We start from the raw sequence: 114475 nt of genomic DNA, 5'->3' as shown, positions 1-114475 counted from the left end.
CCCACGGTGGCCGCAAGCCGACCGGCCTGGATGCCGTTGAATGGGCAAAGAAAATGGAAGGCCTGGGTGCTGGTGAGATCCTGCTGACCAGCATGGATCAGGATGGCATGAAGAACGGCTTCGACCTGGGCGTAACCCGGGCCATCAGCGATGCGCTGGGGATTCCGGTGATTGCCTCCGGTGGTGTGGGCAACCTGCAGCACCTGGCCGATGGCATTATCGAAGGGCATGCCAGCGCAGTGCTGGCGGCGAGCATCTTCCACTTCGGTGAGTACACCGTGCCTGAAGCCAAGGCCTTCATGGCCAAGCAGGGCATCGTCGTTCGCTGAAATCGCAAAGCTGATCGCGGGGCAAGCCCGCTCCCACCAGGCCGGTGGGAGCGGGCTTGCCCCGCGATGCTTTTTACCCCAGATTCTTGCCCAGCAACGCGTGATACAGCTCGCTGTCACCCAGAATCCCCACCACTGAATTCCCTTCCTGAAGCACCAGCTTGTTACCGGTCTGGTAGCGAATCTGCAGCGCTTCACGCATGCCGATGCTGGCGCTGACCAGGGTTGGTTTGCGCCCCAGGTCTTCCACTGCTTCTCCTGGCGCCCAGTTCTGCAGGTCGAGGCCGTTGACGCCCTGGCGCGCGCCTTTGATGGTGTTGCCTTCGGCCAGGTCCAGCCACGAATCGCCGCCCGGGTCCAGGCAGATCGAGCCGTTGATCCGCTTGCACTTGTCCAGGGTGCGCATCAGGCTGCGGCCGCACAGTACGTTGAGGGGGTTGGTGTGGGCGACGAAGGTACGCACGTATTCGTCGGCCGGGTTGAGGACGATTTCTTCTGGCTTGCTGTACTGGATGATCTTGCCGTCCTTCATGATCGCGATTCGGCTGCCCAGCTTCAGCGCTTCGTCCAGGTCGTGACTCACGAACACGATGGTTTTGCTCAGCTTGCGCTGCAGCTCCAGCAGTTCGTCCTGCAGGCCCTGGCGAATCAGCGGGTCGAGGGCCGAGAAGGGTTCGTCCATCAGCAGGATATCGGCGTCCATCGCCAGGGCGCGGGCCAGGCCTACACGTTGCTGCATGCCGCCGGAGAGTTCGTCGGGCTTTTTGTTGCGCCATTGGGTCAGGCCGACCAGCTCGAGCTTCTCGTCGACCAGCTTGCGCCGTTCCTTCTCGGGGCGGCCCTGCATTTCCAGGCCGAAGCTGATGTTCTCGCGCACGGTGAGCCAGGGCATCAGGGCGAACTTCTGGAACACCATGGCGATGCGCTTGGTGCGCATCATTTTCAGTTCCGCCGGGGTGCAGTGGGCGATGTCGATGTGCGAGCCTTCGTGCTCGACAAACAACTTGCCACGGCTGACGGTGTTCAGGCCGTTGATGCAGCGCAGCAGGCTCGACTTGCCCGAACCGGACAGGCCCATCAGCACGCAGATCTCGCCTTTGTTGATGTCCAGGTTGGCTTTTTCGACGCCGACTACCAGCCCGGTTTTCTTCAGGATCTGCTCCCGCGAAAGGCCTTGGTCTAGCAGGCTGAGGGCCTCACGCGGTCGGCTGGAGAAGATAACGTCTACATCTTCGAAGCGAATAATGCTCATGCTTCACTCCTTACCGGTGCGTCGGGTTGTTTGCAGATACGGTCGAGCATGATCGCCAGCAGCACGATCGCAAGACCTGCTTCGAAGCCCAGGGCGATATCGGCGGTGTTCAGTGCGTTGACCACAGGTTTGCCCAGGCCGTCGGCGCCCACCAGGGCGGCAATGACCACCATCGACAGTGACAGCATGATGCATTGGGTGACGCCGGCAGCGATGCTCGGCATGGCGTGGGGCAGTTCGATGCGCGAGAGCAGTTGTCGGCGCGAGCAACCGAAGGCCTTGCCGGCATCCAGCAGCTCCTGGGGTACGTCGCAAATGCCCAGGTAAGTGAGGCGGATCGGTGCGGCGATGGCGAACACCACCGTGGAGATCAGCCCCGGTACCACGCCCAGGCCGAACAGGGTCAGTGTCGGGATCAGGTAGACGAAGGTGGGCACCGTCTGCATCAAGTCCAGCACCGGACGCATGGCGGTATAGAACATCGGCTTGTGGGCGGCGAGGATGCCCAGCGGTACGCCGATGGCCACGCAGACCATGGTGGCGAACAGCACCTGGGCCAGGGTTTCCATGGTTTCTTGCCAGTAACCCAGATTGAGGATCAGCAGGAATGACAGCACGCAGAAGGCGGTCAGCGCCCATTTGCGCTGGATCAGGTGCGCGATCACTGCAACCAGGCCGATCAGGACGAAAGGATTGAACCAGGTCAACGCCCCGGTCACCCCGTGAATCATCAATTCCAGTGCTTCGGCGAAGGCATCGAAGTAGTTGGCGCCGTGTTGGGTCAACCATTCGACGAAGCCTGCGATGTACTGGCCCAGTGGTATTTTTTGATCGATCAGCATGATAGCGAGCGTCCACCTGCAAAAGATTGAAGACAGCCTGCGGCGGGCGAACCCGCCGCAGGTGGTGCTTACTGCGTCAGTTTGGCTTTGGCCGCTTCCAGGCCCGGTTTGCCGTCAACGGTGGTAACCCCTGCCAGCCAGGTATCGAGTACCTGAGGGTTCTTTTTCAGCCAGGCCTTGGCTGCGGCGTCGGGTTTCATTTTGTCGTCCAGGACGTTGCCCATCAGGGTGCTTTCCATGTCCAGGGTGAAGGACAGGTTTTTCAACAACTGACCGACGTTGCTGCATTCCTGCACATAGCCCTTGCGCGTGTTGGTCAGCACCGTGGCCTTGCCGTATTCGGGACCGAAGAAGTCATCGCCCCCGTCCAGGTATTTCATCTTGAAGCGGGTGTTCATCGGGTGCGGTTCCCAGCCCAGGAACACCACGGCGGTGTCACGGCGCTGGGCGCGTTCAACCTGCGAGAGCATGCCGGCCTCGCTGGATTCGACCACCTTGAAACCGGCGTCCTTGAGGCCGAAGGCGTTCTTGTCGATCATGGTTTGAATGGTGCGGTTGCCGTCATTGCCAGGCTCGATCCCGTAGATCTTGCCGTCCAGCTCCTTCTTGAACTTGGGAATGTCGGCGAAGGTTTTCAGGCCCTTGTCATACAGCGCCTGAGGTACAGCCAGGGTGTACTTGGCGTTCTCGAGGTTCGCCCGTACGGTTTCCACGGTGCCGGCATCGCGGTACTGCTTGATGTCGTTTTCCATGGTTGGCATCCAGTTGCCGAGAAACACATCCATATTTTTGCCATCGGCCAGCGACTTGTAGGTCACCGGGACCGAGATCATGGTGGTCTTGGTCTTGTAGCCCAGCGACTGCAACACCACGCTGGTGACTGCGGTGGTCACGGTGATGTCGGTCCAGCCGACATCGGAGAAGTTGACGGTATGGCACTGCTCGGGCTCGGCGGCCTGGGCCAGCACCGGCAGACTCAGCGCCGCGGCCAGCAACAGCGAAGGTGAACCTTTCATACGATGGACTCCTGATGTTTTTCTCGGACGTCCCACGGGACCGCCGTGCTTTATGGTTTGCAGTCGGTCGGGCCTGGCTATCGGGCTATAGCGGGACAGGTGCCGTGCAATCGAGTCGATACCGATCATCTAACAGCGAAAATCAAACGCCTACAGGGTGCGTCGTATCCAGTACAGACAGGGTCGCATCCAGTGTCGATGAGGTCGTTTACAGATTTTTCCCGCCCCGTAAACGTGGTTTCAGTGCATCTGCACCGTAAAAAAACGGCGCATGGACGCGGGTGACAACTGGCGGCGTTGCTGAGCAAGAGCACGTCGGTTGCAGACGTCAGACCTCGGGTCAAAAGCCTGATGATGCGCGAATTCGGCGGATTGCCGCCTAATCAGCGTAGCAGTTGCACCGTCCTTGGCGTGGGCTGTGGGCGGCTGCTCAATCAGGAGGTAGGTGGCATGGCCATCAGTGTGTTCGACCTGTTCAAGATCGGCGTCGGCCCTTCCAGTTCCCATACCGTGGGCCCGATGCGGGCGGCGGCGTTGTTCGTCCAGGGCCTGCGTGAGCGCGGTGAGCTTGAGCAGGTGCGACGCATCGAGGTGCGCCTGTACGGCTCGCTGTCGGCTACCGGTATCGGCCATGGCAGCGACAATGCAGTGATCATGGGCCTGATGGGCGAATGGCCAGATGCAATCGACCCGTCGCAGATCGGCCTGCGCATTGCCACCTTGCGCGAGACAGACACCTTGCTCCTCGATGGCAGGCTCGAAGTCGGGTTTGTCTGGGGCCGCGACATGTTGTTGCTGGACGAGAACCTTCCCTACCACCCCAATGCCATGACCCTGATCGCAGAAGGCGCATCGGGCGAGCTGCACCGCGATACCTACTACTCGGTTGGTGGCGGCTTTGTGGTCGATGCCGCGCAGGCCGCCAGCGGTGTGTTGGATGCCGACAACACCGTGTTGCCCTACGATTTCAACAGTGCCGTGGAGCTGCTGGAGTTGTGCAAGCAAAACGACCTGCGCGTGTCGCAATTGATGCTGGAAAACGAAAAGGTCTGGCGCAGTGAAGAGGAGATTCGCGCTGGGCTGTTGAAGCTGTGGCACGCCATGCAGGCCTGTGTCGAAAACGGTCTCAAATACGAAGGCATTCTTCCCGGCGGACTGAATGTGAAGCGTCGTGCGGCCAAGCTGCACCGCAGCCTGCAAGAGTTGAACAAGCCCAATGTGATCGGCTCGACCCTGAGCGCCATGGAGTGGGTCAACCTCTATGCCCTGGCGGTGAACGAGGAAAACGCCGCCGGCGGGCGCATGGTGACTGCGCCCACCAATGGCGCAGCGGGGATCATTCCGGCGGTGCTGCACTACTACATGCGCTTCAGCGATGAAGTCAGTGAAGCGAACGTGGTCGACTTCTTTCTGGGCGCGGCAGCGGTGGGCATTCTGTGCAAAAAGAATGCGTCGATTTCCGGTGCCGAGGTCGGCTGCCAGGGCGAGGTCGGTTCAGCCTGCGCCATGGCGGCGGCAGGGTTGGCAGAAGTGCTCGGCGCCACCCCGGCACAGCTGGAGAACGCGGCCGAAATTGGCCTCGAGCACAACCTGGGATTGACTTGCGACCCGGTGGGCGGCCTGGTTCAGGTGCCGTGCATCGAGCGCAATGCCATTGCTGCGGTCAAGGCGATCAACGCCGCACAGATGGCCCTGCGCGGCGACGGCGAGCACTTCATCTCCCTCGACCGGGTGATCCGCACCATGCGCGATACCGGTGCCGACATGCACGACAAGTACAAGGAAACGTCGCGCGGTGGCCTGGCCGTCAGCGCCATTGAGTGCTGAGTGCCCTACAGACGCTGCGCCTTTTTCGCACATAACCTGTACGCGCGCCGCCTTTTGGCGCGCGGCACGGCACCCCGGCCTTAAACGCTTGTTACCCCCGGCTGAAGTACTTGGGTGACATTTGTCACATGTCGTTTCTGGGCATCCTTCCCACAAGTGCTACCGAACTGCTCATTTTTCCTACGCACCGGCGCTAGCCCGGTCGTTTGCGTTTGTGTCCAGGCCTGGAAGCAGGGGCCAGATAGACGCTGCGCGACGTCGTTTTTGGGTTTTGTTGAATAGCCATTCAATTTCAGGCATGGCAATTGCGTTGTGATAGTCAAAAGCCCCTGCATTCGAATCGGGGCCGTGACAAAAAAGCCCGTGCCTGCCTGAGGCGCACCCTGCATTGTGTGAGGAGATACCGCGATGACGTCGTACAACTCCGGGACCCCAACCCAGAACCGCACACCTCAATCCATCGGCTTCCTGCTGCTGGACAACTTCACCCTCATCTCCCTGGCGTCTGCGGTCGAGCCGCTGCGCATGGCCAACCAGCTGTCGGGCCGTGAACTGTATCGCTGGAGCACCTTGAGTGTGGATGGCGGTCAGGTCTGGGCCAGTGATGGCTTGCAGATCACCCCGGACGCGGCGATGCACAAGGCGCCCGCCATGGACACGGTCATCGTCTGCGGCGGTATCGGCATTCAGCGCACGGTGACCCGAGAGCACGTGACGTGGCTGCAGAGCCAGGCCCGCCAGTCGCGTCGCCTGGGTGCGGTGTGTACCGGAAGCTGGGCGCTGGCCTGCGCCGGCCTGCTCGATGGTTTTGATTGCAGTGTGCACTGGGAGTGCCTGGCGGCCATGCAGGAGGCTTTCCCGCGGGTGAGCATGAGCACCCGTTTATTCACCCTCGACCGCAACCGCTTCACCAGCTCTGGCGGCACCGCGCCGCTGGACATGATGCTGCACCTGATCAGTCGCGACCACGGCCGCGAACTGTCGGCGGCGATCTCCGAGATGTTCGTCTACGAGCGCATCCGCAACGAACAGGACCACCAGCGCGTGCCGCTCAAGCACATGCTGGGCACCAACCAGCCCAAGCTTCAGGAAATCGTTGCGCTCATGGAAGCCAACCTGGAAGAGCCGATCGACCTGGACGAACTGGCTGTGTATGTAGCGGTGTCGCGTCGCCAGCTGGAGCGCCTGTTCCAGAAGTACCTGCACTGCTCGCCGTCGCGCTACTACCTCAAGCTGCGCCTGATCCGTGCCCGGCAACTGCTCAAGCAGACACCGATGTCGATCATCGAGGTGGCGTCGGTGTGCGGGTTTGTCTCTACGCCGCACTTCTCCAAGTGCTACCGCGAGTACTTCGGTATTCCGCCACGTGACGAGCGCGTGGGCTCCAACACCGCGCAGCAAGTGGCGATGATGCCGATTCCACAGGCACTGGTGTTGTCGCCGCTGGCAGGGCCGATGTCGGCGTTGAGCCAGGCGCGCAACGAGTCGACGTTTGCCAGTGTGAGGCTCTGAATTGGGGTGAATTCACCGCGGGGCAAGCCCGCTCCCACAGAGCTTGTGGGAGCGGGCTTGCCCCGTGATGCGTTTAGCGACTGTTGAACTGCGCCAACGCCGGTAACAGCTGCTTTTCGATGGCCTGGCGCACCGCCGGCAGAATCGTCGCGTTACCGGTGTACATCTGCTCGACCATTCCCTTCAGGGCCTTGGCCCGCGGCTCGCTCAAGCCCCGCACCGCACACTCGCAGGCCTGTTCGGCACTGGCGTCGGCCGGCATCTCGAACCCCAGCGCGCGCAGCTGGCCCAGCAGGTCGTCCTGATCAATCAAATCCGCATGCATCATGGTTGTTGTCCTTGTTTGCAGGTGTGATCGTGAGTCGATTCTGTGGGCGTGGGTGGGCCGCGGCAAGGGCAGAATGTCGCAATGGCCGCTTTGGCTATGAACAGGTCGTTTTCGGCTAAATCATCGGGACGGGGAGGCTGCACACTGGGGCCATGCACAGTTACAGGAAGGTTTGGTCACCTCCCGCTTCGCGCATGCAGATGCTCTTGCTTGACCCCGGTTGCGTCACGGCTTACCGGGGTTTTTTTATGGGTTGAGCGGGAGCGGGCTTGCCCCGCGATAGCAATCTCACAGGCACATCGCATCGCGGGGCAAGTCGCACCGCCGCTCCTACAGGCCAATCACCCGGCCAATGAATGCCGCTGCCGGCAGGTCTTGTTGCTCATCCACAATGGCCTGCAACCGCTGCGCAATCTCAGGCGCAAAGGGCGCAGAGCGGGGCCCCGCCAGGTCCACATGCAACAGCATCTGCTCACTGGCCGCCAAGGCTTCGTCGAAGCCCTCGCGGTGCAGGCTGTGGTAAAGGTGCAGGCGCTTGCGGTCAAAGCCGATCACCTGGGTTTGCACCCACACCTCTGTGCCCAGCTTCACTTCATGCAGGTAGTTCAGGTGGCACTCCAGGGTAAACAGCGAGTGCCCGCTGGCGCTGCGGTTGTCGCTGTCCAGGCCGATGTGGTCCATGAAGGCATCGGTGGCATAGCTGAAAATCAACAGGTAGAAGGCATCGCGCAAATGCCCGTTGTAGTCGACCCAGTCCGCCTGGACTGGGGTCTGGTAGGTGATCAAGGCGGGCATCACAACACTCCGGTCAGTCGCTGAAGGCCATGCCGTGCTTGGCCTTGGTGGTTTTGACCGCATCCAGCACGGCCAGCAGGCAATCATCACGATAGCGCTCAAGCGAGTTGATGCTGCGCTTGCCCAGTTGTTCGCTGGTGCCGTCGACCACGGCATCGATCAGGTCTTCGGTGAGCGCCGGCGCGGGCAGGTAGGTCCAGGGCAACTGCAGCGCCGGGCCGAACTGGGACATGAAGTGGCGCATGCCGGCATCGCCCCCGGCCAGGGTGTAGGTCAGGAAGGTGCCCATGAACGACCAGCGCAGGCCGGCACCAAAGCGAATGGCGTCGTCGATTTCGCCGGTGGTGGCCACGCCGTCGTTGACCAGGTGCAGGGCTTCGCGCCACAGCGCTTCGAGCAGGCGGTCGGCGATAAAACCGGGGACTTCCTTGCGTACGTGCAAGGGCCGCATACCCAGGCGGGTGTAGACGACTTTCGCCGCTTCGATGGCCTCGGGCGAGGTCTTGTTGCCGCCGACGATTTCCACCAGTGGCAACAGGTATACCGGGTTGAACGGGTGGCCGACCACGCAGCGCTCAGGGTGGGTGGAGGACTCGTAGAACTCGCTGGGCAACAGCCCCGAGGTACTGGAGCCGATCAGGGCGTTGGGCTTGGCCGCGGCGCTGATCTTGCCGTGCAGGTCGAGTTTCAGGTCCAGGCGCTCAGGTGCGCTTTCCTGGATGAAGTCGGCGTCGCGCACACACGCCTCGATGGTGTCGACGAAGCGCAGGCGATCTTGCGAGGCGCCCGGCGCCAGGCCCTGTTTCTCCAGGGCCGGCCAGGCATTGGCAATGCGCTTGCGCAGCGCCGTCTCGGCGCCGGGTGCCGGGTCCCAGGCCACTACGTCCAGGCCGTGGGCCAGGGCGCGGGCCACCCAGCCGCTGCCAATCACACCGCTGCCCAGGGCTGCGAACGTCTTGATCTCGGTGATAAAGCTCATCGTGCTCTCCAGTGTTCAGCGGCGGGTCAGGTTCATTTTGGCGCGGCCTTCGGCAGGGGTGAGTACCCGCGCGCCAAGGCGGCTGAGGATTTCGCCGGCGCGTTCAACCAACTGGCCGTTGCTGGCCAGTACGCCCTTGTCCAGGTACAGGTTGTCTTCCAGCCCAACCCGCACGTTGCCGCCCAGCAGCACCGCTTGCGCGGCCATGGGCATTTGCATGCGGCCGATGCCGAAGCCTGCCCAGGTGACGCCCGGCGGCAGGTTGTCGACCATCGCCTTCATGGTGGTGGTGTCGGCCGGAGCCCCCCATGGAATGCCCAGGCACAGCTGGAACAGCGGGTCGTCAAGCAGGCCTTCCTTGATCATTTGCTTGGCGAACCACAGGTGGCCGGTGTCGAAGATTTCCAACTCCGCTTTGACACCCAGTTCGGTGATGCGCTTGGCACCGGCGCGCAGCTGTGCCGGGGTCGAAACGTAGATGCTGTTGCCGTCGCCGAAATTGAGGGTGCCGCAGTCCAGGGTGCAGATTTCCGGCAACAGCGCCTCGACGTGGGCGAGGCGCTCCAGCGGGCCGATCAGGTCGGTGCCGGCGCCGAACTCCAGCGGCGTTTCGCCCGGGCCGATCTCCAGGTCGCCGCCCATGCCGGCGGTGAGGTTGACGATGATGTCCACATCCGACTCGCGGATGCGTTCCATCACTTCGCGGTACAGCGCCACATCGCGGCTGAAGCGGCCGGTCTGTGGGTCGCGGACATGGCAGTGGACCACGGTGGCACCGGCCTTGGCGGCTTCGACTGCGGCTGCTGCGATCTGCTTGGGAGTAACCGGTACCAGGTGGCTCTTGCTGGCGGTGTCGCCGGCGCCAGTGAGGGCGCAGGTGATGATGACGTCATGGTTCATGGCGGGGTTCCTTGGCGCGTGTCGGAGGTTGTCGCGGGGCAAGCCCGCTCCCACAGAGGCCTGTGAGGAGCTTGCCCCGCGATGAAGTCAGTTGGCAGTGAGCTGAAGGTTGTCGGCAGCCGGTTTGCCGTCAAAGGTGGTCACGCCCTCGAGCCAGCGCTTCTGGTCTTCAGGATGATCCTTGAGCCACTGGCGGGCGGAGGCCAGGGCGTCCTTGTGTTCGAGCAGCGGTTGCATCATGCGGCTCTCGTCTTCGGCGCTGAAGGTCAGGTTGGTCAGCAGTTTGTTCACGTTAGGGCAGCGCTCGGCGTAATCCGGGGCGGTGACGGTCCACACTGTGGCGCGGCCTTCATCCGGGCCCAGGGCGTCTTCGCTGCCGCTCAGGTACGCCATTTCGATGTTGACGTTCATCGGGTGCGGCGCCCAGCCGAAGAACACCACCGCCTCCTTGCGCCGCACGGCGCGATCGACGGCGGCGAGCATGCCGGCCTCGCTGGATTCGACCAGTTGGAATTTGCCCAGGCCAAACTGGTTCTTGCTGATCATCGCCTTGATCTGGGTGTTGGCGCCCGAGCCGGGCTCGATGCCGTAGATCTTGCCGCCCAGTTCCTTCTCGAATTTGGCGATGTCGGCGAAGGTTTTCAGGCCCTTGTCGGCCAGGTACTTGGGTACGGCGAGGGTGGCGCGGGCATCGTCGAGGCTTGGCTGGTCGAGGACCTTGACCTGGTTCTGCTTGATGAAGGGGGTGATGGTCTGGGTCATGATCGGGTTCCAGTAACCCAGGAACATGTCCAGGCGATTGTCGCGAATGCCGGCGAAGATGATCTGTTGCGAGGCACTGGTCTGCTTGGTCTTGTAGCCCAGGCCGTCGAGCAGCACCTGGGTCATGGCACTGGTGGCCATCACATCGGTCCAGTTGACCACGCCAAGGCGCACATTCTTGCAAGCAGCGGGTTCGGCTGCCCATACGTTGGTGCTGAGGATTGCGGTACCGACGAGCGTCAGCAGGCTACGGCTGATCAATCTGTTCATGGTGGCTCCTCCAACGGCAGTTCTAATTGTTATAAGGGGCGGCCTCTGCGTGCCGTGCTGATCAAGCTACGCGCACATCGCCAGGAAAAATCGCACCCTGGCGACCAGCACTTGCACACTGGCGACCTGCAAGGTATTAACCGCAGACCCGTGGCCGTCGAGTCGTTCGCTATGCCCCAGGATTTCTACTTTCTGTTGCTTCCCGGTTTTTCCGCCATCGGCTTTATCTCGGCGATCGAACCGCTGCGGGTGGCCAACCGCTTTCGCAGCGGGTTGTACCGCTGGCAGGTGTTGAGCATAGAGGGCGGGGCGGTGCAGGCCAGCAATGGCATGTCGGTCAATGCCGATGGCGCGCTGCAGCCGCTCGCCAAGGGTGCAACCTTGCTGGTGGTGGCCGGGTTCGAGCCGTTGGGTAGCTTCACACCTGCGCTGCAGCACTGGCTGCGCAAGCTCGATCACGACGGTGTGGTGCTCGGCGGCATCGACACCGGTGCGGTAGTCCTGGCCGAGGCAGGCCTGCTCGACGGCCACCGGGTGACCCTGCATTGGGAGGCGCTGGAGGCCTTCAAGGAGTCGTACCCGCAGCTGCAGGCGACCCAGGAGTTGTTCGAGGTGGACCGGCGGCGTATCACTTCGGCCGGTGGCACCGCCTCCATCGACCTGATGCTCGACCTGGTCGCCCAGGCCCACGGCGCACCGCTGGCGATCCAGGTGTCGGAGCAGTTCGTGCTGGGCCGTATCCGCCCGCGCCAGGACCACCAGCGCATGCAGATCGCCTCACGCTACGGCATCAGCAACAAGAAGCTGGTGCAGGTGATCGGCGAGATGGAACGCAACACCGAGCAACCCCTCAATACCCTGGTGCTGGCCGAACAGGTGCAGGTCACCCGGCGCCAGCTGGAACGGTTGTTTCGCCTGTACCTGCACGACACCCCCAGTGGCTTTTACCTGCGCCTGCGCCTGGACAAGGCGCGGCAACTGCTGCGCCAGACCGACATGAGCGTGCTGGAAGTGGGGATAGCCTGCGGCTTCGAATCGGCGTCCTATTTCACCCGCTGCTATCGCGGGCGTTTCGAGCGCTGCCCGCGTGAAGACCGCAAGCCGCAGGCCGCAGCGATCAGCGGCGGGTGAGCAGCAGGGCGCAGGCGCTTTTGTAGGCTTCGTGCTGGTATTTGTTCAGCGAGGCGGGCGGCTCGATGTTGTGCTTCTTGGCCTGGGCGCTGACAGTTTGCGGCGACACCAGGGCCACTTCACAAGCGTCCAGCAATTGCAGGATGCCTTCGATCTTGAACGTGGTGGGCCCGCCGGCGAAGTCGCCTTTCTTGCTGCGCTTCTTGATGGCCAGGTGAGTGATGCCGTGCTCGCTGACAAACTGCCGGGCGAGGCTTGCAAAGGCTTTGACGTTGTCCGCCAGTTCGTCGTCTTCCAGACCGAGCTTTTTCGTTGCCGCGGCCAGGTGGGCCGGGCTTCCAGCCTCCAGTGCGACCACGGCCAGCAGGGCTTCGCTGCCCTTGATTTCGATTCCGCAGACTTTCATTCATACCTCGGGTCAGGGGTTATTGCAGGCCAAGTGATTGCAGGTATTCGGAGCGATCATCGCTGCGCTGGGCCAGGCAGGTGTTCTGGGCCACTTCAAACGCCTTGCTGCCAGGTTGCTCGGCGTAGGTCTCGACCTTGCAGTCGGCGTCACGCAACTGTTGCCACACCGCCTCGGCGTCACGCAGGCGCTTGCTCAGTTCGGCAATCCGCGTCGGCTTGCCGCTGTACTGCTCCTTGATGCGATCGAGCTGGTCGTTGAAGGCGGCATTGAGCTCGCGTTCGGCGCTCTGGCGGCTGTACAAGGCGCATTCATAGGCCTGCGGATCAGTCTCGACGTTGTCGCACGGCGTTGCGCTCTCGTCCTCTTGCGCTTGGACGCCGAATGCCAGCAACACCAGGGCCAGCCCTACCATCGATCTCATCTGCGACATCCTCCAATAGCCTGCGGGAACATGGGCGCCGATTCTCGCTCAGCGCCACAGCAAAGAACAGGGTAGCCGCAGCAGCTGTAAAAAAGCGTGCAGCGCACATGAACACTTATTCACAGACGTGCCGGGGCCGGGCACATAAACTCGGCGATTGGCCGTTATCTATACTCTTCAACCCTTCGATACCCTCTGGAAACGCCATGGAAAGTGCGGGACTGTTCAAGGTACTGCTGGTCGAGGACGACCTGAAACTGGCCGGCCTGGTGGCGCATTTTCTCGCCGAACACGGCTTTGACGTGCATTGCGTGCATCGCGGCGACGAAGCGCTGGAAGCCTTCCTGGCCTTCAAGCCAGCGCTGGTGGTGCTCGACTTGATGCTACCCGGGCTCAGCGGCTTGCAGGTGTGCCGGGCGATCCGCAGCCAGGCGGCAACGCCGATCGTCATCCTCACGGCCCGCGAGGATGACCTGGACCATATCCTGGGTCTTGAGTCTGGCGCCGACGACTACGTGATCAAACCCATAAAGCCTCCGGTGCTGCTGGCCCGGCTGCGTGCGTTGCAGCGGCGCCAGGGCAGCGATGCCCCCGGGCGCGACAGCCTGGAATTCGGGCGCCTGAGCATCGACCGCGCCAGCCGCGAAGCGCGCCTGGGCGATGAGCTGATCGAGCTGAGCACCATGGAGTTCGAGCTGCTGTGGTTGCTGGCAAGCTCGGCGGGGCAGATTCTCACGCGTGACGACATCCTCAACCGCATTCGCGGCATCGCCTTCGATGGCCTGAACCGCAGTGTCGACGTTTATGTCAGCAAGCTGCGCAACAAACTCCACGACAACCCCCGCGAGCCGGTGTGCATCAAGACCGTCTGGGGCAAGGGCTACCTGTTCAATCCCTTCGCCTGGGAGCTGTAGATGCTGCGTCTGTTCCTTGGCCTGTACATCACCTTGGTACTGGGGTTCGCCCTGTCGATCACGGCGGTCGACCATGTGTTTACCTGGCTGCTCGATGGGCCGCTTGAGCGGTATCACCGCGAGGCCGTGCGTGGCCCGGCCTACAGCCTGGTGGAGCAACTGCGCCCGCTGGACAGCGGGGCGCGCCCGCAGAAACTCGCCGAGCTGCAAGCGCATTACGGCCTTGGCCTGAAGCTGATTGAAACCGACCTGTTGCAGCTCGACAAACGCGAGCAAGCATTGTTGGCCAGCGACCAACTGGTGGTGCGCAAGGACTTCACCCAGTTCATCGTGACCATCGATGGCGGCCCGCAAGTGTTGAGCATCGACCTGCCCGCAGAGCCCGAGGTGACCGAGGCCTACACCATCGGTGCCTATGCCATGCTGGCCGCCCTGATTGCCATTGCCCTGTTTCTCTGGGTGCGCCCGCACTGGCGTGACCTCGAGGGCCTGCGCCTGGCGGCGCAGCGCTTTGGTGACAACGACCTGCGCTCGCGTATCCATCTGTCGCGCCGCTCCAACATCCGTGAGCTGGCCGATCACTTCAACCAGATGGCCGGGCGCATCGAGGGGCTGATCGCCAATCAGCGCGAGCTGACCAATGCGGTGTCCCACGAGTTGCGCACGCCCATTGCCCGGCTGACCTTCGAGCTTGAGCAATTGCGCCAACTGTCGCGCCAGGAGGTCTGCGGTGCGTTGATCGATGACATGCATGCCGACCTCGGCGACCTTGAAGAAATGGTCTCGGAGCTGCTGACCTACGCCAGCCTCGAGCGCGGCGCCACCGAGATCAAGCGCGAAACCATCCAGGCCGCCAACTGGATCGACAGTGTGCTGGGGGCGGTGGCCCTGGAGGCGGAGGCTGCAGGTATTCAGCTGGTGCTGGATGCCTGCACGGTGCAATCGATCCGCATCGAACCACGGTTTATGGCCCGGGCGGTGATCAACCTGCTGCGCAACGCCATTCGCTATGCCGAACGCGAAGTACGAGTGCGTCTGGAGCGTGAGGGCGAGTGGTACCGGATCGTGGTGGAGGACGATGGCCCGGGAGTGCCTTTCAATGCCCGGGAGAAGATCTTCGAACCGTTCTCGCGACTGGATGCCAGCCGTGACCGCCGCACCGGCGGCTTTGGCCTGGGGCTGGCGCTGGTTCGCCGGGTGTCGCAATGGCACGGTGGCCAGGCCGATGTGCGCGATGCCGAAGCGGGCGGGGCGCTGTTTGTCCTGACCTGGCCCCATGACGCAGCCTGAGCCTCAGAACTGCACAACGGTATTGGCCGCCGGGCTGCGTACAAAGCGGTAGCCCAGCACCCTCAGCCCATCGCTGTAGCGGCTCAGGGTGTTGCCCTGGTCCTGGCCGCTGCCGGCCAGCAGGGCATGTTCGCTATCGATTGGCTGGATCACGAACTCGATCAGGCTTTCGCCGGCCCGGCGCCCTTGCGCCAGTAACAGCCCCTGCTCGATGCGCAGGTTCAGGCCATCGAGCAGGGGTGAGGTGTCGCCCGGGCTCACCAGCCGATAGCGTCCGACACTGTCCTGCCAGTCGGCGGGCAACGGCAGGGGGTCGATGCGCTCACCCAGGGGCAAGGTCTGGCCGTGTCGTCGCACCACCAGCACGCGTTTGTCGGCGACGCTCACGACATCCAGTTGCAGTTGTTCGAGCTTGCCCAGGTCCAGTGCCCAGAGGCCCAGCAGTTTCTTTTCCGGGCGCAGCCAGCCGTCACTGTCGCGCAGCAGCTCGACGCGCTTGCCGGCCAGCTCGGCGAACAGGCGCTGGCGCTCATCCTTGATGCGCACCACACCCAGCCGGCTGGTATAGATCCCGGCCACCCGCTGGCGGTCGTCGGCACCCGGCACCATGGCGGTGGCCATCGACGGCAGGCTGTAGCTGCAGTCATCCAGGCAGTCCGGCTGGCCTCCCCGGGCCTGCACCATCAGGCGCAGGGCCTGGGTCGCCAGGTCGCTGACCAGCGCTTCGGCGGTGTCGGCGTTGGCCATCACCACCACCGCCAACTGATGTTCGGGCAGCATGCTCAATTGCGCGGCAAAATCGCCGGTCGACCCGCTGTGCTGCCACTGCGCAAGGTTCGTCCCGACCTGCGGATCACCACAGGGGCCCAGGTACCAGGCGAGGCCCATAGGGCAGTCGAAATCCAGGGCGTTGGCGCGGTTCTGCTGGCTGAACATAGCCTGGATCGACGCCTGGCTCATTACCTGTCGGCCGTTGTAGCGGCCCTCGGCAAACAACATCTGGACGAACTGGCCGACCTCCCGGGGTGTTGTCCATAGCCCACCGGCCGGCAGGTCGCGGATCTGTGCATCGGCGCTGCGCCGGCCTTGCAGGTAGCCGCGGGCGCGAAAGGGCTCCAGCTCACTGTTGCCGATGAAGCTTGAGTGCTTCATCGCCAGGGGTTGCAACAGGTGCTGCTGCAGGCGGGTTTCAAAGGTTTGCCCACTGCTGCGCTCGATGGCCGCGCCCAGCAGGGCAAACCCCAGGTTGGAATACACCGTGCGGGTGCCGGGTGGGTTGCTCAGCCATAGCCCGGAGGCTTTTTGCGGCAGGTATTTCAGCGGGTCGCTGCTGCGCAGGCGGGGCAGGTATTCGCTGGGCAGGCCGGCCTGGTGGCTGAGCAGGCGACGCAGGGTCACGGCGTTGTTGGCGCTGTGGGCGTCAGGGTGAAAGCGCGAACGCACGCGAAACTCCGGCAGGGTTTGCGCCAACGGTGCATCGAGCGCCAGACGCTGCTGTTCGACCAGTTGCAGGGTGGCGCTGGCAGTGAACAGCTTCGACAACGAGCCTGCGCGAAACGCGGTATCGGGCGTCACGCGCATATGCAAATCCTGGTCGGCCAGGCCAAAACCCTCGGTCCACACCAGCGCCTGGCCGTCGATCAATGCCAGCGACAGCCCCGGCACATGGTTCTTGTCCATCAGCGCGGGGATACGCTGGCGCAGTTGTTCGATCACCGCCTGATAGTCGCCCTGGCGAATCTCTGGCTGAGGTTGCGGGGCACGTTCGCCGCAGCCACTGGCCAGGGTCAGAAGACTGAACAAGAGGGCTGAGCGAGGCGAGCGAAGCATGATGCACCCGGGGGCAATGAAGGTCAGTGCATGCTAGGGAAACGGCCCCGGTCAATCTTTGAGCGGTTTGTCGCAAAACTGTGAAAGAGTCTGCGCGCAGCCTTTGCAACAGCCCTTTGTCGCGCTTTGACGCTTTCGGTAATTCCCCTGTCGTTTTTGCATCTTAGCGACCTGTCGCCTAGGCATATGCTGGTCCCAAAGCGCCGGCAGACGATTCGGCGCAGGTAATGCCAATAAAGGGGACAGCCTGATGAGCCCAGCCGAATTACACGCCGACAGCATCGTTATCGACGGGCTGATCATTGCCAAATGGAACCGCGAGCTGTTCGAGGACATGCGCAAGGGTGGCCTGACCGCTGCCAACTGCACCGTGTCGGTCTGGGAAGGCTTCCAGGCCACGGTCAACAACATTGCCGCCAGTCAGAAACTGATCCGCGAGAACGGTGACCTGGTCATGCCGGTGCGCACCACCGCCGACATCCGCAAGGCCAAGGAGCTGGGCAAGACCGGCATCCTGTTCGGCTTCCAGAACGCCCACGCATTCGAAGACCAGATCGGCTATGTAGACGTGTTCAAGCAGTTGGGCGTGGGCATCGTGCAGATGTGCTACAACACCCAGAACCTGGTGGGCACCGGCTGTTACGAGCGCGACGGCGGCCTGTCGGGTTTCGGTCGCGAGATCGTCGCCGAAATGAACCGTGTGGGCATCATGTGCGACCTGTCCCATGTCGGTTCCAAGACTTCAGAAGAAGTCATCCTCGAGTCGAAAAAGCCGGTGTGCTACTCCCACTGCCTGCCCTCAGGGCTCAAGGAGCACCCGCGCAACAAATCTGATGAAGAGCTCAAGTTCATTGCCGACCATGGCGGTTTTGTCGGCGTGACCATGTTCGCGCCATTCCTGGCCAAGGGCATCGACTCGACCATCGACGACTATGCCGAAGCCATCGAATACACCATGAACATCGTTGGTGAAGACGCCATCGGTATTGGTACCGACTTCACCCAGGGCCATGGCCAGGACTTCTTCGAGTACCTGACCCACGACAAAGGCTATGCCCGGCGCCTGACCAGCTTCGGCAAGATCATCAACCCGCTGGGCATCCGCACCGTGGGCGAGTTCCCCAACCTCACCGAGACCCTGCTCAAGCGCGGCCATTCCGAGCGCGTGGTGCGCAAGATCATGGGCGAGAACTGGGTGAACGTCCTCAAGGATGTCTGGGGCGAATAACGCCACCGTCAACGCTGTCCTGTAGCCGCTGCCGAAGGCTGCGATCGGCTGCACAGCAGTCGTGCTTGCACTGGCGGCATGAAGGTTCTTCGAACCTTGTCGCAGCCAGCGGTAGCGGCTACAGGGCGACAATAACCTCGAATTCTGGAGTTCTTACGCATGGCCAAGATCGCCCCGCAATTGCCTATCGAAGTCGACAGCGAAACCGGTGTATGGACCAGTGATGCCCTGCCGATGCTGTACGTGCCACGGCATTTTTTCGTCAACAACCACATGGGCATCGAGGAAGTGCTGGGCGCCGACGCCTATGCCGAGATCCTCTACAAGGCCGGCTACAAATCTGCCTGGCACTGGTGCGAGAAAGAGGCCGAATGCCACGGGCTGGAAGGCGTGGCGGTGTTCGAGCACTACATGAAGCGTTTGTCGCAGCGGGGCTGGGGCCTGTTCAAGATCCAGGACATCGACCTGGATAAAGGCACCGCCAGCGTCAAGCTCGAGCACTCGGCTTTCGTTTACGTGTACGGCAAGGTCGGGCGCAAGGTCGACTACATGTTCACCGGCTGGTTCGCCGGGGCCATGGACCAGATCCTGGCAGCCCGCGGCAGCAAGATTCGCACGGTCGCCGAGCAGGTATACGGCGGTTCGGAAGAAGGCCACGACGACGGCCTGTTCATCGTCAAGCCGTTGTAAGTCGAGGATTCCGCCATGGCTTTCGAAGCAATGTTCCAGCCGATCCAGATCGGCAAACTGACCATCCGCAACCGGGTACTGAGCACTGCGCACGCCGAGGTCTACGCCACCGATGGCGGCATGACCACCGCCCGCTATGTGAAGTACTACGAAGAGAAAGCCAAGGGCGGTATCGGCCTTGCCATCTGCGGGGGCTCCTCGGTGGTGGCCATCGACAGCCCGCAGGAGTGGTGGGCCTCGGTGAACCTGTCCACCGACCGTATCATTCCGCACTTTCAGAACCTGGCCGACGCCATGCACAAGCATGGCGCCAAGATCATGATCCAGATTACCCACATGGGCCGTCGCTCGCGCTGGGACGGCTTCAACTGGCCAACCCTGATGTCGCCCTCGGGCATCCGCGAACCGGTGCACCGCGCCACCTGCAAGACCATCGAGCCGGAGGAAATCTGGCGCGTGATCGGCAACTACGCGCAAGCGGCGCGCCGGGCCAAGGAGGGCGGCCTGGACGGCGTCGAGCTGTCGGCCGTGCACCAGCACATGATCGACCAGTTCTGGAGCCCGCGGGTCAACAAACGCACCGACGAATGGGGCGGCAGCTTTGAAGGGCGCATGAAATTCGGCCTGGAAGTGCTCAAGGCCGTACGCGCCGAAGTGGGTCCGGATTTCTGCGTGGGCATGCGTATCTGTGGTGACGAATTCCACCCCGATGGCCTGAGCCACGAGGACATGAAGGAAATCGCCAAGTACTACGACGCCACCGGCATGCTCGATTTCTTCGGCGTGATCGGCTCGGGGTGCGACACCCACAACACCCTGGCCAACGTTATCCCCAACATGAGTTATCCACCGGAGCCGTTCCTGCACCTGGCTGCCGGCATCAAGGAAGTGGTCAAGGTGCCAGTGCTGCACGCGCAGAACATCAAGGACCCGAACCAGGCTACCCGCATCCTTGAGGGCGGCTACGTGGACATGGTCGGCATGACCCGTGCGCACATCGCCGACCCGCACCTGATCGCCAAGATCAAGATGGGCCAGATCGACCAGATCAAGCAGTGCGTCGGTGCCAACTACTGCATCGACCGTCAGTACCAGGGCCTCGATGTGCTGTGCATCCAGAACGCCGCCACCTCTCGCGAATACATGGGTGTGCCGCACATCATCGAAAAATCCACCGGGCCCAAGCGCAAGGTGGTGGTGGTTGGCGCGGGGCCAGCGGGGATGGAGGCGGCGCGCGTCGCGGCCGAGCGTGGCCATGACGTGACCTTGTTCGAGAAGAAGGACGCCATCGGCGGGCAGATCACCATCGCTGCCAAGGCCCCGCAACGTGACCAGATCGCCGGTATTACCCGCTGGTACCAGCTGGAGCTGGCGCGCCTGAAGGTCGACCTGCGCCTGGGCACCGCGGCCGATATCGACACCCTCCAGGACCTGCGCCCGGACGTGATCGTGCTGGCCGTGGGCGGGCATCCGTTCCTGGAGCAGAACGAACACTGGGGCGCGGCCGAAGGCCTGGTGGTCAGTAGCTGGGACGTGCTCGACGGCAAGGTGGCGCCAGGCAAGAACGTGCTGGTGTACGACACCATCTGCGAGTTCACCGGCATGTCGGTGGCCGACTACCTCGCCGACAAGGGCAGCCAGGTCGAGATCGTCACCGACGACATCAAGCCGGGCGTGGCCATTGGCGGTACATCATTCCCCACCTACTACCGCAGCATGTACCCCAAGGAAGTCATCATGACCGGCGACCTGATGCTGGAAAAGGTCTACCGCGAGGGCGACAAGCTGGTAGCGGTGCTGGAGAACGAATACACCGGCGCCAAAGAGGAGCGGGTGGTCGACCAGGTGGTGATCGAGAACGGCGTGCGCCCGGACGAAGCGCTCTACTACGGGCTCAAGGAAGGTTCGCGCAACAAGGGCCAGATCGACGTCGAGGCACTCTTTGCGATCCAGCCGCAGCCGATCCTCAGCCAGCCGGGCGAAGGCTACCTGCTGTACCGCATCGGCGACTGCGTGGCGCAGCGCAACACCCATGCCGCCATCTACGACGCCTTGCGCCTCTGCAAAGACTTCTGATCTGTAGGAGCGGGCCTGCCCCGCGATGCGATGTGGCTGCTGGATCGCTATCGCGGGGCAAGCCCGCTCCTGCTGGGAGCTTCCCATGTTGAACACTGTGATCCCCATTTTGCTGTTCGCCGCCCTGGGCCTCGCCGTCCTCGGCGCCTTGCGGCGCGTGCGGATGTGGCGCCAAGGCCGGCCCTCGAAGGTCGATCTGCTGGGCGGGCTGCTGGCCATGCCCCGGCGCTACATGGTCGACCTGCACCACGTGGTCGCCCGCGACAAGTACATGGCCAATACCCACGTTGCCACTGCCGGCGGTTTTGTCCTGGCAGCGGTCCTGGCGATCCTGGTGCATGGCTTTGGCCTGCACAACAAGATCCTCGGCTACGCCCTGCTGTTTGCCACGGTGCTGATGTTTGCCGGGGCGCTGTTCGTCTACAAGCGCCGCCTCGACCCGCCTTCGCGCCTGTCCAAGGGACCGTGGATGCGCCTGCCCAAGAGCTTGCTGGTGTTCGCCGCCAGTTTCTTCATCGCCACCTTGCCGGTGGCCGGCATCCTCCCGGATGGCTTCGGCGGCTGGGTGCTGGTTGCCCTGCTGGGTCTTGGTGTGCTCTGGGGCGTGTCCGAGCTGTTCTTCGGCATGACCTGGGGCGGGCCGATGAAGCACGCCTTCGCCGGTGCCCTGCACCTGGCCTGGCACCGGCGCGCCGAGCGGTTTGGCGGTGGTCGCTCCACCGGGCTCAAGCCCATCGACCTGGAAGATCCACAGGCGCTGCTGGGTGTGGAAAAACCCAAGGACTTCACCTGGAACCAGCTGCTCGGTTTCGACGCCTGCGTACAGTGTGGCAAGTGCGAGGCGGCATGCCCGGCCTTTGCCGCCGGGCAGCCGCTGAACCCGAAAAAGCTCATCCAGGACATGGTCGTCGGCCTGGCCGGCGGCACCGACGCCAAATTTGCCGGCAGCCCGTACCCAGGCAAGCCGATTGGTGAACATGGCGGCAACCCGCACCAGCCGATCGTCAATGGCCTGGTGGACGCTGAAACCCTGTGGTCGTGCACCACCTGCCGTGCGTGTGTGGAGGAGTGCCCGATGATGATCGAGCACGTCGATGCCATCGTCGACATGCGCCGTCACCTGACCCTGGAAAAAGGCGCCACCCCGAACAAGGGCGCCGAGGTGCTCGACAACCTCATCGCCACCGACAACCCCGGCGGCTTTGCCCCGGGTGGACGGATGAACTGGGCGGCGGACCTGAGCCTCAAGCTGCTTGGCGACACCAAGACCACCGACGTGCTGTTCTGGGTAGGCGATGGCGCCTTCGACATGCGCAACCAGCGTACCCTGCGCGCCTTCGTCAAGGTGCTCAAGGCAGCACAGGTGGATTTTGCCGTGCTGGGCCTCGAGGAACGCGACAGTGGCGACGTGGCGCGGCGGCTGGGCGACGAAGCGACCTTCCAGCAACTGGCCAAGCGCAATATCCAGACCCTGGGCAAGTACAGCTTCAAGCGCATCGTCACCTGCGACCCGCACAGTTTCCATGTGCTCAAGAACGAGTACGGTGCCTTTGGCGGCGAGTACCAGGTGCAGCACCACAGCACTTACATTGCCGAGCTGATCGGTGCTGGCGCCTTGAACCTTGGCCAGCACAAAGGCGGTACCGTGACCTATCACGACCCGTGCTACCTGGGCCGCTACAACGGCGAGTACGAGTCGCCCCGCGAGGTGCTGCGCGCCCTGGGTATCGAGATCAAGGAGATGCAGCGTTCGGGCTTCCGTTCCCGTTGCTGCGGTGGCGGCGGCGGTGCGCCAATCACCGATATTCCCGGCAAGCAACGGATTCCCGACATGCGCATGGAGGACATCCGCGAGACAGGTGCCGAACTGGTGGCCGTGGGTTGTCCACAATGCACGGCAATGCTTGAAGGGGTGGTCGAACCACGTCCACTGATCAAGGACCTGGCTGAGCTGGTGGCTGATGCCCTGCTCGAAGAACAAGCGCCGGCGAACAAACCGGCGCCCGCCAAGCGCGAACCTGCGGAGGTGCATTGATGAGCGACATTATTCGCCGTGACCCGCGCGCCGAATGGATCGCCCGCAACCGTCTGCATCCGCTGCACGCGGCCATGCAGCAAACCCAGCAGCACAGCTGGATGGGCCCCAACGGCATTGTGCGCAAGAACCCCCACGGGATCGGTTTCATCGGCCCCAATGGCATCAAGCGCATCGACCGCAGTGGTGCCCAGCAGGGCACCAGCACCAAGCGTACGGCGGCAGCGGCGGTGGAGCTGCCGCTGCACCAGGTGCCGGCACCGGCGTTCTACATCGCCGTTGTACCGGACATGGTCGGAGGCCGTCTGGGCAGCCACGACCGTGACCTGCTCGGCCTTGCCCACAGCCTGGCCGGCAGCGACGGTGCGGTGCTGGCGGTGGTGTTCGGCGAGCACAAGGAAAACAACTTTTCCACAGCCGGTGTCGACCGCCTGCTGGTCATCGAAGGCGACGAGTTCGAGGGTTATGCACCTGAGCAACGGGTGCAGGGCCTGCGCGCTGTGGATAACCAATTCAATCCGCGCCACTGGCTACTGCCCGACAGCCGCACCGGTGGCGGTGAGCTGGGCCGGCGCTTTGCCGCTGCCCTGGGCGAGCGCCCGGCGACCCGGGTATGGCAGGTCAAGGACGGGCAGTGCAGCGGCCGCGCCGGTGCAGGCCAGCAGGACCTGAACCGTGGCTTGCCACGCTTGATCCTGGCCTCCGCCGAGTGCGCCGAGTCGGTCAGCGAAACCCGTCACGAAGCCCTGCCCGAACAGTTATCCACAAGCATGGCGCGCAGCTTGCCACGCATCGAAGACCTCGGCCCGGTGGCCGTGGACCCGGCAGCCATTGCCATGGCCGAAGCCGAGTTCATTGTCTCGGGCGGCAACGGGGTCAAGGACTGGGACGTGTTTCACCGCGCAACTATTGCCCTGGGAGCCACCGAGGGCGCCTCGCGAGTGGCGGTGGACGATGGCTTCATGCCGCGTAACCGCCAGGTGGGGGCCACCGGTACCTGGGTCACGGCGCGGGTCTATGTGGCTGTGGGTATCTCCGGGGCCATCCAGCACCTGCAGGGCATCGGCGCCTGCGACAAGGTGGTGGCGATCAACATGGACCCGGGCTGCGACATGATCAAACGCGCCGACCTATCGGTGATCGGCGACAGCGCGGCAATTCTGCAGGCGCTGATCCAGGCTGTGGAAAACTACCGCAACGGCGCCAAGCGCGATGCGGCATAAGGGCAGGGGATAACTATGAGTACCAAGGTCGTCAGTCTGGTTTCCATCGGTGCCCACCCCAGCTCGGGTCGTACCCGGCGTGCCGAACAGGACGCCCGGGCGGTTGAGCTGGGCCTGCAACTGGCTGGGGATAACTTGCAGGTGCTGCATGCCGGTGACCCGCAGGAGCCGGCCCTGCGTGCCTACCTGGGCATGGGCCTGGCGCAGGTCGATGTACTTGAGCAGCCAGCGGGTGCCGACGCCCTGGGTGTGCTGGAGGATTATCTGCGTGAGGCGGGGGCCCAGTTGGTGCTGACCGGCAGCCAGGCCGAAACCGGCGAAGGCTCGGGCATGCTCCCGTTCCTGTTGGCCGAGCGCCTGGGCTGGCCGTTGGTGGTGGGCTTGGCAGAAGTCGAATCTATCCACAACGGCGTGGCCGAGGTGCTGCAAGCCTTGCCACGGGGTCAGCGGCGCCGGCTCAAGGTGCGCCTGCCGCTGCTCGCCACTGTGGATAACGCCGCACCCAAGCCGCGCCAGAGCGCCTTTGGCCCGGCGCGACGCGGGGTGCTGGCGGCCCGGCAAGTGGCAATCGTCGAAGACGAGTTGTTCACAGGTGCCGAGCTGCAACCGGCCAAGCCACGGCCCAAGCGCTTGAAAGTGATCAAGGCCAAGAGCGGTGCCGACCGCATGAAAGCCGCGACGGCGAAGGCCAGTGGCGGAGGTGGCCAGGTACTCAAGGAGGTCACTCCTGAAGCGGGTGCCGAGGCCATTCTCAAATTGCTGGTGGAGGAAGGCGTGCTGCGCTGAGGAGCGTTACCCACAATCCTTGTTGGCGGATCTGTGGATAATATGTTCGCCCATGACTGCAAGCCGCGTGGATCAAGGCGTGCAGAGAGTTGATCAAAAAACGTCCATATTGCTGTTTTCCCCCCTTCCATAACGCTAAAGCCGTGTAATTACACGGCTTTCGGCGTTATCCACAATACCTTTCCAAGCTAGGTTCTTTTGCACACAAAGTCTGTTGGCCGCTTTGTGGATAAGGTGTTTGCCTTCCCCTGTGAGCCACGTATTCAAAGGCTTACAGAGTATTGGTCAAAAAACGTCCAATTGGCCTGATTTCATCAATATGCTGTTTTCCACAGGCGAGCAGCCAGGTTTCCCACAATTGCTGTGGGTTGTCCTGTGGATAAAGTGTTTGCTGTGTGGGGCGAGCCAGCGGGGGCGGGGGATTGCGGGGGCTGGTCAGTATTTGTACAGCGATCGCCGGGCAAGTCCCACTTGGTGACTGCTGCACAGTCGATCGCAGCCTCGTTCCTCGGCAGCGGCTACAGATTGTCCGTGTAGCCGCTGGCGAATGCCTGCGATCGACCGCGTAGCGGTCGTGGTTCAAGACAGTTGCTCCTACCCGGCGATGCCTTGCTCCGCTTACTGCGCCGCCACCCCTTTCAGGTAAGGCGCAGGCGCGGCACCCAGGTTGCTCAGCACCCGCTCGCTGTACCAGTCCACGAAGTTCACCACACCAAATTCGTAGGTCTTGGAGTACGGGCCTGGCTGATACGCCGTGGAGTTGATCCCGCGCTGGTTCTCCTCGGCCAGGCGACGATCCTGGTCGTTGGTTGCATCCCACACCTGGCGCATGCGCGCCGGGTCGTAGTCCACCCCCTCGACCGCATCCTTGTGCACCAGCCACTTGGTGGTGACCATGGTTTCCTGGGCGCTGATCGGCCACACGGTGAAGACAATGATGTGATCGCCCATGCAGTGGTTCCACGAGTGCGGCAGGTGAAGGATGCGCATCGAGCCCAGGTCGGGGTTCTTGATCCGGCCCATGAGCTTCTGGCAGCCCTGCTTGCCGTCCAGGGTCATGGACACGGTGCCCTTGAGCAGCGGCATGCGCACGATACGGTTGCGCAGGCCGAAGCTGGCGTGGGCGTAGGGGATCTTCTCGGCGTCCCAGGCGGCAGCCGAGGCCGCGACGTGATCCTTGAACGCCTGGTCGGCCCGCGGGTCGGTGACGTCATCCCATTCCAGCAGGGTCTTGAGCAGCTCCGGGTGAGAACCGCTGCAGTGGTAGCACTCGCGGTTGTTTTCCAGCACCAGCTTCCAGTTGGCCTTTTCCATCAAGGTGGTCTGCACCGCCACCTTGGTGTTCTCCATGTCGTAGGGCTCCATGTAGTGAGCCAGGGTGGCGAGGAAGTCGTCGATCGCCGGTGGGTTCTCGGCCAGGCTGATGAAAATGTAGCCACCGGCGGTCTTCACATGCACAGGCTTGAGGCCGTACTGCTTCATGTCGAAGTCGGCGCCCATTTCGGTGCCGGCGAACAGCAGGCGGCCGTCGAGCTCGTAGGTCCATTGGTGGTAATGGCAGACCAACTTGGCCACCTTGCCTTTTTCACTGGTACACAGGCGCGAACCACGGTGACGGCAGACGTTGTGGAAAGCATGCACCTGGCCTTCGGCACCGCGCACCACCAGGATCGGGTTCTTGCCGATCTGCAGGGTGAGGAAGTTGCCCTTGGTCGGGATTTCACAGGTCATCCCGGCAATCAGCCATTCCTTCTGGAAGATCTCTTCCATGTCGATCTGGAACAGGCGTTCGTCGCAATAGAACGGCTGCGGCAGCGAGAAGGTCCGCTCGCGGTTCTGCAGCATCTCGGCGGTGGCCTTGCGCGCAGGTTCCAGTGGATCGCCCAGACTCAAAGTTGCGGTGACGTCCATCGTGTAGGTCCTCGTGGCCAGTGCTTGTGGCCGGTGAATGTGGCTAATCGTTGTTATGGCGACGCAAGGCTGAAATACAGCGGTTCATTTGCGAAGGAGTGTGCGATTGAAGCCGCCTTGAACCATATCCATGGACGACATGATCAGATCCGTTTCCGACGCGCCAGCCCTTGCGGCAGGGGGCTGGTCGCGATAAGCACGCCGATGTCGCGGATAGGAAAGTGTTCGTGTCGCAGCTTGATCAGAATCGCAGCCATCAGGCCGCAGTCGGCCGTGGAGACGAGCATGTCCAACTTCCTCAATCCGGTCAGCACCCAGACCTGGGCCAACGGCCGCCACATCGTCCGTTGCGTCAAGGTGATCCAGGAAACCTGGGATGTGCGCACCTTCTGTTTCATGGCCGACCAGCCGATCATGTTCTTCTTCAAGCCCGGGCAGTTCGTGACCCTGGAACTTGAGATAGACGGGGTGCCGATCATGCGCTCCTACACCATCTCAAGCTCGCCGTCGGTGCCCTACAGCTTCTCGGTGACCATCAAGCGGGTACCGGGCGGCAAGGTCTCCAACTGGCTGCACGACACCCTGCACGAAGGCCAGGAGCTGGCGGTGCATGGACCGGTGGGGCTGTTCAACGCCATCGACTTCCCCAGCCCCAAGGTGCTGTACCTGAGCGGCGGCGTCGGCATCACCCCGGTGATGTCGATGGCCCGGTGGTTCTACGACACCAACGCCAATGTCGATATGGTGTTCGTACACAGCGCCCGCTCGCCCAAGGACATCATTTATCACCGCGAGCTGGAGCACATGGCGTCGCGGATCGACAACTTCAGCCTGCACATCATTTGCGAGAAACATGGCCTGGGCGAGCCCTGGGCGGGCTACCGTGGCTACCTGAACCAGAAACTGATGGAACTGATTGCGCCGGACTACATGGAGCGCGAGATCTTCTGCTGTGGCCCTACGCCCTACATGCATGCGGTCAAGCGCCTGCTCGAAGGCAGCGGCTACGACATGAGCCGCTACCACGAGGAATCGTTCGGGGCGACCCCGGCCGAGGTCAAGGCCGACGCTGTCGAGCTTGCCGAGCAGGCTGCCGATGCGCCGGAAGTGGACAATGCCGACCTGCACCAGGTGGAATTCACCGCGGCCGGCAAGAGTATTCGCGTAGCGCCGGGCGAGACCGTGCATGCGGCGGCGGCCAAGCTTGGCCTGATGATTCCCAAAGCCTGCGGCATGGGCATCTGCGGTACCTGCAAGGTACTCAAGCTGGGCGGCGAGGTGGAGATGGAGCACAACGGCGGCATCACCGATGACGACGTCGCCGAGGGTTATATCCTGTCGTGCTGCAGCGTGCCGAAAGGGGATGTGCGGATCGAATACTGAACACTGTGGGAGCGGCGGTGCGACGGCTCGACTTGCCCCGCGATAGCGATCTGACCGTCACATCGTATCGCGGGGCGAGCCCGCTCCTACACAAAGGTCAGACGCTGAAGCGGGCCACCAGGCCGTTCAGGTCCACAGCCAGGCGCGACAGCTCGGCGCTGGCGGCGCTGGTCTGGTGGGCGCCGGTGGCCGACTGCACTGACAGGTCGTTGATGTTGACCAGGTTGCGGTCCACTTCGCGAGCCACCTGGGCCTGCTCTTCGGCGGCGCTGGCGATCACCAGGTTGCGTTCGTTGATCTGGGCCACGGCGCCGGTGATGGTGTCCAGCGCAAGGCCGGCGCCACGGGCGATGTTCAGGGTCGACTCGGCCCGTTCGGTGCTGTTGCGCATGGAGTTGACCGCCTGCTCGGTACCGCCCTGGATGCTGCCGATCATCCGCTCGATTTCGCTGGTCGACTGCTGGGTGCGGTGGGCCAGGGCTCGCACCTCATCGGCCACCACGGCAAAGCCGCGACCGGCTTCACCGGCACGGGCTGCCTCGATGGCAGCATTCAAGGCCAGCAGGTTGGTCTGGTCGGCCAGGCCGCGAATCACATCCAGCACCTTGCCAATGTCCCGCGACTCTTCTGCCAGGTTGCCGATCAATTCGGCGGTGCCTTGCACATCGACACTCATGCGTTCGATGGCGGTGACGGTTTCCAGTACCAGGTCACGACCGTCACCGGCTGAACGGGTCGCAGCCTGAGAGGCCTCGGAGGTGCTCACGGCATTGCGCGCCACTTCTTCCACAGCGCTGGTCATTTCGGTGACGGCGGTGGCGGCCTGTTCGATTTCGTTGTTCTGCTGTTGCAGGCCACGGGCGCTTTCGTCGGTGACGCTGTTGAGTTCCTCGGCGGCCGAGGCCAGTTGCGTGGCTGAGCCTGCAATCAGTTGCAGCGTGTCGCGCAGTTTGTTCTGCATCTTGGCCATCGCCCGCAGCAGGCGCGCGGCCTCGTCCTGGCCTTCGGCTTCGATGCGGCGGGTCAGGTCGCCTTCGGCGATGCGCTCGGCGGCCTGCAGGGCTTCGTCGATGGGCCTGACGATACTGCGGGTCAGCAGCAGGGCGCAGATCAAGGTCAGCACCGTGGCTGCCAGCAACAGGCCGATCACCAGGGCGACGGCATGGCTGTATTGGTCGGCGGCAGTCTGGTTGATCTCGCGGGTCTGTTCGGTGTTGATGCTCACCAGTTGATCCATGACTTTGTTGATCTGCTCGGAGTTGTCGAGCATGTCGCGGTTGATCAAGGTGCGCAGCACCTCCAGGTCATTGCTTTGCGAAGCCAGGCGCATGCGGTTTTCCAGTTGTCGGTACTGGCCGAGCAACTGCACGTACTGGTTGTAGGCCGTGCGCTCCTCGGTGCCATAGATCAATGGCTCGTACACCCGGCGGGCGTCGTCGATCTGCTGGTTGCGCTGGTCGATCAATTGCAAGGTGTTCTGCACCGTGTCGGCTTCGCGGTTGATCAACAGGCGGTACGACAAGGTACGCAGGCGCAGGGTCAGCTGAGTCAGCTGGTCGAGGTTGGTGATGCTGGGTACGGTGGACTGCTCGATGATTTCGCCGGCCTGGCGAATCTTGCCCATCTGGTTGAGGGCGAACAGCCCCAGGCCCAGCATCAAGGCACAGATCAAGGCAAACCCCAGCAGCGCGCGCGGGGCGATGTTCATGTTTCGTAGGGACATGGTGGTCTTCCGGGAGGGAAATGGACGCGCACGGGGTGCGACAGATTCAGGACTGACTTGCCTATCGGTCGGACGCAAAAACTCTTGAGGGCCTGAAGATGAAATTGTGAGCCAGCTATCTTCTTTCCTGACGGGCGGCTGCCAATATGGGGAACCGGACTCCGTAACCCGGGTCAATCTGCACCAGCGTGAAGCGTCTAAACCCGATATCCCTGGCTAGCACGCGGACTTTTCTTTATCGTGTGCGCCCCCCGAAAACCCCCGAGAAGGTAATCATGTTGGAAACTTCCCTCAGTCAATTGGAACAACTGGTCGGCGACCTGGTACAGAAGAATCAGGAACTGGCCGAGCGCAATGCTCAGATCAGCGCTGAACTGGCCCAAGCCAAGGACGAAAACGAAAGCCTGCAGCTGTCGCTGATGGAGCAGGAAGAGAAGCAGGGCGCTACCGCTGCACGTATCCAGGCCCTGGTCGAGCGCGCCAGCGTTGGTGCCGTCAACGCATGAGAACTTCAGCACAGCCGATCAATGTCGTGTCGATTCTCGGCAGTGACTATTCGATCAAGGCCCCCGAAGGCCAGGAACAGGCCCTGGCCCAGGCCGTGCAGATGCTCAACGCGTCGCTGGCCGAGACCAAGCGCAAATACCCCACCCTGATCGGTGACAAGCTGCTGGTTCTGGCAGCCCTCAACCTGTGCTCGCAGCAGATCGAACTGCAACAGCAGCACCAGCAGGCCCTCGACCGTTACCAAGAGCAAGTCAGCGCCACGGTCGATGTGATTGCCCGGACCATCGGCAACAGCTGATCGGCCCCCGCAACACCGTTCACACTTCTTTTGCTCGCTCACTGCCCTGTCGGCAGTGGGCGGCATTGTCGTGGGTCACTGGAGTTATTGTATTTCCTTCTGTATACAATTGGCCTGTCTATTGCAGTACAGGGCTTATTTACTCAGGGGAAGTTTCATGCAGTTCTGGCGGCGCAGTATCCAGTGGCAATTGATTGCAAGCATGGGCGCAGCCCTGTTGGTGAGCATTCTTGTGGTGGTGGGAATCTACTCGGTAGCGGTCAATCGCCTGACCGAGCGTTACTTGGTCGACACCGCCTTGCCGGCGAGCATTGAGGCAATTCGTAACGACATCGAGCGCATGCTCAGCCGTCCGCTCACCGCAGCGGCCGATATTGCCAACAATACTTTGCTGCGCGATTGGCTGGCAGCGGGCGAAGACCCGGCTCAGGCAGCACAGTTTGTCGAATACCTGGAAGCGCTGCGGCAGAAGAACCAGGCCTTTACCGCGCTGTTCGCGGCGACCGAAACCAACCACTACTACAACGAAAAGGGCCTGGACCGAACGTTGAGCCGCAGCAATCCGGCGGACAAGTGGTTCTATGGCTTCATCGACAGCGGCAACCCGCGCCTGCTCAACATCGACACCGATGGCAGTACCGGAGAGCTGGCGTTGTTCATCGACTATCGGGTGGAGAAGGCCGGAAAGCTGGTGGGCATCGCCGGCCTCGGCCTGCGCATGACCGAGTTGTCCGAGCTGATCCACAACTTCAGCTTTGGTGAGCGCGGACGGGTGTTTCTGGTGCGCGGCGATGGCCTGATCCAGGTTCATCCAGACCAGCAGTTCAGTGGCAAGCGCAAGCTTGCCGAGCAGATCGGCGCGGCCGCCGCCCAGGCCGTGCTGGACCGGAACGACAGCCTGCACAGCAGCCGTTTCGAGCGTGACGGCGAAGGTTACCTGGCCTTGAGCCTGCCTTTGCGCGATCTGAACTGGACGCTGGTCGCCGAAGTGCCGGAGGCGCAGATCTACGCCCCGGTACGTGAAACGGTGTGGATGACCAGCCTGATTGGTGGCGCGGTCGCCCTGGTGTCGCTGTTGCTGGTGGTGTTGCTGGCGGGGGGCATCGTTCGCCCGATTCGCCGGGTGACCGGCGCCTTGATGGCCATCGGCAACGGTGGTGGCGACCTGACTCACCGGCTGGATGAGTCCCGCGCCGACGAGCTCGGGGACCTGGCCCGCGGTTTCAATCGTTTCCTGGACAACCAGCGCGACCTGATCGGTGAAGTACTGCGCACTACCGAGCACCTGCACAAGGCCGTCAGCCAGGTGACCGAGGTGGTGGAAAACACGGCGGACCGTTCGCTGCGCCAGCAGGAAATGACCGAGATGGTGGCAACGGCAGTACACCAGATGGGGCTTACCGTGCAGGACATCGCCCAGAATGCGGGCAACGCCGCCCAGGCGTCGCAGACCGCGCGCAGCGAAGCGTTGCAGGCCCGTGAAGTGGTGCAGCGTTCGATTGCCCACATCGAGGGAATGTCGGGCGAGATCGGCCTGGCGGCGGGGGCGGTGAGTCAGCTGGCTGAGGAGGTGGCATCCATCGACGAAGTGCTGGCGGTGATTCGCAGCATCTCCGAGCAGACCAACCTGCTGGCGCTCAACGCTGCCATCGAGGCCGCTCGCGCCGGTGAAATGGGCCGTGGTTTTGCCGTGGTCGCCGATGAGGTGCGTACGCTGGCGCAACGTACCCAGGTATCCACCGACGAAATCCAGCACATGATCCAGCGGCTCAAGCAGGGTGCCGGCAACGCGGTGGCGTCCATGCATGCCGGGCAGGCCGCGACGGGTACCGGGGTCGAGTCGAGCCAGCGCACTGGGGCATCGTTGACCACCATTACCGGGCAGGTGGAACACATCAGTGACATGAACCTGCAGGTGGCGACGGCGACGGAGGAGCAGTCGGCGGTGACCGATGAGATCAACCGCAATGTGCAGGGGATTTCCGATCTGGCACGCCAGACGGCGGCTGAAGTGCAGGGGTGTCGGGAGGACTGCCAGGCGCTGCGTGGGTTGGCCGATGACCTGGCGCGGCAGATGGGTGGCTTCAGGCTGTAGATCGTTATCGCGGGGCAAGGCCGTTCCTACGGTAGGAGCGGCCTTGCCCGGCGATCAGGGCCCTCAGGCGCCCATGGCCGCGCGGATATCCGCCGCCAGCTCGCGCACCCGTGCCTCATCGGTGTCCCACGAGCACATGAACCGCGCACCCCCGCTGCCAATGAAGGTGTAGAAGCGCCAGCCCTTGTTGCGCAAGGCTTCCAGGGCCGGTTCAGACATCTGCAGGAACACCCCGTTGGCTTGCACCGGGAACATCAGTTCCACGCCCGGCACATCGCTGACCAGTTCGCTGAGCAACTGTGCGCAACGGTTGGCATGGCTGCCGTACTTGAGCCAGGCATCGTTTTCCAGCAAGCCCACCCACGGGGCCGACAGAAAGCGCATCTTCGAGGCCAATTGGCCAGCCTGCTTGCAGCGGTAGTCGAAGTCTTCAGCCAGCTTGCGGTTGAAGAACAGAATCGCCTCACCCACCGCCATGCCGTTCTTGGTACCGCCAAAGCACAGTACATCGACACCCGCCTTCCAGGTCAGCTCGGCCGGCGAGACGCCCAGGGAAGCACAGGCGTTGCTGAAGCGGGCGCCGTCCATGTGCAGGTTCAGGCCCAGTTCCTTGCAGGTGGCGCTGATCGCCTTGAGCTCTTCAGGGTGATAAACGGTGCCGACTTCGGTGGCCTGGGTGATGGTGACCACCCGTGGCTTGGGGTAGTGGATGTCCTGGCGCTTGAGGGCGACTTCGCGGATCGACTCGGGCGTCAGCTTGCCATCCACGCTGCGCGCGGTGAGCAGTTTGGAGCCGTTGGAGAAGAACTCCGGGGCGCCGCATTCGTCGGTCTCGACGTGGGCGGTCTCCGAGCAGATGACGCTGTGATAGCTCTGGCACAAAGACGACAGCGCCAGGGAGTTGGCCGCAGTGCCGTTGAAGGCGAAGAACACTTCGCAGTCGGTTTCGAACAGCTCGCGGAAGTACTCGGCGGCGCGGGCGGTCCATTGGTCGTCGCCGTATGAGCGGTCATGACCCAGGTTGGCTTTCTCCATTGCGGCCCAGGCTTCGGGGCAGATGCCGGAATAGTTGTCGCTGGCGAATTGCTGGCTTTGATCTGTCATGACGGTGTCCTGAGAACGACGCAGGAGAGCACTGTAAAACAACCGGCATGAACCGAACAGCGTCGCGGGGCAAGCCCGCTTCCACAGGGTTGGCCTGATACGGTGGGAGCGGGCTTGCCCCGCGATACGCGCCATGTCGTAAACGCACCACTGCAAGGCGTGCGTAGGCATCTGGGCCGTCTGCGTCGGTCATACCATCGCTGAAAAGGGCAATTGCCCCACAAGACCGATGCCGCTGCCGGGAGAGATGCAATGTTCAGCAAGCAAGACCAGATCCAGGGTTACGACGATGCACTGCTGGCGGCGATGAATGCCGAGGAGCAACGCCAGGAAGATCACATCGAGCTGATCGCCTCGGAAAACTACACCAGCAAGCGTGTCATGCAGGCCCAGGGCAGCGGCCTGACCAACAAATACGCCGAAGGTTATCCGGGCAAGCGCTACTACGGCGGTTGCGAGCATGTGGATAAAGTCGAGCAACTGGCCATCGACCGCGCCAAGCAGCTGTTCGGTGCCGACTACGCCAACGTCCAGCCGCACTCCGGCTCCTCGGCCAACAGCGCCGTGTACCTGGCCCTGCTGCAAGCCGGCGACACCCTCCTGGGCATGAGCCTGGCCCACGGCGGTCACCTGACCCACGGTGCCAAGGTGTCGTCCTCGGGCAAGCTGTACAACGCCGTGCAGTACGGCATCGACACCAGCACCGGCCTGATCGACTACGACGAAGTCGAGCGCCTGGCCGTCGAGTGCCAGCCGAAGATGATCGTTGCCGGCTTCTCGGCCTACTCCAAGACCCTGGACTTCCCGCGCTTCCGCCAGATCGCCGACAAGGTCGGCGCCTACCTGTTCGTCGACATGGCCCACGTGGCTGGCCTTGTGGCCGCCGGCCTGTACCCGAACCCGCTGCCCTACGCCGACGTGGTCACCACCACTACCCACAAGACCCTGCGGGGGCCTCGTGGCGGCCTGATCCTGGCGCGCAGCAACGAAGAAATCGAGAAGAAGCTCAATGCCGCGGTATTCCCCGGTGCCCAGGGTGGCCCGCTGATGCACGTGATCGCCGGTAAGGCGGTGTGCTTCAAGGAGGCGCTGGAGCCAGGCTTCAAGACCTACCAACAGCAGGTGATCGACAACGCCCAGGCCATGGCCAAGGTGTTCATCGACCGTGGTTTCGATGTGGTGTCCGGTGGTACCGACAACCACCTGTTCCTGGTCAGCCTGATCCGCCAGGGCCTGACCGGCAAAGACGCCGACGCCGCCCTGGGCCGCGCCCACATCACCGTGAACAAGAACGCCGTGCCCAACGATCCGCAGTCGCCGTTCGTGACCTCGGGCCTGCGTATCGGCACCCCGGCGGTCACCAGCCGCGGCTTCAAGGTTGCCCAGTGCGTGGAGCTGGCCGGCTGGATCTGCGACATCCTCGACAACCTCGGTGATGCCGATGTCGAGGCCGATGTTGCGAAGAACGTGTCGGCACTGTGTGCAGATTTTCCGGTTTATCGCTGAGTGGTCCAGGAGTAAAGACTATGCAACGTTACTCAGGCTTCGGCCTCTTCAAGCACTCGCTCAGCCACCACGAAAACTGGCAGCGCATGTGGCGCACGCCAACCCCGAAAAAGGTCTACGACGTGGTCATCGTCGGCGGGGGCGGGCACGGCCTGGCCACTGCCTACTACCTGGCCAAGGAACACGGCATCACCAATGTGGCGGTGGTTGAGAAAGGCTGGCTGGGTGGCGGCAATACCGCGCGCAACACCACCATCGTGCGCTCCAACTACCTGTGGGATGAGTCGGCGCACCTTTATGAGCACGCGATGAAGCTCTGGGAAGGCCTGTCGCAAGACATCAACTACAACGTGATGTTCTCCCAGCGCGGCGTCTACAACCTGTGCCACACCCTGCAGGACATGCGCGACTCGGAGCGCCGGGTCAGCGCCAACCGCCTCAATGGCGTGGACGGCGAGCTGCTCAACGCCCAACAGGTGGCCGAAGAGATCCCCTACCTGGACTGCTCCAAGAACACGCGCTACCCGATCATGGGCGCCACCGTGCAGCGTCGCGGTGGCGTGGCCCGTCACGACGCCGTGGCCTGGGGCTTTGCCCGCGCCGCCGACGCCTTGGGCGTTGACCTGATCCAGCAGACCGAGGTGATCGGCTTTCGCAAGGAAAACGGCGTGGTCATCGGGGTGGAAACCAACAAGGGCTTTATCGGCGCCAAACGCGTCGGTGTGGTGACTGCCGGTAACTCCGGGCACATGGCCAAGCTCGCCGGCTTCCGCCTGCCGATCGAGTCGCACCCGCTGCAGGCGCTGGTGTCCGAGCCGCTCAAGCCGATCATCGACAGCGTGATCATGTCCAACGCCGTACATGGCTACATCAGCCAGTCCGACAAGGGCGACCTGGTCATCGGCGCCGGTATCGACGGCTGGGTCGGCTACGGCCAGCGTGGCTCGTACCCGGTGATCGAGCACACCCTGCAGGCCATCGTCGAAATGTTCCCGATTCTTTCGCGGGTGCGCATGAACCGCCAGTGGGGCGGCATCGTCGACACCACGCCGGACGCTTGCCCGATCATCTCCAAGACCCCGGTGAAGAACATGTTCTTCAACTGCGGTTGGGGGACCGGTGGCTTCAAGGCCACCCCCGGCTCGGGCAACGTCTTTGCCGCAAGCTTGGCCAAGGGCGAAATGCACCCGCTGGCCAAACCCTTTTCCATCGACCGTTTCCACAACGGTGCACTGATCGACGAACACGGCGCCGCCGCTGTCGCCCACTAACAGGAGAAATCCCCATGTTGCATATCTTCTGTCCCCATTGCGGCGAACTGCGCTCCGAAGAGGAGTTCCACGCCGCCGGTCAAGCGCACATTCCGCGGCCCATGGACCCCAACGCCTGCACCGACGAGGAGTGGGGCGACTACATGTTCTTCCGCGACAACCCGCGTGGCCTGCATCACGAGCTGTGGATTCATGCCGCCGGATGCCGCCAGTACTTCAATGCCACCCGCGACACGGTGACCTACGAGATTCTGGAAACCTATCCGATCGGCGCCAAGCCGCAAGTGACCGGCAAAAACACCAGCCCGCAGTTGGCAGTCAGTGGTCAGGGAGAAAAGGTATGAGCCAGGTCTATCGCCTGTCCAACGGCGGTCGTATCGATCGCAGCAAAGTCTTGAACTTCACTTTCAACGGACAGACCTACCAGGGCTATGCCGGCGACACCCTGGCGGCCGCCTTGCTGGCCAACGGCGTGGACATCGTCGGGCGCAGCTTCAAGTACTCGCGCCCGCGCGGCATCATCGCCGCAGGGTCGGAAGAGCCGAACGCCATCCTGCAGGTGGGCGCCACCGAAGCCACCCAGGTGCCCAACGTGCGTGCCACCCAGCAGGCCTTGTACGCGGGCCTGGTGGCCACCAGCACCAATGGCTGGCCGAGCGTGAATACCGACGTCATGGGCATTCTTGGCAAGGTTGGCGGCAAGCTGATGCCGCCGGGCTTCTACTACAAGACGTTCATGTACCCGCAGTCGTTCTGGATGACCTACGAGAAGTACATCCGCAAGGCGGCCGGCCTTGGTCGTGCGCCGCTGGAAAACGACCCGGACACCTACGACTACATGAGCCAGCACTGTGACGTACTGGTGGTCGGCGCAGGCCCTGCCGGCCTTGCTGCCGCCCTGGCTGCCGGGCGCAGCGGTGCCCGCGTGATCCTGGCCGACGAGCAGGAAGAGTTTGGCGGCAGCCTGCTCGACAGCCGCGAAACCCTCGATGGCAAACCGGCCGCCGACTGGGTCGCCGCCGTGGTGGCCGAACTCAAGACCCTGCCGGAAGTGACCCTGTTGCCTCGAGCCACAGTCAACGGCTACCACGACCACAACTTCCTCACCATTCACGAGCGCCTGACCGATCACCTGGGTGATCGCGCGCCCATCGGCCAGGTGCGCCAGCGCATGCACCGGGTTCGCGCCAAGCGGGTGGTGCTGGCGACCGGTGCCCACGAGCGCCCGCTGGTGTATGGCAACAACGATGTGCCGGGCAACATGCTCGCTGGCGCAGTGTCCACCTACGTACGCCGCTATGGCGTGGCGCCGGGTCGCAACCTGGTGCTGTCGACCAACAACGACCATGCCTACCGCGTAGCGCTGGACTGGCACGATGCCGGCCTGAAAGTGGTCGCCATCGCCGATGCCCGCCACAATCCGCGCGGATCGCTGGTTGAAGAAGCACGGGCCAAAGGCATTCGTATCCTCACCTCCAGCGCAGTGATCGAGTCCCGCGGTAGCAAGCACGTGACCGCTGCCCGGGTCGCGGCCATCGACGTCAAGGCGCACAAAGTGGCCAGCCCCGGTGAATGGCTGGATTGCGACCTGGTCGCTACCTCCGGCGGCTACAGCCCGGTGGTCCACCTGGCCTCGCACCTGGGCGGCAAGCCGACCTGGCGTGAAGACATCCTCGGCTTCGTGCCGGGTGATGCCCCGCAAAAACGCGTATGTGTGGGTGGCATCAACGGTGTGTTCGCCCTGGGCGACACCCTGGCCGATGGTTTTGAAGGGGGCGTGCGCGCCGCCACCGAAGCCGGCTTCAAGGCCGTGGCCGGTAGCCTGCCGAAAGTACTGGCCCGTCAGGAAGAAGTCACCGTGGCGTTGTTCCAGGTGCCCCACGACAAGAACACCGCACGGGCGCCGAAGCAGTTCGTCGACCAGCAGAATGACGTCACCGCAGCCGCGATCGAACTGGCCACCCGCGAGGGCTTCGAGTCGGTCGAGCACGTCAAGCGCTACACCGCCCTGGGCTTTGGCACCGACCAGGGCAAGCTGGGCAACATCAACGGTCTGGCCATTGCGGCGCGCTCCATGGGTATCACCATTCCGGAAATGGGCACTACCATGTTCCGTCCCAACTACACGCCGATCACCTTCGGCGCCGTGGCCGGGCGGCACTGTGGCCACCTGTTCGAGCCGGTGCGCTTTACCGCGCTGCATGCCTGGCACCTGAAGAACGGCGCCGAGTTCGAGGACGTCGGCCAGTGGAAGCGCCCGTGGTACTTCCCGCGCAATGGCGAGGATATCCATGCCGCCGTGGCCCGCGAGTGCAAGGCGGTGCGTGACAGCGTCGGCCTGCTCGACGCCTCGACCCTGGGCAAGATCGACATTCAGGGCCCGGACGCCCGCGAGTTCCTCAACCGGATCTACACCAACGCCTGGACCAAGCTCGATGTGGGCAAGGCACGCTACGGCCTGATGTGCAAAGAAGACGGCATGGTCTTCGACGACGGCGTCACCGCCTGCGTCGGCGAGAACCACTTCATCATGACCACCACCACAGGCGGCGCCGCTCGCGTGCTGCAGTGGCTGGAGATCTACCAGCAGACCGAATGGCCGGACCTGAAGGTGTACTTCACCTCGGTGACCGACCACTGGGCGACCCTGACCCTGTCCGGCCCTAACAGCCGCAAGCTGCTCGGCGAAGTGACCGATATCGACCTGGACAAGGACGCCTTCCCGTTCATGACCTGGAAGGAAGGCCTGGTGGCCGGCGTGCCGGCGCGGGTGTTCCGGATTTCGTTCACGGGTGAGCTGTCGTACGAGGTCAACATCCAGGCCAACTACGCCATGGGCGTACTGGAGAAAATCGCCGATGCCGGCAAGCAGTACAACCTGACCCCGTACGGCACCGAGACCATGCACGTGCTGCGGGCCGAGAAGGGCTTCATCATCGTTGGCCAGGACACCGACGGCTCGATGACCCCCGACGACTTGAACATGGGCTGGTGCGTGGGCCGCACCAAACCGTTCTCGTGGATCGGCTGGCGCGGGATGAACCGTGAAGACTGCGTGCGCGAAAACCGCAAGCAACTGGTGGGCCTCAAGCCGGTCGACCCGAACCAGTGGCTGCCAGAAGGCGCACAACTGGTGTTCGACCCCAAGCAACCGATCCCGATGGACATGGTCGGCCACGTGACCTCCAGCTACGCCGCCAACTCCCTGGGTTATTCATTCGCCATGGGCGTGGTCAAGGGCGGGCTCAAGCGCCTGGGTGAGCGGGTCTACTCGCCCCAGGCGGACGGCAGCGTGATCGAGGCGGAGATCTGCGCCTCGGTGTTCTTCGATCCGAAGGGCGAGCGCCAGAACGTGTAGGAGCGAGACAGCCCCGCGGTGCGATGTTGGCAGTGCTGATGTCATCGCGGGTCAAGCCCTCTCCCACAAGGTCCACAGCATTCAAGGCAGGTGTGTAATGAGCACAATCAACGTTTACCAGCAACGCCCCGGCAACGACGTCAAGGCCGAGTCACCGCTCCACCATGCCGACCTGCCCAGCCTGGTCGGCAAGGGCCGCAAGAACGCCGGGGTGACCCTGCGCGAGCACAAGTTCCTCGGTCACCTGACGCTGCGTGGCGACGGCCGCGATCCGGCTTTCGCTGGCGGTGTGTTCAAGGCCCTGGGCCTGGAACTGCCCGTGGCCCTGACCGTGGTCGCCAATGGCGAGATGTCATTGCAGTGGCTGGGCCCGGATGAGTGGCTGCTGATCGTGCCGGGCGGGCAGGAATTTGCCGTCGAGCAGAAGCTGCGCGACGCCCTCGATGGCCAGCACATTCAGGTGGTCAATGTCAGCGGCGGGCAGACGCTGCTGGAACTGAGCGGCCCCAACGTGCGCGAAGTGCTGATGAAATCCACCAGCTATGATGTACATCCGAACAACTTCCCCGTCGGCAAGGCCGTGGGCACGGTGTTCGCCAAGTCGCAACTGGTTATCCGCCGTACCGGCGAGGAAACCTGGGAACTGCTGATTCGCCGCAGCTTCTCCGACTACTGGTGGTTGTGGCTGCAGGATGCGGCAGCCGAGTACGGTTTGGCCATCGAGGCCTAGGGAGCGTTGTCATGAGCCGAGCACCGGACACCTGGATTCTTACCGCTGACTGTCCGAGCCTGCTCGGCACGGTGGATGTGGTAACGCGCTACCTGTACGAGCAACAGTGCTATGTCACCGAGCATCATTCCTTCGATGATCGGTTGTCGGGGCGCTTCTTCATTCGGGTGGAGTTTCGCCAGGCCGACGGCTTTGACGAAGCCAGCTTTCGGGCAGGCCTTGCCGAGCGTGGCGAAGCCTTCGGCATGTTGTTCGAGCTGACTGCGCCCAAGCACCGGCCCAAAGTGGTAATCATGGTCTCCAAGGCCGATCACTGCCTCAACGACCTGCTCTATCGCCAGCGCATCGGCCAGTTGAGCATGGACGTGGTGGCGGTGATCTCCAACCACCCGGACCTGGAGCCGCTGGCCAACTGGCACCGGATTCCCTATTACCACTTCGCCCTCGATCCACTCGACAAGCCGGCCCAGGAGCGCAAGGTGCTGCAGGTGATCGAGGAGTCCGGCGCCGAACTGGTGATTCTCGCCCGCTACATGCAGGTGCTGTCGCCAGAGTTGTGCCGCAAGCTCGACGGCTGGGCGATCAATATCCATCACTCCCTGCTGCCGGGTTTCAAGGGCGCCAAGCCGTATCACCAGGCCTACAACAAGGGCGTGAAACTGGTGGGCGCCACTGCCCACTACATCAACAACGACCTCGACGAAGGGCCGATCATTGCCCAGGGCGTGGAGGCGGTGGACCACAGTCATTACCCCGAGGACCTGATTGCCAAGGGGCGCGATATCGAGTGCCTGACGCTGGCACGGGCGGTGGGGTATCACATCGAGCGGCGGGTGTTTTTGAACGCCAACAGGACGGTAGTGCTCTGAATCGCAGGGCTAGCCCCGTGAAAAAGATTGATTCCAGTAACACAGCGCAGCCCCGGGGCCGCGCACTTTGCACCGCTACATAACAACAAACTTTAGCGAGGTAAAAGCATGTCTGGTAATCGTGGTGTGGTGTATCTCGGCGCTGGCAAGGTCGAGGTGCAGAAAATTGACTACCCGAAAATGCAGGACCCACGTGGCAAGAAGATCGAGCACGGGGTAATCCTCAGGGTGGTCTCCACCAATATCTGTGGCTCCGACCAGCACATGGTGCGCGGTCGTACCACCGCCCAGGTCGGGCTGGTGCTGGGCCATGAAATTACCGGCGAGGTGATCGAGAAGGGCAGGGACGTCGAGAACCTGCAGATCGGCGACCTGGTCTCGGTACCCTTCAACGTGGCGTGCGGGCGTTGCCGCTCGTGCAAGGAACAACACACCGGCGTCTGCCTGACTGTCAACCCGGCCCGTGCAGGCGGTGCCTACGGTTACGTCGACATGGGCGACTGGACCGGTGGCCAGGCCGAATACGTGCTGGTGCCTTATGCCGACTTCAACCTGCTTAAACTGCCGAACCGTGACAAGGCCATGGAGAAGATCCGCGACCTGACCTGCCTGTCGGACATCCTGCCGACTGGTTATCACGGTGCGGTCACGGCCGGTGTCGGTCCGGGCAGTTCGGTGTATATCGCGGGTGCCGGCCCTGTCGGTCTGGCCGCCGCCGCTTCGGCCCGCTTGCTGGGCGCTGCCGTGGTGATCGTGGGTGATGTGAACCCGGTGCGCCTGGCCCACGCCAAGGCCCAGGGTTTCGAGATTGCCGACCTGTCACAGGACACCCCGCTGCACGAGCAGATCGCCAACCTGCTGGGTGAGCCAGAGGTCGATTGCGCTGTCGATGCGGTGGGCTTCGAAGCCCGTGGCCACGGCCATGCCGGTGCCAAGCACGAAGCCCCGGCTACCGTGCTCAACTCGTTGATGGGCGTGGTGCGGGTGGCGGGCAAGATTGGTATTCCCGGCCTGTATGTGACCGAAGACCCGGGTGCGGTGGATGCCGCGGCCAAGATCGGCAGCCTGAGCATCCGCTTTGGCCTGGGTTGGGCAAAGTCACACAGCTTCCACACCGGGCAGACACCGGTGATGAAGTACAACCGCCAACTGATGCAGGCGATCATGTGGGATCGCATCAACATCGCCGAAGTGGTGGGCGTGCAGGTGATCAGCCTGGACCAGGCGCCTGAGGGGTATGGCGAGTTCGATGCGGGTGTGCCGAAGAAGTTTGTGATCGATCCGCACAAGCTGTTCAGCGCGGCGTAAGGCATCGTCGCGGGGCAAGCCCGCTCCCACCAACTGGGTAGGAGCGGGCTTGCCCCGCGATAGCGGTGCGCCAGTAAGATCGCTATCACGGGGCGAGTCGAGCCATCGCAACGCCGCTCCTACAGCCCGTCCACATGGAACATTCCCTTGCCTGTATAGTCCAACCCTCGTTTTCCCTGCCTTTACGGCTGACGAGGTTTTTCCATGAAACGTTTCGCACTGGTCACCCTGATGACCCTGGCTGCCAGCCCGGTGTTTGCCTTCAACCTCAGCGATGCGGCCAACGCCGTCTCCGCCATGCAAGGCAACAAGGACGGTGCTGCCGTACAGGCGCCAGCCGCCTCGGCGAACTTGCTCAATACCCTCGGCAGCGAGCTGAAGGTCACTCCCGAACAAGCCATCGGTGGTACCGGCGCCTTGCTGGGCCTGGCCCGCAATCAGCTCAGCAGCACTGACTACGAGCAGCTCAGCAAAGCCGTACCCGGCCTGGATATGCTCTCCGGCGAAAACGCCCTGGGCGGTTTGAGCGGCCTGGGCGACCTGCTCGGCAAGAGCGGCAATTCCTCGGCGTTGAGCAACGCCCTGGGCAACAACGTCAAAGACACCAACGACCTCAACAACGCCTTCAGCGCGCTGGGCATGGACACCGGCATGATCGGCCAGTTTGCCCCGCTGATCCTTCAGTACCTCGGTCAGCAGGGCGTAGCCGGTTCGTTGCTGCAGAACCTGGGCAGCCTGTGGACGACCACCCCGGCCACTGTGCCGTCAGTGTAATTACGCTCAGCCGGCTTCCGAAAAGTTCACCGTCTGCACCGGACGACGGAAGCCGCAGGTCAGTACCAGCAGGTAGACCAGCCCCAGGGCGAACCAGCTCAGGCCAATGGTCAGGGTCAGGGACGACAGGCTGGTCCACAGCCACAGCGTCAGGCTCATGCCTACCAGCGGGATCAGGCCATAGCGCAGCAACCCGGCCAGGTTGCGGTGGCAGGTCTCGTTGACCAGGTGGGTGCGGATCACCGCCAGGTTCACCGCCGAGAAGGCCACCAGCGCACCGAAGCTGATCAGCGACGCCAGGGTGGACAGGTCGATCACCAGCGCCAGCAGGGAAAAGGCCGACACCACCAGGGTGGCCATGACCGGTGTGCCAAAGCGCTGTGAAAGGCTACCGAAGCAACGCTGCGGCAAGACCCTGTCGCGGCCCATGGTGTATAGAATCCGCGACACTGCCGCCTGCGACGCCAGGGCCGAACCGAGGCTGCCGGCCACGAATGCAGCGGTGAAGAAGTTGGCCAGGAATTGGCCGCCTGCCTTGAACATCACTTCGTTGGCAGCGGCATCGGTGTTGGCAAAATGGCTGCCCGGCAGTACCAGCTGGCTGATGTAGGCGAGCAGGGTGAACAGCAGGCCGGCACCGAGGGTGGTTAGGATGATTGCCCGAGGCACGTTGCGCTCCGGATCTTTGGTTTCTTCGGCCAGGGTCGAAACCGCATCGAAGCCCAGGAACGACAGGCACAACACCGCAGCCCCAGCCATCAGTGCGCCGAAGCCCGGCTGGCTGCCGTCGCCAGTCAAGGGCGAGAGCACATCGATCGGCTGGCCGCCGAGGGTCTTGAACGACATCGCCACGAACACACCGATGAACACGATCTGCGCGCCGACGATCAGGTTGCTGGTCTTGGCCACCGAGTGGATGCCGACCACGTTGAGTACGGTGACCAGGGCAATCGAGGCCAGGATGATGGTCCACACCGGGATGCTCGGAAAGGCGATGTTCAGGAACAGGCCGATCAGCAAGTAATTGATCATCGGGATGAACAGGTAATCGAGCAGCAGCGACCAGCCGGCCAGAAAGCCGATGTTGGGCCCGAACGCCAGGTTGGTGTAGGAGTAGGCAGACCCGGCAACCGGGAAGCGCCGGACCATGAAGCTGTAGGACGTGGCGGTAAACAGCATGGCCACCAGGGTGACCAGGTAGGCGCCGGCAGTGCGCCCGCCGGTGAGTTCGGTGACGATGCCGTAGGTGGTGAAAATGGTCAGCGGGACCATGTAGACGAGGCCGAAGAACACCAGAGCGGGAAGGCCCAGGACACGGCGAAGCTGGGTATTGCTGGAGGGATTGGCCATTATCGATCCTGGCTTTTTGTAATTGTTTGTTGATCGATTTTTATCCAGTTAAACCTTCAATAGCAAACAAAGATTCCCTTATCTTGATTATAAATACAGATTTTAATCGACTTGCTGGGGCATGGTGAGCGCTGGCAAGCGAGCGCCCACAGGTCAGCGCAGTTCGGCACGCAGTGCTTCGATGCGGGCGTCCTTGTCGTGCCACAGCTGGTTGATCCAGTCCTGCACGGTCTGGCGGAAGACCGGGTCGTTTTCGTAGTCGCCGGTCCACAGGGCCGGGTCCAGCTCGCGCACCTGGATGTCGATGATTACCTTGGGCACTGCGCCGCTGAGCAGGTCCCAGAAGCCGGGGGGCTTGTTGCCGGGGTAGACGATGGTGACGTCGAGCAGGGCGTCCAGTTGCTCGCCCAGCGCTGCCAATACGAACGCCACGCCACCGGCCTTGGGCTTGAGCAAGTGCTGGAACGGTGATTGCTGCGCCTGGCGCTTGGCTTCGGTGAAGCGCGTGCCTTCCAGGTAGTTGACCACGGTCACCGGCTGGCGCTTGAACAGCTCGCAGGCGGCCTTGGTGATTTCCAGATCCTGCCCCTTGAGCTCAGGGTGCTTTGCAAGGAAGGCCTTGCTGTAGCGCTTCATGAACGGATAATCCAGCGCCCACCAGGCCAGGCCCAGCAGCGGCACCCAGATCAGCTCTTTTTTCAGGAAGAACTTGAAGAACGGAATGCGCCGGTTCAGCGCCTGGATCAGTGCCGGGATATCCACCCAGCTCTGGTGGTTGCTCACCGCCAGGTAGGAGGTATCCAGGCGCAGGTCGGCGGCGCCGCGCACTTCCCACACGGTGGGGATGCACAGGCGGAAGATGAGTTTGTCGATCTCGGCCCAGGTCTCGGCGATCCACATCACCGCCCAGGAGGCGTACTCACGGTAACGGCCGGGCAGGACCAGTTTGAGCAGGGCGAAGACCATCAGCGGGCCGATCAGGACCAGGGTGTTGAGCAGCAACAGCGTGGTCACAAGAATGCCCGTCAGCAAGCGGCGCATAAGAAGACTCTTATATTCAAGTAAGCGGTCGGCAATGATAAGCAGCCTCCGGGCGTACGCCAAATGCTCCGCTCTGCCCGGGTCGCACAAATGTTTCACTTTGTGTTGAGTAAGCTATCAACGCGAACCTATCCTGCCTTCGCAGTCTAAACACTGTCTTTTCTCAAGGAAGCGGATCCTGTGAAATCTGTACTTGCACTGTTGTCCCTGCTCGCGCTGCCGGTCATGGCCGCCGACCCAACCCTGTATGGCCGCTACGAATACATCAAGCTCCCGGAGTTTGGCGGTGAAACCCTTAAGGCCAAGATGGACACCGGTGCGCTGACCGCGTCGCTGTCGGCCAAGGACATCGAGCGCTTTACCCGCGACGGTGAAGATTGGGTGCGCTTTCGCCTGGCGACCAAGGAGTCCGACGGCAAGGTCTATGAACACAAACTGGCGCGCATGAGCAAGATCAAGAACCGCGCCGACGAGGACGAAGACGGCGAAGGTGCCGACATCAGCAAGCGCCCGGTGGTCGACCTGGAGCTGTGCCTGGGTGACGTCAAGCGCACCGTGGAGGTCAACCTGACCGACCGCAGCAGCTTCAACTACCCGTTGCTGATCGGCGCCAAGGCGTTGCGTGAGTTCAAGGCAGCGGTGAACCCGGCACGGCGGTTTACGGCGGGCAAGCCGGACTGTTGATGCGCCAGCGGCAAGTTTCACGCTGCAAGCTGCAAGAAAAAGCGCTTCGGTGTAACGTCACCCAATCCGCTTCTACTTGAAGCTTGTCGCTTGAGGCTTGCAGCTCCAAATGCCCCATATCTTGATCGTCGAAGACGAAGCCGCCATCGCCGATACCCTGATCTTCGCCCTGCAGGGCGATGGTCACAGCACCGAGTGGGTCTCGCTGGGCAGCGCTGCGCTTGAGCAACAGCGCCTGCATCCGGCCGATCTGATCATTCTGGATATCGGCCTGCCGGATATCAGCGGTTTTGAAACCTGTCGGCAGTTGCGCCGTTTCACCGAGGTGCCAGTGATGTTCCTGAGTGCCCGTGACGGTGAAATCGACCGGGTGGTGGGGCTTGAAATCGGTGCCGACGATTACGTGGTCAAACCCTTCAGCCCCCGTGAGGTTGCTGCACGGGTGCGGGCGATTCTCAAGCGCACGGCGCCGCGTACCGAACCCGAGGCACCGGTCGTGTTCCAGCTCGACACCCTGCGTATGCAGATCAGCTATCGCGGCCAGCCCCTGACCCTGACCCGTCACGAATTTCGCTTGATGCAGTGCCTGTTGGAGCAGCCCGAGCGGGTGTTCAGCCGCGAGCAGTTGCTCGACGCCGTGGGCGTGGCCGCCGATGCCGGCTACGAGCGCAGTATCGATAGTCACATCAAGAGCGTGCGCGCCAAACTGCGCCAGGTGGTGGCCAGCGCCGAGCCGATCCAGACCCACCGGGGCCTGGGCTACAGCTACAGCCCGAGCCATAGCTGATGCGCCTGGGAATCCGGATTTTCCTGGTCTATTTCCTGTTTGTGGGGCTGATCGGTTTTTTCATTCTCAGCACCGTGCGCGAAGAGATCCGTCCCGGTGTGCGCCAATCCACCGAAGAAACCCTGGTCGATACCGCCAACCTGCTGGCCGAGATCCTTCACGACGACGTCAAGGCCGGAACCCTCGGCCAGAGCCGCCTGCCGCAGTTGTTGCGCGCCTATGGCCAGCGTCAGCCCAAGGCAGACATCTGGGGCTTGTCGAAGAACCAGGTCAATCACCGCATCTATGTCACCGACGCCCAGGGCATCGTGCTGCTCGATTCCAGCGGTGCGGCCGTGGGCGAGGACTATTCGCGCTGGAACGATGTCTACCTGACTCTGCGTGGCGAATACGGCGCGCGTTCCACCCGCAGCGATCCGAATGACCCGGAGTCGTCGGTGATGCATGTGGCGGCGCCGATCCTCGATGAGGGCAAGATCATTGGCGTGGTGACCGTGGCCAAGCCGAACAAGTCGTTGCAGCCCTATATCGACCGCTCGGAGCAGCGCTTGCTGTACCTGGGGCTGGGGTTGATCGGCCTGGGCTTGCTGGTGGGGGCGGCGTTGTCGTGGTGGCTGGCGCGCTCGCTGCGGCGCCTGACCCATTACGCCCAGGCGGTCAGCGAAGGAGAGCGCACCACACTGCCGCATTACCGTGGTGGTGAGCTGGGACAGTTGGCGGCTGCGGTCGAGCGCATGCGTACCCGGCTTGAAGGCAAGGATTATGTCGAGCGCTATGTCCATACCCTGACCCACGAACTCAAGAGCCCGTTGGCCGCCATTCGCGGTGCCTCGGAGCTGCTGCAGGGGCCGATGGACGAGGCGCAGCGCCAGCGCTTTGCCGGCAACATAGAGAGTGAAAGCGCGCGCATGCAGCAGCTGATCGAGCGCCTGTTGAACCTGGCGCAGGTCGAGCAGATGCAGGCGTTGGAAGATCAGCAGCAGGTGCCGCTGGCGGCACTGATCGATGAGCTGTTGGTGGCCCAGGGGGCGCGCATCGAAAGCACCGGCCTGCAGGTGCGTCAGCGGGTAGCAGCTAACGTGCGCCTGTTGTGCGAGCCATTTCTGATGCGTCAGGCCATTGCCAACCTGCTCGACAACGCCCTGGATTTCACCCCGCCCGGCGGCATGCTGCTGTTCGAGCTCGAGCGGCGCGAGGGTCGCGTGGCTCTGAGCCTGTTCAACCAGGGCGAGGCGATTCCCGACTATGCGCTGGGGCGGGTGAGTGAGCGTTTCTATTCGTTGCCGCGCCCGTTCAGTGGCCGCAAGAGCACAGGCCTTGGCCTGAACTTTGTCGAGGAAGTGATGCAACTGCACGGCGGCTCGCTGGAAGTGGCCAACGTCGAAGACGGTGTGCGCGTGCGGCTGTGGCTAGCGGCCAAGCGCTTTGGCTGAAGACTTCACACAAACTCCACATAGCCTCCACATAAGTACTCAAGGGCTCCATTTCGCGTGCGCAGACTCTGCCCATCGAAACCGGAGCCTTTTTCATGAACCGAACATTGAGTATCAAACTCGGCGCGATTGCCTTCCTGATCATCCTGTTGTTGATCCCGTTGCTGATGATCGGTGGCCTGATTGGCGAGCGCCAGGACCTGCGTGACACCGTCGTGCAGGACATTGCCCAAAGCTCCAGCTTCAGCCAGCAGATCAGCGGGCCGGTGCTGGTAGTACCGTACCGCAAGACCGAACGGCGCTGGAAACTCCAGGACGGCCAGACTACCCAGGAGAACAGCCAGGTCAGCGGTCACCTGTACTTCCTGCCAGAAACCTTCGAGCTGAAGTCGAGCATCGACACCGAGCTGCGTTCGCGGGGGATCTACCAGGCCCGGTTGTTCCACGCCGACAACCATATCAGCGGGCAATTCAAGCTGCCGGCACAATGGGGGATCACTGAGGACTACGCCGACTATCGCTTCGAGCCGGCCTTCCTGGCGGTCGGCATCAGTGACATCCGTGGCATCGACAAAGGCCTGCAGTTGCAACTCAATGATCGTCGCCTGGACTTCCAGCCCGGAACCCGTCTGGGCTGGCTGGGCAGTGGTGTGCATGCAGCCTTGGGCGCGCTCGATGCCCACGCCGAAGCCGTGATCGACTACAGCTTTGATCTCAGCCTGCAGGGCACCGGGCAGTTGCATGTGCTGCCGGTGGGCCGCAGCACCAGCGTGAGCATGGCCTCCAACTGGCCGCATCCAAGCTTTATCGGCAACTATCTGCCCAGCAGCCGCAAAGTGGACGCCGGGGGGTTCTCCGCCCGCTGGCAGACTTCGTTCTTCTCCACCAACCTGGAAGACGCCTTGAGCCAGTGCCAGGTGCATGCCAACTGCGACGACTTTCGTGGCCGCGCATTCGGCGTGAGCTTTGTCGACCCGGTGGACCAGTACCTCAAGAGCGAACGGGCGATCAAATATGCGCTGCTGTTCATCGTCCTGACCTTTGCCGGTTTCTTCCTGTTCGAGATCCTCAAGAACCTCAGCGTTCACCCAATCCAGTACGCCCTGGTCGGCGCGGCGCTGGCGCTGTTCTACCTGTTGCTGTTGTCGTTGTCCGAGCACCTGGGCTTTGGCGTGGCGTACCTGCTGTCGGCCGGGGCCTGTGTGTTGCTGGTCGGTTTCTACCTGTGCCACGTGCTGCACAGCCTGTGGCGGGCGCTGGGCTTTGCCCTGGGGTTGGCAGTGCTCTATGGCATGCTCTACGGCCTGCTCAGCGCCGAGGACTATGCGCTGCTGATGGGGTCGTTGCTGTTGTTCGGGTTGTTGGGTGTGTTCATGGTGCTGACCCGCCGACTGGACTGGTACAGCATCGGGAGAGGGCAATGAGCGGGTTGCGCGAGGAGAGGAGCCTGGGGGCGGTGATGGCGCTGAATGTTGCCATCATTTGGAATGCTGAGATCGCGGGAGTGCAGGCAAGTGTCTTTGTAGCCGCTGCCGCCAGGCTGCGATCGACTGCGCAGCAGTCGTCATGTGCTGACAACGACCGCTACGCGACCGATTGCAGCCTGGCGGTAGCGGCTACAGCTTCCTCGACAAGGCCCGTCAGTTCATCGACGGATCGGTAGCCCGCATCGAGTCGCGCTGACTCACTTCGGCATACCACGCCGCAAGCTTTGGCTGCCGCTTGCGCCAGCCAAAGTCCGGCATGCGCAGGTCGAGGTAACCCAGGGCACAGGCCACGCCGATGGCGGCGATGTCGAACACTGACGCCAGCTCGGCAATGTGCTCCTGCTCAAGGTTGGCCAAGCCACGGCGGATCTTGTCCTGCTGGGCGTCGACCCAGCTGTCCCAGCGCTTTTCTTCCGGACGCAGGAAGGTCTCGTAGCGGGTCAGCACGGCGGCATCCATGACGGCATCGGCCAGGGCCGCCAGGGTCAGGCGGTTCCAGCGTGCGGCGCCCTCCTTGGGGATCAGCGGGTTGCCCACATGCTGCAAGTCGAGGTATTCGCAGATCACCCGGCTGTCGAACAGCACGTTGCCGTCGTCCAGGCGCAGGGCCGGGATCTTGCCAGCCGGGTTGGTCAGGTTCAGGTCTGCATCGGGGGCGACCGGGCTCAGGTTGATGCTTTGAACAGCAACCCGGTTGGTTTGCCCGGTTTCATGCAGCACCACCATGACCTTTCGCACAAAGGGCGAGGCCGGTGAGTGGAACAGTGTCATGGTCGGTGCAGACATGATCGCTCCTCAGTTGCCTTGCAGGCTGGGTGGCAGGCAGACACCGGTACCGCCGATGCCGCAATAGCCCTCGGGGTTCTTGGCCAGGTACTGCTGGTGGTAGGCCTCGGCGAAGTACACGGTCGGCGCCTGATCGATCTCAGTGGTGATTTCACCGAATCCGGCCTTGGTCAGTTCAGCCTGGTAGGCGTCTTTGCTGGCCTGGGCTTCTTCCAGTTGCTGCGGGCTGGTGCAGTAGATCACCGAGCGGTACTGGGTGCCGATATCGTTGCCCTGGCGCATACCCTGGGTGGGGTTGTGCAGTTCCCAGAACATGGCCAGCAGCTCGCGGTAGCTGACTTTGTCCTTGTCGAACACCACCAGCACCACTTCGGTGTGGCCGGTCAGGCCCGAGCAGACTTCTTCGTAGGTGGGGTTCGGGGTAAAGCCGCCGGCGTAGCCGACCACGGTGCTGACCACGCCTTCACGCTGCCAGAAGCGGCGTTCGGCGCCCCAGAAGCAGCCCAGGCCGAAGATGGCAAAGTCGACGTTTTCGAAGAACGGGCCGAGCAGCGGCGTGTCTTTGAACACGTAGTGCTTTTCAGGCAGGGTCATTGGGGTTTCGCGGCCAGGCAGTGCCTGTTCGGCGGTAGGCAGGACGTTTTTATTCACCAGGATTTCCGAGCGCAGGACCATAACTGTTCCTCTTTTAGTGTTGGCCCATCGCAGGTGCAGGAGCGGGCTTGCCGCGCGATGGGTCTCGAATGGACCCTATATTGCCCGACTGTTACGCCGCTGTCAGGCGCCGGGGCCACGCGGATAGCGCTTGAGTTTCTCGACCAGCTCGCTGCCCGGAATCGGCCGGTCGAACAGGTAGCCCTGGCCCACATCGCAGCGGTGGCGACGCAGGAATGCCAGTTGCTCGGCTGTCTCGATGCCTTCGGCGACCACTTTGAGCTTGAGGTTGTGGGCCATGGCCACCACCGCCGAGGTGATCTCCATGTCGTCCTGGTTGTCCGGTATTTCATGGATGAAGCTGCGGTCGATCTTGATGATGTCGATTGGAAACTTCTTCAGGTAACTCAGCGAGGAATAGCCGGTGCCGAAGTCGTCCATGGCCAGGGTCAGGCCCAGTTGCTTGAGCTGGTCGAGCTGGCGGTGGGTGTCTTCGGTGGCTTCGAGCAGCAGGCCTTCGGTCAGCTCCAGTTCCAGCAGGTGCGGCGGCAGGGCTTCTTCCTTGAGGATATTGGCGATCGAGGCGACCAGGTCAGGGTCGGAGAACTGCTTGGGCGAGAGGTTGATTGCCACCTGCAGGTTGCCCAGGCCTTCGCTGCACAGGCGCTGGCTCATGCGGCAGGCCTGGCGGGCGATCCATTTGCCGATGGGGATGATCAGGCCGGTTTCTTCAGCCACGCTGATGAACTGGTCCGGGCGGATCATGCCCTTCTCCGGGTGGTTCCAGCGCAGCAGCGCCTCCAGGCCCAGCAAGCGGCCGCTGCGCAGGCACAGCTTGGGCTGGTAGAACACGTCCAGCTCGTTCTGGGTCAGGGCTCGGCGCAGGTTGTTCTCGACGAACAGCTTGTAGCTGGCTTCGGCGTTCAAGGCCTCGGTGAACACCTGGACTTGATGCTTGCCATTGGCCTTGGCCTTGTGCAGGGCCAGGCCTGCGTTCTTCATCAGTGTCTGCGGGTCGCGGCCATGCAGGGGAGCGCAGGCCAGGCCCACTGAGGCGGTGACGTTGATCAGCTGGTTGTCGACGAACATGGGCTTGTCGAGGGTGCACAGCAGTTGCTGGGCGACCTGTTGGCCGATATCCAGGTCGGTGTCTTCGAGCAGCACGGCAAATTCGTTGCTGGCAAAGCGCGCCAGGCTGCCGCCGGCGCTGAGGCTGTTGCGCAGGCGCCGGGCCAGGCTGATCAGCAATTTGTCGCCGGTCTGGTGACCGAGGCTGTCGTTGATCCGCTTGAAGTTGTCGATGTCCACCAGCAGCAGGCTGATGGGGCTGTCGCTGTCGCGAGCGAAGCGCTCATCGAGGTTGCGGATGAACGCGGGGCGGTTGCCCAGGCTCGTGAGGTTGTCGGTGTAGGCCAGGCGCTCGATGCGCTGCTGGGCCAGCTTGCTCTGGGTGATGTCTTCGTAGATGCCGATGTAGTGGGTCAGTTCGCGGTTGTCACCGTAGACCTTGGAAATCGACAGCTGGCCCCAGTAGGGCTCGAGGTTCTTGCGCCGGCTCTTGAACTCGCCTTGCCAGCTGTTGCCGATGGCCAGGCTCGACGGTGCATCGAACAGCAACTCGCTGAGGTTCTCGAGGGCTGGCAGTTCCGAGAGCCGCTGGCCGTGGACCTCGTCGGTGCTGTACTGGGTGATGGCGGTGAAGCTTGGGTTGACGTATTCGACCACACCGTCGCGGTTCACCAGCAGGAAGGCGTTGGCGCTTTGCTCTACCGCACGCTGGAACAGATGCAGGGCGCTGGTGGCGGTGCGGCGGTTGTGGTTGTTGATGACCTGGGCGAACTGGTCGGCCAGCTCACCGGCAAAGGCGATCTCATCCGACTGCCAGGCCCGCGGTGAGCCGGTGTGCTCCAGGCACAGCACGCCAACCACCTGGCCATCGATACGGATGCTGGCATCGAGCATGGCGTTGATATCGCGCGGGCGCAGGCTCTCGGCCATCTCACGGGTGCGCGGGTCGTGGCTGGCATTGTGGGCGTCGATGGCGCGGCTGGTGTGCAGGGCGTCGAGGTAGTCGGGAAAGCGCCCCACGTCGATGGGCTCGGGCAGGGTGTATTTCTGGGTTTCGCGGTAGTAGGCGGAAATCGGCTCCAGGCGCTGGCCTTCGAGGTGCCAGATGCTGGCGCAATCGATGCTGTAGATCTCGCAGGCGCTGCGGGTGATCAGCTCGGCGGCTTCGAGCAGTGAGTTGCTGGCGGTGTAGCGGTGGCGCGCCAGGTGCAGGATCAGCTCCTGTTGGGCGCTTACCCGCTCGAGGTGTTCCAGTTGCTCCTGCTGGGCGCGCTGGTTGAGCTGCAGGGCGATCTGCAAGCGGTTGTTGCGGGTCTCGAGTTCGGCCGCGCTCAGGTCCGGGGTATCGCCTGGGTGGGTGTCGATCACCATCAGGTAACCGCGCAGCAGCTGGCGATTGTGCTGCTTGTAGGCTTCGCCCAGTTCCAGCAGGTGCAACGGCCCCTGGGCGGTGTGCAAGGTATAGCGCACCAGGTAGCTGGGGCGCTGGCCCAGTTGCAGCTGGATGTCGTCATGCAGCTTGTAGCGCGCCTCGGGCTCCATCAGGCTGGCGTAGGGCGAGCCGACCAGGGCGCAGAGATCGACCGCCGCCACGCCGAACTGACGCTCGCAGGCCGGATCGAGGTAAAGCAGGGCCCAGCTGGCTTCGTTCAGCCGCTCGAAACGCAGCATGCCGAGCCGCGAGGGCACTGGCAGTTGCGTCACTACCTCGGCCGCCATACGGCTGGCGGCATCGGGTTGGCTTTTCATCGAGAGCTCGCTTCAAGAAGGCTGGTCGCGCAGGTAGCGCACGCAGCGACTACACGGGTTGGGCAAGGTTGCATGATGAGCTTGAGGCTAGCAAGCAATACCATTGTGTCGGCAGGGCGACGGAATTCTGTAGGCGCGGGCTGACAGGATGGCGACTGCTGTGCAGTCGATCGCAGCCTCGTTCCTCGGCAGCGGCTACAGGCATGCCTTTGTAGCTGCTGGCGATAGCCTGCGATCGGCCGCGCAGCGGTCGAGGTGCAGAATTTCGGGCAAAAAAAGCCCCGCCAAAGTGACGGGGTTGAGGTACGAGCGTGGCAGCTCGAAAAGGGAGCCTGTCTCCCCCGGCAGGAGGAGACAGGAAACAGCATTACAGCAGCATGGTGCGGATGTCGGTCAGCAGGTCGCCCAGACGCTTGGTGAAGCGTGCGGCAGCCGCGCCGTTGATCACACGGTGATCGTAAGACAGCGACAGCGGCAGCATCAGCTTGGGCTGGAAGGCCTTGCCATCCCAGACAGGCTGGATGGTGGCCTTGGAAACACCCAGGATCGCCACTTCTGGCGCGTTGACGATCGGCGTGAAGCCGGTGCCGCCAATGTGGCCGAGGCTGGAGATGGTGAAGCAGGCGCCTTGCATGTCGTCAGCCGACAGCTTTTTGGTCCGGGCTTTTTCAGCCAGGGCCGCCGCTTCGCCAGCCAGTTGCAGCAGGCTCTTCTGGTCGACGTTCTTGATCACAGGGACCAGCAGGCCATCCGGGGTGTCTACGGCGAAACCGACGTTGACGTATTTCTTGCGGATGATCGCTTTGCCGCTTGGTGCCAGCGAGCTGTTGAAGTCCGGCAGTTCCTTGAGCAGGTGGGCGCAGGCCTTGAGCAGCAGTGGCAGTACGGTCAGCTTGACGCCGGCCTTCTCTGCAACGGCTTTCTGGGCAACGCGGAAAGCTTCCAGCTCGGTGATGTCGGCGCTGTCGAACTGGGTGACGTGAGGCACGTTCAGCCAGCTGCGATGCAGGTTGGTAGCACCCATCTGCATCAGGCGGGTCATCGGAACTTCTTCGATTTCGCCGAAGCGGCTGAAGTCGACTTCCGGGATCGGCGGGATGCCAGCACCACCGGTTGCACCGGCGGCTGGGGCTTCCTTGGCCTTCTGCATCATGGCCTTGACGTAGACCTGCACGTCTTCCTTGAGGATGCGACCGTGCGGGCCAGTGGCGCCAACGGCGCTCAGCTCGACGCCGAACTCGCGGGCCAGCTGACGCACGGCAGGGCCGGCGTGAACCTTGGCACCGCTGGCAGCGGCAGGGGCTGCAGCAGGAGCGGCGGCCGGGGCAGCAGCCGGTGCAGGCGCAGCAGCCGGTGCAGCTTCAGCCTTGGCTGGCGCCGGGGCGGCAGCGGCAGGTGCTGGGGCCGCAGCAGGCGCAGCGCCTGCAACTTTGAGCTTGATGATCAGGTCACCAGTGCCGACTTCGTCGTCGAGCTTGGCGATCACGGCTTCGACAACGCCTGCGGCTGGAGACGGGATCTCCATCGAGGCTTTGTCCGATTCCAGGGTGATCAGCGACTGGTCGGCTTCGACGGTGTCGCCGACCTTGACCAGGACTTCGATGATCTTGGCCTTGCCCGAGGAGCCGATGTCTGGAACGTGGATGTCCTGGACGGTGGCAGCAGCAGGGGCGGCAGCCGGTGCCGGAGCGGCCGCTGCAGCCGGGGCTGCAGCAGGCTTCTGTTCGGCAGCCGGAGCGGCGGCCGGAGCCTCGGGCGCAGCAGCTGCGCCCTCGACTTCCAGTTCCATCAGTTCGTCGCCTTCTTTCAGGCGGTCGCCCAGCTTGACCTTCAGCGACTTGATCACACCGGCCTTGGGGGCCGGGATCTCCATGGAGGCCTTGTCGGACTCCAGGGTCAGCAGGCTCTGGTCAGCCTCGATGCGGTCGCCGACTTTGACGAACAGCTCAATGATTTCACCTTCACCGCTGCCGATGTCAGGTACGCGAATGAGTTCGCTCACTTAAAAATACTCCTCAGCAGTCCAGTGGGTTGCGTTTGTCCGGGTCGATGCCGAACTTGGTGATGGCTTCAGCCACGACCTTAGGTTCGATATCGCCACGGTCAGCCAAGGCTTCCAGTGCAGCCAGCACGACGAAGTTGCGGTCGACTTCGAAGAAGTGACGCAGTTTCTTGCGGCTGTCGCTGCGACCGAAACCATCGGTACCCAGGACTTTGAACTCTTTGCTCGGCACCCACTGGCGAATCTGTTCGGCGAACAGCTTCATGTAGTCGGTGGAGGCAATGACCGGGCCCTTACGGCCAGCCAGGCACTCTTCGACGTAGGTGACCTGCGGCTTCTGACCAGGCTTGAGGCGGTTGCTGCGCTCTACGGCCAGGCCGTCGCGACGCAGTTCGTTGAAGCTGGTGACGCTCCAGACGTCGGCGCCGACGTTGAACTCTTCACGCAGGATCTTCGCCGCTTCACGCACTTCACGCAGGATGGTGCCGGAGCCCAGCAGCTGTACGTGGTGCGCCGCTTCGCGGGTGTCTTCCTCGAGCAGGTACATGCCCTTGATGATGCCTTCCTCGGCGCCGGCCGGAATGGCTGGCTGGGTGTAGGCTTCGTTCATCACGGTGATGTAGTAGAAGACGTCCTGTTGCTCTTCGGTCATCTTCTTCATGCCGTCCTGGATGATCACCGCCAGCTCGTAGCCGTAGGTTGGATCGTAGGTGCGGCAGTTCGGGATGGTCGCGGCCAGCAGGTGGCTGTGACCGTCTTCGTGTTGCAGACCTTCACCGTTGAGGGTGGTCCGGCCGGCGGTACCGCCGATCAGGAAGCCACGGGTACGGCTGTCGCCAGCGGCCCAGGCCAGGTCACCGATACGCTGGAAGCCGAACATCGAGTAGAAGATGTAGAACGGCAACATCGGCTGGTTGTGGTTCGAGTACGAAGTACCGGCAGCGATGAAGGAGGACATGGCGCCCGCTTCGTTGATGCCTTCTTCGAGGATCTGACCTTTTTTGTCTTCGCGGTAGAACATCACCTGGTCTTTATCGACTGGCTCGTAGAGCTGGCCGACGGACGAGTAGATGCCCAGCTGGCGGAACATGCCTTCCATACCGAAGGTACGGGCTTCGTCCGGGATGATCGGAACGATGCGCTGGCCGATTTCCTTGTCCTTGACCAGCTGCGCGAGAATCCGCACGAAGGCCATGGTGGTGGAGATTTCGCGATCACCGGAACCGTCGAGGATGGCCTTGAGGGTTTCCAGTGGCGGGGTCGGAATGCTGAAGCTCTTGGCGCGGCGCTGAGGCACGAAACCACCCAGGGCGGCACGACGCTCGGCCAGGTAACGGGCTTCGGCGCTGCCTTCTTCGGGTTTGAAGAACGGCAGGTTTTCCAGCTCTTCGTCCTTGACCGGGATGTCGAAGCGGTCACGGAAGTGACGCAGGCTGTCGACGTCGACCTTCTTGGTGTTGTGCGCGGTGTTCTTGGCTTCGCCAGCACCGGTGCCGTAGCCCTTGATGGTCTTGGCCAGGATGACGGTCGGCTGCTCTTTGTGGTTGACCGCCTGGTGGTAGGCTGCATAGACCTTGTACGGGTCGTGGCCACCACGGTTGAGCTTCCAGATTTCGTCGTCGGACAGGTCTTCGACCATGGCCTTGAGTTCTGGAGTATTGAAGAAGTGCTCACGGACGAACGCGCCGTCCTTGGCCTTGTAGTTCTGGTATTCGCCGTCGATGACTTCGTCCATGCGGCGCTGCAGGATACCGTCGACGTCCTTGGCCAGCAGTGGGTCCCAGAAACGGCCCCAGACCACTTTGTTGACGTTCCAGCCACCGCCACGGAACACGCCTTCGAGTTCCTGGATGATCTTGCCGTTGCCGCGAACCGGGCCGTCGAGGCGCTGCAGGTTGCAGTTGATGACGAAGATCAGGTTGTCCAGCTTCTCGCGGCCAGCCAGCGAGATGGCGCCCAGGGATTCCGGCTCGTCGCACTCGCCGTCGCCCATGAAGCACCAGACTTTCTGCTTGCCTGCAGGGATGTAGCCGCGGCTTTCCAGGTACTTCATGAAGCGTGCCTGGTAGATCGCCTGGATCGGGCCCAGACCCATCGAAACGGTCGGGAACTGCCAGAAATCAGGCATCAGCCATGGGTGCGGGTAGGACGACAGGCCTTGACCATCGACTTCCTGACGGAAGTTGTTCATCTGGTCTTCGCTGATGCGGCCTTCCATGAAGGCGCGGGCGTAGACGCCTGGCGAGGCATGGCCCTGGAAGAAGATCAGGTCGCCGCCGTGCTCGTCGGTCGGGGCCTGGAAGAAGTAGTTGAAGCCGATGTCATACAGGGTGGCACTGGAGGCGAAGCTCGAAATGTGGCCGCCCAGGTCCGAGTCTTTCAGGTTGGTGCGCATCACCATTGCAAGCGCGTTCCAACGGACCAACGAGCGAATGCGGCGTTCCATGAACAGGTCGCCAGGCATGCGTGCTTCGTGGGTGACAGGGATGGTGTTGCGGTATGGCGTGGTGATGGCGTATGGCAGCTGGGAGCCACTACGGGTGGCCAGCTCGCCCATACGGGTCATCAGATAGTGAGCGCGGTCTTCGCCTTCTTTGTCGAGAACCGACTCCAGGGCGTCCAGCCATTCCTGGGTTTCGACGGGATCGAGGTCTTGCATGGCTTGCTCCAGGGCGGAAAGGCTTCCAGAATCGGTTGCCTGAGTTTGCGACTGGCCTTTTGGGCAGACGACATGAAATTCTTGGATTACCGGAGAGTGTACCGGCGTTGTGTAGTTTTACTACAAATGAATCACCATTTCATGCTTTTGAAGTGACGAAGCAGTAGTAAAACTACAGAAAAATGGCTCGTGGCCGCAGTTTGGGTTGTGGGATAAAACGATACCGGTGGTCAAAAACAAGTTACGAAAAGGTTTGCTGCGATGGTTTCTGCCAGAGAATCAGGTTTTTCAGCTATTTCTAACTTTTGTACGACAGTCCAACCGTGGCCCGGGCTCCTTCGCCCAATCGCTGCCAATCTTTTCTCGCCGATCAAGGATAGACCATGAGCCTGCCTTCGCTGGTCGATCTGCCAGCCACCCTCGCGCCGCTGGTCAGCCGTAACGAACAATCGCTGCGCGGTGCCGTGGCCCAGCAGCCTGAGCTGTCGCTTGAACACTGGGCGCCAGAGCGCTGGGCGCAGTTTGCCCGGGTCGCGGCGGCCAGCGATTTTGTCCTCGAGCAAAGCCTGCGTGACCCGACCATGTTGATCGAACTGGAGACGAGCGGTGAGTTGGACCGCGCCTTCGCCCCGGGTGAACTGTGCGCGCAGATCAAAGCTGCAACCCAGGTCGCCGAGACTGAAGACGAACTGGCCCGCAATCTGCGTCGCCAGCGCAGCCGCCAGCAGGTGCGGATTATCTGGCGTGACCTGAACCGCCAGGCCGACCTGGTGCAGACCTGCCGTGACCTGTCGGACCTCGCCGATGCCTCCATCGACCAGGCGTACAACTGGCTGTATCCACGCCACTGCCAGCAGTTCGGCACACCCATCGGCCATCGCAGCGGCCAGCCGCAGCACATGGTGGTCCTGGGCATGGGCAAGCTCGGTGCGGTGGAACTGAACCTGTCGTCGGACATCGACCTGATCTTCGCCTTCCCTGAGGGCGGCGAAACCGAGGGGGTCAAGCGCTCGCTGGACAACCAGGAGTTCTTCACCCGACTGGGCCAGCGGCTGATCAAGGCCCTGGACCCGATCACCGTCGATGGTTTTGTGTTCCGCGTCGACATGCGCCTGCGCCCCTACGGCTCGGCCGGCGCCCTGGTGCTCAGCTTCAATGCACTGGAGCAGTACTACCAGGACCAGGGCCGCGACTGGGAACGCTACGCGATGATCAAGGCGCGGGTGGTGGCAGGCGATCAGGTCGCCGGTGCGCAGTTGCTGGATATGCTGCGCCCCTTCGTTTACCGGCGTTACCTGGACTTCTCGGCGATCGAAGCGCTGCGCACCATGAAGCAGCTGATCCAGCAGGAAGTGCGGCGCAAGGGCATGGCCGATAACATCAAACTGGGGGCCGGCGGCATTCGCGAGGTCGAATTCATCGCCCAGGCATTCCAGTTGATCCACGGTGGGCGCGACCTGAGCCTGCAGCAGCGGCCCTTGCTCAAGGTGCTCGCCACCTTGGAAGGCCAGGGCTACCTGCCGCCGGTGGTAATCGCCGAGCTGCGTGAAGGCTACGAATTCTTGCGTTATACCGAACACGCCATCCAGGCTATCGCCGACCGTCAGACCCAGATGCTGCCCGACGATGAACTGGACCGTGCTCGCATCGCCTTCATGCTCGGCTTTGCCGATTGGGCCAGCTTCCATGCGCAATTGATGCACTGGCGCGGACGCGTCGACTGGCACTTCCGCCAGGTGATCGCCGACCCGGATGAAGATGAAAGCGAAGAGGGTGAAGTGATTGTCGGCGGCGAGTGGTTGCCGCTCTGGGAAGAAGCCCAGGATGAAGAGGCCGCCTGCCGCCAACTGGAAGACGCCGGTTTTGCCGACCCGGGCAAGGCCCTCAAGCAATTGGCCGGCCTGCGCGCCAGCCCGCAGTTGCGCGCCATGCAGCGGTTGGGGCGCGAGCGTCTGGATGCCTTTATTCCACGCCTGCTGGCGCAGGCGGTGGAACATGCCGACCCGGACCTGGTACTGGAACGGGTGCTGCCGCTGGTAGAAGCAGTGGCGCGGCGTTCGGCGTATCTGGTGTTGCTTACCGAGAACCCGGGGGCGCTGCGTCGCTTGTTGACCCTGTGCGCGGCAAGCCCATGGATTGCCGAGCAGATCACCCGCTTCCCGTTGCTGCTGGACGAACTGCTTAATGAAGGTCGCCTGTTCAGCCCGCCCCAGGCGCCGGAACTGGCGGCTGAATTGCGCGAACGGCTCACGCGCATTCCCGAGGACGATCTGGAACAACAGATGGAGGCGTTTCGTCACTTCAAGCTGGCCCACAGCCTGCGGGTGGCCGCTTCGGAAATCGCCGGCAACCTGCCGCTGATGAAGGTCAGCGATTACCTGACCTGGCTGGCCGAAGCCATCCTCAACCAGGTGCTGGCTCTGGCCTGGCGCCAGACCGTGGCGCGCCATGGCCAGCCCAAGCGCAGCGACGGCAGCCTGTGTGATCCGGGCTTTATTATTGTTGGCTACGGCAAGGTCGGCGGTATCGAGCTCGGCCATGGCTCGGACCTGGACCTGGTGTTCATCCATGACGGCGACCCACAAGCCGAAACCGACGGCGCCAAGCCGATCGACAGCGCCCAGTTCTTCACGCGCCTGGGCCAGCGCATCATTCACCTGCTGACCACCCAGACCAACTCCGGGCAGCTCTACGACGTGGACATGCGCCTGCGCCCTTCCGGTGCGTCGGGCCTGCTGGTCAGCTCGCTGGGTGCCTTCGAGCGCTATCAGCAGAACGAGGCCTGGACCTGGGAGCATCAGGCCTTGGTTCGGGCGCGCGTACTGGCGGGCTGCCCGCAGGTGGGCAAGGCCTTTGAAGAGGTGCGGGCGCGGGTGCTGGGCCAGGCTCAGGACCTGGCCAAGCTGCGTTCAGAGGTCAGCGAAATGCGCGCCAAGATGCGCGACAACCTGGGCACCAAACTCAGCGCCGCCGGTACTGGCGCCAATGCCTTTGATGCGGGTGTGCCCTTCGATATCAAGCAGGATGCCGGTGGTATCGTCGATATCGAATTTATGGTGCAATACGCCGCTTTGGCCTGGTCTCACGACCATCCGGCGATACTGCGCTGGACCGATAACATTCGTATCCTCGAAGAGCTTGAACAAGCCGGATTGATGCCGGCCAGCGATGCGGTGCTGCTGCGCGAGGTGTACAAGGCGTTTCGTTCCGCCGCGCACCGTCAGGCGCTGCAGAAGCAGGCGGGGGTGATCGATGCCGGACAGTTTGTGCAAGAGCGTCGCGAGGTACGGCGGATCTGGGGCGAACTGGGTCTGACATGAGCAGTTGAACCAGGCGAATCAGGCGGCAGGGAGCCTGCCAGGACCACACTACAGCCCGAGTGGCGTACACTGGTCGACATATAGCCTGAATATAAAGAGGGGAGGCCAGGCGGTTCGCGGACAGTCTGTAGCCTCCCTGATCGTTTCTGGATAAAGCATGAGAATTTTGATCATTGGCCCCAGCTGGGTGGGCGACATGGTAATGGCGCAGACCCTGTTCCATTGCCTGAAGCAACAACACCCGGCGTGTGTGATCGACGTGCTGGCCCCCGAGTGGAGCCGGCCGATCCTCGAACGCATGCCTGAAGTGCGCCAGGCCTTGAGCTTTCCGCTCGGTCACGGGGCACTGGAACTGGCAACCCGCCGGCGTATCGGCAAGTCCCTGGCCGGTCAGTACGACCAGGCCATCTTGCTGCCCAACTCGCTCAAGTCGGCGCTGGTGCCGTTCTTTGCCGGCATTCCCAAGCGTACCGGCTGGCGCGGCGAGCTGCGCTTCGGCCTGCTCAATGATGTGCGCAAGCTCGACAAGGCGCGCTACCCGCTGATGATCGAGCGCTTCATGGCGCTTGCCTATCCGGCTGGCGCCGAGTTGCCCAAACCCTATCCCCGCCCGAGCCTGCAGATCGAAGCGGCCAGCCGCGATGCGGCCCTGGCCAAGTTCGGCCTGGCCCTGGACCGTCCGGTGCTGGCGCTGTGCCCGGGTGCCGAGTTCGGCGAAGCCAAGCGCTGGCCGTCTGAGCACTACGCCAAGGTCGCCGAGGTCAAGATTCGCGAAGGGTGGCAGGTGTGGCTGTTCGGCTCGAAGAACGACCATGCCGTGGGTGAGTCGATCCGCGAGCGGCTGATTCCCGGCCTGCGCGAAGAAGCCACCAACCTCAGTGGCGAAACGTCGTTGGCCGAAGCCATCGACCTGCTGTCGTGCAGCGATGCCGTGGTGTCCAACGATTCGGGCCTGATGCATGTGGCCGCCGCGCTCAATCGTCCGCTGGTGGCCGTGTACGGCTCGACCTCGCCTGGCTTCACCCCACCGCTGGCCGATCAGGTCGAAGTGGTGCGCCTGGGCATCGAGTGCAGCCCCTGCTTTGACCGCACCTGCCGCTTCGGCCATTACAACTGCCTGCGCCAGCTTGAGCCGGAGGCGGTCGTGGCGGCACTGCAGCGCCTCGATGGCCCGACCCTTGTTGATGTCATGGCCGAGGTCGATTAAGTGCGGGTACTGCTGATCAAGACCTCGTCTCTGGGGGATGTGATTCATGCGCTGCCGGCGCTGACTGATGCGGCCCGGGCGATCCCCGGCATTCGCTTCGACTGGGTGGTCGAGGAAGGCTTTGCCGAGATCCCCAGCTGGCACCCAGCGGTGGACAAGGTTATCCCGGTGGCGATCCGCCGCTGGCGCAAGAACCTCTGGCAGACCTTCAAGAACGGCGAATGGCGCCAGTTCAAGCAGCGCCTGCGAGAAACCAAGTACGACCTGGTGATCGACGCCCAGGGCCTGGTGAAGTCGGCCTGGCTGACGCGCTACGTCAAGGCGCCGGTAGCCGGGCTTGACCGCTATTCGGCGCGCGAAGGGCTGTCCAGCCGCTTCTACGACCGGCGCTTGTCGGTGGCCCGCGGGCAGCATGCGGTGGAGCGGGTGCGCCAACTGTTCGGCCTGGCCCTGGGCTATGACCTGCCGGCTGGCCTGGGCGACTACGGCCTGGATCTGAACCGCCTGCAACTGCCCCCGGCCGCACCTTTTGTGGTTTTCCTGCACGGCACCACCTGGGACACCAAGCACTGGCCCGAGGCTTACTGGCGCCAGTTGGCCGAGCGGATGGGCCAGCAAGGGCTCGAGGTGCGCCTGCCCTGGGGCAACCCGGCCGAGCAGGCCCGGGCCGAGCGCATCGCCAAGGGCTTGAACAATTGCCAGGTACTCCCCAAGTTGAACCTGGTTGGTGTCGCTCGCGTCTTGGCCGCTGCCAAGGCCTGTGTCGCCGTCGATACCGGCCTGGGCCATCTGGCGGCGGCACTGGATGTGCCGACCCTGTCACTGTTTGGCCCTACCAACCCGGGCCTGACCGGTGCCTATGGCAAGTCCCAGGTACACCTGGCCAGCGACTTTGCCTGCGCGCCCTGCCTGCAGAAGAAATGCACATATAAACCGAGCGCTGATGATCAGCGCCGGTTCGATCTCAAACGCGAGTGGCCACTGTGCTTCACTCGCCTGAATCCCGAGCGTGTGGCGAGCCAATTGCGCGCGTTGCTGCTGGCTGAGGATGTTCGTTGATGCAACTGGCTTTTGTGCTTTACAAATATTTCCCCTTCGGCGGGCTGCAGCGCGACTTCATGCGCATTGCCCTGGAGTGCCAGCGCCGTGGCCACAAGATCCGCGTCTACACGCTGATCTGGGAAGGCGAGGTGCCTGAGGGCTTCGAAGTACTGGTGGCGCCGGTGAAGGCGCTGTTCAACCATCGTCGCAACGAGAAACTCAGCGCCTGGATGGAAGCCGACCTGGCCAAGCGTCCGGTGGACCGCCTGATCGGCTTCAACAAGATGCCGGGGCTGGATGTCTACTACGCCGCCGACGGCTGCTTCGAAGACAAGGCGCAAACCCTGCGCAATCCGCTGTACCGGCGCTGGGGCCGCTACCGGCACTTTGCCGAGTACGAGCGGGCGGTGTTCGCCAAGGACGCCAAGACCGAAGTCCTGATGATTTCCGAAGTCCAGCAGCCGCTGTTCATCAAGCACTATGACACCCCGCTGGAGCGCTTCCACCTGCTGCCACCGGGCATCTCCCAGGATCGCCGGGCACCGGCCAATGCTGCCGAGATTCGCGCCGAGTTCCGTCGCGAGTTCGACCTGAAAGACGATCAGTTACTGATGGTGCAGATCGGCTCCGGCTTCAAGACCAAGGGTGTCGACCGTAGCCTCAAGGCCCTGGCCGCACTGCCGCCTGCGCTGCGCAAGCGCACCCGGTTGATGGTGATTGGCCAGGACGACCCCAAGGTGTTCCAGTTGCAAAGCGCGACGTTGGGCCTGGGCGATCAGGTGCAGTTCCTGAAAGGACGCAGCGATATCCCGCGTTTTCTGCTTGGTGCCGACCTGCTGATTCACCCTGCCTACAACGAAAACACCGGCACCGTGCTGCTCGAAGCGCTGGTCGCAGGCTTGCCGGTGCTGGTGTCGGCCGTGTGTGGCTATGCCCATTACATTGCCGAGGCCGACAGTGGCCTGGTGCTCGATGAGCCGTTCGAGCAAGAGCAGCTCAACCAGTACCTGCAGCGCATGCTCGAAGATGACGCCGCCCGCGCCGACTGGGCGCGTAATGGCCTGGCCTTTGCCGATACCGCCGACCTCTACAGCATGCCCGAGCATGCTGCCGATGTGATTCTGGCCCCGGAGCGCACATGAAACTGATACTCGCCGAGCCGTTCAAGCGCCTGTGGGCCGGGCGCGATGCCTTCGATGCCGTGGAGGGCCTGCAAGGGCAGGTTTACCGCGAGCTGGAGGGGCGCCGCACCCTTCGCACCGAAGTCGAGGGACAGGGCTATTTCGTCAAGATCCACCGTGGCATCGGCTGGGGCGAAATCTTCAAGAACCTGTTCACCGCCAAGCTGCCGGTGCTCGGTGCCGGCCAGGAGTGGCAGGCCATCGAGCGTTTGTACCAGGTGGGTGTACCGACCATGACCGCCGTGGCCTACGGCGAGCGGGGCAGCAACCCGGCGGCGCAGCATTCGTTCATCGTCACCGAAGAGCTGGCGCCGACCATCAGCCTGGAAGACTTCAGCATCGACTGGGTCAAGCAGCCGCCGGCACCGCGCCTCAAGCGTGCGCTGATTGCCGAAGTGGCGCGCATGACCGGCATGATGCACCGCGCCGGGGTCAATCACCGCGACTGCTACATCTGCCATTTCCTGCTGCACACCGACCGTGAAGTGACGGCCGATGACTTCAAGCTGTCGGTCATCGACCTGCACCGCGCCCAGACCCGTGCCACCATTTCGCGGCGCTGGCGCAACAAGGATCTGGCGGCGCTGTATTTCTCGGCGCTGGACATCGGCCTGACCCGGCGTGACAAGCTGCGCTTCCTGCGCGGTTATTTCCAGCAGCCGCTGCGCCAGATCCTGGCTGAGGAAGCGGCCTTGCTGAGCTGGCTCGAAGGCAAGGCGCAGAAGCTCTACGAGCGTAAACAACGATACGGGGACGCGCTCTGATGGCGGGTTGGACACTGGAGCCTGATTACCAGGCGCTGGCGGCGGATTTTGGCAGTATCGAGGCGGTCTTCGCCCTCAAGGGCGAGCGCCTGACCCACGACCCGCTGAGCGAAGTGATTCGCGTCGAGCGCGGCGGGGTCAACTACTACGTCAAGCGTTACATCGGTGCCGGCAAGGGCCTGCGCCGTTACCTGGGGCGCCCGCGCATCAAGGCCGAGTGGCAGAACCTCAAGCAGTTCGCCAAGTGGGACATTCCTACCGCCGAGGTGGTGGCCTGGGGCCTGGAGCGCAAGGGCCTGGCCTTTGGTCGCGGGGCGATGATCACCCGTGAGTTGCCGCGTACCGAAGACCTCTCGGCACTGGCCGAGCGCAAGGACCCGCGCCTGGCCCAGCGAGGCTGGGTCGATCACATCAGCCGCCAGTTGGCCCGGCACACTCGGGTGATGCACGATCACCACTTCACTCATAACGACTTGAAGTGGCGCAACCTGCTGGTGGATGACCAGGCCACGCTATTCTTCATCGACTGCCCTACCGGCGATTTCTGGTGGGGTTTCATGTTGCGCTACCGGATCACCAAAGACCTGGCCTGCCTGGACAAGGTGGCCAAGTATCACCTGTCGGCTACCCAGCGCCTGCGTTTCTACCTGCAGTACCGCGGGCGTGAGCGCCTGAATGAATCGGACAAGCGCCGCATCCGGCACGTCGTGACGTTTTTCGAGGGACGCGAATGACTGATTTCCTGGCCAGTGCCGACGTGGCGCTGCTCGAGCGCCATGGCCTGAACGGCTTCGACCAACTCTGGGCGCTGCAACTGGATGCGGTGGATGAACCCAACACCGGTCGTGGCGGCTGGAGCAGCGTGTTCCGTCTGGAGCTGGAGGGCAAGGGCTACTACCTCAAGCGTCAGAGCGACTACTTGACCCGTACGCTGCACAGCCCGTTCGGCGAGCCGACCTTTGCCCGTGAGTTCCGCAATATCAGCCGCTACCAGAAGCTGGGGATTCCGGCGTTGCAGGCGGTGTACTACGGCGAGCGCAAGATCGACGGCGAACGCCGGGCCATCCTGATGACCCGCGCCCTGGATGACTGGAGCGACCTCGACGGTCTGCTCGGCCAATGGCCGCAGCTGGACATCGGCCAGCGCCAGGGCATCCTGCGCGCCTGCGGATTGCTTGCACGCACCCTGCACGCAGCTAGCCAGGTGCATGGCTGTTTCTACCCCAAACATATCTTCCTGCGTGCCCGCAGCGATGGCTGGCAGGCGCAATTGATCGACCTGGAAAAAACCCGGCCATTGCTGCTGGGCATGCGCGACCGGCTCAAGGACCTTGAGCCGCTGTTGCGTCGGGCGCCGGTCTGGAGCGAAGCTGAAGTACGCGTGATGCTGTCGTCCTACCTGGACCAGCCCGCCGACAGCCCGCTGGTCGATACCTGGCTGCAGCGCCTTACGCGCCGCCGCCGTGAGAAAGAGGCTCGCTGATGCGTTTGTCCGAACTCAAGGATGCCGGGCGCAGCCCGGACCTGCCCCTGACCATTACCCTGGCCGATGCGGCCGGTAGTGCCGATCTGCAGCTGCTCAGCCTGCTGCGGGTGCTGCCCGGGCAGCGCTATGTGGGCGCCGGGGTGTGGCGTGGCAAACCGGTGCTTGCCAAGTTGTTGGTAGGCAGCAGTGCAGCACGGCATTTTCAACGTGAGCTAGAAGGTGCGCGCCTGCTTGCCGACCAAGGCCTGACCACACCGCTATTGCTGGCCGATGGCTTGCGCGAAGGCGAGGGTGGCTGGCTGCTATTCGAATTCCTCGAAGGCTCGCAAAGCCTTGCCGATGCCTGGGCTGAAGTCGAAGCCTTGCCGCCCCTGGCCGATGAGCAGCAAGCGGTGCTGGGCGAAGCCCTGGCGGCCGTGGCGCAGATGCACGCCAAGGGCCTGTGGCAGGAAGACCTGCACCTGGACAACCTGCTGAGCCATAACGGCCAGCTGTACCTGATCGACGGTGCCGGTATCAAGGCCGAAACCCTGGGCGCGCCGCTGTCGCGCCCGCAGGTGCTGCAGAACCTGGGCGTGCTGTTTGCCCAGTTGCCCAAACGCCTGGAGCCGTTCATTGAAGAGCTGCTGGTGCACTACCTGCTGGCCAATGCCGAACATGCCTTGCCGCTCGAAGCGCTGCAGAAGCAGATCGACAAGGTGCGCAGCTGGCGCCTGAAGGATTATCTGGAAAAGGCCGGGCGCGAGTGCACGCTGTTCAGTGTGGAACGCAGCCCCTCGGGCCTGCGTTCGATCCGTCGCAACGAAGCGCGGGCCTTGCTGCCGGTGCTGGAGCAGGCCGACACGCTGATCGACCAGGGCCACCTGTACAAGACCGGCGGCGCGGCCAGTGTGGCGCGGGTTGAGGTGGATGGGCGGTCGTTGGTGCTCAAGCGCTACAACATCAAGAATACCGCCCACTGGTTCAAGCGCTTCTGGCGCCCGAGCCGGGCCTGGCACTCGTGGATCGAAGGACATCGCCTGGAGTTTCTCGGCATTGCCACACCCAAGCCGCTGGCGGTGCAGGAGCTGCGCTTCATGGGCTTGCGCAGCCGTGCCTACCTGGTGACCGAGTACGCCGACGGGCCGGACCTGATCGAATGCTTTACGCCTTACGTCGAGAGTGGCGAGGTGCCTGAGGCGCAGCTGCAGGCCCTGCAGGCGCTGTTGTCGCAACTGATCCATGAGCGCATCAGCCATGGCGACATGAAGGGGCATAACCTGTTCTGGCAGGATGGCCAATGGTCGCTGATCGACCTTGACGCCATGTGCCAGCATGCGACCCACCTCAGCTTTGCCGCGGCTTTTGCCCGCGACCGGGCGCGTCTGCTGCGTAACTGGCCAAGCGGCAGTGCGCTGCACAAGCGCCTGGATGAGTGTTTGCCCAAGCTGTGAAATGATCGCGGGGCAAGCCAGCGCCTTGTGGGGGCTGGTCTTGCCAGCGATCGGCGGCGAAGCAGGCGTAATACAGTCAACCCTGATTGCAGGTTGCACAGGCCCCATCGCCGGCAAGCCGGCCCCCGCAGTTACCTGCAAAACCCCCGCACGCTGTACCAGGCGGGCAAGCCCAGCCCGACCCAGGCCAGGGCATCCCACCAACCATCCCCCAGCAACGCCGCAAACAACCCTGCAGCACCCAGCAGGGCGATCAGTGCGGGCACCCCGAACACCGACCGCAGGCTTGATGACTTGCGCTTCATCCCGTCACCTGCGCCTGTGCTGCCGGCACTGCAGCCCGGCGCCGAACCACCCACAGGTACACGCCACTGCCCAGTACGATGATCGTCAGCACATCCAGCACGGCCCAGAGGATCTGCATCGGGCGGCCACCGTAGTCACCGAAGTGCAGCGGTTGTGACAGCCCCATGGCATCCATGTACCAGGGCCGTTCGCCCACGGCGGTGACCGCCAGGGTGCTCGCATCGATCAGTACCGGTGTCAGCAGGTGCGCCGTCAGGTGGGTACCGCCTTTCATGAACACCGCGTAATGGTGCTCGCTGGAGAAGCGCGTACCCGGGAAGGCGATGAAGTCCGGCACCATGCCCGGTGCAGCCTCGGCAGCGATGTCCAGCACGCGGCTGACGGGCGCCAGCGCTGTCAGGGGCGGGGCGTCGCGGTAGGGGGCGACCATGGCGCTGAGGCTGTCGTTGCGCCATGCGGCGATGACCAGGTCCGACAGGGCGCTGATAACGCCGGTCACGCCCACCACCAATGCCCAGGTCAGGGTGACGATGCCGATCAGGTTGTGCAGGTCGAGCCAGCGCAGGCGCCGCGATTTCTCGTGGCGCACGGTGGCGAACTTGAGCCGACGCATGAACGGTGAGTACAGCACCACGCCGGAGATGATCGCCACCACGAACAGCACGCCCATGAACGCCAGCAGCAGCTTGCCGGGCAATCCGGCGAACATGTCCACATGCAGGCGCAGCATGGTCAGCATGAAGCCGCCATTGGCCGAGGGCATTTCCACTGCATCGCCGGTGCGGGCATCGAGCATGAAGGTGTGCGACGAGTTGGGCTCGGTACCGGCCGTGGCAGCCATGATCGCGATCACGCCGTTACTGTCGTCTTCATCCCAGCCGAAGTACTGCATCACCTCGCCGGGCCGATGTGCCTCGGCCTTGAGCACCAGTTGCTGGAGGTCCAGCTTCGGTGTGTCGGCCGGCATTTCCTTGAGTTGCGGCGCATCGCCCAACAGGTGGTCGATTTCGTGGTGGAAGATCAGCGGCAAGCCGGTGACCGCCAGCATCAGCAGGAACACGGTGCAGATCAGGCTGGTCCAGGTGTGGATGAAGGACCAGCGGCGTATGGTCTGGCTTTTCATCAGAACTTGTAGTTCACGCTGGCGACCACGTTGCGCTCGTCACCGTAGTAGCACCAGTAACCATCGCAGTTGGCCAGGTAGTCCTTATCGAACAAGTTCTTGGCTTCCACGGCTACGGTCATGCCTTTGAGGGTGCTGACCTTGCGGCCCAGGTCGTAGTGTACCGAGGCGTCGTAGACCGTGTAGGAGCCGACATGACCCAGGTCGGTGTTGGTGGTGTTGCCGTAGTTGTCACCCACATAGCGCACGCCACCGCCTACGCCGAAGCCGTCAAGCGCACCGTTGTGCCAAGTGTAGTCGGCCCACAGGGTTGCCTGGTTACGCGGGATCAGTGCCATTCGGTTGCCTTCTTCGCCGGCAGCACCCTTGAGTATTTCGGTGTCGGTGTAGCTGTAGGAACCGATCAGCTTGAGGTTGTCGGTCACCTGGGTGGTGGCTTCCAGTTCGAGACCGCGTACTTGCAGTTCCCCGACCTGGCGAGTGATGTTGCCTTCGGCAACCTTGACGTTTTCCTGGCGCAGGTCATACACGGCAGCGGTATACAGGTTCTTGCTGCCCACCGGCTGGTACTTCACGCCCACTTCGTACTGACGCCCCTCGGTCGGTTTGAACGATTCGGCGGCAGCGACAGCGGCGCCGGTGGTCGGCTGGAACGACTCGGTATACGAGACGTACGGCGTGACACCGTTGTCGAACACGTAGCTCAGGCCGACGTTGCCGGTGAAGGCTTTGTCGCGCTCGGTGCTGGTGGCATCGTTCTGGTTGTGGAAAGTGGTGCCGGTGTGTACCCAGTCTTCACGACCGCCCAGGGTCAGGCGCCAGTTGTCCAGGGCGATCTGGTCCTGGACGTAGAAGCCGGTCTGGTAGGTCTTCTGGCCGTAGTCGTACATGGTGAAGTACGACACGTTGGAGAAGTCCTGGCCGTACGGTGGACGGATTACGTTGCCTGGCGGCACGCTGAAGCTCAGGCCGTAATCCCACTTGTAGTTGGTGTTCGAGCGCTGGTGGTCCAGGCCGATCAACAGGGTATGGGCCAGGTCGCCAGTCTGGAAGTCGGCCTGGAAGTTGTTGTCCACGGCGAACTGGCTGATGTCTTCGTTGACGATGCCGGTTTCACGCGGGACGGTGCCATCGGGCTGGATGGTGCCGTTGTTCATGGTTGCTACGTTGATACCCTGGAACGACAGGTCGCTCTTGGTGTAGCGAAGGTTCTGGCGGAACTGCCAGACATCGTTCAGACGATGCTCGAAGGCGTACCCGAGCGCGTAGTAAGTGCGGTCATAGAATTCCCAGTCCGGGTCGCCCAGGTTCTTGTGGTGAGAGATGTCACCTGCGGGCGAGTCCAGCTTGGTACCTTGCAGCGGCAGGAACTGGCCAGAGATGCCGGTATCGTCCCGGGTGTACTGGGTGATGAAGGTCAGCTTGGTGTCTTCATCCATATTCCAGGTCAGGCTCGGCGCAATGTTGTAGCGCTTGTCTGGAACATGATCGGTTGGTGAGTCACTGTCGCGTACCACCCCGCTGACGCGATAGAGGAACTGGCCCTCATCATCAATCTTGCCGGTGCTGTCGAAATTGAATTGGCGATGGTTGTTGCTACCCACCTGAGCTTCGATCTGGTGGGCGCTTTCAGCCTGCGGACGACGGCTGACCATGTCGAGCATGCCGCCGGGCGGGGTCTGGCCGTAGACCGAGGAGGCTGGCCCGCGCAGCACGGCGATGCGCTCAAGGTTCCAGGGTTCGACTTTCGGGTTGGCGAACGAGCCCTTGGGCAGCGGCAGGCCGTCGAGGAACTGGGTCGGGTCGAAGCCGCGAACGCGCAACCAGTCTGAGCGGGGGTCGGAAGCATAGCCGCTGCTCTGTACGCCGGCGGTGTAGCGCAGGGCATCGTTGAGGTTGAGGACCTGGCGGTCATCCAGTTGCTCGCGGGTGATGACTGTCATCGAGCGCGGGATTTCAACGATGGGCGTATCGGTCTTGGTGCCTGCGGCGGTGCGGGTGGCAGTGAAACCGGTGGCCGGCCCCCAGGCACTTTCATAGTCGCCGGTGGCATTGATGCTGGTTTCCGGCAGCGCCAAGGTGCCCTCGGGGGTAGCGATCAGGCTGTAGGTGCCCGCGCTGCTCTGCTGCAGTTGCAGGCCGGTGCCGCGCAGGGCTGCCTGCAGGGCGCCAGCGCCGTTGTACTGGCCCTTGACCGGCGCCGAGGTGCGGCCTGCGGCCAGGCTCGGGTCCAGGCTCAGGGCGATGCCGGCCTGGCTGGCGATCTGGTTCAGGGTGCTGGACAGCGGACCGGCGGGCAGGTCGTAGCTGCGCATCGCCGACTGCTCGGCAGCGATCAGCGGGCTGCTCGCCAGCGGGGCGGACAGGGCAATGGCCATGGCCAGCAGGCTGGGGCGCAGGAAAGTTTCAAAAGCGCGGGTCATGCAGCGGCTCCTCGACGGATAAGTGCTAACTAGCTTCCTTGCCGAGTGAGTTGGGAAAAGTGACAGGGGTTAGTGAAAATTATTTTGATTTGTATTGCACAGGGTTCGCGGGGCAAGTCCGCTCCCACAATGGAAGCAGGTTTGCCCCGCAATAAGGCTTTACTGGCGAGCCACCACCGTGACCCACCATGGGCTGTGTTGCTCGATCTGCACCGGCAAGGTCGGCAGCAGCGAGGTCAGGGCCAGGTTGGTGTCGTTGAGCGGGAAGCTGCCGGTGATGCGCAGGTCGGCCACTTCCGGGGCAACGCTCAGGTAGCCGCTGCGGTAGCGGCCCAGTTCGTCGATCAGCTCGCTCAGGCGCACGTTGTCGACCACCAGCATGCCGCGGGTCCAGGCGTCGGCACCCATATTCACGCCGGCGATCTGGCCGAGCTGATCATGGGTCATCAGCACTTGCTGGCCTTCACGCAGGATCTGCTCGTCACCGCTGTCCTGCGGGCGTGCCGCCACGGCTGACTGCAGTACGCTCAGCCGGGTGCCGTCATCCTCCAGCTTGACCAGGAAGCGCGTGCCAAGGGCGCGCATGCGTCCGTCTTCGGTGGCAACCACGAACGGGCGGTCGTCCTTGTGGCCGGTTTCGATGGAGATTTCACCCTCATGCAGCACGATCAGGCGTTCTTTCTCATCGAAGCGGATGTCGACCGCCGAGTGGGTGTTGAGGCTGATCATCGTGCCGTCGGTCAGACGCAGGGTGCGCTGCTCGCCGGTGGCGGTGCGCTGGTCGGCCAGCCAGTAGCCCAGCGACTGGTGCGCGCTGACCCAACTGAGCATGCCCGCCACCAGCACCAGGCTGGCCACGCCGCGGCCCAGCTTGCGCACGCGCTGGCGCAGGCCGGTGCGTGATTGCAGGAGGGCCTGGCGTGCAGGACCCGCCGCGGCACTGAAGCGTTGATCGAGCATGCCCAGTTGCCTCCAGGCCCGGGCATGTTCTTCGTCGGCGGCGTGCCAGCGGGCAAACTCGGCGCGTTCCTCGCTGCTGCCGCTGCCCGAGTCAAGGCACAGCTGCCAGGCGATCGCGGCGTCGAGCACCCGGGCGCTTACCGGCTTGTTGTTCATGTTGGTTCACCGTACAGGGCGATATAGCACTGGCGCATGCCCTGGGCCAGGTATTGGCGCACCCGCGAAACCGAAACCCCCAGGCGCTCGGCGATCTCAGCGTGGTTCAGGCCGTCGAGCCGATTGTACAAGAAGGCCGCGCGCGCCTTGCTCGACAGCTTGCCGAGCAGGCGGTCGATGGCCTTGAGGTCTTCGAGGATCAGGTGTTGTTCTTCCGGGGAGGGCTGTTCGGCTTCAGGGACCAGCATCAGTTCGGCCAGGTAGGCCTGCTCCAGGGCTGCACGACGAAAGTGATCGAACAACAGGCCCTTGGCAATGGCCAGGAGAAACGCCCGGGGTTCGCGCGGTGCAGGCAGCTCATCGCGCCCGAGCAGGCGCACGAAGGTGTCCTGGCTCAGGTCTTCGGCGCGCTCGGCGCAGACGATGTTGCGCCGCAGCCAAGCGAGTAGCCAGCTGCGGTGGTCACGGTAGAGGGTACCGACCAGCTCGCTGTGTGGGCTTTGCACGGACGACAAGACGTTCCCCGAAAATATGCGTTAACTAACGAGAATTATTCGCGATTGTCGCAGAATGTGTTCGCTAAACGCAATTGACGCTCATCGGTTGACGCTAGAAACCGTGGCTCTGGTGCCGTCGGCGCCGCCAGCGTTGCAGGTGCTGGTCGAGCAGTACCGGACTGTCGAGCTGCTGGCGGCGGGCCTGGCTGAAGAGAACCAAGGCAAGTTCCGCAGTGACCATGGCGTCGGCACTGGCATTGTGGCGTTCGATGGCCTCCAGTCCGAAGCAGGCTGTCCAATCATCCAGGCCGGCTTCGCGCAGGGTGATCTGCGGGTTGAGCAGGGGCGCAAGCTCGGCAATATCGAAGAAGACATGTTGCAGGCGATAGCCCAGGTGGTCTTTGAGTGCCCGGGTCAGCATGCGCTGGTCGAAGGGCGCGTGAAAGGCCAGCACCGGACTGTCGCCGATAAAGGCCATCAAGTCGAGCAGGGCATCGGCGGGGTCACAGCCGGCCGCGATGGCGCTGGGCCCCAGGCCATGAATCAGCACACTCGAGGTGAGCTTGTGATCGCGCTGGTAGAGGGTACGCTCGAACTGTTGACCGAAGTCGATGGCGCCATCCTCGATCACCACCGCACCGATGGACAGCACCTGGTCGCGGTTGGTGTTCAGGCCGCTGGTTTCCAGATCCAGCACCACCCAGCGCTGACGGCGCAGGGTGTCTTCGCTCAGGGGCGCCGGTGCGGGCAGTTCGCTCACCTGTTGGCGTACGCTGTCTTCGATCTGCCGCGGTCGTAGCCAGGCGAACAGGCTCACAGCTGATACCTCAGGGCCAGGCTGCCTTGCAGGCGCTGGGCCTGGCGCAGGGACTCGCGCAAGATGCGCCGGTCCAGGTGATTGAGGCTGTCGGGGTCGACACGGTTGGAGTAGGGCAGATTCTGGCGGCTCTGCAATTGGTGTTGCTGCATGCGGGTCTGCTGGATGAAGTGGTAGGCCTCCTCATAGGCGGCGCCATCGAGCGGGTCGATCACTTCGCGGGTAACCAGTTCGCGCAGGCGTTCCAGGGTATTGATGGCACTGATGCCGTTGGCCAGGGCGAGCAGCCGCGCGCCATCGACGAAGGGCGTAAGGCCCTGCACCTTGAGGTCGAGTGTGGCCGCTTTGTCGTTGCCTTTGCGGGTTAGCACGAACTCGCGGAAACGTCCCACCGGTGGCCGCTGGCGCAAGGCGTTCTCGGCCATCATGCGCTGGAACAGACGGTTGTCGGCCACTTGTTCAAGGATGCTCTGGCGCAGTTGCTCACAGGCCTCCTCATTGCCCCAGGCCACGCGCAGGTCAAAGTAGATGCTCGATGCCAGCAGGTTTTCCGGGGTGGCCTCGCGGATGAAGGCAGCAAAGCGTCGGGCCCACTCGGCGCGGGACAGGCAAAGCTCGGGGTTGCCGGCCATGATGTTGCCCTTGCACAGGGTAAAGCCGCATTGGGCCAGCCCCTGGTTGATGTGCTGGGCCAGTGGCAGCAGGCGGCCCCGCAACTCGGCGGCGTGGGCCGCGTCGCGGGCTTCGAAAATGATGCCGTTGTCCTGGTCGGTGTGCAGGGTCTGTTCGCGGCGGCCCTCACTGCCAAAGCACAACCAGCTGAAGGGTATGCCGGGATCGCCCTTGTCTTCGATGGCCAGTTCGATCACCCGGCACACGGTGTGGTCGTTGAGCAGGGTGATGATCTGGGTGATCTGCGTTGACGACGCGCCATGGGCCAGCATGCGCTCGACCAACTGGCCGATTTCGCCGCGCAGCGATACCAGGCTTTCGATACGGGTGGCATGGCGGATGGTTCGCGCCAGGTGTACCAGGTCGACCCGTTGTAGCGAGAACAGGTCGCGCTCGGAGACCACGCCGCACAGGCGCTTGTCGTCGACCAGGCAGACGTGGGCGATGTGCCGTTCGGTCATGGCGATGGCCGCGTCGAATGCACTGGCCTGCGGGCTCAGGTAGAACGGATTGGCGGTCATGTGGCCGCCAATGGGCTGGGCGAAGTCGGCGCTGGCATCGGCCACCACCTGGCGCAGATCGCGCAGGGTGAAAATGCCGATGGGAAAGCGCTGGGCATCGACGATCACGATGCTGCCCACTTGTTGCTCATGCATCAGGGCCACGGCTTCGCGCAGTGGTGTTTGCCGGTCGCAGACCACCGGGTGGCGCATGGCCAGTTCACCCAGGCGGGTGTTGAGTGAGTACTGGGTGCCCAAGGTTTCTACCGCACGGCGCTGGACCTGCTGGTTGACCTGGTCGAGCAGGCTGCTCACGCCGCGCAGGGCGAAGTCTCGAAAGGCTTCGGACAGGGCGAACAGGCGGATGAACGCGGCCTTGTTCAGTTGCAGGCAGAAGGTGTCTTCGGCGGCGAGGTGTTCGGTGCGGGTGGCGCGTTCGCCCAGCAGGGCGGCGAGCGGAAAGCACTCGCCGCTGGCGATCTCGAAGGTGGTTTCGGTGCCGGGGCGGGACACGTGCTGGCGCTCACCGACCACACGCCCCTGCTTGACGATGTAAAAGTGCTCAACCGGGCCGTCGCTGGGCTTGATGATGCTGTCTTTGGCTGCATAGAAGCGCAGCTGGCACTGCTCCACCAAAAACGCCAGGTGGGCGTTTTCCATCAGGTTGAACGGTGGAAAGCGTTGCAGAAACTGCAGGGTCCCTTGGATGTTCTGCAGTACTGCAGTCTTTCCTGCCTGGGCGAAGGCGTCCATTTTGCTCATGAACATTTACCGCGTCTTTTGTGTCGGCACATGGGGCGCCGGCCTTGTTGTTTTCGGCTTTCATGGTCGGATGCCAGGCGTCCAGTGCCCATTGGACGTAAGTCTAAATGGTGCGACGGCCAGGGTGAGAATTACGACGGGTGTCAAATTCTCGTCGACGGTGGGTTGCAAGCTGATCAAAAGCGGTCTGAACTTGATTCAAGGGAAATTTTTCGAGCGTTTTTCAACGAGACGGCCATGCCTGACCAAGACGACATACTGAGTGACGCCGAGCGTGAAGCACTGGCGGCAGTGACTGCGCCCACTGCTGGGCCGCAGAAGGTATTGATCGTCGATGACAATCAACAGGCCCGTGAAGCTCTCGCCAGTTACCTCAAGAGCAGAGGCATCCAGTGTCTGACCGCGCAGAATGCCGAGCGGGCGTTGGCGTGCCTGAACGGCGAGCGGGACATTGGCTTGTTGATTACGGATTTGCGCATGGAGCCCTTCGATGGGCTGGAGTTGATTCGGCAGATTCGCGAATCGGATAAAGCAGCGTTGCCGATCATTATTGTGTCCGGCGATGCCGATGTGCCAGACGCCATTGCGGCGATGCACTTGAGTGTCGTCGACTTCCTGCTCAAGCCGATCGATCTGGAGCGTTTGATGGTGCTGGTGCGCAGGGAGCTGGGAATCAAATGATCGCGGGGCAAGCCTGCTCCCGTAGGAGCGGCGGTGCGATGTCTCGACTTGCCCCGCGATTGTTCACTTACAGACCGTTCTTGGCCTTGAACTCACGACGACGACGATGCAGCACTGGCTCGGTGTAGCCGTTTGGCTGCCTGGTGCCTTCGACGACCAGTTCGACCGCCGCCTGGAAGGCGATGTTGTTGTCGAAGTCTGGTGCGAGCGGGCGGTACAGCGGGTCGTTGGCGTTCTGCTTGTCGACCACCGGTGCCATGCGCTTGAGGCTTTCCAGTACCTGGGCCTCGGTGACAATACCGTGGCGTAGCCAGTTGGCCAGCAGTTGCGCAGAGATACGCAGGGTGGCGCGGTCTTCCATCAGGCCGACATCATTGATGTCCGGTACCTTCGAGCAACCCACGCCCTGGTCGATCCAGCGCACGACATAGCCAAGGATGCCCTGGGCGTTGTTGTCCAGCTCGTTGCGCTTTTCTTCTTCCGACCAGTTGGTGTCGGTGGCCAGCGGAATAGTCAGGATGTCATCAACCGACGCCGGGGCGCGCTTGGCAAGCTCGGCCTGGCGGGCGAACACGTCGACCTTATGGTAGTGCAGCGCGTGCAGCGCGGCGGCGGTCGGCGACGGAACCCAGGCGGTGTTGGCACCGGCCAGCGGGTGAGCGATCTTCTGCTCGAGCATGTCGGCCATCAGGTCCGGCATGGCCCACATGCCTTTACCTATCTGGGCGCGGCCTTGCAGGCCGGTAGCCAGGCCGATATCGACGTTGGAGTTCTCGTAGGCGCCGATCCACTTCTGGGTCTTCATGGCGCCCTTGCGCACGACGGCGCCGGCTTCCATGGAGGTGTGGATTTCATCACCGGTGCGGTCGAGGAAGCCGGTGTTGATGAACACCACGCGCTCGCTGGCAGCCTTGATACAGGCCTTGAGGTTGACCGTGGTACGGCGCTCCTCGTCCATGATGCCGACCTTCAGGGTGTTGCGCTTGAGGCCCAGCACGTCTTCGATGCGACCGAACAGCTCGTTGGTGAACGCCGCTTCTTCGGGGCCGTGCATCTTCGGTTTGACGATGTACACGGAACCGGTGCGGCTGTTCTTGCGGCTGGTGTTGCCGTTGAGGTTGTGGATCGCCGCCAGGTTGGTGACCAGGCCATCGAGGATGCCTTCCGGCACTTCGTTGCCGTCCTTGTCGAGGATGGCGTCGATGGTCATCAAGTGACCGACGTTACGCACGAACAGCAGCGAACGACCGTGCAGGGTAACCGAGCCACCGTTGGGCGCGGTGTATTCGCGGTCCGGGTTCATGGTGCGGGTGAAGGTCTGGCCGCCCTTGCTGACGCTTTCGGACAGGTCGCCTTTCATCAGGCCCAGCCAGTTGCGGTAGATCACCACTTTGTCATCGGCATCGACGGCGGCGACGGAGTCTTCGCAGTCCATGATGGTGGTGAGGGCGGCTTCCATCAGCACGTCCTTGATACCGGCCGGGTCGGTCTGGCCAACCGGGGTGCTGGCATCGACCTGGATCTCGAAATGCAGGCCGTTGTGCTTGAACAGGATAGCGGTCGGTGCCGAGGCATCGCCCTGGTAGCCGATCAGTTGCGCGTCATTGCGAAGGCCGCTGTTGCTGCCGCCCTTGAGGGCAACGACCAGCTTGCCGCCTTCGATACGGTAAGCGGTGGAATCGACATGGGAGCCGGCAGCCAGTGGCGCGGACTCGTCGAGGAAGGCGCGGGCGAAGGCGATTACCTTGTCGCCACGGACCTTGTTGTAGCCTTTGCCTTTTTCCGCGCCACCTTCTTCGCTGATGGCGTCGGTGCCGTACAGGGCATCGTACAGCGAGCCCCAACGGGCGTTGGAGGCGTTCAGGGCAAAGCGCGCATTCATCACTGGCACAACCAGCTGCGGGCCTGCCATGCGGGCAATTTCGTCATCGACGTTCTGGGTCGAGGCCTGGAAGTCTGCAGCTTCTGGCAGCAGGTATCCGATGTCCTGGAGGAAGGCTTTGTAAGCCACGGCATCGTGAGCCTGGCCTTTGCGCGCCTGGTGCCAGGCATCGATCTGCGCCTGCAGTGCGTCACGCTTGGCCAGCAGTGCTTTGTTCTTTGGAGCGAGGTCGTTGATGAGTTTTTCTGCCCCCACCCAGAACTGCTCGGCGTTGACGCCGGTTCCGGGAATGGCTTCGTTGTTCACGAAGTCGAACAGGACTTTGGCGACCTGAAGGCCACCGACTTGAACGTGTTCAGTCATTGCTTGCCTCACTCTGCTCAGCTATTCAGCTCTTCTATTTAAGCCTTGCGCGCTTCTCTAAACACGGCACCAGAACTTGCCCTCTGGGCGACTGGGTGCGGCCCGCCAGACGGGCTGGCGAGCGGTTGCGTATTTTCACAGGCGCCTTTGGCAGACATCGATTCGACGTTTTGTAGTCCGCGCTGCGGCATACTACATGATGCGCTGCGGTTGTGAAAATCAGACTAAATACGTCGTTCTGCGACCATTTGGTCGCAGAGGGTCACGCTGGGAGACAGTATGTTCTCAAAAAAGTGGCAGATTGTTCCAGATAAATCTTGAAACAGTACACGATTTGTTCTGAAGGCCAGCTGCGGCAGGTTGCCGCGCCTTGCCTATACTTTCTGCGCGCCCTTGATTTTCGGGCGTCCAACGGCAACCAGCAGAGGTAAGGCGCGTGGATCATCTCGTATTGACAGTAATCGCCCCGGACAAGGCAGGCCAGGTCGAGCGTATCGCCGAGTGCATTGCCGAGCATAACGGTAACTGGCTGGAGAGTCGCATGTCGCGCATGGCCGGGCAATTTGCCGGGATCCTGCGGGTGGCGGTGCCGGCGGAGTCCTATGACGAACTGGTCGAGGCGCTACAGGCCCTGGGCAAGTACGACATCCGCGTGCTGATCGCCGAAAGCGGCATTGAGCCTTCGTGTACCTGGAAGCCGATCGCAATGGAACTGGTGGGCAACGACCGCCCCGGCATTGTGCGTGACATTACCCGATTGTTGGCCGAGCAAGGGGTCAACCTCGAGCGCTTTACCACCGATGTGCGGCCGGCACCGATGAGCAGCGAGCCACTGTTCCATGCCGATGCCCTGCTGGCCATGCCGCTGACGTTGTCCCTGGATAGCCTGCAGGTCAAGCTCGAGGCGCTGGCCGACGATTTGATGGTGGAACTCAAACTGCGTCCGGAAGAATAGTTATCCCGTTTTGCCGGGGACCGGCCTGTGGATAAGCTGGGGGAAGCCGGCGCCAGCCCTTGCAGGCCGTGGCTTAGCCGCAATTGAGCAAAAAATCACCAATAATCAGTGGCTTGTGCACAAAGCGCGGGGATGAGGGTGTGGATAACCTTGGGAGAGGTTGCTGTAGGCCACGTATTACGTGGCCTACAGAGGTTTGTATGTTTTTTGATCAGCTGCGCCGGCGCAAACTCAGCCAGGCGTCGACACTGTAGAGGGCCAGGCCCGCCCAGATAAACATGAAGGCAACCAGGGTGCTGCTCGACAGGTGTTCACCGAACAGCAGCACGGCTTGCAGCAATACCAGGGTGGGCGCCAGGTACTGCAAGAAGCCCAAAGTAGTGTAGGGCAGATGCCGGGCGGCGGCGTTGAAACACACCAGCGGGATCAGCGTAACCGGTCCTGCTGCCATCAGCCAGAGCGCTTCGGTGCTGCTGTAGAAGCTTGGCTGGGCGCTGGCGGCCAAGGGGTTGAGCAGCAGCCAGCCGATGGCGAGGGGTACCAGCATCCAGGTTTCCACCACAAGCCCGGGCAGGGCCGCGACCGGCGCCTGCTTGCGGATCAGGCCGTAGAAGCCGAAGCTCAGCGCCAGCACCAGCGAAACCCAGGGCAAGCTGCCCACCTGCCAGACCTGCTGCGCCACACCGATCGCCGCCAGCCCGACCGCCACCCATTGCAGCCTTCTTAGCCGCTCGCCGAGCAACAACATGCCCAGCAGCACGTTGATCAGCGGGTTGATGTAGTAGCCCAGGCTGGCTTCGAGCATCCGGCCATTGTTTACCGACCACACATAGGTCAGCCAGTTGCCGGCAATCAACGAGCCGCTCAATGCCAGTATGGCGAGGCGCTTGGGGTTTTCGCGCAGTTCACGCCACCAGCCCGGGTGCTTCCACACCAAGAGCAACAATGAGCCGAACAGCGCCGACCAGAGTATCCGGTGAACGATGATTTCTACGGCGGGCACGCTTTGCAGCGCTTTGAAGTAGAGGGGGAACAAGCCCCAGATGATGTAGGCGCTCAGGCCCAGGATGTACCCGCGGCGCGGGTTGGCGGCGTGCATGCAGATTCCTTGCTTAGGCAGCTAACTAAAAGCAGTGGCTATTGTAGACAGTCTGGCCCGCGCATCAGAACAATTTCAGTGGCTCTTCATCCAGGGCAGCCATCTGCTCACGCAGGGCAAGGATCTGATCGCCCCAATAACGCTCCTGGCCAAACCAGGGGAAGCTGCGCGGGAACGCCGGGTCATCCCAGCGGCGTGCCAGCCAGGCGCTGTAGTGCAGCAGGCGAAGGGCGCGCAACGGCTCGATAAGTGCCAGTTCGCGCGGATCGAAATCATGGAACTCGTTGTAGCCATCCATCAGTTCGGCCAATTGCCCAAGGCGCTCCTGGCGGCTGCCGGCGAGCATCATCCACAGGTCCTGGACGGCTGGGCCCATGCGGCAGTCGTCGAGGTCGACGATGTGAAACACCTCGTCACGGCACATCATGTTGCCGGGGTGGCAGTCACCGTGCAGGCGGATGGTCTGGTGCGGGGTGTTGGCATATACGGCTTCGACTCGCTTGAGCAGGTCGCGGGCTACCGATTCGAACGCCGGCAGCAGGCTCTTGGGCACGAAATTGCCTTCAAGCAGGGTGTTCAGTGAGGCATGGCCAAAGTTATCCACTGCCAGGGCTTCACGGTGCTCGAAGGGGCGTGTGGCGCCCACACCATGCAAACGACCCAGCAGTTGCCCGAGGCGATAAAGCTGGTCCAGGTTGCCTGGTTCCGGTGCGCGGCCGCCGCGGCGGGGGAACAGGGTGAAGCGAAAGCCGCTGTGCTCGAACAGGGTTTCGCCGCTGTGGATAAGGGGTGCCACCACAGGCACGTCGCATTCAGCCAGTTCGGCGGTAAAGCTGTGCTCTTCGAGGATTGCCGCATCGGTCCAGCGATCCGGGCGGTAGAACTTGGCAATCAGCGGCTCGCTCCCTTCGATGCCTACCTGGTAGACGCGGTTCTCGTAGCTGTTGAGTGCCAGCACACGGGCATCGCTGAGAAAGCCGATGCTTTCCACGGCGTCGAGGACCAGGTCGGGGGTCAGTGTTTCGAAGGGGTGGGACATGTTCGCTCCTGCTGTGCGGCAGGTGGCCGCATCATGCAGGCATGGTACCTCACATCCTTGTGGGAGCGGCGCTGCGACGTCTTGACTTGCCCCCGCGATAGCGTTGTGTCTGGGATATCGCTTTCGCGGGGGCAAGTCAAGACGTCGCACCGCCGCTCCTACAGAGGTTTTTGTGCGGCGGTCAGGTGCCGACGATGCCGCCATCTTCTCGGCTGATGGCCATGACCGATGAGCGCGGCTTGCCGTTGGGCTGATGATCCGGGAAGGTCGAGCCCCCGGTTTCGCCTGGGTGCTGAATGCCAACGAACAGGGTGCGATGGTCTGGGGCAAAGGCGATGCCGGTCACTTCACAGGCCACGGGGCCGACCATGAAGCGACGGATCTCGCCACTCACCGGGTCGGCACAGAGCATCTGGTTGTTGCCCATGCCGGCGAAGTCGCCGGCATTGCTGTAATCGCCGTCAGTGAGAATCCACAGCCGGCCATCGGCATCGAAACCCAAGCCATCCGGGCTGTTGAACATGTTCTGCGGGGTGATGTTGCTTGATCCGCCCTTGGCGTCGCCCGCATGCACGGAGGGGTTGCCGGCGACAACGAACAGGTCCCACTCAAAGCTCATGGCGCCGTGGTCATCCTCGGTTTCACGCCAGCGCAGGATTTGCCCGTAGAGGTTTTTCTCCCTTGGGTTGGGGCCGCCGGCCGGTTGGCCTTCTTCGCCGCGTTTGGCGTTGTTGGTCAGGGTGCAATAGACCTGGCCATCCTTGGGGCTGACCACGATCCACTCCGGGCGGTCCATGCGCGTGGCCTTGAGCTGGCTGGCGGCCAGGCGGGCGTGGATCAGCACCTGGGCCTGGCTGGCAAAACCATTGGCGGCGTTCAGGCCATTCTTGCCGTGGCTCAGCTCCAGCCATTGGCCTTTGCCACGCGGGTGATCGGCATTGTTGTCGCCATCGTCGAAGCGGGCGACATACAGGGTGCCGTGGTCGAGCAGATTACGGTTGGCGCTGGGGTTCTTGTGATCGATGCGGTCGCGGCTGATGAACTTATAGATGAACTCGCCCCGTTCATCGTCGCCCATGTAGACCACTGCTCGGCCATCGCCGGTTTCGCCAAGGGCGGCGTTCTCGTGCTTGAAGCGACCCAGCGCGGTGCGCTTGACCGGCGTTGAATCTGGATCGAACGGATCGATTTCCACCACCCACCCATGACGGTTCAGCTCATTGGGATTCTTTGCCAGGTCGAAGCGCGGGTCATGTTGATGCCAGCCCACCTCTTTGCCGGTGACCGATGCGCCGTAGCGTTTCTGTCCGGCATCAAACGCCTGCGCTGTGTCGCTGCTGCCAAAGCAATCAGTAAAGTTCTCTTCGCAGGTCAGGTAGGTGCCCCACGGCGTCTTGCCGTTGGCGCAGTTCTGGAAGGTGCCCAGCACTTTGCGGCCGCTGTTGTCTGCTGCGGTTCTAAGCAAGGCATCGCCTGCGGCAGGGCCGCTGACGCGAATGGGCGTGTTGCCGTGGATGCGCCGGTTGTAGGGTGAACCCTGGACGAACTGCCACTGGCCGTTGCTGCGCTTGACCTCGATCACCGAGACGCCTTCGGCCGCCTGGGCCTTGTGCACCTCTTCTGCCGAGGTCGGCTGACCACCGTGGGCGAACAGGTAGCGGTAGTTGGTGTATTCGTTGTTGATCGCCATCAGCGCACGGTTGTCGTCACCTGGGAAGGGGAACAGGCTCATGCCGTCGTTGTTGTCACCAAACTGCAGTTCCTGGGCCTTGGCGCTGCCATTGCCTGACACATCGAAGGCCGGCGAGTCTGCGTGCAAGGGCTGGCCCCAACTGATCAGCACCGAGGCTTTGTAGCCCGGCGGCAGGCTGATGCTGTCGGCGCTCGCAGCCGGAATGCCGGTGAAACCAAGCAAGCTGCTGTTGGCGGCGCCGACGCTGGCGGCCATGACGCTGCGGCTGAGCAGATTGCCGCTCAGGAACAGGGCGGCCCCGCACAGGGCGCCGGCTCCGATGAAACGGCGACGGCTGAGGTTGACCAGCTGTTCGAGGTCGGTTTGCTGGTGTTCTTCTAATAGGTTCATGACAGGCTTCCTGCGGTTTTGGCAGTCACCTTAGTCAGGGGTTGTGACGGTTTTGTGTCGGTTTTTACAACGGTGTGCCGATGAGCACATAGGACGGCTGGAACTGGACGCGGATTCCGCTGCCGGCAACAACGCCACGGGCTTTGAGCCAGGCGGGTTCGGCAAAGGTACACAGGGTCTGGCCGTTGCACAGCGTCAGGCGGACTTCGCTGGGGTCGGGCGCGTTGTCGAGCAGTTCCTCGACCGTGGCCTGCAGGCAGTTGTAGCCCTCCAAAGGTGGCTCCTGCGGACTGAGCAGGCTCAGCCAGCCGGCTTTGATCAAGGCCACCACGGTGGTGCCCGGGGTCAGTTCCAGGCGCTGGGTACTGTCGCGGGTGATCAGCGCATCGATGCTCAAGTCGCCCGCCAGGGCCAGGGTGATCCGGTCGTAATGCCCTTGTGCCTCGATGGCGCTGACTCGGCCATGCAACTGGTTCCGGGCACTGGTGCGCAGCATCAGGCGGCCCAGCAGGTCGAGGTCGCTGGCGTCTTCTGCGGCCTCCAGGATCTGAGTCTGCAGGGCTTGCAAGTGCTGGTACAGGCGCAGTACCCGTTGACCCTCCTGGGACAGTTTTGCCCCGCCGCCACCACGGCCACCCACGCTGCGTTCCACCAGCGGTTTGGCGGCCAGGTTGTTGAGCTCGTCAATAGCATCCCAGGCCGCTTTGTAACTCATCCCGGCGCTTTTTGCGGCACGGGTGATCGAGCCTTGTTCGGCGATGTGCTGCAGCAACGCAATACGTTGCGGGCGGCGAACGATGTGCTGGGTGAGCAGGGCGGGCAAGGACATGAGTGATGGCAGGCATACAGGAATTGTCGAGGGTGAAAAGTGCCCGCACCCTGGCGGCAAGTCAAGCGCTGCCGGGCTTGGCCGTGCGCGCCAGGCAATAGACATCGACCCGCCGGGCACCGGCCTTGAGCAGCAGGCTGGCCAGGGTCTGGGCAGTGGCACCGGTGGTCAGCACATCGTCGATCAAGGCCAGGTGGCGGCCTTCGATGGTATGGGCATTGGTGACGATAAAGGCCTGGCGCAGGTTGCGCTTGCGTGCCCGGGCTTTCAAGCCTTGCTGCGCCGGCGTATCGAGCAGGCGCTTGAGCACTTGCTCATTGGAAACGATGCCGGTGTGACCGCTCAGCCAACTCGCCAGCATCGCCGCCTGGTTGTAGCCGCGCTGGCGCAAACGGCGCGGGGCCAGGGGCACGGGTATCAACAACGCCGGACGTGGCAGGCCTTCGCTGTAGCGATGGCACAACCAGCGGCCGAGCAACTGGGCCAGCAGATGCCCCATTGGCCATTGGCTGTTGTATTTGAAGCGGCTGATCAGCGTATCCAGTGGAAAGCCGTAATGCCAGGGGGCTTCGACCCTGAAGAAGGCCGGTGCGCGGCGGCGGCATTGGGCACAGGTCAGGCCTTGCATCGGCAAGGGCAGGGCGCAGACCTGGCAACCGTCCTGCAGCCAGGGCAGCTCGGCCTCACAGGCGACACACAGCGGGTAGGGCTGTTCGGCGGGGTCATTGCAGAGCAAACAGAGATGGTTACTATTTAACCACTTGTAAACCATGCGTTTGAGTCGTGGTTGACAGCGCATCAGGCTTCCTTAACTATGCGAACTATCCGTGATGCGCTGGCGGGCTTCCTGTACCGGCGCCAGACAAAGCCTAAACAAGGAACCGCCGATGAGCGCCAGTACAACTGCAACAACACGTCACGACTGGACCCTGGCCGAGGTCAAGGCGCTGTTCCAGCAACCGTTCAACGATCTGCTGTTCCAGGCGCAAACCGTGCATCGCGCGCACTTCGACGCCAACCGCGTCCAGGTCTCCACCCTGCTGTCGATCAAGACCGGCGCCTGCCCGGAAGATTGCAAATATTGTCCACAGTCCGGCCACTACAACACCGGACTGGAAAAGCAGAAGCTGATGGAAGTGCAGAAAGTCCTTGAAGAGGCGGCCCGGGCCAAGGCCATCGGCTCGACCCGTTTCTGCATGGGCGCAGCCTGGAAGCATCCGTCGGCCAAAGACATGCCTTACGTACTGCAGATGGTCAAAGGGGTCAAGGCCATGGGCCTGGAAACCTGCATGACCCTGGGCAAGCTCGACCAGGAGCAGACCCAGGCCCTGGCCGAAGCCGGGCTGGACTACTACAACCACAACCTCGACACCTCGCCAGAGTTCTACGGCAGCATCATCACCACCCGCACCTACGGCGAGCGCCTGCAGACCCTGGCCTATGTGCGCGATGCAGGCATGAAGATCTGCTCGGGCGGGATCCTCGGCATGGGCGAGTCGCTGGATGACCGCGCCGGCCTGCTGATCCAGCTGGCCAACCTGCCGGAGCATCCGGAGTCGGTGCCGATCAACATGCTGGTGAAGGTCGCCGGTACGCCGCTGGAAAATGCCGAGGAGGTCGACCCGTTCGACTTTATCCGCATGCTTGCCGTCGCTCGCATCCTGATGCCGAAATCCCATGTGCGTCTGTCTGCCGGCCGTGAGGCGATGAACGAGCAGATGCAGGCATTGGCCTTCTTCGCCGGCGCCAACTCGATTTTCTACGGTGAAAAACTGCTGACCACCGCCAACCCCCAGGCTGACAAAGACATGCAGTTGTTCGCCCGCCTGGGCATCCAGCCTGAAGCCCGCGAAGAGCATGCCGACGAAGTGCATCAGGCCGCCATCGAACAGGCCCTGATCGAGCAGAAGAGCACCGATCTGTTCTACAACGCTGCCTCGGCCTGAGGCGGTCATGGCCTTTGATCTTCGCGCGCGGCTGGAGCAACGCCGCGCCGCTGACCTGTACCGTCAGCGTCCTCTACTGCAAAGCCCGCAAGGCCCGCATGTGGTGGTCGATGGCCAGCCGTTGCTGGCGTTCTGCAGCAACGATTACCTGGGGCTGGCCAATCATCCCGAGGTGGTCGCCGCCTGGCGTGCCGGCGCCGAACGCTGGGGGGTAGGCGGCGGTGCCTCTCACCTGGTGATCGGCCACAGCACTCCACATCACGAGGTGGAAGAAGCGCTGGCCGAACTGACCGGCCGGCCGCGCGCGCTGCTGTTCACCACTGGCTACATGGCCAACCTGGGTGCTGTGACAGCACTGGTCGGCCAAGGCGACACGGTGCTGCAGGATCGTCTCAATCACGCCTCGTTGCTCGATGCCGGGCTGCTCAGTGGGGCGCGCTTCAATCGCTATCTGCATAACGACCCGACCAGCCTGGCCAACCGCCTGGGCAAGGCGGTGGGCAACACCCTGGTGGTCACCGACGGGGTGTTCAGCATGGACGGCGACATCGCCGACCTGCCGGCGCTGGCGGCCACGGCCACGGCCCGTGACGCCTGGTTGATGGTTGACGATGCCCACGGCTTTGGCACCCTGGGCCGCAATGGCGGCGGGGTCGTCGAGCATTTCGGCTTGAACCACGAACAGGTGCCGGTGCTGATAGGTACATTGGGCAAGGCGTGTGGCACTGCCGGTGCATTCGTCGCGGGCAGCGAAGCGTTGATCGAGTGCCTGATCCAGTTCGCCCGTCCCTACATCTATACCACCAGCCAGCCCCCGGCCCTCGCGTGCGCCACCTTGCGCAGCCTACAACTGCTGCGCAGCGAGCATTGGCGGCGTGAGCACCTGGCCGCGTTGATCCAGCAGTTTCGCAGCGGTGCCGAGCAGATCGGCCTGCAGTTGATGGACAGCTTCACGCCGATCCAGCCGATCCTGATTGGCGACAGCGCCCGGGCCTTGCGCCTGTCGCAGATGCTGCGCGAGCGCGGTTTGCTGGTGTCCGCGATTCGCCCGCCGACCGTACCGGCGGGCAGTGCGCGCCTGCGGGTTACCTTGAGCGCGGCGCACAGTGAGGCGCAGGTGCAGCTATTGTTGGATGCATTGGCTGACTGTTATCCGCTGCTGGAGCCTGCTGATGCGTAATCACCTGATTCTGTTGCCAGGCTGGGGCCTGGGTAGTTCTGCCTTGCAGCCTTTGGTGGCCACCCTGCGGGCAATTGACCCGGGATTGCAGGTGGAGATTCAGGCGCTGCCGAGCCTTGCCTCCCATGAGCCGAAAGACTGGCTCGACCGGCTGGACCGCCAGTTGCCACGCCATGTCTGGCTGGGGGGCTGGTCGCTGGGCGGCATGCTCGCCGCCGAACTGGCCGCACGGCGTGGCGATGATTGCCGCGGCTTGATCACCCTGGGCAGCAACCTCAGTTTTGTCAGCCGCCCGGACTGGCCTCATGGCATGGCTGTAGATACGTTCCAGACCTTCCTTGAAGGTTGTCGCTATCACACCCAGGTCACCCTAAAGCGCTTCGTGTCGCTGTGCAGCCAGGGGGCAGAAGCGCCACGCAGCCTGGTGCGCCTGCTCGGCGCCAGCCTGCCGGAGCCTGCGCCAGAGCTGTTGGTGGCCGGCCTCGAGGTGCTCGGCAAGCTCGATACCCGGGCCGCGTTGCAAGCCTACGGCGGCCCACAACTACACCTGTTTGCCGGGCGCGACGGTCTGGTGCCGGCCGAGGTTGCCGGGGTGTTGCTGGAAGAACTGCCCGACGTGGAAGTCGGGTTGCTGGAAGACAGTGCTCATGGTTTTGTGATGGAAACACCTCATGAGTTGGCGGCGGCAATCAAGGCCTTTGTACATGAGAGTGGCGATGACTGATCTTTCCCAACCGAGCTTGCCCGGTGCACTGCCTGACAAGCGTCAGGTGGCGGCCTCGTTTTCCCGTGCTGCAGCCAGCTACGACAGCGTCGCAGACTTGCAACGGGCGGTGGGCAACCGGCTGCTTGAGCAGTTGCCCAATGCCCTCGAACCCCGGCAATGGCTGGATCTGGGTAGCGGCACGGGCTGTTTCAGCCGCGCCTTGCAGCACCGCTTCCCACAGGCAAGCGGCATTGCGGTGGACATCGCCGAAGGCATGCTGCAGTACGCACGAACTCTGGGCGGGGCGCACTACCATGTGGCCGGCGATGCCGAGCGCCTGCCGTTGCGCGATGCGGGGGTCGAGCTGATCTTCACCAGCCTCGCAGTGCAGTGGTGTTCAGACTTTCGTGCTGTGCTTGCCGAGGCTCATCGAGCCTTGCGGCCGGGCGGCGTGCTGGCGTTTGCCAGCCTGTGCGTTGGCACTCTGCATGAGCTGCGCGCGAGTTGGCAGGCGGTGGACGGGTTGGTGCATGTGAACCGATTTCGGCAAATGGCGGACTATCAGCGGTTGTGTGCCGAGAGCGAGTTGCAGGTGCTGAGCCTGGAGACCCGGCCCCATGTGCTGTACTACCCCGACCTGCGCAGCCTTACCCACGAACTCAAGGCGCTGGGTGCGCACAACCTCAACCCCGGGCGTCCTGCCGGTTTGACCGGACGGGCGCGCATGCAGGGTTTACTGCTGGCCTACGAACAATTTCGTCAGGCGCAAGGGCTGCCCGCCACCTATCAAGTGGTCTACGGTGTACTGCAAAAGCCGTTGCTAGAAGGGGAGTGAGATGAGCCCAGCCTATTTCATCGCAGGCACCGACACCGATGTCGGCAAGACCACAATTGCCGCTGGGTTGCTGTATGCGGCGCAACAAGCGGGCTTGAGTACCCTGGGAGCGAAGCCGGTGGCGTCGGGGTGCACTGTCACGCCGAAGGGGCTGCGCAATGACGATGCTCTGGCATTGATTGCGCAGAGTTCGCTCAAGCTGCCGTATGCACAGGTCAATCCCTTCGCCTTCGAGCCTGCCATCGCGCCACACCTGGCAGCCCGTGAAGCGGGGGTGGCGTTGAGTGTGCAAGCGCTGTTGGCGCCCATGCGCCAGATTCTGGAGCAGGGCGCGGACTTCACATTGATTGAGGGGGCCGGGGGCTGGCGTGTGCCGTTGTCGGGCCAGGCCAATCTGTCGGACCTGGCTATTGCCTTGAGGCTGCCGGTGATTCTGGTGGTAGGCGTGCGCCTGGGGTGCATCAACCATGCATTGCTCAGCGCCGAGGCCATCGCCCGTGATGGTTTGCAACTGGCCGGTTGGGTGGCCAATATCGTCGATCCGCGTACTTCACGCCTGGAAGAAAACCTCGCCAGCCTTGCCGAGCGTCTGCCGGCACCGTGCCTTGGGCGGGTGCCAAAACTCAAACAGGCTTCGGCAGAGTGGGTAGCCGAGCACCTGCAACTGGACTTGCTGGACTAGCCTGTGTCTATCGGGTGGCTACATGCCATTACTGATTTCAACGGGCCTTTTGCCGCGAGGTTTGCTTCAATGGAGGCTGTTCGCCTTCAGCGACAGGGAGTTTTGACATGGAAATCTCGGGCAGCTCAGTGTTTTATGCCGGCCTTGGCGCGATGCAGGCCGGGCATCAGCGCGTCGATCAAGCCGCCAGCCAGATCGCCAACACCAGCGTAGAGCGTTCCGCCACCAGCCAGTCCAGCGACTATCAGGCCGAGCGTCTGCGCGCAGTCGATCGCAGCCAGCAGATGGACCTGGCCACCAGCAATGTGGAAATGGCCCTGGGCAAGCACCAAGCCGAATTAGGTGTCAAATTGGCCAAAGCATCGGACGAAATGCTCGGCACGCTGATCGACACCTACGCCTGACCCTCCCGCCGCCCGTGCTGCGCGGCTTCAACTAATCTTTGAGTATCAGTGCCATGGCCTTGCAGGCAGGCGCTCGGCTGGCTGTTTGGTGCATTTTTTACACGACGATCGCGCAGTCTGGCATGGCAGAACTGCCCTCTGGTTGATGCTTGACAAGTTTTCGGCGTAAACGTATGTTTCAAACAACTGTTTGACCGAAAGCCGCCTAGAGCTGGTCGGTATATCGCGGTCTCCCTATCCAGGATTCATCAGCCGAGGTTCATCGCTATGCCTGATTACAAAGCCCCCTTGCGTGATATTCGCTTCGTTCGTGACGAGCTGCTCGGCTACGAAGCGCACTATCAGAGCCTGCCGGCTTGCCAGGACGCCACTCCAGACATGGTTAATGCCATCCTCGAGGAAGGCGCCAAGTTTTGTGAACAGGTACTGGCTCCGCTGAACCGAGTGGGCGACCTGGAAGGCTGCACCTGGAGCGAGTCGGGCGTTAAGACCCCGACCGGTTTCAAGGAAGCCTACAAGCAGTTCGTCGAAGGCGGCTGGCCAAGCCTGGCCCATGACGTCGATCACGGCGGTCAGGGTCTGCCTGAGTCGCTGGGCCTGGCAGTCAGCGAAATGGTCGGTGAGTCGAACTGGTCGTGGGGCATGTACCCTGGCCTGTCCCATGGCGCAATGAACACCATCTCCGAGCACGGCACCGCCGAGCAGCAAGAGACCTACCTGACCAAGCTGGTATCCGGCGAGTGGACCGGCACCATGTGCCTGACCGAGCCGCATTGCGGTACCGACCTGGGCATGCTGCGCACCAAGGCCGAACCTCAGGCCGACGGTTCCTACAAAGTCACCGGCACCAAGATCTTCATCTCGGCCGGTGAGCACGACATGGCCGACAACATCGTCCACATCGTGCTGGCCCGCCTGCCCGATGCTCCGGCCGGCACCAAAGGTATCTCCCTGTTCATCGTGCCGAAGTTCATGCCGACTGCCGAAGGCACCGTGGGCGAACGCAACGCGGTATCCTGTGGCTCCATCGAACACAAGATGGGCATCCACGGCAACGCAACCTGCGTGATGAACTTCGACGCGGCTACCGGCTACCTGATCGGCCCGGCCAACAAAGGCCTGAACTGCATGTTCACCTTCATGAACACCGCTCGCCTGGGTACCGCGCTGCAAGGCCTGGCCCACGCCGAAGTGGCGTTCCAGGGTGGCCTGAAATACGCCCGCGACCGTCTGCAAATGCGTTCGCTCACCGGCCCGAAAGCACCGGACAAAGCCGCCGACCCGATCATCGTTCACCCTGATGTACGTCGTATGCTGCTGACCATGAAGGCGTTCGCCGAAGGCAACCGCGCCATGGTCTACTTCACTGCCAAGCAGGTCGACATCGTCAAATACAGCCAGGACGAAGAAGAGAAGAAAAAAGCCGACGCACTGCTGGCTTTCATGACTCCGATCGCCAAGGCCTTCATGACTGAAGTCGGCTTCGAAGCGGCCAACCACGGCGTACAGATCTATGGCGGCCACGGTTTCATCGCCGAGTGGGGCATGGAACAGAACGTTCGCGACAGCCGTATCTCCATGCTGTACGAAGGCACCACCGGCATCCAGGCGCTGGACCTGCTCGGCCGTAAAGTGCTGATGACCCAGGGCGAAGCGCTCAAGGGCTTCACCAAGATCGTGCACAAGTTCTGCCAGGGCAATGAAGGCAACGAAGCCATCAGTGAGTTCGTTGCGCCACTGGCTCAACTGAACAAAGAATGGGGCGAGCTGACCATGAAGGTCGGTATGGCTGCGATGAAAGACCGCGAAGAAGTCGGTGCCGCCTCGGTGGACTACCTGATGTACTCCGGCTACGCCTGCCTGGCCTACTTCTGGGCCGACATGGCACGCCTGGCTGCCGAGAAACTGGCTGCCGGCACCAGCGAAGAAGCCTTCTACACCGCCAAGCTGCAGACCGCGCGCTTCTACTTCCAGCGCATTCTGCCGCGTACTCGCACTCACGTAGCAACCATGCTGTCGGGTGCCAACAACCTGATGGACATGAACGAAGAGCACTTCGGTCTCTCGTACTGAGTCACAACGCTGTAGCGAAAACGCCTGCCCTCACCGGCAGGCGTTTTTTTTGCGTGGTGTGGGAGCAACTGTCCAGAACCACGGCCAGCTGGGGGTAGGCTTGCCCCGCGATTGCAGTTCGCCTGGCATACCAGATCGAGGGGCAAGCCCGCTCCTGCTCCGACAATGGCGCTCATCTATTCATGAGCGCTGCCGACACATTAAAGGCACAATGCCATTATTGATCTGCCGGGTCGGAGATTACCCTTGTTTCGTTTATCCGCTGTACGCCCGAGCCACTTCCTGCCATCCGTCTGTTTGCTGGTGTCGGGGCTCGCGGCCGCTTATGTGAGGGACCTCAGCGTCTTCTTCACGTCGCTGTTCAATGTCCTGCCTACCCTGGTTCTGTTGTTGGGCGGCGCCTACTGCGCGGTTTATCGCCGCCAGCGCGAACTGTTCCTGATGGTCACGGTGTACATCGCCTATTACCTGCTCGACACCCAGACCGATTTCTACCGTGACAACGGCCGGGTGCGTGAAGATGCTGCCGTGGTGTTCCACCTGGTCTGCCTGCTGTTACCCCTGATGTTCACGTTGTACGGCGCCTGGCAAGAACGTACGCACCTGTTCCAGGACATGATTGCGCGCTTCGCCGTATTGCTGGCGGTGGGCAGTGTGGCGCTGGGGCTGGAGCAGAGTTACCCGCAGGTACTGCTCGGCTGGCTGGCGGAGATTCGCTGGCCGTCGCTGCATGGCCAGTGGATGAGCCTGATCCAGTTGGCTTATCCAGTGTTCTTCATTGCCTTCGGGGTGTTGGTGGTGCAGTACCTGCGCGAGCCCAGGCCATTGCACGCCGCGCAGATCATCGGTCTGATCGGGGTTTTCTGGATGCTGCCGCAAACTTTCATCCTGCCGTTCACCCTGAACATCATGTGCAGCCAGGTGATGCTGATGATCGCCGCGGCGGTTTCTCATGAGGCTTATCAAATGGCCTTTCGCGATGAGCTGACCGGCCTGCCTGGTCGTCGTGCTCTCAACGAGCGCATGCAGCGCCTGGGCCGCAACTATGTGCTGGCGATGACCGACGTCGATCACTTCAAGAAATTCAATGACACCCACGGCCATGATGTGGGTGACCAGGTACTGCGGCTGGTGGCCAGCAAGCTGTCCAAGGTGACCGGTGGCGGTCGCGCCTACCGCTATGGCGGCGAGGAGTTTGCCCTGGTATTTGCCGGCAAGAGCATCGAGGAGTGCATGCCGCACCTGGAGGCGGTGCGCGAGGTAATTGCCAACTACAACATTCAACTGCGCAACCAGGACAGCCGGCCCCATGACGATCAGCAGGGGCGCCAGCGTCGCGGGGCGTCGGCGGCCTCCAGTGTGTCGGTGACGATCAGTATTGGCGTCAGCGAGCGCCTGGCGGATCACCGATCACCCGACGAAGTGCTCAAATCAGCCGACCAGGCGCTCTACAGCGCCAAGGGGGCCGGGCGCAACTGCGTTATGGCGTATGGGCACCAGGCCAAACGGGGCGCCGTGCGCACGGCGTGACCGGATGTGACTGATAGGTCGCTAGATGACCCTATGTCTCGCAAAAGTTGTTCGGGTACACTGGATTTCATAACAGTAAAACGGCCTTGCGAGGCCGTCCCGACACAAGTGTGAGAGGTTGCCATGGCTGACTATAAAGCGCCCCTGCGCGATATGCGCTTCGTCCTCAATGAAGTCTTCGAAGTCTCCAAGCTCTGGGCGCAATTGCCGGGCCTGGCCGAAGCCGTCGATGAAGAGACCGCCCTGGCGGTGCTGGAGGAGGCCGGAAAGGTCACTGGCAAGAGCATCGCGCCATTGAGCCGCAGCGGCGATGAAGAGGGCTGCCACTGGGACAACGGTGCAGTGCGCACTCCCGCGGGTTTCATCGACGCCTACAAGACCTACGCCGAAGGCGGTTGGGTGGGCGTAGGTGGTGACCCTGCCTACGGCGGCATGGGCATGCCCAAGGTGATTTCGGCCCAGGTCGAGGAAATGGTCAACTCCTCGAGCCTGGCCTTCGGCCTGTACCCAATGCTCACCGCCGGTGCCTGCCTCTCGATCAATGCCCACGCCAGCGATGAACTCAAGGAAACCTACCTGCCGAACATGTATGCCGGTGTCTGGGCCGGTTCCATGTGCCTGACCGAGCCGCACGCCGGTACAGACCTCGGGATCATCCGCACCAAGGCCGAACCTCAGGCTGACGGCAGCTACAAGGTCAGCGGTACCAAGATCTTCATCACCGGCGGTGAACACGACCTGACCGAGAACATCATTCACCTGGTGCTGGCCAAGCTGCCGGATGCCCCGGCGGGGCCGAAGGGCATCTCGCTGTTCCTGGTGCCCAAGTTCCTGGTCAACGCCGATGGCAGCCTGGGTGCTCGCAACCCGGCCAACTGCGGTTCTATCGAGCACAAGATGGGCATCCAGGCTTCGGCCACCTGTGTGATGAACTTCGATGAGGCCGTGGGCTACCTGGTCGGCGAAGCGAACAAAGGCCTGGCGGCGATGTTCACCATGATGAACTACGAGCGTCTTGGAGTAGGTATCCAGGGCCTGGCCTCGGCGGAGCGCTCCTACCAGAACGCGATCGAATACGCCCGAGACCGCCTGCAAAGCCGCGCACCGACGGGCCCGCAAGCCAAGGACAAGGTCGCCGACCCGATCATCGTTCACCCGGACGTGCGTCGCATGTTGCTGACCATGAAAGCGCTGAACGAGGGCGGTCGTGCGTTCTCCACCTATGTGGCCATGCAGTTGGACACCGCCAAATTCAGTGAAGACGCCACTACCCGCAAGCGCGCTGAAGACCTCGTCGCGCTGCTGACCCCGGTTTCCAAGGCTTTCCTTACCGACCTCGGCTTCGAGTCGGCGGTACACGGCCAGCAAGTGTTCGGCGGCCACGGCTACATTCGTGAGTGGGGCCAGGAGCAACTGGTGCGTGATGTGCGCATTACCCAGATCTACGAAGGCACCAACGGCATCCAGGCACTGGACCTGATGGGCCGCAAGGTGGTCGGTAGCGGTGGCGCGCTGTACAAGCTGTTCGCCGACGAGATTCGCCATTTCACCGCCAGTGCCGGTGCCGACCTGGAAGCATTTGTCAAACCGCTGAACGCCGCCCTGGACAACCTCGACGACCTGACCGCCTGGGTACTGGACCGGGCCAAGAACAACCCGAACGAAATCGGCGCTGCGTCGGTTGAGTACCTGCAGGTGTTCGGTTACACCGCTTATGCGTATATGTGGGCACTGATGGCCCGCACGGCGCTGGCCAAGCAGGGCGAGGATGATTTCTACGTCAGCAAGTTGGGCACTGCACGCTTCTACTTCGCCCGTTTGTTACCGCGAATCCACTCGCTCAGCGCCTCGGTAAAAGCCGGTAGCGAGTCGCTGTACCTGCTGGAGGCAGCCCAGTTCTAACGGAGGCTGGAGCTTGTAAGCTTTTTCCTACACAACGCGGTGACGTTTCGCCTCTATCGGAAGATTGGATCCACAGTTAATCTTCTTACATGGACGTCGCGCAGGAAGCGCACTGTACAGAACATGGACACGAAGGATTCCTGCCAGGGTGGCGGGGCGAAATGGATGTCAGGGAAACAGTCTGCAAAGCCCCGCTTCGGCGGGGTTTTCTTTTGCCCGAAGAAAAGTCCAAGGCACCTTCAGCCCAGCACATCCAGGGGTGACATCCCGAGCTGACGCGGATCGGCTTCCTCTTCCAGTAACGTACGCAGCAGCTCCACCGACGCCTGCTGGCGCTGCGCATCGCGAAACACCAGGCCGATCTTCAACGGCACCCGTGGTTCGCTCAATGGCTTCCAGAGCAGCTCCTGGTCATCCTCGACCACTTCCTTGGCCCGTCCCGGCAGCACCGTCGCCAGCGAGGTGTGCGCCAGGCTGTCGAGAATCCCGCCCATATTGTTCATCTCGGCCTGCACCTGCGGGCGCCGCCCGAGGTTGGCCAGTTGCGCCTGCCAGATCTGCCTTACCTGGAATTCTTCACCCAGTAACAGCATGGGTAGTTCAGCCGCCTGCTTGAGCGACACCTTCTTGAATTCACGCAGCGGGTGGGTATTGGGGATTACAAGCTGCAGTTCGTCTTCGTACAACAGCAGCCCATGCAGCCCCGGCTGGCGAGGGGGCAGGTAGCTGATGCCGATGTCCAGGCTGCCATTGAGCAAGCGTCGTTCAATCTCCAGGCCCGAGAGTTCGTAGATCTGCACCACCAGATGCGGCTGTGCCTTGCGCACCCGGTCCAGCAACTGTGGCACAAGGCTTGGGCGCACGGTCTGCAAAACACCGATGGCCAGGGTGCGCAGCGACTGGCCCTTGAAGTTGCGCAAGGCCTCGCGAGCCCGCTGCAAGCCGTCGAGCAAGGGCAGGGCATGGTTGTACAACGTGTGCGCGGCCAGGGTCGGCAGCAGGCGTTTGTTGCCGCGCTCGAACAGGCTCACATCCAGGCTGTGTTCGAGTTGGCGGATCTGTTGCGAGAGGGCCGGTTGCGACAATGACAGCCGCTCGGCAGCCCGGCCGACATGGCCCTCTTCATACACCGCGACGAAATAACGCAGTTGGCGAAAATCCATAAGAAATACTTATCAAAAATGCTCGAAAAACCAAATGGCCGTTAGCCTGCAAGAAGCCTAGTCTATCCCCTATTCACAAGGTTTACAGGGCCAGAAGGCGCGATGAATACCGTGTACGTTGAATGGCGGTTACATAGGAAAGGCAAAAAATCGTGGCAGGGCACATCTCGCCCGTTTTGCCTGACGCCGGAGGCGTTCCACCCATGAACCTTTTCAACTTGCGCCGCTCGGCGCAGGTCGTGGCTGAGCGCAAGGTTGTGCCTGTGGTTCGGCCGGCCAGCGACGACTTGTCTCGCGACTGCCTGATGCCGGCTATCGAACGTGCGCCCCAGGTATTCGTACGTGGCCAGGGCTCCTGGCTGTGGGACAGCGAAGGCCATGCCTACCTGGACTTCACCCAGGGCGGCGCAGTCAACAGCCTGGGCCACAGCCCCAGCGTGCTGGTCAAGGCCTTGAGCGGCCAGGCCCAGGCCTTGATCAATCCCGGTGCCGGCTTTCATAACCGTGGCTTGCTGACCCTGGTCAATCGCCTGTGCCAGAGCACCGGCAGCGACCAGGCCTACTTGCTCAACAGCGGTGCCGAGGCCTGCGAAGGGGCAATCAAGCTGGCACGCAAATGGGGCCAACTGCATCGCAACGGCGCCTACCACATCATTACCGCCAGCCAGAGTTGCCATGGCCGCAGCCTGGGGGCGCTGTCGGCCTCCGACCCATCGCCGTGCAACCGCTGCGAGCCAGGCCTGCCGGGCTTCAGCAAGGTGCCATTCAACGACCTCGACGCGCTGCATGCGGCGGTCGACTCGCGCACCGTGGCGATCATGCTGGAGCCGATCCAGGGAGAGGCCGGGGTAATTCCCGCCACGGCCGATTACCTCAAGGGTGTCGAGCGCCTGTGTCGCGAACTCGGGATCCTGTTGATTCTCGATGAAGTGCAGACCGGCGTTGGCCGCTGCGGTGCGCTGCTGGCCGAAGAAACCTATGGCGTGCGCGCCGACATCATCACCCTGGGCAAGGGCCTGGGTGGCGGCGTGCCGCTGGCGGCCTTGCTGGCGCGTGGCAGCGCCTGCTGCGCTGAGGCGGGTGAACTTGAGGGTAGTCATCACGGCAATGCGCTGATGAGTGCCGCAGGCCTTGCCGTGCTGCAAACCGTACTGGAACCGGGCTTTTTCGAGCAGGTTCGGGATTCCGGCCGGCATCTGCGCGATGGCTTGAGCCGCCTGGCCGGTCGTTATGCCCAGAACCAGGTACGCGGCCAGGGCCTGCTGTGGGCGTTGCAACTGAGCGAAGACAACGCCGCCGAGCTGGTGAAGGCCGCCCTGCAGGAAGGCTTGCTGCTCAATGCCCCGCAACCTGATGTGGTGCGCTTCTCGCCGGCACTCACGGTGAGCAAGGGCAACATCGACGAAATGCTCCTGCGCCTGGCCCGGGCCTTTGCCCGCGTGCACTCGGCGCAACAACACCAGCGGCGTGAAGCCACTGCCTGATTTCTCACGTTCAGTGAAGTAACCGAACCGTCTCGCGTTCCTGCGCATCGCCCCGGGCCTGAAGTTTTTGGCCCGGGGCGTTTTTTTATCCGCACATTGCCTGTTGAACCCCGACGCAGCGCTACAGTCAGTTGTTGTACATCATTCAAGGAAGCTGCCCCATGGACTTTATTCGCATCATCATCGCCATTCTGCTGCCGCCGCTGGGCGTATTCCTGCAGGTCGGCTTCGGCGGCGCCTTCTGGCTCAACATTCTGCTGACGCTGCTGGGATACATTCCGGGGATCGTGCATGCGGTGTACATCATCGCCAAGCGCTGAACCTATCGCGGGGCAAGCCCGCGCCTACCAGCCTTGGTAGGCGCGGGCTTGCCCCGCGATTCAATTGTCTAGAACCTGCCTATAAAATCGCCACTCTTCCTCCAGCGCATGCGCCAGATTGGCCGCCGTGCGAAATCCATGGCGTTCCGAAGGGTAGAAGTGTCCTTCGGCACGGATGCCGTTGGCCTTGAGCGCAGCCAGCATCGAACGGGTCTGTTCAGGGACCACAACGGCATCCAGTTCGCCCTGGAAGAAGATCACCGGCACCTTGATCTGCGCCGCGTGCAGTAACGGTGTGCGTTGGCGGTAGCGTTCGGCATCCTCGAGCGGGTCGCCGATCAGCCAGTCCAGGTAGTCGCCCTCAAACTTGTGCGTGGCCCGTGCCAGGGCCTGGGGATCGCTGACGCCGTAGAGGCTGGCGCCGGCACGGAAGACATTGTGGAACGCCAGGGCGCACAGTGTGGTGTAGCCACCGGCGCTGCCGCCGCGGATAAAGGCCTGGGCCGGGTCGACCAGCCCGCGTTCGGCCAGGTGGCTGACTACTGCGCAGGCATCTTCGACATCGATCTCGCCCCAGCGCAGGTGCAGGGCCTGGCGGTACGTGCGGCCATAGCCACTGCTGCCCCGGTAGTTCAGGTCGGCCACGGCGAAGCCGCGTTGGGTCCAGTACTGGATGCGAGGGTCGAGCGCCGGGTAGCAGGCCGAGGTCGGGCCGCCGTGGACAAACACCACCAACGGCGGGCGTTCTGCCGCGGCGATGGCCGGGTAGAAAAAACCGTGTGCGATGCCGTCGCCACTGCTGTAGCGCAGGGACTGCGGCTGGCTGATGCGTTCGGCCGGCAACGGCGGTACGCCACCGGCCAACACCTGCACCTGGTGGTTGTAGCGGTTGATGGCAATGACGGCGGGTGGGCAGACCGGTGAGGCGGCAATGGCGTAGAGGTGGTCGTGATCCAGGTCCAGACAGCGCAAGCGGCTGTAGTCGACGTCGATGTTTTCTAGCGTGCCATCGACATGGCGCACACCAAGGCGACTGAAGCCGTCTTCAAACCAGGTCGCCAGGTAGTGCTGGTCAGCCATGGGCAGCCAAGTGCTGGCACCCAGTTGCCAGGGCGCCGCGGCATGGTCGACCTGTGCCGCAGGTAGCGCGGACCAGCCCTGCGCGGTTTCGCCCCAGGGTTGCCAGAAACCATTGTGATCAGACAGGCAGTACAGGCGGCCACGATCATCGAAACGAGGTTGCTGGAGCGATTGCGCCGGCCCGTGGTCGCCAGCGATGCAATGTGCTGGCGTCCATTGCCCGTCACTCACGCGCTCGCAGCAGAACAGGCGGGTGGCGGTCCAGGGCTGCTCGGGGCGATTCCACTCGACCCAAGCCAGTCGCGCGCCATCGGCGCTGAGCGTGGGCGATGCATAGAAGTCCGCACCTTCGGCCAGCACCTCGCGCTGGCCCGCGCCGATAGCCACCAGGCGGTGCTCGACCTGTTCGGCACTGTGGGTTTCTTCCACCGCCAACACCTGCCCGTCGGCCCAGCGCAGATCGCCATAACGGCATTGACCCTCGGTGAGCGCCTGGGGCAATCCACCGTTCAGGTCTTGGGTGTAAAGCTGCTGGTCGGCCTCGTTGACGAACACCAGACCATCATCGGTCAGGCAAAAACTGCCGCCGCCATACTCATACACCCGGCTGCGTACGCTGAAACCATCGGGGGTCAGGCAATGGGCCTGGCCATCGCGCCAGTGCCAGAGCCTGCAGGCGCCATCGCGCGGGCGGAACTCGTTCCAGAACAGGCCGTGAGGCCCAACCCGCAATTCGGCGAAGTCGGTGCCGGCGGCTACCGCCTGTTCGGCACTGAAGCGCTCAACCACGGGCGATGACTCGGGAGTTTCGTTCATTGCGGAAGGTCAGCTCGTCGATGTTCAATTGGGCGTGCTCGGCTTCCTCGCGCGCCTTGAGGATGATGCCGTGGTCGGCCGATTTGGCGCAGACCGGGTCGGCATTGCTGGCATCGCCGGTGAGCATGAAGGCCTGGCAGCGACAGCCGCCGAAGTCCTTCTCCTTTTCGTCACAGGAGCGGCACGGCTCGGGCATCCAGTCGTAACCGCGAAAGCGGTTGAAGCCGAACGAGTCGTACCAGATGTGCTGCATGCTGTGCTCGCGCACGTTGGGGAACTGCACCGGCAGCTGGCGTGCGCCGTGGCAGGGCAAGGCGGTGCCATCGGGGGTGACGGTGAGGAACACGCTGCCCCAGCCGTTCATGCAGGCTTTTGGGCGTTCTTCGTAGTAGTCCGGGGTGACGAAGATCAGCTTGCACGGGTTGCCGGCGGCAGCGAGCTTTTCCCGGTACTCGTTGGTGATGCGTTCGGCGCGTTCGAGCTGCGCACGGGTCGGCAGCAGGCCGACACGATTCAGGTGCGCCCAGCCATAGAACTGACAGGTGGCAAGCTCGACAAAGTCGGCTTCAAGGGCTACGCACAGCTCGATGATGCGGTCGATCTTGTCGATGTTGTGCCGGTGGGTAACGAAGTTCAGCACCATCGGATAGCCGTGGGCCTTCACCGCACGGGCCATTTCCAGCTTCTGCGCAAAGGCTTTTTTCGAGCCGGCCAGCAGGTTGTTGACCTGCTCGTCGCTGGCTTGGAAGCTGATCTGGATATGGTCCAGGCCGGCTTCCTTGAAGGCTGCGATCTTCTGCTCGGTGAGGCCGATGCCCGAGGTGATCAGGTTGGTGTAGTAGCCCAGGCGGCGACCTTCGCCGATCAGTTCGGCAAGGTCCTGGCGAACCAGCGGCTCGCCGCCGGAAAAGCCCAGCTGCGCCGCGCCCATCTCCCGGGCCTCGGCCATGACCTTGAACCATTGCTCGGTGCTCAATTCCTTGCCCTGGGCGGCGAAGTCCAGCGGGTTGGAGCAGTAGGGGCATTGCAGCGGGCAGCGGTAGGTCAGTTCGGCGAGCAGCCACAGCGGCAGGCCGACTTCAGGCTTGGCCGGTACTTCACTCAAGGACGATCCAGTGTTCGGCACGGGCGACCTCCATGAATTGCTCGATGTCGTCACCGAGCTCGGGTACACCAGGAAACTGCTTGTCGAGCTGGGCAATGATCGCCGCCACATCGCGCTGGCCGTCGATCAGCCCGCCGATCAGCGCGGCACTCTCGTTGAGCTTGATCATGCCTTCGGGGTAGAGCAGTACATGGGCCTTTTGCGCCGGTTCGTACTGGAAGCGGTAGCCCGGGCGCCATCTGGGGGTTTGTGCGCGATCGAAACTCATAGGGCGACTCCTTTGTGCCAGACCCGTTCGCTGGTGACACTGTGATAGGGCGGGCGGTTCAGTTCGTAGGCCATGCTCATGGCGTCGAGCATGCTCCAGAGAATGTCCAGCTTGAACTGCAGGATCTCCAGCATGCGCTGCTGGCCCTCAACGGTAGTGTAGTGCTGAAGGGTGATCGCCAGCCCGTGCTCCACATCGCGGCGCGCCTGGCCCAGGCGGGTACGGAAGTATTCGTAGCCGGCCGGGTCGATCCAGGGATAGTGCTGCGGCCAGCTGTCCAGGCGCGACTGGTGGATCTGCGGGGCGAACAGTTCGGTCAGCGAGCTGCTGGCCGCTTCTTGCCAGCTGGCGCGGCGGGCGAAATTCACATAAGCGTCGACGGCAAAGCGCACACCAGGCAGCACCAGCTCCTGGGAGCGCAGTTGGTCCGGGTCCAGGCCGACGGCCTGGCCCAGGCGCAGCCAGGCTTCGATGCCGCCGTCTTCGCCGGGCGCGCCGTCGTGGTCGAGCAGGCGTTGGATCCACTCGCGGCGGATTTCGCGGTCCGGGCAGTTGGCCAGGATCGCGGCGTCCTTCATCGGGATGTTCACCTGGTAGTAGAACCGGTTGGCGACCCAGCCCTGGATCTGTTCGCGGCTGGCGCGTCCCTCATACATCGCCACATGGTAGGGGTGATGGATGTGGTAGTACGCACCCTTGGCGCGCAGGGCCTGTTCGAATTCGGCGGGGGACAGTGCTTTGGCGTCGCTCATGTCGGCTCCTAGAGGGTGATGCTCATGCCGTCGAAGGCCACTTCGACGCCGCGTCGGTCCAGCTCGGCGCGTTCGGCCGAGTCTTCATCGAGGATCGGGTTGGTGTTGTTGATGTGGATAAGGACCTTGCGCTGCGCAGGGAAACCTTCCAGCACTTCGAGCATGCCGCCCGGGCCGTTCTGGGCCAAGTGGCCCATCTCCCGCCCGGTACGGGTGCCGACACCGCGGCGCTGCATTTCATCATCTTCCCAGAGGGTGCCGTCGACCAGCAGGCAGTCGGCATCGCACATCATCTGCAGCAAGTTGTCGTCGACCTGGCCCAGGCCGGGTGCGTAGAACAGTTTGCCGCCGGTGCGCAGGTCTTCGACCATCAGCCCGAGGTTATCGCCCGGGTGTGGGTCGAAGCGGTGGGGCGAATAGGGCGGGGCGGCGCTGCGCAGCGGGAACGGGGTAAAGCGCAGGTTGGGGCAGGCGTCGATGACGAAGCTGCCTTCAAGCTCGATGCGGTTCCACTTCAGCCCGCCGTTCCAGTGGCTGAGCATGGTGAACAGGGGGAAGCCGGTGGTCAGGTCCTGATGGACCATCTCGGTACACCAGACCTGATGCGGGCAGCCTTCTCGCAGGCTCAAGAGGCCCGTGGTGTGGTCGATCTGACTGTCGAGCAGGACGATGGCATCGATACCGCTGTCGCGCAGGGCGCGGGCCGGCTGCATGGGGGCGAAGCCCTGCAGCTGTGCGCGAATGTCAGGGGATGCGTTGCACAGTACCCAGTGGACGCCGTCGTCAGAGAGGGCGATGGACGACTGGGTGCGTGCCGTGGCGCGCAAGGTACCGTCGCGAAAGCCTTTGCAGTTCACGCAGTTGCAGTTCCACTGCGGGAAACCGCCACCGGCGGCGGAACCTAGAATCTGGATGTACATGGCCACTCCTGCCGCGTCTTGAAATAAAAACGCCCCGGCTGACCGAGGCGTTGTACCGCAAGCAGACTCAACGGCTTGCGAAATACATGGTCACTTCAAAGCCGATACGCAGGTCAGTGTAAGCAGGTTTGGTCCACATGGAATTACTCCTTCCGGATAGGTCTGGGGTTGGGCAGCTACTTACTTAGTCCACCCTCCGAGAGAGGGGTTCCAATAGCCGGGATTGCGCTATCTTACTAAAAAATACGGACTGAATGGTTAAACCTGAGATAAACGCTGTTACATGTTCGGTAAAAATGGATCGGCGGTTTGCCCGTCGCCTGCAGGCGCAGGGCCATTGGCCAGGCATAGCCAGCCGCCTGTAGCGCGTTGCAGGTCGTGCGCCAATTGCTGCAACTGGTCCTCGGTCGTGGCGAGTATTGCGGCCTGCAAATCCTCCAGGCGTGCGCCCGGTTGCCCCGCCAGATGAGCCTGCCAAGCCCACTCGGCGACCTCGTTGTTGCTCAGGGTGGTTTCTGCCCATAGCGCGGCCAGGGCCTGGCGGGTCTCGGTCGAGCAGGACAACTGCGCCGTCAGCGAGGCCAGAAATGCCTCGATATGGGTGAGGATCTGCGCAGGGCTGGCGCTGGGAGACTGCACGCCGAACAGCAGACCACTGCAGCCCTGAAGTTGCCGGAAGGCACTGAATACGGCGTAGCCCAATTGCAACTCGACCCGCAGGCGCTGGTAGAACGGACCCTGGATCTGTTGCGCCAGTAGTCGCGCGCAGGCCTCGTCACCCGTCGACACCGGGCAGAACAATAGCAGGGCGGATTCACTGGCAGGCGGGGGCAGCATTTGCCACCGGCGAACGGGGGCGACTGTCACCACCCGTTGTGCTCCTGGCTGCCCAGGCACGGCCTGCAATGTGCGATTAATCGCCTGTTGCGTGTGTTCATCGAAGCCAGTGGCCAGGGCCTGCCATGTGGCGTGTGCCCACAAGGCATCCAGATCACCCTGGCTGAGCGTGCATGCAGGCAAAGGGCCCTTTTGGTGGGCAACAAGCTGCTCGGGAAGTTGCCTGATCAAGGCGCGGATTGGCATCGAATCAGTCTCGGCGGGTGCCTCTGCGAGCCAGTTGGCGGGCCGGGGCAGCACGTGCATCAGTTCCTTGAGCAGCACGATTACAGTTGCCGGTGCCCCCGCACAGCGCAGTTGCCAGAACTCGCCAACGGAGTCGAACTGCAGCTCTGCGGCCGCCCGTACCGCCCGCTCGCGCAGCGGCTGCACGGCATGGTCGAGGACAATCCACAAACGGTCGCGCAGGGCCGACGCTGGCTGCCAGCGCAGATACACCACGCCATGCTGGCGTAGCGCAGGGAGTGTCGGGCTCCAGGTCAAACCAGCAGGCGTAGCGCAAGCTGTGGTGTCGGGGCTTTGCGGGTTGAGCAGAGGCTCGGGGGCGGGCAGTTGCCATACCTCCTGGCACGCGGACGGGGCGCCTAGCAGCAGTGCGTCGAGCAAGGTACGCAAGGCAGTCTGGCCTTGCCCGGTCAGCGCTTCAAAAGGTTGCGCGGTGCTGTCGCGACGGGCGAGGTCGAGTGCTGTTGCGGCGTGAGTACGGCAACGCTGCAGCCCTGCATATTCTTCATTCAGCGCAGCCCAGTCGGTGTCACGGAAAAACCTCAGCCAGTCGAGCAGCAAGGCCCGGGCATTGTCGGCGATAGCCGGATCGCGGAGTGTCAGGCGCGTGTGCAGTAGTGTCTGGCCGGCAAAGCTGTACAGCACCGAGCATTCGATGGCGTGTGCCCAACCGCGTTCGCGCAGTGCGGCGAGTACGCCCCCGGGCCGGGTGTCGGTCAGCCAGGCGGTGAGGAAGTCGATGGCCTGCTCCGTTGCGGCGGGCAAATTCGCCACGGCCTGCAACAGCTCCAGTCGAGACCCGCTCAGCACCGAGTCCAGGGCATGGTCGAGCAGCGGCGGTGGCGGTTGCTGCATCACTCTCTGGCCCGTCGCGAGCCGGCTTGCTATCCGGCTCGCCAATGCTTGCAGCGTGTCGAGGCTTTGTGGCCCGCACAGGCTCAGGGTCATCTGGCCTGCCTGGTAGAAACGCTGGTGAAAGCCCTGCAGCGCGGCCTGAAAGTCAGCGCTGTGGATCGGCAGACTGTAGCGGTTCCCCGCCTGGAAACCACTCAAGGGGTGGCGCTTGGAGACCGCCTGCAATAGCGCAAATTGAGCTTGGGCCTGGGGATTGCGTGACCAGGCAATGAACTCGGCATGGATGACTTCGCGCTCGCGCGCCTGGGCCTGCAGATTGAACGAGGGCCTCGCCAGCATTTCGCACAAGCGCTCCAACCCACCGGCATACGCCGCCTGGGGCACTTCGAAGAAGTAGTCGGTGGTGCGCTCGCGGGTGCTGGCATTGACCTGGCCGCCATGGCGTTGCACATAGCGCATCAGGCCGTCATCGAGGGCAAAGCGCTCGTTGCCGAGAAACAGCAGGTGTTCAAGAAAGTGTGCAAGGCCGGCGTAGGGGGGGGGGGCGTCATGACTGCCTGCCATGACCCGCACCGCTGCGGCGCAACGCTTCAGTTGCGGCGCATGGCGCAGGGTGACTTGCAGGCCATTGTCGAGGGTGAGGTGTCTAAGGGAGGTGGGCATGACGGTTCCGTTTCAGCACGAACCGTCATGCTAGCGGATTATCCGTGGTGCGGCGCGTAGAGCTCCGGCCGCAGGTCGTGCAGGTACGGCGTGCTGGCACGGCCTTGGTGTACCCGTTGCAGCTCAAGGTCGGCCTGCAGCAAGGTACTGTCGCGACCGGCCATGGCCAGGATACTGCCGTCGGGGCCGATGATGCTGCTCTGCCCGCAGTAGTGGATTTCGTCTTCGGCGCCGCAGTAGTTGGCGTACGCCAGGTAGCACTGGTTCTCGTAGGCCCGGGCGCGCACGGTCACCTGGGCAATGAAGTCGTACGGCACCATGTTCGCCGTTGGCACCAGGATCAGTTCGGCACCGGCCAGGGCCAGGCGACGGGCATTTTCCGGGAATTCGATGTCGTAGCAGATCAGCATGCCCAGCCGCCAGCCGTTCAACTCCACCACGGGGAAGTGGTCAGGGCCGGGACTGAACATCGCGCGGTCCAGGCCACCGAACAGGTGAGTCTTGCGGTAGTTGCACAGGCTGCTGCCGTGGGCGTCGACCAGTTGCACGGCGTTGTATACCTGGCCGTCATCGGCAAGCTCGGGGTAGCCGTAGACGATGGCGATGCGGTTGCTCTGGGCGATCTCTACCACCGCCATGGCCGAGGGGCCGTCTTCGGCTTCGGCCAGGCGTTCCACCGCTTCGCTGCCGATGTTGTAGCCGGTAAGGAACATCTCCGGGCACACCAGCAGGTCGACCCCGCGCGACGCGGCCAGCTGCGCTTGCTGATGCAGGCGCTCCAGGTTACCCGGTACGTCCAGTGGTTGCGGGGCACCTTGATACAGGGCGATGCGCATGGTGGTTCTCCTGTCAGTCGGCCAGGGCGATGGGGCCGATCTCGTGGAACACGTCGCCTGGGCCTGGGTTGTCCGGATGGGTATGCCCCCCGAAGTGAGTCATGATACCCCACACCGCATTGAGCGACGTCTGCACCGCCCCTTCGACCCAGGCCGGGGTCCAGGACACGTCGTCACCGGCGATGAATATGCCGCGTTGCTCGGCGGGCAGGTCCTGCTGCATGAAGTGGGCATACATGCGTTGGTTGTAGCGGTAGTGGCCGGGCAGGGCACCTTTGAAGGCGCCAAGGAAATGCGGGTCGGCTTCCCATGAGACGGTGATCGGATCGCCAATGATGTGCCCGGCGATGTCGACTTTCGGGTAGATCTTCTTCAGGGCATCCAGGGCCAGCTTCACGCGCTTTTCCACCGGATGCGGGAGCATCTTCAGGGCATCGCTCATCCACGAGTACGACAGGCAGATCACCCCCGGCTTGTCGTCGCCGTTGTCAAACAGATAGGTGCCGCGGGTCAAGCGGTCGGTCAGGGTCATGCTCATCAGGTCACGGCCGGTTTCTGGGTCCTTGTCCTTCCAGAACGGTCGGTCGACCATCACAAAGGTCTTCGACGACTGCATGTAGCGCGTGCGGTCAAGGGCCATCCACATCTTCTGCGAGAACAGCGATTCCTCACACTCGATCTGGGTGGTCAGCAGCCAGCTCTGGCAGGTGGTGAGCACGGCGGCATAGTGGCGGGTATCGCCCCAGTTGTCGGTGACTGCCAGTCGCCCGTCAGCATCGCGGGCGATGCTCTTGACCCCGGGGCGCGGTGCGCCACGGTGCAACGCGCTGAGACTGGTGCCTGCCGGCCAGTGAGCGCAGCGCTCGGGTACATGGCGCCAGATGCCCAGCGGGACCTGCTCGACGCCACCCACCACCAGGTGCTGGTGGTCGTCGCAATTGGTCATCACCACGCGGAAAATTTCCAGCATCGAGTTAGGGAAGTCCGAGTCCCAGCCGCCGGTGCCAAAGCCGACCTGGCCGAAGACTTCCCGGTGCAGGAAACTGAGCTTGGCGAAGGCCTTTGAGGTGGCGACAAAGTCGTAGAAGGTGCGGTCGTCCCACAGCGGGACCAGGGTGTTCCAACGTTCTTTGAGGCGCGCTACGTCGCGGTCGCGAATGGCCTGCTGGATATCGCCAAAGCGGGCGCCGTCCTCCAGGGCATCGGCCCAGGCATCGGCCACTTCCTGGAACAGCTTGGGCAGGTCGGCGAGTTTTTCCGCGTAGTGGGTCTGGCCTTCCAGGTCGATCACCGTGCTGCCCGATGCCGGGGTCAGCGGATTGGGAAAAGGCTTGGTTTCCAGGCCCAGCTTGTCCACATAGTGGTAGAACGCCGTGGACGAAACCGGAAAACGCATGCCCCCGAGTTCGGCAATGATCCCGTCGGTGCCTTCAAAGGCCTGGGAGCGCAGCCGTCCGCCCATTTTCGAGGCCTCGTACACCACAGGCTTGAGACCTAGCTTCATCAACTCGTAGGCGGCCACCAGGCCGGCGATACCGGCACCGACAATCGCCACTTCTTCGCCATGGCGTTCGGTCGGAACACTGCCAAGGCCTGCCGGATGCTCGATCCAGTCGTCAAAGGCGAACGGAAAGTCCGGGCCGAAAATGGTGATGGGTTTCTTGCCGTCGGCGGGGTGGCGATTGTTCTTGTTCATGGATGACCTGGCCAGGGCTGCGCGGGGTGCGGAGCTTGAGTATAGGAAAATGCTGGTGGTCAGTTTAGAGGGCGGGGGTTACGTAATTAAGATGCAGAGTGTCGTCTATTTGATAGATGTTTTGTCGATGTGACGAGTATGCAAGTCAAATAGACGACCTGTAGGAACGGGCTTGCCCCGCGATCGCATTCTGCCTGTCATATTGCTTCGCGGTGCAAGTCGAGACGTCGCACCGCCGCTCCTATAGGTGGCCGCGGTCGACTTTGCTGCTGAGGATGATTGAGGTAGTGGTTTTTTCCACGCCCTCCACGCTGCCGATCTGATCAAGCAACTGGTCCAGTTGTTCGGGGGAATCGCTGCGCAGCCAGGCAACGTAGTCGAACTCCCCGCTTACCGCACACAGTTGCTGGATCTGTCCCATGGCGCTCAGGCGGCGCACCACGTCCTTGCCCGAGCGCGGCTGCACGGTAATCCCGACGTATGCCTGGAGACCGCCATCCATCACGCGCTGGCCCAGGCGCACGCCGTAACCGCTGATGACTTTGGTCTTTTCCAGTCGCGCCAGGCGCGAGGTGACGGTCGTGCGGGCGATGCCCAGTTGGCGGGCGAGCATGGCGACGCTCTCGCGGGCGTTGATCTGCAGCAGCGAGATCAACTGGCGATCGATTTCATCGAGGGCGACGGGGCGGCTGTCGGACATGGGCACTCTCTGGCACACGGAATAAGCGCGATAGCCTATCCACTCAAGCTACCGTCCAGCAAGGCACCTGCGGTCAGTGGGCCTTGAAGCAATGCTGCGCTGCGGGAAAACTGCCATCGCGTACCGCCTGGGCGTAGCTGTCCAGTGCCTGGACAATCTGCCCCTGCAGGTCGGCAAAGCGTTTGACGAAGCGCGGCTGGTAGTCGCTGAACAGGCCCAGGAGGTCTTCGGTCACTAATACCTGTCCGTCGCAGGCAGCAGATGCACCGATACCGATGGTGGGAACTCGCAGCGCTTCACTCAGCTGTCGTGCCACGGGCTCGGCGATGCCTTCGAGCACTATCGAGAAAGCGCCCGCGGCCTGCATTGCCAGTGCATCCCTGCGAACCTTGGCGGCGCTGGGCTCATCCCGGCCCTGAGCCTTGAAACCGCCCAGGCTGTTGACCTGCTGGGGCATCAGCCCGACATGGGCCATCACTGGGATGCCACGGCGTACCAGGAAGGCCACGGTCTCGGCCATTTCTTCCCCGCCTTCAAGCTTGACGCCTTGGGCGCCGGTTTCCCGCAGCACGCGCGAGGCGCTGGTGAACGCCTGCTCGGGCGACGCCTGGTAGCTACCGAATGGCAGGTCGACGACCACACAAGCGCGTTGCGCACCCCGCATCACTGCCTGGCCATGGGCGATCATCATGTCCAGGGTCACGCCCAGGGTGCTGGGCATCCCATACAGCACCATGCCCAACGAGTCGCCGACGATGATCACATCGGCTACGGCATCCACCCAGCGAGCCATGGGGGTGCTATAGGCGGTCAGTACCACCAGCGTGCCGGCACCTTTACGCTGCTCGATCGCAGGAATGCTCATACGGTTTGCTTGCACATGGCTGCTCATGGGGGTCTCCAAAGGGGTTGTTCAATGAGTGCGGGCGCAGGCTACCATCGGCCTTTGTCGGCTCACTTGAGCAAAGGAGACAGACGATGCCGCAAGCGAGCCAAATCCCGGAAGTGCCCCCCGTTCCGGAGTTCCAGCAACTGCCGGGGCCTGTCTACCGACGCATGTTTGCCATTCCCGCAGGCCATCGGGTCGAGATGCACAGCCATCCCTGGGTGCAGTTCACCTATGCCAGCGAAGGCATCATGCAGGTGCTGACCGAACACCACAGTTATCTGCTGCCGCCACAATGCGCGCTGTGGATTCCGGCCGGGGTCCGGCACACCGCCTACAGTGGGCAGACCATCGAATTTCGGGGGTTGTACCTGGAAGACTCGCTGCTCAACGGCTACCAGCGCCCCTGCGGCGTCATGCAGGTGACGCCGCTGGTGCGTGAATTGATCGAGAAGGCCAGCCACTTCCCCGCTGACGATCCCGTCCAGGGGCGGCAGGCGCGGCTGTTGCAGGTGCTGGTCGATGAGTTGCGCGAACTGCCCGAGGCTCCTTTTGGATTGCCCCTGCCGAGTGACCCGCGCTTGCGCAGGATCTCGGAAGCCCTGCAGGCCAATCCTGCAGATAACCGCAGCATCGAAAACTGGGCGCAATGGGTCGGTGCTTCGCGACGCACGCTGGTGCGGTTGTTCCAGGCGCAGACACAGCTGTCGTTTCGCGAGTGGCGTCAACGCCTGCGCTTGCTGGCGGCATTACCGCTGCTGGCGCAAGGCATGAGTATCACCACCCTTGCCAACGAACTGGGGTACGACTCGGTTTCGGCATTCATCGCGTTGTTCGCCCGCCACTATGGCGTGACACCCGGTCTTTACGCCTCACGATTGGCAGCACCTCAGCCGGCGTGAATCAGCGCTTTCACTTCGTCCAGGGTTTTGTAGGGAATGACGCTGCGCGGAATGCGCGAATCGGGGGAGAGGTTGTAAACAGCAAATCGCTCGTTGACCACCGATGAGGCCACCAATTCGAATGACGGCAATATGCGTGACTCGAAGTGTTGGTCCAGGCCGCAAGGAGAACGCTCCATACCCTGATGTTCGTAGAACCTGGGCAGGTTCTGATTGAGGTCGACACCTACCAGGAACACCTTGCTGAAGCCGGCGTGATAGGCAATCTGCAACGCCAGGTAAGCCACTGTGCGTGCGTCGAAAAAGCCGCGCTGCAGGTTCTTGCTGAACCCGGCTTTCTTGCTACAGCCTGCGAGGGAGCGGTGGCGAATCAGCTCCGGGTCTTTCTTGAACATCAGATCCATCAGGTGCGCCTTGGGCGCTTTTTTCAGGAAGTACACCTGCGCATTGGTCTCGACCTGAAGGGATCGAAAGTGATGCTCCCAGAGCGCAACCCGCTCACTGCGCCGCAGAGCCTCGGCAAACAGTTCCGGCTGTTGAATAGAAAAGTGAGTGTCGGTGCAGGTATAGAAAAACGGTCTTACAGGTGTGTCCATGAACAGCGAGATGGCGCCGTTCATGGTGATCATCGGGACGTCGCTGAATGCCTCGATCGGAAAGGCCTTCGCAGATTGACCTGAGGCGATGA

At 62.8% G+C, this 114475-nt stretch carries 98 protein-coding genes and 2 pseudogenes (2 of these 100 cut by a window edge); 51 read left to right on the top strand and 49 right to left on the bottom strand.

What is annotated here, in order from left to right:
• Window positions 1–329, top strand: the final stretch of a protein-coding gene (gene hisF / locus H621_RS0104740) for an imidazole glycerol phosphate synthase subunit HisF (RefSeq protein WP_010221324.1). The gene continues 442 nt to the left of window position 1, outside the view; the window shows 329 of its 771 coding nt (coding positions 443–771); its start codon lies beyond the left edge, outside the window; the stop codon is at window positions 327–329.
• A gap of 73 nt (window positions 330–402) precedes the next feature.
• Here the strand turns inward: hisF and choV are convergent, their stop codons facing one another.
• The 3 genes from choV to H621_RS0104725 all read right to left on the bottom strand — a co-directional run bounded on the left by choV (window position 403) and on the right by H621_RS0104725 (window position 3439).
• On the bottom strand, window positions 403–1581 hold the full coding sequence (gene choV, locus H621_RS0104735) for a choline ABC transporter ATP-binding protein (protein WP_028942258.1): 1179 nt from the start codon (window positions 1579–1581) through the stop codon (window positions 403–405).
• The gene (choW, locus tag H621_RS0104730; RefSeq protein WP_177431039.1) at window positions 1578–2426 is read right to left on the bottom strand and encodes a choline ABC transporter permease subunit; all 849 of its coding nucleotides are present in this window, start codon (window positions 2424–2426) and stop codon (window positions 1578–1580) included. Before choW ends, choV begins: the two co-directional genes overlap by 4 nt.
• A 65-nt stretch (window positions 2427–2491) precedes the next feature.
• Window positions 2492–3439, bottom strand: a complete 948-nt coding sequence (locus H621_RS0104725; protein ID WP_028942256.1) for a choline ABC transporter substrate-binding protein — start codon at window positions 3437–3439, stop codon at window positions 2492–2494.
• A gap of 450 nt (window positions 3440–3889) precedes the next feature.
• On the opposite strand from H621_RS0104725, the gene H621_RS0104720 reads away from it, so the two are divergent.
• Both H621_RS0104720 and gbdR read left to right on the top strand, forming a co-directional pair.
• Entirely contained in the window at window positions 3890–5266 is a 1377-nt protein-coding gene (locus H621_RS0104720; RefSeq protein ID WP_028942255.1) for an L-serine ammonia-lyase, read from the top strand.
• 408 nt (window positions 5267–5674) lie between these two features.
• Window positions 5675–6778: a choline metabolism transcriptional regulator GbdR gene (gene gbdR, locus H621_RS0104715; protein ID WP_028942254.1), complete on the top strand. Its 1104-nt coding sequence runs from the start codon at window positions 5675–5677 to the stop codon at window positions 6776–6778.
• A 73-nt stretch (window positions 6779–6851) separates the two neighbouring features.
• On the opposite strand, the gene H621_RS0104710 is transcribed toward gbdR, so the two are convergent.
• The 5 genes from H621_RS0104710 to choX form a co-directional block, all read right to left on the bottom strand.
• Window positions 6852–7106, bottom strand: coding sequence for a hypothetical protein (locus H621_RS0104710; protein WP_028942253.1), 255 nt, complete (start codon window positions 7104–7106; stop codon window positions 6852–6854).
• 330 nt (window positions 7107–7436) lie between these two features.
• Entirely contained in the window at window positions 7437–7901 is a 465-nt protein-coding gene (locus tag H621_RS0104705) for a thioesterase family protein (protein WP_028942252.1), read from the bottom strand.
• A gap of 13 nt (window positions 7902–7914) precedes the next feature.
• Window positions 7915–8880, bottom strand: coding sequence for an L-carnitine dehydrogenase (locus H621_RS0104700; RefSeq protein ID WP_028942251.1), 966 nt, complete (start codon window positions 8878–8880; stop codon window positions 7915–7917).
• A 15-nt stretch (window positions 8881–8895) separates the two neighbouring features.
• Window positions 8896–9780: a 3-dehydrocarnitine:acetyl-CoA trimethylamine transferase CdhC gene (cdhC, locus tag H621_RS0104695; protein ID WP_028942250.1), complete on the bottom strand. Its 885-nt coding sequence runs from the start codon at window positions 9778–9780 to the stop codon at window positions 8896–8898.
• Between the two features lie 87 nt (window positions 9781–9867).
• Window positions 9868–10812: a choline ABC transporter substrate-binding protein gene (gene choX, locus H621_RS0104690; protein ID WP_028942249.1), complete on the bottom strand. Its 945-nt coding sequence runs from the start codon at window positions 10810–10812 to the stop codon at window positions 9868–9870.
• Between the two features lie 171 nt (window positions 10813–10983).
• Here choX and H621_RS0104685 point away from each other — a divergent pair, with 171 nt between their 5' ends.
• Window positions 10984–11943: a GlxA family transcriptional regulator gene (locus H621_RS0104685; protein WP_028942248.1), complete on the top strand. Its 960-nt coding sequence runs from the start codon at window positions 10984–10986 to the stop codon at window positions 11941–11943.
• On the opposite strand, the gene H621_RS0104680 is transcribed toward H621_RS0104685, so the two are convergent.
• Both H621_RS0104680 and H621_RS0104675 read right to left on the bottom strand, forming a co-directional pair.
• Window positions 11930–12349: a DUF3010 family protein gene (locus tag H621_RS0104680; protein ID WP_028942247.1), complete on the bottom strand. Its 420-nt coding sequence runs from the start codon at window positions 12347–12349 to the stop codon at window positions 11930–11932. The two genes, H621_RS0104685 and H621_RS0104680, sit on opposite strands and share 14 nt — an antisense overlap.
• A 19-nt stretch (window positions 12350–12368) precedes the next feature.
• Window positions 12369–12773, bottom strand: a complete 405-nt coding sequence (locus H621_RS0104675) for a lysozyme inhibitor LprI family protein (RefSeq protein ID WP_028942246.1) — start codon at window positions 12771–12773, stop codon at window positions 12369–12371.
• Between the two features lie 206 nt (window positions 12774–12979).
• Between H621_RS0104675 and H621_RS0104670 the strand changes: the two genes are divergently transcribed.
• Window positions 12980–13687, top strand: a complete 708-nt coding sequence (locus H621_RS0104670) for a winged helix-turn-helix domain-containing protein (protein WP_028942245.1) — start codon at window positions 12980–12982, stop codon at window positions 13685–13687.
• Window positions 13688–14977, top strand: coding sequence for an ATP-binding protein (locus tag H621_RS0104665; protein WP_028942244.1), 1290 nt, complete (start codon window positions 13688–13690; stop codon window positions 14975–14977).
• Between the two features lie 3 nt (window positions 14978–14980).
• Here H621_RS0104665 and H621_RS0104660 read toward each other — a convergent pair whose 3' ends face one another.
• Complete coding sequence (locus H621_RS0104660; RefSeq protein ID WP_028942243.1) at window positions 14981–16807, bottom strand: serine hydrolase domain-containing protein; 1827 nt, start codon at window positions 16805–16807, stop codon at window positions 14981–14983.
• A gap of 250 nt (window positions 16808–17057) precedes the next feature.
• On the opposite strand from H621_RS0104660, the gene H621_RS0104655 reads away from it, so the two are divergent.
• The 6 genes from H621_RS0104655 to etfB all read left to right on the top strand — a co-directional run bounded on the left by H621_RS0104655 (window position 17058) and on the right by etfB (window position 24845).
• Window positions 17058–18035 carry a dipeptidase gene (locus tag H621_RS0104655; protein WP_028942242.1) on the top strand — a complete coding sequence of 326 codons (978 nt, stop codon included), beginning with the start codon at window positions 17058–17060 and terminating at the stop codon, window positions 18033–18035.
• Window positions 18036–18194: 159 nt separating this feature from the next.
• A complete protein-coding gene (locus H621_RS0104650; RefSeq protein ID WP_003177589.1) occupies window positions 18195–18725 on the top strand; it encodes a 4-vinyl reductase in 531 nt (176 codons plus the stop codon).
• 15 nt (window positions 18726–18740) lie between these two features.
• Window positions 18741–20801: a dimethylglycine demethylation protein DgcA gene (dgcA, locus tag H621_RS0104645; RefSeq protein WP_028942241.1), complete on the top strand. Its 2061-nt coding sequence runs from the start codon at window positions 18741–18743 to the stop codon at window positions 20799–20801.
• A gap of 85 nt (window positions 20802–20886) precedes the next feature.
• The gene (gene dgcB, locus H621_RS0104640; protein ID WP_028942240.1) at window positions 20887–22836 is read left to right on the top strand and encodes a dimethylglycine demethylation protein DgcB; all 1950 of its coding nucleotides are present in this window, start codon (window positions 20887–20889) and stop codon (window positions 22834–22836) included.
• Window positions 22836–24059, top strand: a complete 1224-nt coding sequence (gene etfA / locus H621_RS0104635; protein WP_028942239.1) for an electron transfer flavoprotein subunit alpha — start codon at window positions 22836–22838, stop codon at window positions 24057–24059. The genes dgcB and etfA overlap by 1 nt, the downstream gene beginning before the upstream one ends.
• 15 nt (window positions 24060–24074) lie before the next feature.
• On the top strand, window positions 24075–24845 hold the full coding sequence (gene etfB / locus H621_RS0104630; protein WP_028942238.1) for an electron transfer flavoprotein subunit beta: 771 nt from the start codon (window positions 24075–24077) through the stop codon (window positions 24843–24845).
• A 618-nt stretch (window positions 24846–25463) separates the two neighbouring features.
• Here the strand turns inward: etfB and gbcA are convergent.
• A complete protein-coding gene (gene gbcA, locus H621_RS0104625; protein ID WP_028942237.1) occupies window positions 25464–26756 on the bottom strand; it encodes a glycine-betaine demethylase subunit GbcA in 1293 nt (430 codons plus the stop codon).
• Window positions 26757–26899: 143 nt separating this feature from the next.
• Window positions 26900–27043 carry a hypothetical protein gene (locus H621_RS28445; RefSeq protein ID WP_156905599.1) on the bottom strand — a complete coding sequence of 48 codons (144 nt, stop codon included), beginning with the start codon at window positions 27041–27043 and terminating at the stop codon, window positions 26900–26902.
• Here H621_RS28445 and gbcB point away from each other — a divergent pair.
• A complete protein-coding gene (gene gbcB, locus H621_RS0104615) occupies window positions 27042–28139 on the top strand; it encodes a glycine-betaine demethylase subunit GbcB (protein WP_028942236.1) in 1098 nt (365 codons plus the stop codon). The genes H621_RS28445 and gbcB overlap by 2 nt on opposite strands.
• A gap of 97 nt (window positions 28140–28236) precedes the next feature.
• Here gbcB and H621_RS29190 read toward each other — a convergent pair whose 3' ends face one another.
• Both H621_RS29190 and H621_RS29185 read right to left on the bottom strand, forming a co-directional pair.
• Window positions 28237–29100 carry a methyl-accepting chemotaxis protein gene (locus H621_RS29190; protein ID WP_425337416.1) on the bottom strand — a complete coding sequence of 288 codons (864 nt, stop codon included), beginning with the start codon at window positions 29098–29100 and terminating at the stop codon, window positions 28237–28239.
• A pseudogene (locus tag H621_RS29185) lies at window positions 29092–29847 on the bottom strand (MCP four helix bundle domain-containing protein); the annotation flags it as partial. The gene H621_RS29190 and the pseudogene H621_RS29185, both read right to left, overlap by 9 nt.
• A gap of 290 nt (window positions 29848–30137) precedes the next feature.
• On the opposite strand from H621_RS29185, the gene H621_RS0104605 reads away from it, so the two are divergent.
• The 4 genes and pseudogenes from H621_RS0104605 (at window position 30138) to H621_RS29175 (ending at window position 32762) form a co-directional block, all read left to right on the top strand.
• Window positions 30138–30368: a hypothetical protein gene (locus H621_RS0104605; protein WP_028942234.1), complete on the top strand. Its 231-nt coding sequence runs from the start codon at window positions 30138–30140 to the stop codon at window positions 30366–30368.
• On the top strand, window positions 30365–30667 hold the full coding sequence (locus H621_RS0104600) for a cell division protein ZapA (protein ID WP_028942233.1): 303 nt from the start codon (window positions 30365–30367) through the stop codon (window positions 30665–30667). The genes H621_RS0104605 and H621_RS0104600 overlap by 4 nt, the downstream gene beginning before the upstream one ends.
• 157 nt (window positions 30668–30824) lie before the next feature.
• Window positions 30825–31904 (top strand): annotated as a pseudogene (locus tag H621_RS29180) (HAMP domain-containing protein); the annotation flags it as partial.
• Between the two features lie 120 nt (window positions 31905–32024).
• On the top strand, window positions 32025–32762 hold the full coding sequence (locus H621_RS29175) for a methyl-accepting chemotaxis protein (protein WP_425337415.1): 738 nt from the start codon (window positions 32025–32027) through the stop codon (window positions 32760–32762).
• Window positions 32763–32825: 63 nt separating this feature from the next.
• Here H621_RS29175 and H621_RS0104590 read toward each other — a convergent pair whose 3' ends face one another.
• On the bottom strand, window positions 32826–33866 hold the full coding sequence (locus H621_RS0104590) for a threonine aldolase family protein (RefSeq protein WP_028942231.1): 1041 nt from the start codon (window positions 33864–33866) through the stop codon (window positions 32826–32828).
• Window positions 33867–34118: 252 nt separating this feature from the next.
• Between H621_RS0104590 and glyA the strand changes: the two genes are divergently transcribed.
• The 8 genes from glyA (at window position 34119) to H621_RS0104550 (ending at window position 43682) form a co-directional block, all read left to right on the top strand.
• The gene (gene glyA, locus H621_RS0104585) at window positions 34119–35372 is read left to right on the top strand and encodes a serine hydroxymethyltransferase (protein WP_028942230.1); all 1254 of its coding nucleotides are present in this window, start codon (window positions 34119–34121) and stop codon (window positions 35370–35372) included.
• Window positions 35373–35392: 20 nt separating this feature from the next.
• Window positions 35393–36643, top strand: a complete 1251-nt coding sequence (locus H621_RS0104580; protein ID WP_028942229.1) for a sarcosine oxidase subunit beta family protein — start codon at window positions 35393–35395, stop codon at window positions 36641–36643.
• 14 nt (window positions 36644–36657) lie between these two features.
• The gene (locus tag H621_RS0104575; RefSeq protein ID WP_028942228.1) at window positions 36658–36987 is read left to right on the top strand and encodes a sarcosine oxidase subunit delta; all 330 of its coding nucleotides are present in this window, start codon (window positions 36658–36660) and stop codon (window positions 36985–36987) included.
• Window positions 36984–40001: a sarcosine oxidase subunit alpha gene (locus tag H621_RS0104570; protein WP_028942227.1), complete on the top strand. Its 3018-nt coding sequence runs from the start codon at window positions 36984–36986 to the stop codon at window positions 39999–40001. Before H621_RS0104575 ends, H621_RS0104570 begins: the two co-directional genes overlap by 4 nt.
• A gap of 97 nt (window positions 40002–40098) precedes the next feature.
• Window positions 40099–40731, top strand: a complete 633-nt coding sequence (locus H621_RS0104565) for a sarcosine oxidase subunit gamma (protein WP_028942226.1) — start codon at window positions 40099–40101, stop codon at window positions 40729–40731.
• An 11-nt stretch (window positions 40732–40742) separates the two neighbouring features.
• A complete protein-coding gene (gene purU, locus H621_RS0104560) occupies window positions 40743–41600 on the top strand; it encodes a formyltetrahydrofolate deformylase (RefSeq protein ID WP_028942225.1) in 858 nt (285 codons plus the stop codon).
• A 108-nt stretch (window positions 41601–41708) separates the two neighbouring features.
• A complete protein-coding gene (gene fdhA / locus H621_RS0104555; RefSeq protein WP_028942224.1) occupies window positions 41709–42908 on the top strand; it encodes a formaldehyde dehydrogenase, glutathione-independent in 1200 nt (399 codons plus the stop codon).
• A 204-nt stretch (window positions 42909–43112) separates the two neighbouring features.
• A complete protein-coding gene (locus H621_RS0104550) occupies window positions 43113–43682 on the top strand; it encodes a DUF2780 domain-containing protein (RefSeq protein ID WP_028942223.1) in 570 nt (189 codons plus the stop codon).
• Between the two features lie 6 nt (window positions 43683–43688).
• Here H621_RS0104550 and H621_RS0104545 read toward each other — a convergent pair whose 3' ends face one another.
• Window positions 43689–45032: an APC family permease gene (locus H621_RS0104545; RefSeq protein WP_036989488.1), complete on the bottom strand. Its 1344-nt coding sequence runs from the start codon at window positions 45030–45032 to the stop codon at window positions 43689–43691.
• A gap of 153 nt (window positions 45033–45185) precedes the next feature.
• A complete protein-coding gene (locus tag H621_RS0104540; RefSeq protein ID WP_028942221.1) occupies window positions 45186–46073 on the bottom strand; it encodes an acyltransferase in 888 nt (295 codons plus the stop codon).
• 180 nt (window positions 46074–46253) lie between these two features.
• Here H621_RS0104540 and rloA2 point away from each other — a divergent pair, with 180 nt between their 5' ends.
• The 4 genes from rloA2 (at window position 46254) to creD (ending at window position 50401) form a co-directional block, all read left to right on the top strand.
• Window positions 46254–46757 carry a retropepsin-like aspartic peptidase RloA2 gene (gene rloA2 / locus H621_RS0104535; protein WP_028942220.1) on the top strand — a complete coding sequence of 168 codons (504 nt, stop codon included), beginning with the start codon at window positions 46254–46256 and terminating at the stop codon, window positions 46755–46757.
• Between the two features lie 109 nt (window positions 46758–46866).
• A complete protein-coding gene (creB, locus tag H621_RS0104530) occupies window positions 46867–47544 on the top strand; it encodes a two-component system response regulator CreB (protein ID WP_028942219.1) in 678 nt (225 codons plus the stop codon).
• A complete protein-coding gene (gene creC, locus H621_RS0104525; protein ID WP_028942218.1) occupies window positions 47544–48977 on the top strand; it encodes a two-component system sensor histidine kinase CreC in 1434 nt (477 codons plus the stop codon). The genes creB and creC overlap by 1 nt, the downstream gene beginning before the upstream one ends.
• Window positions 48978–49072: 95 nt before the next feature.
• On the top strand, window positions 49073–50401 hold the full coding sequence (gene creD / locus H621_RS0104520; RefSeq protein ID WP_028942217.1) for a cell envelope integrity protein CreD: 1329 nt from the start codon (window positions 49073–49075) through the stop codon (window positions 50399–50401).
• A 216-nt stretch (window positions 50402–50617) separates the two neighbouring features.
• On the opposite strand, the gene H621_RS0104515 is transcribed toward creD, so the two are convergent.
• The 5 genes from H621_RS0104515 to aceE all read right to left on the bottom strand — a co-directional run bounded on the left by H621_RS0104515 (window position 50618) and on the right by aceE (window position 59382).
• Window positions 50618–51250 carry a glutathione S-transferase gene (locus H621_RS0104515; protein ID WP_036989484.1) on the bottom strand — a complete coding sequence of 211 codons (633 nt, stop codon included), beginning with the start codon at window positions 51248–51250 and terminating at the stop codon, window positions 50618–50620.
• Between the two features lie 9 nt (window positions 51251–51259).
• Complete coding sequence (msrA, locus tag H621_RS0104510; protein WP_028942215.1) at window positions 51260–51925, bottom strand: peptide-methionine (S)-S-oxide reductase MsrA; 666 nt, start codon at window positions 51923–51925, stop codon at window positions 51260–51262.
• Between the two features lie 102 nt (window positions 51926–52027).
• The gene (locus tag H621_RS0104505) at window positions 52028–54721 is read right to left on the bottom strand and encodes a putative bifunctional diguanylate cyclase/phosphodiesterase (RefSeq protein WP_028942214.1); all 2694 of its coding nucleotides are present in this window, start codon (window positions 54719–54721) and stop codon (window positions 52028–52030) included.
• A 367-nt stretch (window positions 54722–55088) separates the two neighbouring features.
• The gene (aceF, locus tag H621_RS0104500) at window positions 55089–56723 is read right to left on the bottom strand and encodes a dihydrolipoyllysine-residue acetyltransferase (RefSeq protein WP_028942213.1); all 1635 of its coding nucleotides are present in this window, start codon (window positions 56721–56723) and stop codon (window positions 55089–55091) included.
• Between the two features lie 13 nt (window positions 56724–56736).
• On the bottom strand, window positions 56737–59382 hold the full coding sequence (gene aceE, locus H621_RS0104495) for a pyruvate dehydrogenase (acetyl-transferring), homodimeric type (RefSeq protein ID WP_028942212.1): 2646 nt from the start codon (window positions 59380–59382) through the stop codon (window positions 56737–56739).
• 383 nt (window positions 59383–59765) lie between these two features.
• Between aceE and glnE the strand changes: the two genes are divergently transcribed.
• The 8 genes from glnE to H621_RS0104455 all read left to right on the top strand — a co-directional run bounded on the left by glnE (window position 59766) and on the right by H621_RS0104455 (window position 69814).
• Window positions 59766–62702, top strand: coding sequence for a bifunctional [glutamate--ammonia ligase]-adenylyl-L-tyrosine phosphorylase/[glutamate--ammonia-ligase] adenylyltransferase (gene glnE / locus H621_RS0104490; protein WP_028942211.1), 2937 nt, complete (start codon window positions 59766–59768; stop codon window positions 62700–62702).
• A 157-nt stretch (window positions 62703–62859) separates the two neighbouring features.
• Window positions 62860–63909, top strand: coding sequence for a lipopolysaccharide heptosyltransferase II (gene waaF, locus H621_RS0104485; RefSeq protein WP_028942210.1), 1050 nt, complete (start codon window positions 62860–62862; stop codon window positions 63907–63909).
• Window positions 63910–64968, top strand: a complete 1059-nt coding sequence (waaC, locus tag H621_RS0104480) for a lipopolysaccharide heptosyltransferase I (protein WP_028942209.1) — start codon at window positions 63910–63912, stop codon at window positions 64966–64968.
• Window positions 64968–66092: a glycosyltransferase family 4 protein gene (locus tag H621_RS0104475; protein ID WP_028942208.1), complete on the top strand. Its 1125-nt coding sequence runs from the start codon at window positions 64968–64970 to the stop codon at window positions 66090–66092. Before waaC ends, H621_RS0104475 begins: the two co-directional genes overlap by 1 nt.
• The gene (gene rfaP, locus H621_RS0104470; RefSeq protein WP_028942207.1) at window positions 66089–66895 is read left to right on the top strand and encodes a lipopolysaccharide core heptose(I) kinase RfaP; all 807 of its coding nucleotides are present in this window, start codon (window positions 66089–66091) and stop codon (window positions 66893–66895) included. Before H621_RS0104475 ends, rfaP begins: the two co-directional genes overlap by 4 nt.
• Window positions 66895–67629, top strand: coding sequence for a lipopolysaccharide kinase InaA family protein (locus tag H621_RS0104465; RefSeq protein ID WP_028942206.1), 735 nt, complete (start codon window positions 66895–66897; stop codon window positions 67627–67629). Before rfaP ends, H621_RS0104465 begins: the two co-directional genes overlap by 1 nt.
• Entirely contained in the window at window positions 67626–68378 is a 753-nt protein-coding gene (locus H621_RS0104460; RefSeq protein ID WP_028942205.1) for a lipopolysaccharide kinase InaA family protein, read from the top strand. Before H621_RS0104465 ends, H621_RS0104460 begins: the two co-directional genes overlap by 4 nt.
• The gene (locus H621_RS0104455) at window positions 68378–69814 is read left to right on the top strand and encodes a lipopolysaccharide kinase InaA family protein (RefSeq protein ID WP_028942204.1); all 1437 of its coding nucleotides are present in this window, start codon (window positions 68378–68380) and stop codon (window positions 69812–69814) included. The genes H621_RS0104460 and H621_RS0104455 overlap by 1 nt, the downstream gene beginning before the upstream one ends.
• A 131-nt stretch (window positions 69815–69945) precedes the next feature.
• On the opposite strand, the gene H621_RS28700 is transcribed toward H621_RS0104455, so the two are convergent.
• The 7 genes from H621_RS28700 to H621_RS0104420 all read right to left on the bottom strand — a co-directional run bounded on the left by H621_RS28700 (window position 69946) and on the right by H621_RS0104420 (window position 78030).
• Window positions 69946–70119, bottom strand: a complete 174-nt coding sequence (locus H621_RS28700; protein ID WP_167332092.1) for a hypothetical protein — start codon at window positions 70117–70119, stop codon at window positions 69946–69948.
• On the bottom strand, window positions 70116–71243 hold the full coding sequence (locus H621_RS0104445) for a PepSY-associated TM helix domain-containing protein (RefSeq protein WP_028942203.1): 1128 nt from the start codon (window positions 71241–71243) through the stop codon (window positions 70116–70118). Before H621_RS0104445 ends, H621_RS28700 begins: the two co-directional genes overlap by 4 nt.
• Complete coding sequence (locus H621_RS0104440) at window positions 71243–73666, bottom strand: TonB-dependent siderophore receptor (RefSeq protein ID WP_028942202.1); 2424 nt, start codon at window positions 73664–73666, stop codon at window positions 71243–71245. Before H621_RS0104440 ends, H621_RS0104445 begins: the two co-directional genes overlap by 1 nt.
• Window positions 73667–73825: 159 nt before the next feature.
• Entirely contained in the window at window positions 73826–74782 is a 957-nt protein-coding gene (locus H621_RS0104435) for a FecR domain-containing protein (protein ID WP_028942201.1), read from the bottom strand.
• The gene (locus H621_RS0104430; protein WP_028942200.1) at window positions 74779–75297 is read right to left on the bottom strand and encodes an RNA polymerase sigma factor; all 519 of its coding nucleotides are present in this window, start codon (window positions 75295–75297) and stop codon (window positions 74779–74781) included. The genes H621_RS0104435 and H621_RS0104430 overlap by 4 nt, the downstream gene beginning before the upstream one ends.
• Window positions 75298–75391: 94 nt before the next feature.
• Window positions 75392–76096, bottom strand: coding sequence for a 3'-5' exonuclease (locus H621_RS0104425; RefSeq protein WP_028942199.1), 705 nt, complete (start codon window positions 76094–76096; stop codon window positions 75392–75394).
• Window positions 76093–78030: a DUF294 nucleotidyltransferase-like domain-containing protein gene (locus H621_RS0104420; RefSeq protein WP_028942198.1), complete on the bottom strand. Its 1938-nt coding sequence runs from the start codon at window positions 78028–78030 to the stop codon at window positions 76093–76095. Before H621_RS0104420 ends, H621_RS0104425 begins: the two co-directional genes overlap by 4 nt.
• 237 nt (window positions 78031–78267) lie before the next feature.
• Here H621_RS0104420 and H621_RS0104415 point away from each other — a divergent pair, with 237 nt between their 5' ends.
• A complete protein-coding gene (locus H621_RS0104415; protein WP_028942197.1) occupies window positions 78268–78711 on the top strand; it encodes a response regulator in 444 nt (147 codons plus the stop codon).
• Window positions 78712–78778: 67 nt separating this feature from the next.
• Here the strand turns inward: H621_RS0104415 and H621_RS0104410 are convergent, their stop codons facing one another.
• The gene (locus H621_RS0104410) at window positions 78779–80956 is read right to left on the bottom strand and encodes a malate synthase G (RefSeq protein ID WP_028942196.1); all 2178 of its coding nucleotides are present in this window, start codon (window positions 80954–80956) and stop codon (window positions 78779–78781) included.
• A 436-nt stretch (window positions 80957–81392) separates the two neighbouring features.
• Between H621_RS0104410 and H621_RS0104405 the strand changes: the two genes are divergently transcribed.
• Window positions 81393–81911 (top strand): glycine cleavage system transcriptional repressor, encoded by a 519-nt coding sequence (locus tag H621_RS0104405; RefSeq protein WP_028942195.1) that lies wholly within the window; start codon window positions 81393–81395, stop codon window positions 81909–81911.
• A 211-nt stretch (window positions 81912–82122) separates the two neighbouring features.
• Here the strand turns inward: H621_RS0104405 and rarD are convergent, their stop codons facing one another.
• The 5 genes from rarD to H621_RS0104380 form a co-directional block, all read right to left on the bottom strand.
• Entirely contained in the window at window positions 82123–83010 is an 888-nt protein-coding gene (gene rarD, locus H621_RS0104400; RefSeq protein WP_028942194.1) for an EamA family transporter RarD, read from the bottom strand.
• A 64-nt stretch (window positions 83011–83074) separates the two neighbouring features.
• Entirely contained in the window at window positions 83075–84049 is a 975-nt protein-coding gene (locus tag H621_RS0104395; RefSeq protein WP_028942193.1) for a serine/threonine protein kinase, read from the bottom strand.
• A 181-nt stretch (window positions 84050–84230) separates the two neighbouring features.
• Window positions 84231–86132, bottom strand: a complete 1902-nt coding sequence (locus H621_RS0104390) for a PhoX family protein (protein WP_028942192.1) — start codon at window positions 86130–86132, stop codon at window positions 84231–84233.
• A gap of 64 nt (window positions 86133–86196) precedes the next feature.
• Window positions 86197–86961, bottom strand: coding sequence for a TOBE domain-containing protein (locus H621_RS0104385; RefSeq protein WP_028942191.1), 765 nt, complete (start codon window positions 86959–86961; stop codon window positions 86197–86199).
• Between the two features lie 61 nt (window positions 86962–87022).
• A complete protein-coding gene (locus tag H621_RS0104380; RefSeq protein WP_028942190.1) occupies window positions 87023–87760 on the bottom strand; it encodes a ComFC family protein in 738 nt (245 codons plus the stop codon).
• An 88-nt stretch (window positions 87761–87848) separates the two neighbouring features.
• Here H621_RS0104380 and bioB point away from each other — a divergent pair, with 88 nt between their 5' ends.
• The 9 genes from bioB (at window position 87849) to H621_RS0104335 (ending at window position 98219) form a co-directional block, all read left to right on the top strand.
• Entirely contained in the window at window positions 87849–88907 is a 1059-nt protein-coding gene (gene bioB / locus H621_RS0104375; RefSeq protein WP_028942189.1) for a biotin synthase BioB, read from the top strand.
• Window positions 88908–88914: 7 nt separating this feature from the next.
• Window positions 88915–90087, top strand: coding sequence for an 8-amino-7-oxononanoate synthase (gene bioF, locus H621_RS0104370; RefSeq protein ID WP_028942188.1), 1173 nt, complete (start codon window positions 88915–88917; stop codon window positions 90085–90087).
• Window positions 90080–90811 carry an alpha/beta fold hydrolase gene (locus H621_RS0104365; RefSeq protein ID WP_028942187.1) on the top strand — a complete coding sequence of 244 codons (732 nt, stop codon included), beginning with the start codon at window positions 90080–90082 and terminating at the stop codon, window positions 90809–90811. Before bioF ends, H621_RS0104365 begins: the two co-directional genes overlap by 8 nt.
• Window positions 90804–91628, top strand: coding sequence for a malonyl-ACP O-methyltransferase BioC (gene bioC / locus H621_RS0104360; RefSeq protein ID WP_028942186.1), 825 nt, complete (start codon window positions 90804–90806; stop codon window positions 91626–91628). Before H621_RS0104365 ends, bioC begins: the two co-directional genes overlap by 8 nt.
• A 1-nt stretch (window position 91629) precedes the next feature.
• Window positions 91630–92310, top strand: coding sequence for a dethiobiotin synthase (gene bioD / locus H621_RS0104355; protein WP_028942185.1), 681 nt, complete (start codon window positions 91630–91632; stop codon window positions 92308–92310).
• 107 nt (window positions 92311–92417) lie between these two features.
• Window positions 92418–92714, top strand: a complete 297-nt coding sequence (locus H621_RS0104350; RefSeq protein WP_028942184.1) for a hypothetical protein — start codon at window positions 92418–92420, stop codon at window positions 92712–92714.
• A gap of 267 nt (window positions 92715–92981) precedes the next feature.
• Complete coding sequence (locus tag H621_RS0104345) at window positions 92982–94787, top strand: phenylacyl-CoA dehydrogenase (RefSeq protein WP_028942183.1); 1806 nt, start codon at window positions 92982–92984, stop codon at window positions 94785–94787.
• Window positions 94788–95033: 246 nt separating this feature from the next.
• Window positions 95034–96317, top strand: a complete 1284-nt coding sequence (locus H621_RS0104340; protein WP_028942182.1) for a GGDEF domain-containing protein — start codon at window positions 95034–95036, stop codon at window positions 96315–96317.
• A gap of 123 nt (window positions 96318–96440) precedes the next feature.
• Window positions 96441–98219, top strand: coding sequence for an acyl-CoA dehydrogenase C-terminal domain-containing protein (locus H621_RS0104335; protein WP_028942181.1), 1779 nt, complete (start codon window positions 96441–96443; stop codon window positions 98217–98219).
• Between the two features lie 239 nt (window positions 98220–98458).
• On the opposite strand, the gene H621_RS0104330 is transcribed toward H621_RS0104335, so the two are convergent.
• Window positions 98459–99382 carry a LysR family transcriptional regulator gene (locus H621_RS0104330; RefSeq protein ID WP_028942180.1) on the bottom strand — a complete coding sequence of 308 codons (924 nt, stop codon included), beginning with the start codon at window positions 99380–99382 and terminating at the stop codon, window positions 98459–98461.
• Window positions 99383–99585: 203 nt separating this feature from the next.
• Here H621_RS0104330 and H621_RS0104325 point away from each other — a divergent pair, with 203 nt between their 5' ends.
• Together H621_RS0104325 and H621_RS27935 are read left to right on the top strand one after the other, a co-directional pair.
• A complete protein-coding gene (locus H621_RS0104325) occupies window positions 99586–100866 on the top strand; it encodes an aspartate aminotransferase family protein (protein ID WP_028942179.1) in 1281 nt (426 codons plus the stop codon).
• A gap of 161 nt (window positions 100867–101027) precedes the next feature.
• Window positions 101028–101186: a YqaE/Pmp3 family membrane protein gene (locus H621_RS27935; RefSeq protein WP_003177654.1), complete on the top strand. Its 159-nt coding sequence runs from the start codon at window positions 101028–101030 to the stop codon at window positions 101184–101186.
• 60 nt (window positions 101187–101246) lie between these two features.
• On the opposite strand, the gene H621_RS0104315 is transcribed toward H621_RS27935, so the two are convergent.
• The 11 genes from H621_RS0104315 to panB all read right to left on the bottom strand — a co-directional run bounded on the left by H621_RS0104315 (window position 101247) and on the right by panB (window position 112891).
• Window positions 101247–103082: a S9 family peptidase gene (locus tag H621_RS0104315; RefSeq protein ID WP_028942178.1), complete on the bottom strand. Its 1836-nt coding sequence runs from the start codon at window positions 103080–103082 to the stop codon at window positions 101247–101249.
• On the bottom strand, window positions 103048–104208 hold the full coding sequence (gene pqqE / locus H621_RS0104310; protein WP_028942177.1) for a pyrroloquinoline quinone biosynthesis protein PqqE: 1161 nt from the start codon (window positions 104206–104208) through the stop codon (window positions 103048–103050). Before pqqE ends, H621_RS0104315 begins: the two co-directional genes overlap by 35 nt.
• Entirely contained in the window at window positions 104180–104455 is a 276-nt protein-coding gene (gene pqqD, locus H621_RS0104305) for a pyrroloquinoline quinone biosynthesis peptide chaperone PqqD (RefSeq protein WP_028942176.1), read from the bottom strand. The genes pqqE and pqqD overlap by 29 nt, the downstream gene beginning before the upstream one ends.
• Window positions 104452–105207 carry a pyrroloquinoline-quinone synthase PqqC gene (pqqC, locus tag H621_RS0104300; RefSeq protein ID WP_028942175.1) on the bottom strand — a complete coding sequence of 252 codons (756 nt, stop codon included), beginning with the start codon at window positions 105205–105207 and terminating at the stop codon, window positions 104452–104454. Before pqqC ends, pqqD begins: the two co-directional genes overlap by 4 nt.
• 8 nt (window positions 105208–105215) lie before the next feature.
• Window positions 105216–106127 carry a pyrroloquinoline quinone biosynthesis protein PqqB gene (gene pqqB, locus H621_RS0104295; RefSeq protein ID WP_028942174.1) on the bottom strand — a complete coding sequence of 304 codons (912 nt, stop codon included), beginning with the start codon at window positions 106125–106127 and terminating at the stop codon, window positions 105216–105218.
• A gap of 67 nt (window positions 106128–106194) precedes the next feature.
• Entirely contained in the window at window positions 106195–106266 is a 72-nt protein-coding gene (gene pqqA / locus H621_RS27930; protein ID WP_008365141.1) for a pyrroloquinoline quinone precursor peptide PqqA, read from the bottom strand.
• Between the two features lie 140 nt (window positions 106267–106406).
• Window positions 106407–108767, bottom strand: coding sequence for a pyrroloquinoline quinone biosynthesis protein PqqF (gene pqqF, locus H621_RS0104290; protein WP_028942173.1), 2361 nt, complete (start codon window positions 108765–108767; stop codon window positions 106407–106409).
• Window positions 108768–108805: 38 nt separating this feature from the next.
• Complete coding sequence (locus tag H621_RS0104285) at window positions 108806–109603, bottom strand: carbon-nitrogen hydrolase family protein (protein WP_028942172.1); 798 nt, start codon at window positions 109601–109603, stop codon at window positions 108806–108808.
• Between the two features lie 13 nt (window positions 109604–109616).
• Entirely contained in the window at window positions 109617–111299 is a 1683-nt protein-coding gene (locus tag H621_RS0104280) for a flavin monoamine oxidase family protein (protein WP_028942171.1), read from the bottom strand.
• Between the two features lie 241 nt (window positions 111300–111540).
• The gene (locus H621_RS0104270; protein ID WP_028942170.1) at window positions 111541–111999 is read right to left on the bottom strand and encodes an Lrp/AsnC family transcriptional regulator; all 459 of its coding nucleotides are present in this window, start codon (window positions 111997–111999) and stop codon (window positions 111541–111543) included.
• A gap of 73 nt (window positions 112000–112072) precedes the next feature.
• The gene (gene panB, locus H621_RS0104265; protein WP_028942169.1) at window positions 112073–112891 is read right to left on the bottom strand and encodes a 3-methyl-2-oxobutanoate hydroxymethyltransferase; all 819 of its coding nucleotides are present in this window, start codon (window positions 112889–112891) and stop codon (window positions 112073–112075) included.
• Between the two features lie 86 nt (window positions 112892–112977).
• On the opposite strand from panB, the gene H621_RS0104260 reads away from it, so the two are divergent.
• Window positions 112978–113787: an AraC family transcriptional regulator gene (locus H621_RS0104260; protein ID WP_028942168.1), complete on the top strand. Its 810-nt coding sequence runs from the start codon at window positions 112978–112980 to the stop codon at window positions 113785–113787.
• Here the strand turns inward: H621_RS0104260 and H621_RS0104255 are convergent.
• On the bottom strand, window positions 113775–114475 hold the 3' portion of the coding sequence (locus H621_RS0104255; RefSeq protein WP_319801981.1) for a lipopolysaccharide biosynthesis protein. It continues 148 nt past the right edge of the window; 701 of the gene's 849 nt are visible here — the last part of the coding sequence; its start codon lies beyond the right edge, outside the window; the stop codon is at window positions 113775–113777. The two genes, H621_RS0104260 and H621_RS0104255, sit on opposite strands and share 13 nt — an antisense overlap.

This window comes from Pseudomonas vranovensis DSM 16006 (genome assembly GCF_000425805.1).
Lineage (GTDB): Bacteria > Pseudomonadota > Gammaproteobacteria > Pseudomonadales > Pseudomonadaceae > Aquipseudomonas > Aquipseudomonas vranovensis.
This window is presented reverse-complemented; position numbering and strand designations above follow the sequence as displayed.

Excerpts from the sequence above, each read along its gene's own strand:
- choV (WP_028942258.1), bottom strand. The coding sequence starts at position 1,581 with ATGAGCATTATTCGCTTCGAAGATGTAGACGTTATCTTCTCCAGCCGA.
- H621_RS0104725 (WP_028942256.1), bottom strand. The coding sequence starts at position 3,439 with ATGAAAGGTTCACCTTCGCTGTTGCTGGCCGCGGCGCTGAGTCTGCCG.
- H621_RS0104720 (WP_028942255.1), top strand. The coding sequence starts at position 3,890 with ATGGCCATCAGTGTGTTCGACCTGTTCAAGATCGGCGTCGGCCCTTCC.
- gbdR (WP_028942254.1), top strand. The coding sequence starts at position 5,675 with ATGACGTCGTACAACTCCGGGACCCCAACCCAGAACCGCACACCTCAA.
- H621_RS0104710 (WP_028942253.1), bottom strand. The coding sequence starts at position 7,106 with ATGATGCATGCGGATTTGATTGATCAGGACGACCTGCTGGGCCAGCTG.
- H621_RS0104705 (WP_028942252.1), bottom strand. The coding sequence starts at position 7,901 with ATGCCCGCCTTGATCACCTACCAGACCCCAGTCCAGGCGGACTGGGTC.
- H621_RS0104700 (WP_028942251.1), bottom strand. The coding sequence starts at position 8,880 with ATGAGCTTTATCACCGAGATCAAGACGTTCGCAGCCCTGGGCAGCGGT.
- cdhC (WP_028942250.1), bottom strand. The coding sequence starts at position 9,780 with ATGAACCATGACGTCATCATCACCTGCGCCCTCACTGGCGCCGGCGAC.
- choX (WP_028942249.1), bottom strand. The coding sequence starts at position 10,812 with ATGAACAGATTGATCAGCCGTAGCCTGCTGACGCTCGTCGGTACCGCA.
- H621_RS0104685 (WP_028942248.1), top strand. The coding sequence starts at position 10,984 with ATGCCCCAGGATTTCTACTTTCTGTTGCTTCCCGGTTTTTCCGCCATC.
- H621_RS0104680 (WP_028942247.1), bottom strand. The coding sequence starts at position 12,349 with ATGAAAGTCTGCGGAATCGAAATCAAGGGCAGCGAAGCCCTGCTGGCC.
- H621_RS0104675 (WP_028942246.1), bottom strand. The coding sequence starts at position 12,773 with ATGAGATCGATGGTAGGGCTGGCCCTGGTGTTGCTGGCATTCGGCGTC.
- H621_RS0104670 (WP_028942245.1), top strand. The coding sequence starts at position 12,980 with ATGGAAAGTGCGGGACTGTTCAAGGTACTGCTGGTCGAGGACGACCTG.
- H621_RS0104665 (WP_028942244.1), top strand. The coding sequence starts at position 13,688 with ATGCTGCGTCTGTTCCTTGGCCTGTACATCACCTTGGTACTGGGGTTC.
- H621_RS0104660 (WP_028942243.1), bottom strand. The coding sequence starts at position 16,807 with ATGCTTCGCTCGCCTCGCTCAGCCCTCTTGTTCAGTCTTCTGACCCTG.
- H621_RS0104655 (WP_028942242.1), top strand. The coding sequence starts at position 17,058 with ATGAGCCCAGCCGAATTACACGCCGACAGCATCGTTATCGACGGGCTG.
- H621_RS0104650 (WP_003177589.1), top strand. The coding sequence starts at position 18,195 with ATGGCCAAGATCGCCCCGCAATTGCCTATCGAAGTCGACAGCGAAACC.
- dgcA (WP_028942241.1), top strand. The coding sequence starts at position 18,741 with ATGGCTTTCGAAGCAATGTTCCAGCCGATCCAGATCGGCAAACTGACC.
- dgcB (WP_028942240.1), top strand. The coding sequence starts at position 20,887 with ATGTTGAACACTGTGATCCCCATTTTGCTGTTCGCCGCCCTGGGCCTC.
- etfA (WP_028942239.1), top strand. The coding sequence starts at position 22,836 with ATGAGCGACATTATTCGCCGTGACCCGCGCGCCGAATGGATCGCCCGC.
- etfB (WP_028942238.1), top strand. The coding sequence starts at position 24,075 with ATGAGTACCAAGGTCGTCAGTCTGGTTTCCATCGGTGCCCACCCCAGC.
- gbcA (WP_028942237.1), bottom strand. The coding sequence starts at position 26,756 with ATGGACGTCACCGCAACTTTGAGTCTGGGCGATCCACTGGAACCTGCG.
- gbcB (WP_028942236.1), top strand. The coding sequence starts at position 27,042 with ATGTCCAACTTCCTCAATCCGGTCAGCACCCAGACCTGGGCCAACGGC.
- H621_RS28445 (WP_156905599.1), bottom strand. The coding sequence starts at position 27,043 with ATGCTCGTCTCCACGGCCGACTGCGGCCTGATGGCTGCGATTCTGATC.
- H621_RS29190 (WP_425337416.1), bottom strand. The coding sequence starts at position 29,100 with ATGCAGAACAAACTGCGCGACACGCTGCAACTGATTGCAGGCTCAGCC.
- H621_RS0104605 (WP_028942234.1), top strand. The coding sequence starts at position 30,138 with ATGTTGGAAACTTCCCTCAGTCAATTGGAACAACTGGTCGGCGACCTG.
- H621_RS0104600 (WP_028942233.1), top strand. The coding sequence starts at position 30,365 with ATGAGAACTTCAGCACAGCCGATCAATGTCGTGTCGATTCTCGGCAGT.
- H621_RS29175 (WP_425337415.1), top strand. The coding sequence starts at position 32,025 with ATGACCGAGATGGTGGCAACGGCAGTACACCAGATGGGGCTTACCGTG.
- H621_RS0104590 (WP_028942231.1), bottom strand. The coding sequence starts at position 33,866 with ATGACAGATCAAAGCCAGCAATTCGCCAGCGACAACTATTCCGGCATC.
- glyA (WP_028942230.1), top strand. The coding sequence starts at position 34,119 with ATGTTCAGCAAGCAAGACCAGATCCAGGGTTACGACGATGCACTGCTG.
- H621_RS0104580 (WP_028942229.1), top strand. The coding sequence starts at position 35,393 with ATGCAACGTTACTCAGGCTTCGGCCTCTTCAAGCACTCGCTCAGCCAC.
- H621_RS0104575 (WP_028942228.1), top strand. The coding sequence starts at position 36,658 with ATGTTGCATATCTTCTGTCCCCATTGCGGCGAACTGCGCTCCGAAGAG.
- H621_RS0104570 (WP_028942227.1), top strand. The coding sequence starts at position 36,984 with ATGAGCCAGGTCTATCGCCTGTCCAACGGCGGTCGTATCGATCGCAGC.
- H621_RS0104565 (WP_028942226.1), top strand. The coding sequence starts at position 40,099 with ATGAGCACAATCAACGTTTACCAGCAACGCCCCGGCAACGACGTCAAG.
- purU (WP_028942225.1), top strand. The coding sequence starts at position 40,743 with ATGAGCCGAGCACCGGACACCTGGATTCTTACCGCTGACTGTCCGAGC.
- fdhA (WP_028942224.1), top strand. The coding sequence starts at position 41,709 with ATGTCTGGTAATCGTGGTGTGGTGTATCTCGGCGCTGGCAAGGTCGAG.
- H621_RS0104550 (WP_028942223.1), top strand. The coding sequence starts at position 43,113 with ATGAAACGTTTCGCACTGGTCACCCTGATGACCCTGGCTGCCAGCCCG.
- H621_RS0104545 (WP_036989488.1), bottom strand. The coding sequence starts at position 45,032 with ATGGCCAATCCCTCCAGCAATACCCAGCTTCGCCGTGTCCTGGGCCTT.
- H621_RS0104540 (WP_028942221.1), bottom strand. The coding sequence starts at position 46,073 with ATGCGCCGCTTGCTGACGGGCATTCTTGTGACCACGCTGTTGCTGCTC.
- creB (WP_028942219.1), top strand. The coding sequence starts at position 46,867 with ATGCCCCATATCTTGATCGTCGAAGACGAAGCCGCCATCGCCGATACC.
- creC (WP_028942218.1), top strand. The coding sequence starts at position 47,544 with ATGCGCCTGGGAATCCGGATTTTCCTGGTCTATTTCCTGTTTGTGGGG.
- creD (WP_028942217.1), top strand. The coding sequence starts at position 49,073 with ATGAACCGAACATTGAGTATCAAACTCGGCGCGATTGCCTTCCTGATC.
- H621_RS0104515 (WP_036989484.1), bottom strand. The coding sequence starts at position 51,250 with ATGTCTGCACCGACCATGACACTGTTCCACTCACCGGCCTCGCCCTTT.
- msrA (WP_028942215.1), bottom strand. The coding sequence starts at position 51,925 with ATGGTCCTGCGCTCGGAAATCCTGGTGAATAAAAACGTCCTGCCTACC.
- H621_RS0104505 (WP_028942214.1), bottom strand. The coding sequence starts at position 54,721 with ATGAAAAGCCAACCCGATGCCGCCAGCCGTATGGCGGCCGAGGTAGTG.
- aceE (WP_028942212.1), bottom strand. The coding sequence starts at position 59,382 with ATGCAAGACCTCGATCCCGTCGAAACCCAGGAATGGCTGGACGCCCTG.
- glnE (WP_028942211.1), top strand. The coding sequence starts at position 59,766 with ATGAGCCTGCCTTCGCTGGTCGATCTGCCAGCCACCCTCGCGCCGCTG.
- waaF (WP_028942210.1), top strand. The coding sequence starts at position 62,860 with ATGAGAATTTTGATCATTGGCCCCAGCTGGGTGGGCGACATGGTAATG.
- H621_RS0104475 (WP_028942208.1), top strand. The coding sequence starts at position 64,968 with ATGCAACTGGCTTTTGTGCTTTACAAATATTTCCCCTTCGGCGGGCTG.
- rfaP (WP_028942207.1), top strand. The coding sequence starts at position 66,089 with ATGAAACTGATACTCGCCGAGCCGTTCAAGCGCCTGTGGGCCGGGCGC.
- H621_RS0104465 (WP_028942206.1), top strand. The coding sequence starts at position 66,895 with ATGGCGGGTTGGACACTGGAGCCTGATTACCAGGCGCTGGCGGCGGAT.
- H621_RS0104460 (WP_028942205.1), top strand. The coding sequence starts at position 67,626 with ATGACTGATTTCCTGGCCAGTGCCGACGTGGCGCTGCTCGAGCGCCAT.
- H621_RS0104455 (WP_028942204.1), top strand. The coding sequence starts at position 68,378 with ATGCGTTTGTCCGAACTCAAGGATGCCGGGCGCAGCCCGGACCTGCCC.
- H621_RS28700 (WP_167332092.1), bottom strand. The coding sequence starts at position 70,119 with ATGAAGCGCAAGTCATCAAGCCTGCGGTCGGTGTTCGGGGTGCCCGCA.
- H621_RS0104445 (WP_028942203.1), bottom strand. The coding sequence starts at position 71,243 with ATGAAAAGCCAGACCATACGCCGCTGGTCCTTCATCCACACCTGGACC.
- H621_RS0104440 (WP_028942202.1), bottom strand. The coding sequence starts at position 73,666 with ATGACCCGCGCTTTTGAAACTTTCCTGCGCCCCAGCCTGCTGGCCATG.
- H621_RS0104435 (WP_028942201.1), bottom strand. The coding sequence starts at position 74,782 with ATGAACAACAAGCCGGTAAGCGCCCGGGTGCTCGACGCCGCGATCGCC.
- H621_RS0104420 (WP_028942198.1), bottom strand. The coding sequence starts at position 78,030 with ATGAGCAAAATGGACGCCTTCGCCCAGGCAGGAAAGACTGCAGTACTG.
- H621_RS0104415 (WP_028942197.1), top strand. The coding sequence starts at position 78,268 with ATGCCTGACCAAGACGACATACTGAGTGACGCCGAGCGTGAAGCACTG.
- H621_RS0104410 (WP_028942196.1), bottom strand. The coding sequence starts at position 80,956 with ATGACTGAACACGTTCAAGTCGGTGGCCTTCAGGTCGCCAAAGTCCTG.
- rarD (WP_028942194.1), bottom strand. The coding sequence starts at position 83,010 with ATGCACGCCGCCAACCCGCGCCGCGGGTACATCCTGGGCCTGAGCGCC.
- H621_RS0104395 (WP_028942193.1), bottom strand. The coding sequence starts at position 84,049 with ATGTCCCACCCCTTCGAAACACTGACCCCCGACCTGGTCCTCGACGCC.
- H621_RS0104390 (WP_028942192.1), bottom strand. The coding sequence starts at position 86,132 with ATGAACCTATTAGAAGAACACCAGCAAACCGACCTCGAACAGCTGGTC.
- H621_RS0104385 (WP_028942191.1), bottom strand. The coding sequence starts at position 86,961 with ATGTCCTTGCCCGCCCTGCTCACCCAGCACATCGTTCGCCGCCCGCAA.
- H621_RS0104380 (WP_028942190.1), bottom strand. The coding sequence starts at position 87,760 with ATGCGCTGTCAACCACGACTCAAACGCATGGTTTACAAGTGGTTAAAT.
- bioB (WP_028942189.1), top strand. The coding sequence starts at position 87,849 with ATGAGCGCCAGTACAACTGCAACAACACGTCACGACTGGACCCTGGCC.
- bioF (WP_028942188.1), top strand. The coding sequence starts at position 88,915 with ATGGCCTTTGATCTTCGCGCGCGGCTGGAGCAACGCCGCGCCGCTGAC.
- H621_RS0104365 (WP_028942187.1), top strand. The coding sequence starts at position 90,080 with ATGCGTAATCACCTGATTCTGTTGCCAGGCTGGGGCCTGGGTAGTTCT.
- bioC (WP_028942186.1), top strand. The coding sequence starts at position 90,804 with ATGACTGATCTTTCCCAACCGAGCTTGCCCGGTGCACTGCCTGACAAG.
- bioD (WP_028942185.1), top strand. The coding sequence starts at position 91,630 with ATGAGCCCAGCCTATTTCATCGCAGGCACCGACACCGATGTCGGCAAG.
- H621_RS0104350 (WP_028942184.1), top strand. The coding sequence starts at position 92,418 with ATGGAAATCTCGGGCAGCTCAGTGTTTTATGCCGGCCTTGGCGCGATG.
- H621_RS0104345 (WP_028942183.1), top strand. The coding sequence starts at position 92,982 with ATGCCTGATTACAAAGCCCCCTTGCGTGATATTCGCTTCGTTCGTGAC.
- H621_RS0104335 (WP_028942181.1), top strand. The coding sequence starts at position 96,441 with ATGGCTGACTATAAAGCGCCCCTGCGCGATATGCGCTTCGTCCTCAAT.
- H621_RS0104330 (WP_028942180.1), bottom strand. The coding sequence starts at position 99,382 with ATGGATTTTCGCCAACTGCGTTATTTCGTCGCGGTGTATGAAGAGGGC.
- H621_RS0104325 (WP_028942179.1), top strand. The coding sequence starts at position 99,586 with ATGAACCTTTTCAACTTGCGCCGCTCGGCGCAGGTCGTGGCTGAGCGC.
- H621_RS27935 (WP_003177654.1), top strand. The coding sequence starts at position 101,028 with ATGGACTTTATTCGCATCATCATCGCCATTCTGCTGCCGCCGCTGGGC.
- H621_RS0104315 (WP_028942178.1), bottom strand. The coding sequence starts at position 103,082 with ATGAACGAAACTCCCGAGTCATCGCCCGTGGTTGAGCGCTTCAGTGCC.
- pqqD (WP_028942176.1), bottom strand. The coding sequence starts at position 104,455 with ATGAGTTTCGATCGCGCACAAACCCCCAGATGGCGCCCGGGCTACCGC.
- pqqC (WP_028942175.1), bottom strand. The coding sequence starts at position 105,207 with ATGAGCGACGCCAAAGCACTGTCCCCCGCCGAATTCGAACAGGCCCTG.
- pqqB (WP_028942174.1), bottom strand. The coding sequence starts at position 106,127 with ATGTACATCCAGATTCTAGGTTCCGCCGCCGGTGGCGGTTTCCCGCAG.
- pqqF (WP_028942173.1), bottom strand. The coding sequence starts at position 108,767 with ATGCCCACCTCCCTTAGACACCTCACCCTCGACAATGGCCTGCAAGTC.
- H621_RS0104285 (WP_028942172.1), bottom strand. The coding sequence starts at position 109,603 with ATGCGCATCGCCCTGTATCAAGGTGCCCCGCAACCACTGGACGTACCG.
- H621_RS0104280 (WP_028942171.1), bottom strand. The coding sequence starts at position 111,299 with ATGAACAAGAACAATCGCCACCCCGCCGACGGCAAGAAACCCATCACC.
- H621_RS0104270 (WP_028942170.1), bottom strand. The coding sequence starts at position 111,999 with ATGTCCGACAGCCGCCCCGTCGCCCTCGATGAAATCGATCGCCAGTTG.
- panB (WP_028942169.1), bottom strand. The coding sequence starts at position 112,891 with ATGAGCAGCCATGTGCAAGCAAACCGTATGAGCATTCCTGCGATCGAG.
- H621_RS0104260 (WP_028942168.1), top strand. The coding sequence starts at position 112,978 with ATGCCGCAAGCGAGCCAAATCCCGGAAGTGCCCCCCGTTCCGGAGTTC.